This is a genomic window from Shewanella sp. 10N.261.52.F9 (genome assembly GCF_041471165.1).
Classification (GTDB): domain Bacteria; phylum Pseudomonadota; class Gammaproteobacteria; order Enterobacterales; family Shewanellaceae; genus Shewanella; species Shewanella marinintestina.
Map to the genome: position 1 here is coordinate 186,859 of NZ_JBFRNX010000001.1, position 115,343 is coordinate 302,201.

At 43.3% G+C, this 115,343-nt stretch carries 105 protein-coding genes, 1 other RNA gene, 1 pseudogene and 2 riboswitches (1 of these 109 running past the window's edge); of the genes and pseudogenes, 54 read left to right on the forward strand and 53 right to left on the reverse strand.

All coding sequences use genetic code 11. The features are described 5' to 3' along the window. Positions 1-472: 472 nt before the first annotated feature. The 9 genes and pseudogenes from AB4298_RS00760 to AB4298_RS00800 form a co-directional block, all read right to left on the reverse strand. A pseudogene (locus tag AB4298_RS00760) lies at positions 473-631 on the reverse strand (transposase); the annotation flags it as partial. Positions 632-753: 122 nt separating this feature from the next. Beyond that, positions 754-1,788 carry a DUF4062 domain-containing protein gene (locus AB4298_RS00765; protein WP_371985424.1) on the reverse strand — a complete coding sequence of 345 codons (1,035 nt, stop codon included), beginning with the start codon at positions 1,786-1,788 and terminating at the stop codon, positions 754-756. A 103-nt stretch (positions 1,789-1,891) separates the two neighbouring features. Then, the gene (locus AB4298_RS00770; protein ID WP_371985425.1) at positions 1,892-2,428 is read right to left on the reverse strand and encodes a hypothetical protein; all 537 of its coding nucleotides are present in this window, start codon (positions 2,426-2,428) and stop codon (positions 1,892-1,894) included. Positions 2,429-3,179: 751 nt separating this feature from the next. Next, entirely contained in the window at positions 3,180-6,068 is a 2,889-nt protein-coding gene (gene gcvP / locus AB4298_RS00775) for an aminomethyl-transferring glycine dehydrogenase (protein WP_371985426.1), read from the reverse strand. Between the two features lie 212 nt (positions 6,069-6,280). After that, positions 6,281-6,670 (reverse strand): glycine cleavage system protein GcvH, encoded by a 390-nt coding sequence (gene gcvH / locus AB4298_RS00780; RefSeq protein WP_220781231.1) that lies wholly within the window; start codon positions 6,668-6,670, stop codon positions 6,281-6,283. 391 nt (positions 6,671-7,061) lie between these two features. Continuing rightward, positions 7,062-8,156 (reverse strand): glycine cleavage system aminomethyltransferase GcvT, encoded by a 1,095-nt coding sequence (gene gcvT, locus AB4298_RS00785; protein WP_371985427.1) that lies wholly within the window; start codon positions 8,154-8,156, stop codon positions 7,062-7,064. A 292-nt stretch (positions 8,157-8,448) separates the two neighbouring features. After that, positions 8,449-9,669: an FAD-dependent oxidoreductase gene (locus AB4298_RS00790; protein WP_371985428.1), complete on the reverse strand. Its 1,221-nt coding sequence runs from the start codon at positions 9,667-9,669 to the stop codon at positions 8,449-8,451. Between the two features lie 122 nt (positions 9,670-9,791). Further along, positions 9,792-11,060, reverse strand: coding sequence for a 2-octaprenyl-6-methoxyphenyl hydroxylase (gene ubiH, locus AB4298_RS00795; protein ID WP_371985429.1), 1,269 nt, complete (start codon positions 11,058-11,060; stop codon positions 9,792-9,794). A 96-nt stretch (positions 11,061-11,156) separates the two neighbouring features. Further along, a complete protein-coding gene (locus tag AB4298_RS00800) occupies positions 11,157-11,732 on the reverse strand; it encodes a UPF0149 family protein (protein ID WP_371985430.1) in 576 nt (191 codons plus the stop codon). A gap of 410 nt (positions 11,733-12,142) precedes the next feature. On the opposite strand from AB4298_RS00800, the gene AB4298_RS00805 reads away from it, so the two are divergent. From AB4298_RS00805 to AB4298_RS00815, 3 genes are all read left to right on the forward strand, one after another. Continuing rightward, the gene (locus AB4298_RS00805) at positions 12,143-12,451 is read left to right on the forward strand and encodes a cell division protein ZapA (protein WP_248998971.1); all 309 of its coding nucleotides are present in this window, start codon (positions 12,143-12,145) and stop codon (positions 12,449-12,451) included. A gap of 94 nt (positions 12,452-12,545) precedes the next feature. Next, positions 12,546-12,727: non-coding RNA, 6S RNA (gene ssrS / locus AB4298_RS00810), on the forward strand. 9 nt (positions 12,728-12,736) lie between these two features. Continuing rightward, complete coding sequence (locus AB4298_RS00815) at positions 12,737-12,919, forward strand: hypothetical protein (RefSeq protein WP_371985431.1); 183 nt, start codon at positions 12,737-12,739, stop codon at positions 12,917-12,919. Between the two features lie 226 nt (positions 12,920-13,145). Here the strand turns inward: AB4298_RS00815 and AB4298_RS00820 are convergent, their stop codons facing one another. Further along, complete coding sequence (locus AB4298_RS00820; protein ID WP_371985432.1) at positions 13,146-13,481, reverse strand: hypothetical protein; 336 nt, start codon at positions 13,479-13,481, stop codon at positions 13,146-13,148. A 311-nt stretch (positions 13,482-13,792) separates the two neighbouring features. Between AB4298_RS00820 and ompV the strand changes: the two genes are divergently transcribed. Continuing rightward, entirely contained in the window at positions 13,793-14,566 is a 774-nt protein-coding gene (ompV, locus tag AB4298_RS00825; RefSeq protein ID WP_371985433.1) for an outer membrane protein OmpV, read from the forward strand. A gap of 30 nt (positions 14,567-14,596) precedes the next feature. Continuing rightward, complete coding sequence (locus AB4298_RS00830) at positions 14,597-15,052, forward strand: CC0125/CC1285 family lipoprotein (RefSeq protein WP_371985434.1); 456 nt, start codon at positions 14,597-14,599, stop codon at positions 15,050-15,052. 107 nt (positions 15,053-15,159) lie between these two features. Here AB4298_RS00830 and AB4298_RS00835 read toward each other — a convergent pair whose 3' ends face one another. From AB4298_RS00835 to AB4298_RS00850, 4 genes are read right to left on the reverse strand one after another with little or no spacing between them, the layout of a single operon-like run. Then, positions 15,160-16,452, reverse strand: a complete 1,293-nt coding sequence (locus tag AB4298_RS00835) for an ATP-binding protein (RefSeq protein ID WP_371985435.1) — start codon at positions 16,450-16,452, stop codon at positions 15,160-15,162. Positions 16,453-16,485: 33 nt separating this feature from the next. Further along, positions 16,486-17,184, reverse strand: a complete 699-nt coding sequence (locus AB4298_RS00840) for a response regulator (protein ID WP_371985436.1) — start codon at positions 17,182-17,184, stop codon at positions 16,486-16,488. Then, entirely contained in the window at positions 17,184-17,573 is a 390-nt protein-coding gene (locus tag AB4298_RS00845; protein ID WP_248998966.1) for a DUF3019 domain-containing protein, read from the reverse strand. The genes AB4298_RS00840 and AB4298_RS00845 overlap by 1 nt, the downstream gene beginning before the upstream one ends. Before the next feature lie 7 nt (positions 17,574-17,580). Continuing rightward, positions 17,581-18,441: a MipA/OmpV family protein gene (locus tag AB4298_RS00850; RefSeq protein ID WP_371985437.1), complete on the reverse strand. Its 861-nt coding sequence runs from the start codon at positions 18,439-18,441 to the stop codon at positions 17,581-17,583. 716 nt (positions 18,442-19,157) lie between these two features. Here AB4298_RS00850 and AB4298_RS00855 point away from each other — a divergent pair. From AB4298_RS00855 to AB4298_RS00870, 4 genes are all read left to right on the forward strand, one after another. Beyond that, positions 19,158-20,612 carry a glycerophosphodiester phosphodiesterase gene (locus AB4298_RS00855; RefSeq protein WP_371985438.1) on the forward strand — a complete coding sequence of 485 codons (1,455 nt, stop codon included), beginning with the start codon at positions 19,158-19,160 and terminating at the stop codon, positions 20,610-20,612. Next, entirely contained in the window at positions 20,605-23,073 is a 2,469-nt protein-coding gene (locus AB4298_RS00860) for a peptidase associated/transthyretin-like domain-containing protein (protein WP_371985439.1), read from the forward strand. Before AB4298_RS00855 ends, AB4298_RS00860 begins: the two co-directional genes overlap by 8 nt. Before the next feature lie 24 nt (positions 23,074-23,097). Continuing rightward, positions 23,098-24,990, forward strand: coding sequence for a DnaJ-like cysteine-rich domain-containing protein (locus AB4298_RS00865; protein ID WP_248998962.1), 1,893 nt, complete (start codon positions 23,098-23,100; stop codon positions 24,988-24,990). Positions 24,991-25,117: 127 nt separating this feature from the next. Continuing rightward, positions 25,118-25,750, forward strand: a complete 633-nt coding sequence (locus AB4298_RS00870; RefSeq protein ID WP_248998961.1) for a 5-formyltetrahydrofolate cyclo-ligase — start codon at positions 25,118-25,120, stop codon at positions 25,748-25,750. Here the strand turns inward: AB4298_RS00870 and ung are convergent. Next, on the reverse strand, positions 25,734-26,402 hold the full coding sequence (gene ung / locus AB4298_RS00875) for a uracil-DNA glycosylase (RefSeq protein WP_371985573.1): 669 nt from the start codon (positions 26,400-26,402) through the stop codon (positions 25,734-25,736). The two genes, AB4298_RS00870 and ung, sit on opposite strands and share 17 nt — an antisense overlap. Positions 26,403-26,654: 252 nt before the next feature. On the opposite strand from ung, the gene AB4298_RS00880 reads away from it, so the two are divergent. The 3 genes from AB4298_RS00880 (at position 26,655) to AB4298_RS00890 (ending at position 28,212) form a co-directional block, all read left to right on the forward strand. After that, positions 26,655-27,212, forward strand: coding sequence for a type II secretion system protein (locus tag AB4298_RS00880; RefSeq protein ID WP_371985440.1), 558 nt, complete (start codon positions 26,655-26,657; stop codon positions 27,210-27,212). A 65-nt stretch (positions 27,213-27,277) separates the two neighbouring features. Further along, positions 27,278-27,811, forward strand: coding sequence for a type II secretion system protein (locus AB4298_RS00885; protein ID WP_248998959.1), 534 nt, complete (start codon positions 27,278-27,280; stop codon positions 27,809-27,811). A gap of 74 nt (positions 27,812-27,885) precedes the next feature. Next, positions 27,886-28,212 carry a DUF3144 domain-containing protein gene (locus AB4298_RS00890; RefSeq protein ID WP_248998958.1) on the forward strand — a complete coding sequence of 109 codons (327 nt, stop codon included), beginning with the start codon at positions 27,886-27,888 and terminating at the stop codon, positions 28,210-28,212. 98 nt (positions 28,213-28,310) lie between these two features. Here the strand turns inward: AB4298_RS00890 and AB4298_RS00895 are convergent, their stop codons facing one another. Further along, positions 28,311-28,925 (reverse strand): LysE family translocator, encoded by a 615-nt coding sequence (locus AB4298_RS00895; protein WP_248998957.1) that lies wholly within the window; start codon positions 28,923-28,925, stop codon positions 28,311-28,313. Between the two features lie 285 nt (positions 28,926-29,210). Between AB4298_RS00895 and AB4298_RS00900 the strand changes: the two genes are divergently transcribed. The 4 genes from AB4298_RS00900 (at position 29,211) to AB4298_RS00915 (ending at position 35,136) form a co-directional block, all read left to right on the forward strand. After that, positions 29,211-29,753 (forward strand): thioredoxin family protein, encoded by a 543-nt coding sequence (locus tag AB4298_RS00900; RefSeq protein WP_248998956.1) that lies wholly within the window; start codon positions 29,211-29,213, stop codon positions 29,751-29,753. A gap of 124 nt (positions 29,754-29,877) precedes the next feature. Further along, positions 29,878-31,335 (forward strand): sigma-54 interaction domain-containing protein, encoded by a 1,458-nt coding sequence (locus AB4298_RS00905; protein ID WP_371985441.1) that lies wholly within the window; start codon positions 29,878-29,880, stop codon positions 31,333-31,335. Between the two features lie 232 nt (positions 31,336-31,567). Continuing rightward, entirely contained in the window at positions 31,568-32,980 is a 1,413-nt protein-coding gene (gene ccoG, locus AB4298_RS00910; protein ID WP_371985442.1) for a cytochrome c oxidase accessory protein CcoG, read from the forward strand. Between the two features lie 557 nt (positions 32,981-33,537). Further along, the gene (locus tag AB4298_RS00915; RefSeq protein ID WP_371985443.1) at positions 33,538-35,136 is read left to right on the forward strand and encodes an AMP-binding protein; all 1,599 of its coding nucleotides are present in this window, start codon (positions 33,538-33,540) and stop codon (positions 35,134-35,136) included. Positions 35,137-35,269: 133 nt separating this feature from the next. On the opposite strand, the gene AB4298_RS00920 is transcribed toward AB4298_RS00915, so the two are convergent. From AB4298_RS00920 to AB4298_RS00940, 5 genes are all read right to left on the reverse strand, one after another. Continuing rightward, positions 35,270-35,782: a lipocalin family protein gene (locus AB4298_RS00920; RefSeq protein ID WP_248998952.1), complete on the reverse strand. Its 513-nt coding sequence runs from the start codon at positions 35,780-35,782 to the stop codon at positions 35,270-35,272. A gap of 102 nt (positions 35,783-35,884) precedes the next feature. Then, positions 35,885-37,762 (reverse strand): ABC transporter transmembrane domain-containing protein, encoded by a 1,878-nt coding sequence (locus tag AB4298_RS00925; RefSeq protein ID WP_371985444.1) that lies wholly within the window; start codon positions 37,760-37,762, stop codon positions 35,885-35,887. A gap of 203 nt (positions 37,763-37,965) precedes the next feature. Continuing rightward, positions 37,966-38,514: a heme utilization protein HutZ gene (hutZ, locus tag AB4298_RS00930; RefSeq protein WP_371985445.1), complete on the reverse strand. Its 549-nt coding sequence runs from the start codon at positions 38,512-38,514 to the stop codon at positions 37,966-37,968. Positions 38,515-38,550: 36 nt separating this feature from the next. Beyond that, positions 38,551-39,060: a heme utilization cystosolic carrier protein HutX gene (gene hutX, locus AB4298_RS00935; protein WP_371985446.1), complete on the reverse strand. Its 510-nt coding sequence runs from the start codon at positions 39,058-39,060 to the stop codon at positions 38,551-38,553. 75 nt (positions 39,061-39,135) lie between these two features. Then, positions 39,136-41,169 carry a TonB-dependent receptor, heme/hemoglobin family gene (locus AB4298_RS00940; RefSeq protein ID WP_371985574.1) on the reverse strand — a complete coding sequence of 678 codons (2,034 nt, stop codon included), beginning with the start codon at positions 41,167-41,169 and terminating at the stop codon, positions 39,136-39,138. Between the two features lie 386 nt (positions 41,170-41,555). Between AB4298_RS00940 and AB4298_RS00945 the strand changes: the two genes are divergently transcribed. The 6 genes from AB4298_RS00945 (at position 41,556) to AB4298_RS00970 (ending at position 46,611) form a co-directional block, all read left to right on the forward strand. Then, complete coding sequence (locus tag AB4298_RS00945; RefSeq protein ID WP_371985447.1) at positions 41,556-42,320, forward strand: energy transducer TonB; 765 nt, start codon at positions 41,556-41,558, stop codon at positions 42,318-42,320. A gap of 160 nt (positions 42,321-42,480) precedes the next feature. Further along, positions 42,481-43,275: a MotA/TolQ/ExbB proton channel family protein gene (locus tag AB4298_RS00950; RefSeq protein ID WP_371985448.1), complete on the forward strand. Its 795-nt coding sequence runs from the start codon at positions 42,481-42,483 to the stop codon at positions 43,273-43,275. Beyond that, complete coding sequence (locus AB4298_RS00955; protein ID WP_248998945.1) at positions 43,272-43,685, forward strand: ExbD/TolR family protein; 414 nt, start codon at positions 43,272-43,274, stop codon at positions 43,683-43,685. The genes AB4298_RS00950 and AB4298_RS00955 overlap by 4 nt, the downstream gene beginning before the upstream one ends. A 116-nt stretch (positions 43,686-43,801) precedes the next feature. Continuing rightward, the gene (locus tag AB4298_RS00960; RefSeq protein ID WP_248998944.1) at positions 43,802-44,737 is read left to right on the forward strand and encodes a heme/hemin ABC transporter substrate-binding protein; all 936 of its coding nucleotides are present in this window, start codon (positions 43,802-43,804) and stop codon (positions 44,735-44,737) included. A gap of 37 nt (positions 44,738-44,774) precedes the next feature. Further along, entirely contained in the window at positions 44,775-45,791 is a 1,017-nt protein-coding gene (locus tag AB4298_RS00965; RefSeq protein WP_371985449.1) for a FecCD family ABC transporter permease, read from the forward strand. A gap of 13 nt (positions 45,792-45,804) precedes the next feature. Continuing rightward, positions 45,805-46,611: a heme ABC transporter ATP-binding protein gene (locus tag AB4298_RS00970; protein ID WP_371985450.1), complete on the forward strand. Its 807-nt coding sequence runs from the start codon at positions 45,805-45,807 to the stop codon at positions 46,609-46,611. 122 nt (positions 46,612-46,733) lie between these two features. Here AB4298_RS00970 and AB4298_RS00975 read toward each other — a convergent pair whose 3' ends face one another. After that, entirely contained in the window at positions 46,734-47,288 is a 555-nt protein-coding gene (locus AB4298_RS00975) for a TetR/AcrR family transcriptional regulator (protein ID WP_248998941.1), read from the reverse strand. Between the two features lie 223 nt (positions 47,289-47,511). On the opposite strand from AB4298_RS00975, the gene AB4298_RS00980 reads away from it, so the two are divergent. Next, positions 47,512-48,045 carry a dihydrofolate reductase family protein gene (locus AB4298_RS00980; RefSeq protein ID WP_371985451.1) on the forward strand — a complete coding sequence of 178 codons (534 nt, stop codon included), beginning with the start codon at positions 47,512-47,514 and terminating at the stop codon, positions 48,043-48,045. Between the two features lie 28 nt (positions 48,046-48,073). Continuing rightward, positions 48,074-48,622 (forward strand): YdcF family protein, encoded by a 549-nt coding sequence (locus tag AB4298_RS00985; protein WP_371985452.1) that lies wholly within the window; start codon positions 48,074-48,076, stop codon positions 48,620-48,622. 14 nt (positions 48,623-48,636) lie between these two features. Here the strand turns inward: AB4298_RS00985 and AB4298_RS00990 are convergent, their stop codons facing one another. Beyond that, positions 48,637-49,533, reverse strand: coding sequence for a LysR family transcriptional regulator (locus AB4298_RS00990; RefSeq protein WP_371985453.1), 897 nt, complete (start codon positions 49,531-49,533; stop codon positions 48,637-48,639). 150 nt (positions 49,534-49,683) lie between these two features. Between AB4298_RS00990 and AB4298_RS00995 the strand changes: the two genes are divergently transcribed. From AB4298_RS00995 to AB4298_RS01030, 8 genes are all read left to right on the forward strand, one after another. Then, positions 49,684-50,109, forward strand: a complete 426-nt coding sequence (locus AB4298_RS00995; RefSeq protein WP_371985454.1) for a PACE efflux transporter — start codon at positions 49,684-49,686, stop codon at positions 50,107-50,109. 342 nt (positions 50,110-50,451) lie between these two features. After that, positions 50,452-51,876, forward strand: coding sequence for a heme anaerobic degradation radical SAM methyltransferase ChuW/HutW (hutW, locus tag AB4298_RS01000; protein ID WP_371985455.1), 1,425 nt, complete (start codon positions 50,452-50,454; stop codon positions 51,874-51,876). A gap of 82 nt (positions 51,877-51,958) precedes the next feature. Then, on the forward strand, positions 51,959-52,348 hold the full coding sequence (locus AB4298_RS01005) for a DUF2956 domain-containing protein (protein WP_371985456.1): 390 nt from the start codon (positions 51,959-51,961) through the stop codon (positions 52,346-52,348). A gap of 291 nt (positions 52,349-52,639) precedes the next feature. Next, complete coding sequence (locus AB4298_RS01010) at positions 52,640-52,810, forward strand: periplasmic nitrate reductase, NapE protein (RefSeq protein WP_248998934.1); 171 nt, start codon at positions 52,640-52,642, stop codon at positions 52,808-52,810. A gap of 40 nt (positions 52,811-52,850) precedes the next feature. Further along, the gene (gene torC / locus AB4298_RS01015) at positions 52,851-54,029 is read left to right on the forward strand and encodes a pentaheme c-type cytochrome TorC (protein WP_371985457.1); all 1,179 of its coding nucleotides are present in this window, start codon (positions 52,851-52,853) and stop codon (positions 54,027-54,029) included. Between the two features lie 14 nt (positions 54,030-54,043). Beyond that, positions 54,044-56,536, forward strand: a complete 2,493-nt coding sequence (torA, locus tag AB4298_RS01020; RefSeq protein WP_248998932.1) for a trimethylamine-N-oxide reductase TorA — start codon at positions 54,044-54,046, stop codon at positions 56,534-56,536. Then, entirely contained in the window at positions 56,533-57,198 is a 666-nt protein-coding gene (torD, locus tag AB4298_RS01025) for a molecular chaperone TorD (protein ID WP_371985458.1), read from the forward strand. The genes torA and torD overlap by 4 nt, the downstream gene beginning before the upstream one ends. 168 nt (positions 57,199-57,366) lie before the next feature. Continuing rightward, positions 57,367-57,909: a type II secretion system protein gene (locus AB4298_RS01030; RefSeq protein WP_371985459.1), complete on the forward strand. Its 543-nt coding sequence runs from the start codon at positions 57,367-57,369 to the stop codon at positions 57,907-57,909. Between the two features lie 75 nt (positions 57,910-57,984). On the opposite strand, the gene torS is transcribed toward AB4298_RS01030, so the two are convergent. Continuing rightward, complete coding sequence (gene torS, locus AB4298_RS01035) at positions 57,985-61,029, reverse strand: TMAO reductase system sensor histidine kinase/response regulator TorS (RefSeq protein ID WP_371985460.1); 3,045 nt, start codon at positions 61,027-61,029, stop codon at positions 57,985-57,987. A gap of 138 nt (positions 61,030-61,167) precedes the next feature. On the opposite strand from torS, the gene torT reads away from it, so the two are divergent. Continuing rightward, the gene (torT, locus tag AB4298_RS01040; RefSeq protein ID WP_248998928.1) at positions 61,168-62,229 is read left to right on the forward strand and encodes a TMAO reductase system periplasmic protein TorT; all 1,062 of its coding nucleotides are present in this window, start codon (positions 61,168-61,170) and stop codon (positions 62,227-62,229) included. 78 nt (positions 62,230-62,307) lie between these two features. Here torT and torR read toward each other — a convergent pair whose 3' ends face one another. From torR to AB4298_RS01060, 4 genes are all read right to left on the reverse strand, one after another. Beyond that, positions 62,308-63,018 (reverse strand): two-component system response regulator TorR, encoded by a 711-nt coding sequence (gene torR, locus AB4298_RS01045; protein ID WP_248998927.1) that lies wholly within the window; start codon positions 63,016-63,018, stop codon positions 62,308-62,310. 237 nt (positions 63,019-63,255) lie between these two features. Beyond that, positions 63,256-63,993, reverse strand: a complete 738-nt coding sequence (locus AB4298_RS01050) for a TorF family putative porin (protein ID WP_371985461.1) — start codon at positions 63,991-63,993, stop codon at positions 63,256-63,258. A gap of 265 nt (positions 63,994-64,258) precedes the next feature. Beyond that, entirely contained in the window at positions 64,259-65,083 is an 825-nt protein-coding gene (locus tag AB4298_RS01055; protein ID WP_371985462.1) for an ion transporter, read from the reverse strand. Between the two features lie 356 nt (positions 65,084-65,439). Further along, a complete protein-coding gene (locus tag AB4298_RS01060) occupies positions 65,440-65,736 on the reverse strand; it encodes a winged helix-turn-helix domain-containing protein (protein ID WP_248998924.1) in 297 nt (98 codons plus the stop codon). Between the two features lie 187 nt (positions 65,737-65,923). Between AB4298_RS01060 and AB4298_RS01065 the strand changes: the two genes are divergently transcribed. Genes AB4298_RS01065 through AB4298_RS01075 form a run of 3 tightly spaced genes read left to right on the forward strand, consistent with a single transcriptional unit; the run spans position 65,924 to position 68,848 of the window. Next, positions 65,924-66,769, forward strand: a complete 846-nt coding sequence (locus AB4298_RS01065; RefSeq protein ID WP_371985463.1) for a PH domain-containing protein — start codon at positions 65,924-65,926, stop codon at positions 66,767-66,769. Beyond that, complete coding sequence (locus AB4298_RS01070) at positions 66,756-68,273, forward strand: PH domain-containing protein (RefSeq protein ID WP_371985464.1); 1,518 nt, start codon at positions 66,756-66,758, stop codon at positions 68,271-68,273. The genes AB4298_RS01065 and AB4298_RS01070 overlap by 14 nt, the downstream gene beginning before the upstream one ends. Positions 68,274-68,275: 2 nt before the next feature. After that, positions 68,276-68,848 (forward strand): DUF924 family protein, encoded by a 573-nt coding sequence (locus tag AB4298_RS01075; protein WP_248998921.1) that lies wholly within the window; start codon positions 68,276-68,278, stop codon positions 68,846-68,848. Between the two features lie 108 nt (positions 68,849-68,956). On the opposite strand, the gene AB4298_RS01080 is transcribed toward AB4298_RS01075, so the two are convergent. The 3 genes from AB4298_RS01080 to AB4298_RS01090 form a co-directional block, all read right to left on the reverse strand. Beyond that, entirely contained in the window at positions 68,957-69,400 is a 444-nt protein-coding gene (locus AB4298_RS01080) for a universal stress protein (RefSeq protein WP_248998920.1), read from the reverse strand. Positions 69,401-69,522: 122 nt separating this feature from the next. After that, positions 69,523-69,954: a universal stress protein gene (locus AB4298_RS01085; RefSeq protein WP_248998919.1), complete on the reverse strand. Its 432-nt coding sequence runs from the start codon at positions 69,952-69,954 to the stop codon at positions 69,523-69,525. Positions 69,955-70,083: 129 nt separating this feature from the next. Then, on the reverse strand, positions 70,084-70,464 hold the full coding sequence (locus AB4298_RS01090) for a SpoIIAA family protein (protein ID WP_248998918.1): 381 nt from the start codon (positions 70,462-70,464) through the stop codon (positions 70,084-70,086). 168 nt (positions 70,465-70,632) lie between these two features. Between AB4298_RS01090 and AB4298_RS01095 the strand changes: the two genes are divergently transcribed. The 3 genes from AB4298_RS01095 (at position 70,633) to AB4298_RS01105 (ending at position 72,963) form a co-directional block, all read left to right on the forward strand. After that, positions 70,633-72,060, forward strand: a complete 1,428-nt coding sequence (locus AB4298_RS01095; RefSeq protein ID WP_248998917.1) for a coniferyl aldehyde dehydrogenase — start codon at positions 70,633-70,635, stop codon at positions 72,058-72,060. Positions 72,061-72,083: 23 nt separating this feature from the next. Next, positions 72,084-72,656 carry a TetR/AcrR family transcriptional regulator gene (locus AB4298_RS01100; RefSeq protein WP_371985465.1) on the forward strand — a complete coding sequence of 191 codons (573 nt, stop codon included), beginning with the start codon at positions 72,084-72,086 and terminating at the stop codon, positions 72,654-72,656. A gap of 94 nt (positions 72,657-72,750) precedes the next feature. Next, entirely contained in the window at positions 72,751-72,963 is a 213-nt protein-coding gene (locus AB4298_RS01105) for a DUF1272 domain-containing protein (protein ID WP_248998986.1), read from the forward strand. Between the two features lie 66 nt (positions 72,964-73,029). Here the strand turns inward: AB4298_RS01105 and AB4298_RS01110 are convergent, their stop codons facing one another. From AB4298_RS01110 to AB4298_RS01140, 7 genes are all read right to left on the reverse strand, one after another. Continuing rightward, positions 73,030-74,313 (reverse strand): sensor histidine kinase, encoded by a 1,284-nt coding sequence (locus AB4298_RS01110; protein ID WP_371985575.1) that lies wholly within the window; start codon positions 74,311-74,313, stop codon positions 73,030-73,032. Positions 74,314-74,388: 75 nt separating this feature from the next. After that, positions 74,389-75,810 (reverse strand): sigma-54-dependent transcriptional regulator, encoded by a 1,422-nt coding sequence (locus tag AB4298_RS01115; RefSeq protein WP_371985466.1) that lies wholly within the window; start codon positions 75,808-75,810, stop codon positions 74,389-74,391. A 218-nt stretch (positions 75,811-76,028) separates the two neighbouring features. Continuing rightward, positions 76,029-77,240, reverse strand: coding sequence for an ABC transporter permease (locus tag AB4298_RS01120; protein ID WP_371985467.1), 1,212 nt, complete (start codon positions 77,238-77,240; stop codon positions 76,029-76,031). A gap of 26 nt (positions 77,241-77,266) precedes the next feature. After that, positions 77,267-78,568: an ABC transporter permease gene (locus tag AB4298_RS01125; RefSeq protein WP_248998912.1), complete on the reverse strand. Its 1,302-nt coding sequence runs from the start codon at positions 78,566-78,568 to the stop codon at positions 77,267-77,269. A 21-nt stretch (positions 78,569-78,589) separates the two neighbouring features. Further along, on the reverse strand, positions 78,590-79,321 hold the full coding sequence (locus AB4298_RS01130) for an ABC transporter ATP-binding protein (RefSeq protein WP_248998911.1): 732 nt from the start codon (positions 79,319-79,321) through the stop codon (positions 78,590-78,592). Positions 79,322-79,406: 85 nt separating this feature from the next. Continuing rightward, a complete protein-coding gene (locus AB4298_RS01135) occupies positions 79,407-79,649 on the reverse strand; it encodes a hypothetical protein (protein ID WP_248998910.1) in 243 nt (80 codons plus the stop codon). A gap of 19 nt (positions 79,650-79,668) precedes the next feature. Continuing rightward, positions 79,669-80,931 carry an efflux RND transporter periplasmic adaptor subunit gene (locus tag AB4298_RS01140; RefSeq protein WP_371985468.1) on the reverse strand — a complete coding sequence of 421 codons (1,263 nt, stop codon included), beginning with the start codon at positions 80,929-80,931 and terminating at the stop codon, positions 79,669-79,671. Between the two features lie 442 nt (positions 80,932-81,373). Between AB4298_RS01140 and AB4298_RS01145 the strand changes: the two genes are divergently transcribed. After that, complete coding sequence (locus AB4298_RS01145) at positions 81,374-82,531, forward strand: porin (RefSeq protein WP_371985469.1); 1,158 nt, start codon at positions 81,374-81,376, stop codon at positions 82,529-82,531. Between the two features lie 191 nt (positions 82,532-82,722). Here AB4298_RS01145 and AB4298_RS01150 read toward each other — a convergent pair whose 3' ends face one another. Beyond that, entirely contained in the window at positions 82,723-84,249 is a 1,527-nt protein-coding gene (locus tag AB4298_RS01150) for a sigma-54-dependent Fis family transcriptional regulator (RefSeq protein WP_248998907.1), read from the reverse strand. Positions 84,250-85,326: 1,077 nt separating this feature from the next. On the opposite strand from AB4298_RS01150, the gene AB4298_RS01155 reads away from it, so the two are divergent. The 3 genes from AB4298_RS01155 to AB4298_RS01165 all read left to right on the forward strand — a co-directional run bounded on the left by AB4298_RS01155 (position 85,327) and on the right by AB4298_RS01165 (position 89,119). After that, positions 85,327-86,886 carry a flavocytochrome c gene (locus tag AB4298_RS01155; protein WP_371985470.1) on the forward strand — a complete coding sequence of 520 codons (1,560 nt, stop codon included), beginning with the start codon at positions 85,327-85,329 and terminating at the stop codon, positions 86,884-86,886. Between the two features lie 35 nt (positions 86,887-86,921). Further along, the gene (locus tag AB4298_RS01160; RefSeq protein ID WP_371985576.1) at positions 86,922-88,571 is read left to right on the forward strand and encodes an HAL/PAL/TAL family ammonia-lyase; all 1,650 of its coding nucleotides are present in this window, start codon (positions 86,922-86,924) and stop codon (positions 88,569-88,571) included. A gap of 167 nt (positions 88,572-88,738) precedes the next feature. Continuing rightward, positions 88,739-89,119 (forward strand): cytochrome c3 family protein, encoded by a 381-nt coding sequence (locus tag AB4298_RS01165; RefSeq protein WP_371985471.1) that lies wholly within the window; start codon positions 88,739-88,741, stop codon positions 89,117-89,119. A gap of 234 nt (positions 89,120-89,353) precedes the next feature. Here the strand turns inward: AB4298_RS01165 and AB4298_RS01170 are convergent, their stop codons facing one another. The 11 genes from AB4298_RS01170 to AB4298_RS01220 form a co-directional block, all read right to left on the reverse strand. Further along, positions 89,354-89,737 (reverse strand): MAPEG family protein, encoded by a 384-nt coding sequence (locus AB4298_RS01170; protein WP_248998904.1) that lies wholly within the window; start codon positions 89,735-89,737, stop codon positions 89,354-89,356. A gap of 155 nt (positions 89,738-89,892) precedes the next feature. Next, on the reverse strand, positions 89,893-90,450 hold the full coding sequence (locus AB4298_RS01175; protein ID WP_248998903.1) for an HdeD family acid-resistance protein: 558 nt from the start codon (positions 90,448-90,450) through the stop codon (positions 89,893-89,895). A gap of 185 nt (positions 90,451-90,635) precedes the next feature. Continuing rightward, positions 90,636-91,487, reverse strand: a complete 852-nt coding sequence (locus AB4298_RS01180) for a cobalamin-binding protein (protein ID WP_527251180.1) — start codon at positions 91,485-91,487, stop codon at positions 90,636-90,638. A 472-nt stretch (positions 91,488-91,959) separates the two neighbouring features. Further along, positions 91,960-92,577: a cob(I)yrinic acid a,c-diamide adenosyltransferase gene (gene cobO / locus AB4298_RS01185; protein ID WP_248998901.1), complete on the reverse strand. Its 618-nt coding sequence runs from the start codon at positions 92,575-92,577 to the stop codon at positions 91,960-91,962. A gap of 329 nt (positions 92,578-92,906) precedes the next feature. After that, positions 92,907-94,466, reverse strand: a complete 1,560-nt coding sequence (locus AB4298_RS01190; protein WP_371985578.1) for a cobyric acid synthase — start codon at positions 94,464-94,466, stop codon at positions 92,907-92,909. Positions 94,467-94,528: 62 nt separating this feature from the next. After that, positions 94,529-95,071: a bifunctional adenosylcobinamide kinase/adenosylcobinamide-phosphate guanylyltransferase gene (gene cobU / locus AB4298_RS01195; protein ID WP_371985472.1), complete on the reverse strand. Its 543-nt coding sequence runs from the start codon at positions 95,069-95,071 to the stop codon at positions 94,529-94,531. Beyond that, positions 95,068-95,847, reverse strand: a complete 780-nt coding sequence (locus AB4298_RS01200) for an adenosylcobinamide-GDP ribazoletransferase (RefSeq protein ID WP_371985473.1) — start codon at positions 95,845-95,847, stop codon at positions 95,068-95,070. Before AB4298_RS01200 ends, cobU begins: the two co-directional genes overlap by 4 nt. Before the next feature lie 11 nt (positions 95,848-95,858). Further along, positions 95,859-96,887: a nicotinate-nucleotide--dimethylbenzimidazole phosphoribosyltransferase gene (cobT, locus tag AB4298_RS01205; protein WP_248998898.1), complete on the reverse strand. Its 1,029-nt coding sequence runs from the start codon at positions 96,885-96,887 to the stop codon at positions 95,859-95,861. A 37-nt stretch (positions 96,888-96,924) separates the two neighbouring features. Then, positions 96,925-97,980 (reverse strand): FecCD family ABC transporter permease, encoded by a 1,056-nt coding sequence (locus tag AB4298_RS01210; protein ID WP_371985474.1) that lies wholly within the window; start codon positions 97,978-97,980, stop codon positions 96,925-96,927. Beyond that, entirely contained in the window at positions 97,973-98,830 is an 858-nt protein-coding gene (locus AB4298_RS01215; RefSeq protein ID WP_248998897.1) for an ABC transporter ATP-binding protein, read from the reverse strand. The genes AB4298_RS01210 and AB4298_RS01215 overlap by 8 nt, the downstream gene beginning before the upstream one ends. Positions 98,831-98,939: 109 nt before the next feature. After that, a riboswitch (cobalamin riboswitch) is annotated at positions 98,940-99,092 on the reverse strand. Between the two features lie 121 nt (positions 99,093-99,213). Continuing rightward, the gene (locus AB4298_RS01220; RefSeq protein WP_371985475.1) at positions 99,214-99,834 is read right to left on the reverse strand and encodes a histidine phosphatase family protein; all 621 of its coding nucleotides are present in this window, start codon (positions 99,832-99,834) and stop codon (positions 99,214-99,216) included. Between the two features lie 250 nt (positions 99,835-100,084). Here AB4298_RS01220 and metH point away from each other — a divergent pair, with 250 nt between their 5' ends. After that, positions 100,085-103,840, forward strand: coding sequence for a methionine synthase (gene metH, locus AB4298_RS01225; protein ID WP_371985476.1), 3,756 nt, complete (start codon positions 100,085-100,087; stop codon positions 103,838-103,840). Between the two features lie 162 nt (positions 103,841-104,002). On the opposite strand, the gene AB4298_RS01230 is transcribed toward metH, so the two are convergent. Further along, the gene (locus AB4298_RS01230; RefSeq protein ID WP_248998894.1) at positions 104,003-104,743 is read right to left on the reverse strand and encodes a hypothetical protein; all 741 of its coding nucleotides are present in this window, start codon (positions 104,741-104,743) and stop codon (positions 104,003-104,005) included. 397 nt (positions 104,744-105,140) lie between these two features. Then, positions 105,141-106,256: a flavin-containing monooxygenase gene (locus AB4298_RS01235; RefSeq protein WP_371985477.1), complete on the reverse strand. Its 1,116-nt coding sequence runs from the start codon at positions 106,254-106,256 to the stop codon at positions 105,141-105,143. A 287-nt stretch (positions 106,257-106,543) separates the two neighbouring features. Here AB4298_RS01235 and AB4298_RS01240 point away from each other — a divergent pair, with 287 nt between their 5' ends. The 7 genes from AB4298_RS01240 to AB4298_RS01270 all read left to right on the forward strand — a co-directional run bounded on the left by AB4298_RS01240 (position 106,544) and on the right by AB4298_RS01270 (position 112,070). After that, positions 106,544-106,690, forward strand: a complete 147-nt coding sequence (locus AB4298_RS01240) for a hypothetical protein (RefSeq protein ID WP_248998892.1) — start codon at positions 106,544-106,546, stop codon at positions 106,688-106,690. A gap of 147 nt (positions 106,691-106,837) precedes the next feature. Then, entirely contained in the window at positions 106,838-107,092 is a 255-nt protein-coding gene (locus AB4298_RS01245) for an HP1242/YdcH family protein (RefSeq protein WP_220758746.1), read from the forward strand. A 269-nt stretch (positions 107,093-107,361) separates the two neighbouring features. Then, positions 107,362-107,461, forward strand: a riboswitch (purine riboswitch). Between the two features lie 95 nt (positions 107,462-107,556). After that, entirely contained in the window at positions 107,557-108,552 is a 996-nt protein-coding gene (gene add / locus AB4298_RS01250) for an adenosine deaminase (RefSeq protein ID WP_248998891.1), read from the forward strand. A 251-nt stretch (positions 108,553-108,803) separates the two neighbouring features. After that, the gene (locus AB4298_RS01255; protein ID WP_248998982.1) at positions 108,804-109,499 is read left to right on the forward strand and encodes a class I SAM-dependent DNA methyltransferase; all 696 of its coding nucleotides are present in this window, start codon (positions 108,804-108,806) and stop codon (positions 109,497-109,499) included. 427 nt (positions 109,500-109,926) lie between these two features. After that, complete coding sequence (locus AB4298_RS01260; RefSeq protein ID WP_371985478.1) at positions 109,927-110,664, forward strand: basic amino acid ABC transporter substrate-binding protein; 738 nt, start codon at positions 109,927-109,929, stop codon at positions 110,662-110,664. 7 nt (positions 110,665-110,671) lie between these two features. Beyond that, positions 110,672-111,352 (forward strand): amino acid ABC transporter permease, encoded by a 681-nt coding sequence (locus tag AB4298_RS01265; RefSeq protein ID WP_248998889.1) that lies wholly within the window; start codon positions 110,672-110,674, stop codon positions 111,350-111,352. Continuing rightward, entirely contained in the window at positions 111,345-112,070 is a 726-nt protein-coding gene (locus tag AB4298_RS01270; protein WP_371985479.1) for an amino acid ABC transporter ATP-binding protein, read from the forward strand. Before AB4298_RS01265 ends, AB4298_RS01270 begins: the two co-directional genes overlap by 8 nt. A gap of 147 nt (positions 112,071-112,217) precedes the next feature. On the opposite strand, the gene AB4298_RS01275 is transcribed toward AB4298_RS01270, so the two are convergent. Further along, entirely contained in the window at positions 112,218-113,240 is a 1,023-nt protein-coding gene (locus tag AB4298_RS01275) for a tetratricopeptide repeat protein (RefSeq protein WP_248998887.1), read from the reverse strand. 308 nt (positions 113,241-113,548) lie between these two features. Here AB4298_RS01275 and AB4298_RS01280 point away from each other — a divergent pair, with 308 nt between their 5' ends. From AB4298_RS01280 to AB4298_RS01290, 3 genes are all read left to right on the forward strand, one after another. Continuing rightward, entirely contained in the window at positions 113,549-113,890 is a 342-nt protein-coding gene (locus AB4298_RS01280) for a TM2 domain-containing protein (RefSeq protein WP_248998886.1), read from the forward strand. A 339-nt stretch (positions 113,891-114,229) separates the two neighbouring features. Next, complete coding sequence (locus tag AB4298_RS01285; RefSeq protein ID WP_371985480.1) at positions 114,230-114,793, forward strand: hypothetical protein; 564 nt, start codon at positions 114,230-114,232, stop codon at positions 114,791-114,793. Further along, on the forward strand, positions 114,793-115,343 hold the 5' end (the start) of the coding sequence (locus tag AB4298_RS01290; protein ID WP_371985481.1) for an alpha/beta hydrolase family protein. 1,363 nt of this gene lie beyond the right edge of the window; 551 of the gene's 1,914 nt are visible here — the first part of the coding sequence; its start codon is at positions 114,793-114,795; its stop codon lies beyond the right edge, outside the window. The genes AB4298_RS01285 and AB4298_RS01290 overlap by 1 nt, the downstream gene beginning before the upstream one ends.

Below are 115,343 nucleotides of genomic sequence, written 5' to 3' on the forward strand. Positions count from 1 at the left end.
TTAAAGATGAAATTGAAAAACTAACAAACACAAACATGAGACCACAGAAAATGGGGCGGCCAACAAAGCCAACAGCATAAAGTTTACTCTGACCCCACTTATCACGGCGTGTCTTCCAAGCTAATGAGTGTACTTCTAGGACGGGGCATAACAACCTCCTACTTCAGCAATAACTAAAGCTTAGTAAGAGGTCTACAAACATGCCATTAACTATGGCTGTCTATGGTTGTTTTGAGAGATCTACAAACATGCCATTAACGATGGGTGTCTATGGTTGGCGTTAATCAATTTATCGGTTTGAGAGCATACAAAGATAGGTGCTTGAAGCTGTTGAAATCGCATTGGCTGATAGCACTTAAGACACTAAAGGGGTTAATGCGTGAACCACAAGCATGCTATTAAATGTATTAAATTCGTGGGGATCCGTCAGACTCTGACCCCACTTATTCGCACTTATTCGTGACCCCACTTATTCGAGAATTTGCGCTCCAACCCAACCTCGACGATGGTCATAATTCTTACCTGTGTATTTATCATCACCGCACAAAAAGGCACGCCGAACCACGCGACTACAGCAGTGGTAATACGGCGTGTCTTCCAAGCTAATGAGTGTACTTCTAGGACGGGGCATAACAACCTCTTACTTCAGCAATAACTAAAGCTTAGTAAGAGGTCTACAAACATGCCATTAACTATGGCTGTCTATGGTTGTTTTTGGTTTGCCATTAACTATGGGGGTCTATGGTTGGCTGTCTAAAAGTTAAATATTAACTCTTCAAATATTGTTTTCTTTATATCAGGAGAAACTTGTTTCAAGGCATCATATGCTGATTGGATTTCACGAAACATAGGCTCGTCTTTCTTTGCATCAATTTCAGCTCCAAGTTCAATGTAAGTACTCACTTTGTCGAATAAGTAATAAGTTTCTTTACCATCTTCCACATCTTTAGTTATCTCGAAATCATTTGTTGCAAGTAAAAAGTCATACCAATGAACTTTTTCAGTTGGGTCAGGAAGATCGTCAACAGTCCAAGCTGAAAAGCTTAGCGAATCAAACAAAGTTTCTATCAAATTTGGAAAACTTCTGGCCTTAGCTAATAACTCAATCTTAGTAATTTTATCCTCAACTTCTAGCTGCTCTGTATTAGTCATTCTAAGCAATACTTTAATCAGTTCTTCTGATTTTTTAGTGGCAATGGTTAAGTCATCAATTAACCTATTAGTAACTTTTGCACTGTCATTCCGAGACCTTTCAGCTAGGAGATCGTACATCATTCCTGCCCACTGCTTCTTTAAGTAACTTTCCATGTCAGAGAAATCATTAAATGGCACAATAGCGTTGTTAAGGCTATTCTTTCTAACTTCATCAACGAAACCAAATATTTTTATGTTATCGATGCTCGGATAATTGATCTGCTCAAAGATATCAGGGTTGGTTTTCTTATTAGTTAAGTAGGTATGGTGATCTGAATGGACAGCGCTTTCAACTAAAGCAAAAACAGGGATATTGTTCTTAATAGCTTCTCTGTATTCGTTGTTAGTAATAGAGCCTTCTTTGTCTTTGTGCTCACCGCCATAACGCCCACCAATGATCAGTATGAATAGCTGGCAGGTTTCAACTTCTTTTAAGCAAGCATCATGGGTGTGCTGATCAACACCATAGTAAACATCACCGTCATCAGACAACACAGGCTCATAGCCGATCGTTTTAACGAAGTATTTTAGGTTTTCTCTGATGTGCTTTAAATCGTAACAAGTGGAGCTAATGAAGACTCGGGGGATGGCCAATTTGTAAATCCTTTTTAGTGTGATACTTTTCTAACAAAAATGCCGTACGACTTGCGAGTTGAAGCGACCATTTATCATGGGGGGCTACGGTTGGGTTAAGCTATTAACTAATAAACCATTTTACACGTTGTTTCAAACATGATGACACAACTGTTGAATATGCCTTTCCCTCCAGAAACAACTTAATTTTAGTTAACATAAGATCAACCATAACGTCTTTATATTGATTATCATCAGAATAATCACTACGAGATTTATCAAAATGACTTAGTGTTTCAAGCTCATCAAAATTGTGAGTTAACAATGCGGCGATTTGTTTATATAAATCACTAGGTAACCATAACATTGCTTGAGCAGAAACTGATTCAAGTCTTACTTTTGATTCACTGCTCATCTTATCGTCTTCATTAACCCACAGTATTAATAAATCAGCTAAATCAGCAGCTTTCGTTCTCTTTTCATACATGGTAACTGAATGATGAGCGTAAAACGCAGCATACACAGCAATTAGACTCCCTCCCAACGCACCTGCCAATCCTCCAACAAATGAACTCATTTGGCTTGGAATTAATAGCAGTATTCCCAAAAACAGAACAAAAATGGTTACAACAATCGACAAAAGGTAAACCCAATTTTTCATACAAACTACCTAAACTAAAAAAAACATGTATATCACTGTTTGCGCTTACACGAATAGCTGATTATTTTCAGTGTGAGAGCTTATGCGAAAAACTCAATTAAAGTTAGTACAAATGGTTATTTTTAAAGCGAAAAAATAAATGGGACAGAATAACTTTCCCCCCCCAACAGAAGCGACCCAAAAGTTGCTTTTTTTATCTCAATAACCACCAGCACCAACTAAGCTCACGGGTACCTAAATGACGTTACTGCCGCTGATAAGACAAGTAAGCCAATAAAAAACGCACCACTAAGGGTGCGTTTTACGTAATGGCGTTACTGCCGATGATAAGACAAGGAAGCCGATGGTTTTCGCCGCGGAGTAGAATCCAATCAAACTCTTTATTTCGAGATGAGCGAAAATTTGCCTTTATACGCCCAATAAAAAACGCACCACTAGGGGTGCGTTTTACATAATTGCGTCGCTGGCGCAGATAAGACAATGAAGTTTGTCGTTTTCGCCGCGGAGTTGACTCCAGTCAAACTCTTTATTTCGAGATCTGCGAAAACTTGCTTTTCTCCCCAACAAAAAAGCGAACCAATCGGTTCGCTTTTTAATATCAAAACTTCAGCTTAATAAATTCACCAAAGCCATAATTGCGTCGCTGGCGATGCTAATGCTAGGCGAACCGAAGGCTCTAGCCCGGAGTTGACTCCAGTCAATGAGGACTGGAGCCGAGGTTCAACGCCGCAGTAGCAAGCCCAAGCAGCAATTATTCGTAGTCAGAGACTGGTGCACAAGAACACATCAGATTACGATCACCAAACACATCATCAATACGATTAACCGTTGGCCAGAACTTATTAGCCTTAACTGCTGCAGTTGGGAACACGGCTTCTTCACGGCTATATGGACGCTCATCAAACGCAGGATCCATAATGTCTGCTAGTGTGTGCGGTGCGTTGTGCAGTGGGTTGTTATCCACTGGCCACTCACCTGCTTCTACCTTAGCTATTTCGCCGCGGATAGACACCATTGCCTCGATGAATCTGTCTAGCTCAACTTTAGACTCTGATTCTGTCGGCTCAATCATTAGCGTACCTGCAACAGGGAAGCTCATGGTTGGCGCGTGAAAGCCGTAGTCGTTTAGACGCTTAGCAATATCCATCTCAGTCACGCCAGATGCTTCTTTAAGCGGGCGTAAATCGATGATGCACTCGTGCGCAACGCGATCATTTCGGCCAGAGTAAAGCACTGGGTAATGAGCTGAAAGCTTCTTCATCACGTAGTTAGCGTTTAGTAGCGCTACTTGTGTTGACTGACGTAGGCCTTTTTTACCTAGCAGCTTAATGTACATCCAAGTGATTGGCAGAATCCCTGCGCTACCAAATGGTGCTGCTGATACTGCGCCGTTGTTGTCTGAATCTAAGCCGTGCTTAATGACACTGTGACCCGATAGGAAAGGCGCTAGGTGCTTTTTAACACCGATTGGGCCCATACCTGGTCCACCGCCGCCATGTGGAATAGCAAAGGTTTTGTGTAGGTTAAGGTGCGACACGTCTGCGCCGATAAAGCCTGGTGATGTAAGGCCAACCTGTGCGTTCATGTTGGCGCCGTCTAGGTAAACCTGACCACCGTGCTGGTGAATAACTTCACAGATCTCACCAATGCCTTCTTCATACACACCGTGAGTCGATGGGTAAGTGACCATGATGCAAGATAGGTTATCAGCCACTTCAGCCGCTTTCGCCTTTAGGTCATCCATATCGATGTTGCCGGCTTTATCACAGGCGGTAACGACGATTTTCATGCCTGCAAGCTGCGCTGATGCTGGGTTAGTACCGTGGGCAGATTGTGGAATGAGACAGATGTTTCTGTGCGCGTCTCCGCGTGACTCATGGTATTGCTTAATCGCCAGTAGACCTGCGTACTCGCCCTGTGCGCCAGAGTTTGGCTGTAGCGATACTGCGTCGTAACCTGTGATATCAACAAGCCATGCTGATAGCTCTTCAAGTAGCTGAGTGTAACCTGCTGCTTGCTCTGTTGGGCAGAACGGGTGCATGTTACCAAACTCAGGCCATGTGATTGGCGCCATCTCAGTTGCCGCGTTTAGCTTCATGGTGCATGAGCCAAGCGAGATCATTGAGTGGTTTAGGGCTAAATCTTTGCTTTCTAAACGCTTGATGTAACGCATCATCTCTGTTTCGCTGTGGTAGCGATTAAACGTTGGGTGCGTCAAGATTGCATCAGTACGTAGTAGCTCTGATGGAATTGACTGGCTGCCGTTAGCAATAATGTCACTATCAAGTGCAGCAACATCTAAGCCATGGTCAGCGCCAAGGATCACGTCAAATAGCTCAGCAACATCGCTGCGAGTAGTGGTTTCAGCTAAGCTCAAACCGACAATGCCGTCGCTGTCGATACGTAGGTTTAGACCCGCTTCAACCGCGCGCGCTTTAACAGCGGCAACATCTAAGCCTTTAATTGATAAGGTATCGAACCAAGTGCTGTTAACTAGCTCAACGCCTTTTGCTGTCAAGCCAGCAGCTACGATATCCGTTAGGCGGTGAATGCGCTCTGCAATGGTTTTAAGACCTTGTGGGCCGTGGTATACCGCGTAGAACGATGCCATGTTGGCAAGTAGCACCTGCGCAGTACAAATGTTTGAGTTGGCTTTTTCGCGGCGGATATGTTGCTCACGCGTTTGCATAGCCATACGCAGTGCGCGGTTACCGCGAGTATCTTGTGATACACCGATAATACGACCCGGTAGTGAACGCTTATGTGCGTCACGCGTCACAAAGAAAGCAGCGTGTGGACCACCAAAGCCCATTGGCACACCAAAGCGCTGTGAGTTACCAAATACCACGTCTGCGCCCATTGAACCTGGCGACTTAAGTACCACTAGCGACATCATATCAGCAGCAACTGAGACTAATGCTTTTTTCTCGTGCAGCTTGGCAAATAGCTCGCTGTGATCAACGATTTCACCGTGTACGTTGGTGTACTGGAACAAGGCACCAAATAGCTCGTAGTTAACAGCATCTTCAGCAGGGCCGACGATAACTTCAAAACCAAAACACTCAGCGCGGGTTTTAATCACGTCGATAGTTTGTGGGAACACATCATCTGCCACAAAGTAGATGTTAGCTTTTTTAGCTTTAGAAACACGCTTAGATAGCGCCATTGCTTCGGCAGCAGCGGTTGCTTCATCAAGTAGTGATGCAGATGCTAAGTCTAGACCGGTTAGATCCATAGACAGCTGCTGGAAGTTAAGAATCGCTTCAAGGCGACCTTGAGCAATCTCAGGCTGGTAAGGGGTGTACGCTGTGTACCAACCCGGATTTTCTAATACGTTACGCTGAATGACGCTTGGTACTTCAGTACCGTGGTAACCCATACCAATGTAGCTTTTGAATACTTGGTTTTTATCAGCAATTTTGCGGATATAGGCTAGACCTTCAGCTTCGCCACATGAGTCGCCGACTAAAAGATCACGGTTAAGTAAAATAGCACCTGGCACGATTTGCGCGGTTAAGTCATCTAATGACTCAGCACCAACAAAGTTTAGCATCTCTTGCTGATGCTCAGCACCTGGGCCGATGTGACGACGAATAAATAATTCGTGCTGCTCTAGTTGCGTAAGGGTTTCAGTGGTCATGGGTAACCTAGTTCCTATTTGCCAGTATCCTACCTGTAGGGGGGAGGAGCTACCGGTCTCTTTAGTTTAGAATTCGATTGTTGTTTGGCAGCATTTAGCTTGTTGAACTCTGCCATTTGGCGTTATTGCCCTGACTATTTACAAGGGTATAAGCCATAAAACGAACAAAGCCCCACTCAGCGATGAGTTGGGGCTTTGTTCGTCATCGACGCTTATTCTTCGTCGATAACTGCTTGATAACCTTCGGCATCAAGCAAGTTGTCTAGTTCAGCGAGGTCTGTTGGCATTACGCGGAAGAACCAACCGTCGCCGAATGCGTCGCTGTTAACTAGCTCTGGAGAATCTTCCAATGCTTCGTTTACTGCAATCACTTCGCCAGATAGTGGTGCGTAGATGTCTGATGCCGCTTTAACAGACTCTGCTACTGCGCAGTCTTCACCCGCGTTAACGTCGTCGCCAACTTCTGGTAGCTCAACGAACACCATGTCACCCAAAAGCTCTTGAGCGTGCTCACTGATACCGACTGTGTAGCTACCGTCTTCTTCTTTACGGATCCACTCGTGAGAAGAAGCATATTTAAGTTCAGCTGGGATATTGCTCATTGGTCTAAATCCTTATTCGATGTTCTAATTCTGTATTTAATAAGACGTTACACTGATTTGCCTGTTTAGGCTTATATCAATTTTTGCACCTTTTTTACATCATAAGTGCAGTGATTTCATCTAGTTTTTGAGGTTTGCGACATTGCTCTTGTTCAACCGCGCAAATCTATCTGTTTTACGCTTTATTTAAGCGTTAGCTAAAAATAGATGAAATCGTCAATTTTGCTCTATCTTGATAAAGCGAATAAGTTTTATATTCGCCAAACCATTTTCTGAGGTTAAGGCGCAGGAATTTGATTCTAGTTTTAGGAGCCAGCGCGCAGTTGATAAGTATCAATGAGCACTGGCGACAACAAAGTAGATTCAAATCACCAGCATTAACCCAGAAAAATTAGAATGCTTGCTTACCATTGCGCACAAACGACGGTGCGATAACTTTAACTGCTACGCGCTTCTTACGCATTTCCACTTCAGCCACATCACCAATGGTATTAGGTACACGCGCCATTGCGATTGAGTAACCTAAAGTTGGTGAGAATGTACCACTGGTAATCGTGCCTTGTTGCTCAACGCCGTCGCTGTCGGTAAAGAATACTGACATGCCGTGACGGATAACGCCTTTAGCGTCCATGATTAAGCCAACCAGTTTGTCTGTGCCTTCTGCTTTAATCTTTTCTAGCGCTTGGCGACCGTTAAAGTCACGTTCCGCTGGCTCCCACGCAACTGTCCAGCCCATGTTGGCTGCTAGTGGGTTAACGCTTTCGTCCATATCTAGGCCGTAAAGGTTCATGCCTGCTTCAAGACGTAGCGTATCACGTGCACCTAGACCACATGGACGAATGCCAGCCTCTAAGAATGCTTGCCATAGTGCCTCAGCTTCAGATTCTGGCACAATCACTTCGTAACCGGTTTCGCCGGTATAACCAGTAGTGGCAATAAATAGTGAACCTGACTGCATACCAAAGAATGGCTTCATGCCTTCGATTGCTGCGTTTTGCTCTGCGTTAAATACCGTTGCCGCTTTTGCTTTAGCGTTAGGGCCTTGTACGGCGATCATCGCCAGCTCTGGACGCTCGGTGACTTCAACGCTGAAGCCTTGAACTTGCTCGTTGATCCACGCGAGGTCTTTTTCACGGGTGGCTGAGTTAACCACAATGCGGTACTCAGTATCTGATAGGTAATAAGTGATAAGGTCGTCGATAACGCCGCCGTTATGGTCAAGCATTCCGCCGTATAGCGCCTTACCTGGTACTTTAAGCTTAGCGACATCGTTGGCTAGCAATTTACGTAAAAAGGCACAAGCGTCATCACCAATCACGTCGACTACTGTCATGTGGGACACGTCGAACATACCTGCGTCTTGACGCACTGCGTGATGCTCTTCGATTTGTGAACCGTAGTTAAGTGGCATATCCCAACCGTGGAAATCTACCATCTTGCCGTTTGATTCTAGATGCTTGTTAAAAAGTACAGTTTTGTTAGCCATTTTTATCCCTTCTTTGGGGTCTTTTAGTCTGCTTCTGATGCCGGCACAAATAGAGTGTGCTTGTGTAGGGTACTGGCACCAGATTTATGTCATCGCATTAAAATGCGGCGAAATTATACCTTGAGTCGTCACTTTGTATACAAAAGAATTTTCTAATCCGAACAGTTTTTGGATTAGTTTTTCTTATTGCAAAAATGTAAATAATTCACAAAAAATCTTCACCAGCAAATAAACTCCAAACAAGACTATGAAATTAAAGGCTTATTTAGATCGAGCTAATGATTGTTAATTGTTAGTCTTCGCTGCGTTTGCACAGCTTAGGCAGATTCTTCTTGTTACCTAACGCCTGTTGAATAAACAGTGTTTTCAATGGCGCAAAATTGTCGACGATATTTAAGCCTAAATCGCGAATCGCTTTAGTCACTGGGTTAGTACCTTGAAATAGCCTTTTAAAGCCTTCCATTGCGGCGATCATCTCCAGCGCCTCGGCTTTACGCCAGCGCTCTAAATCACGCAGGTGCTTATAGTCGCCAATGTCTTTACCTTGCTGTTTAAGCTCAGTTACCGCTTCAACAATCGCAGCGGCGTCAAGGAAGCCTAAGTTAACCCCTTGGCCCGCTAGCGGGTGAATAGTGTGGGCCGCATCGCCTGCCAACACCAAACGTGGTCGTGCAAAGTGACGCGCATAACGCATACGTAGTGGGAACGATTGGCGATCACTTTCAAGGCTACACATGCCTAAGCGGCCATCAAAGGCGGCAGTTAATGCACGCTCAAATGCCACTTTATCTAATGCTAATAGTTGCTCGGCTTTTTCTGGTGACACTGACCAGACGATAGAACACAGATCTTTTTCATATAGCGGTAAGAAGGCAAGTGGCCCCTCTTTGTCGAATACTTGTCTGGCGGTTGCGCCATGAGGCAGCTCGGTGCGGATCGTAGCTACAATGGCGTGATGGTTATAATCCCAAAAAGTCATCGGGATCTTACACTGCTCGCGTACCCATGAATTGGCGCCATCAGCAGCAACCACCAACGCGGCACTTAAGCTGTCGCCATTATCTAAGGTTAACCACGCTTCGCGCTCGCCAAAGGCGATACGTTCTAGACGAGTGTTTTCAATATAGGTAAGCTCGCTAAGCTCCCCTGCTCGCTCGGCCAATGCAAAGGCGATGGCATCGTTTTCGATAATCGAACCAAGATGAGTTTCGCTAAGTGAGTGGGCGTCAAAATCAATTTTACCTAGGCTGTCTTTGTCCCACACTTGCATCTTTTGGTAAGGACTTACTCGCGTGGCAGCCAAGTAAGGCCAAGCGCCTAAGTTAGTAATTAGCTGCTGGCTTGCCTTGTTAATCGCGCTGACTCTTAGTTTCGGCTCGCCCGATACTGCTTGAGTCTGCCCCGCATCGATCACCACGACTTTAATGCCTGCCATCGCTAAACCTATGGCTGTTGCTAACCCAACCATGCCGCCACCCACAATGGCGACATCATAAGTTTGTGTGCTTAACATCTTTTACCCTTACTCAAATATGGCGGATTACGCCAACCACATGCTCTTGAACTGACTGACAAACGTTATTGTGCATGTTTATTGTTAATTTGACTTTAATACGGCGAAGTAACTACTGAAGATTAACCTTTGTTCCAGCCCATAGCCCGGCGCGCCACTGGCGCTTTTAATGGCGGAAACCATGACAGCAGTCGTAGCCCAAGATTACGGCCAATCACTAATGGCCAATAATCGTTAGAAAAACCGCGCACTAAAAATTCAATGTTGTTCATGGTGCTCTGCCTGTCAGCTTTACGGCGCTCAAGATAAGCGTGCGTGACAGCAACACTGCCTATATCTTGAGGTTCTGGGTTAGCGAATGCTTGCTTAAGTACATCGAGTACACATACCACGTCACGTAACCCCAAGTTAAAGCCTTGACCTGCGATTGGATGCAGTGTTTGCGCCGCGTTACCTAAAAAGATTGTGCGCTGGTAAATCGGCCTTGGCATATACGACAGCATTAACGGGTAGCTAAAACGCTCGCCAATATCGGTAAAGCGCCCAGCGCGATAGCCAAAGGCCTGTTGCAGTTCACTAATAAACTCTGCCTTAGGCACTTTTAATAGTCGCTCGGCATCAGAAGGCTCAAGTGCCCATACCATAGACAAGCGCGACTCGCCTTGGCTATTAGACATCGGCAATAAGGCTAAAGGTCCTGTTTGGGTAAAGCGCTCATAAGCCCAACCATTATGTGGCTGCTCGGTATGAATATTGGCGATTATGGCTGTTTGATTAAAGTCCACCTGCTCTAGCGGTTGCTTAAAGGCTTGGCGCACTTTGGAGTTAACCCCATCTGCTGCGATTAGCAACTTAGCGGAGATCTGCTGACCATCTGCTAACGTCAGCAATTGTGCATCGATACCCGCTGCTACGCTTTGCAGCTTGGCAGGGCAATAAAGGCTAACATCGCTTTTTTCAAGCAAGCTAAATAGCTTGTTACCGACCGCTTCAAGCTCAACGACTTGACCAAGGTACGGCAAATGCAACGACTCGCGGTTAAGCTCGGTCATACCGAAGTTACCGCGCTCTGAAATATGAATATTGTGGATAGGTTCAGCTAGCGCGTCTATATGCTGCCACAGTCCAAGTTGCTTAAGCTCGAAAATGGAGCCATGAGAGATAGCAATTGACCGGGCATCAAAACCTGGGTGATCGCTACTAGGCTTATGTGCCTCAATAAGAGCAATTTTAATTGGCGCTTGTTTTAGATGTGCGCTGCTCTGTTTAGCCAATTCAGCTAGACCTAGCGCCAAGGTGGCGCCTGCCATTGCTCCGCCAACGATGGCAATATCGACATGATTAATTTCAGTGGTACTTGCTATATCAGCGTGTTGGTTAAGATTCGCCATGGAATGTATTGGTCCAATAACAAGATAAGTGAAGTGTTACTGATACAAAAACCGCCATGCAGCAACAGCGATGGCGGTGATTGGTTTAACTAGGCGTTAGTGCATTACGCCCACATCAATTGGCTCGTCGTCATCAACCGCAGGGCCAAATTCGGCGTAGCACATTAGTGCTGCCATGCGGGTGAACTCCATCAACTCAATCAATGCCGCTTCTGACTCGTCATCTTCAGCCACATCAAACTCAACTTGGGCAATCTCTGATAAGTCTTGAATCACTTCACGCACATCTAGCGGCGCTTGGTTTAGCTTAGGCTGAATTATCGCGATACCAGTAAGGAAACTCTGTACCCACAATGATAACGCCTCAACACGTTTTGATAGCGACTCTTCTTCTTGCGGTAGCATTGGGCTAAAGCCAAAGTCGGTATCTGACAAACGCGTCACCGCATCTTGGTATAAGTCATCAATTAGTGTTTGTAATTCTTTCGGCAGTGCTTGGCCGTCGTTCATCAGCTCAAGTAGTGGCTGAGTCCAGCCCGAGCCTTTTTGCTCAACACCACCACAAATAAGACCGACAAGTGCGCCGTGAACTTCTACAGGGTGCTGACCAATCTCAGCGGCATTTAGTGCTGCAAGGAGTTTATCCATCTGCAACGTAGGTAGGCTAGCCATAAGGTATTTTCCAATCACAATATTTACTCACTTCATGCTAGCAGAAGTGACGGACTCGACCAATAGTCGGCACCATAAAGTCGGTAAAACTTTGTGCTATGAACCACAAATGCTGCAATCGTGACCAAAAAGGCAAATCATTCACGCCGAAACGGATCCCGTCACTTAGCGCTCGATACTACTTTGTAAAAGCAAATGGCTTTCCTCTGAACAAACACCCAAAGGCTTCCCCTGCAAAGGTGCACTTAAACAACAAAGAATAAGCTGATCCGCTCTATGTTTGTACGCCAATGGCGATCTAAACAACAATTAATCTAAACTGCATCAGTTTGCGCGTCGATCGTGTTGCACTTTGCTAGTGAGACCGATATAGTCCGCTCAAGTACATGGTTATTAGGATTGTTTTCGGGATGAGTAGCAAGGCGATTGAAATTACCCTTATGGGTCGTACCTACTCTATTGCTTGTCCAGAAGGACGAGAGGCTGCGCTTAGGCATGTGGCTAACAACCTCGAAAAGCAGTTAACCTCGCTTAAAGCACGTACTAATAACATTAGCCGAGAAGAAATTGCCATTATGGCAGCATTAAATACCGGTTATGAGCTGTTAGAAGAACAGCAAAAGAATCAAGATTATATTAAGCAAATGGATGATAAAATCGGTTTGCTACAGTCAACTCTTGAAGATGCGCTGGTAGATCGCGCTACAAAAGCTGACTAAAAATAGCTATAATCGCAGTTGCTTTATAAGCAAGTGTTAACAGTTTTATCGTAAGCCCATTTTAGTCACCCGACTGGTTTACGAACACAAGTTTTGCTCCCTGGGATATTCGCTAGCTGGTAATGTCCCTGTGCCGATACTTACAAACCCAGGGTGAATGTTTTACTGACATTGCGCAAGCTCGGCTCGTACCGAGAAGCCTTAGGAGGTATTCATTTACCCGCCTTGAACCTACGGTTCAAGGGCTACACCAGCGGTCGGTATTCTGGGGAGCAATTTAATTAAATGAAAACCATCGTTAGCAATAACGGTGGTTTTTTTATTTGTGCATTGGTAATACCGACCCGTCGGACTTTCTATGAAAAAGACTGGGGGGAGCAATTTAATTTTTACATTAAGCCATTTCAATCTGAAGTGGCTTTTTTGTATCTGCGCATTGGTAATACCGACCCGTCGGACTTTCTATAAAAAGACTTAATGAAGAGAGTGCGGGGGAGCAATTATTCTTTATAAGAAAAAGCGACATTAAGCCATTTCACTTGAGGTGGCTTTTTGTATCTGCGCATTGGTAATACCGACCCGTCGGACTTTCTATGAAAAGTATTTGCTACTAATTTGGGGAGCTCTTTTTTAACTAAAATCTAAGCAGCCTTTCTCTCGAAGAAGCCTATTGGAAATTTGATTTTCAGCAGTTTTAGTAATGAGTATTTGAAGCTGACCAACTTTCAAATTCAGCTTGATCCAAAATATCAAAAACGATGTCTTGCACCTGTCGGGCTGAATTCCTATCTTCTTCACACAAGTGATAAACAAAACTAACTAAAGGCGCTTCAAGAGCAGGCATGTCACCTTTATTCTTTTCCCAATTATTCAGGCTAGTTCTAATTTTCCATTCTGGTGTACTAGCAATCTGATGATCTAAATGGCCATTTAAGTTTTCGCAATCATAGCCTTGTGGTATGTCCTGCTCACTTGCTAACACAGAAAAACCGAAGCCACAAAAAGCCATGAAAAATAATGATATTTTCATTCTAAGTACCTATTTATCCGTCAAAGTAAATTTGGAGATGTAGTAACCAAAACCTGAGATATTCACTGCGTTAAGTTGCGAAAAAACTCATACAACTTTTTGACAAGTGAACTAACATCACAACTATACACATGCGTACCACCCACAACAAACACATGTCTTAGCAATTAGAAGCCGATCACGTTTCGAGCATCTATATACTTAACACAAAATAGAACTCCACTCTCAGGTTACATTTGGATACAGAGTCCTAATTCACCATCAAATATAGTTATCCCACTGATATTTGAAGGACGTAAAAGGACTATCCTATGAAAAAGACTTGTTTAGTTATCTCAACCCTATTACTCGCAAACTCGGCATTTGCAGCAGACAATACCTATATTCGTAACGGTAATATTTATAGCCATGAAGGCCAATTTTTTGTCGGCGCAGGTGCTGCAACCGGTAGTGAATTTTATAAAGGTCAAGACCATAAGACTGCCGCCTATGTAAACGGTGGTTACCATGGCGAAGACTTTAACGCGGATCTTTCAGGCATTAACTATCGTTTTTTGGGCAACAATGAAAGCGGTATAAACTTAAGTGCCTTTGTTGTCGCAAACCCAGGCTTTAATGCTAGTGATGCCGATATTCTACAAGGCATGAAAGACCGTAAGATCAGCGGTGATTTAGGCTTAAATGCCGATATCAAGCTTGGCCGTGGCACGCTATCGAGTAAATTCCAACATGATGTCACAGGTGTCTACGACGGTTATCAAGCTGATATCACTTACTACCAACCAATGAATATCGGCTTTGCAGATTTTGTCCCTTACGCAGGCGTGCACTATTACAGTAAAGACTTCGTCAACTACTACGCTGGCGTATCTAAGTCTGATGCCACAAATGAGCGCGCAGCTTATACTGGCGATGGGGCTTTTGCCTATAAAGCGGGCTATGCCTTAGTCATACCGGTAACGGAACACTTAGATATTACTCAAGCCACAGGTTACTCTCGTTTGACTTCTGATATGGCAGACTCACCGCTAATTGACAGTAATAATCAATGGGTAACGACTCTAGGCGTTAGCTACAGCTTTTAATTAATCCAAATCGCTATGAGTGGAGGTGATATGAAACATTATAGAAATCTATCCATTGGTGTATTACTAGCGGTAATGTTAGCCGCATGTGCCACGCCTTATGATACACAAAAGAGCTTTTGGACCTTTGGTAAAGGCTTTGAAACTATGCAAATTGCCCCTGATAGCTGGCAGATCAGTTTTGTGGGCAACACCAATACCGACCGAGCACTCACGCGAAAATATGTAATGCTCAAAGCTGCTGAACTTTGCCAAAAAGCGGGCTACCCATACTTTAGCTTTAACAATGAGCAAACTAACCGGGACTCAGTGGCTCAGTATGGCGCAGCAGCAACCACCAGCGATATTTTGTGGGGCAGCTCGACTATAGATAAAGAGACCTCTACTGTTGTAGAAGTTACGGGACTTAAGAGCAAGCCTAGCTCTCCGGCGTCTAGAATTTACAATACCGACTACATTTTGCAGCATCTAACGACCGAGAGTTAATCGCAGACATAAAAAAGCGCCAATTCTGGCGCTTTTTTATTTGATGGATACTTAGGTGTATCGCTCTAGCAAATCAACATATTTAGTTTTTAATATCCAATAGCGATTTAATTTTCGAGCTTTATACTCAGCGACATTCTCGCTCCGCCTAGCGCACTTGAGCGAGTAATAACAAATTCAGTTCCCATCCAACTGCCGATACGTTTAACAATCGCTAACCCCATACCATGGCCGGCATTGTCTCGGCTTTGTTGACCACGAACAAATGGCTTAACAATCTGTTCGATTTCATCGTTATCAATTCCTTGCCCGTCATCTTCGACATGCAACCATACCCTATATTGCTCAACTTCTACTCTCACTATAATTTGCGAGCGACCAAAACGCTCTGCATTACTGAGCAAGTTAGCCAGCTGCATAGAGAGGTATTTTGGGTCGCTATTAACCTTAATTGTTTGTTCTATTCCTAGATATTCAATCGGATAAGCAATGTTGCTATGATCTGCAAGCTTTTGCTTAAGCCAACTATTTAGCTCAATCACTTGTAAGTCAGGTTTAATATTTGCTTCATCAAGCCTTGCATAGCTTAATAGGGTTGAAACGAGTTCTTCCATGGTATCCAAGTCGCGGTTTAATCTTTGAAAGTACTTAATTCGTAGCTGTTCGTTTTGTGTTTCTTCTAGCGCTTCAATACCAAAGCGTAGCCTAGCGATGGGCGTTTTTAGATCATGGGAGACGGCGCGGCTAAGCAACTTATTGTCGTCCACTAGCTGCTGAATGCGATCGGCCATACGGTTAAATTCCGTTTCAATCGCGCCGATATAAGAGGTTTTACTGACTTTAATCCGTTGCTGTAGTTGCCCCATACCAAAGGCTTTAGTGGCTTTACTGAGGTGCATTAATTGCCTGATCAATGGTGAAACCCAAACCAGTAAGATCAGCACTACACCCACATAAAACAGCATTGTGTAGATTCTATTCCAACTAAAATTTGTTTCTTCGGGAGACACCAGCTGAGTCTTGATGTTCAGTACTTGGCTGGTCAGCGGTAAACGATAATGCAGTGAGATCCCTTCATCAGACTCTAATAGCAACGCAGCATCACGTTTAAACTGCATCGTTAATGAAGGTGGTAAGATAAATATCTTCTCATCGATTAAAGAAAGTTGCTCTTGGTTTTGCTGATTCCAGTTATCGATAAAATGAGCCGGATCGACATTGTCATCATCTAAGCTTTGGGCTAATGAACGGCCAACTAGCTTTAGCGCAGTCAATTGCTCTTTGGTCGTTGGTATATCCGGTCTTGGATCGGTAAGACTAGCAAATTCACTAATTGACCAACCAAGGCTAACTATCGATGTAAGCACAACTAACACTAAAGAGATGATGAGCTTTTTCATAATTCGCCCCTGCCAACGCATTTAAGCATGGGATTATTGCCTCTCATCTTCACGGCAAAATAGATAGCCTTTACCACGAATCGTTTTTATTTTATAAGGCTGGTTTTGCGCTTCATGCAGTTTTTTACGAAGTCGTGATACCCGAATATCAACAGAACGGTCAAAGCCGTCATACTCAATACCGCGTAACTGCGCAATTAAATCTGAACGACTCACCACAGTGCCAACTTTTGAGGCGAGTAACCACAAAACATCAAACTCATTGGCATTCAAATCCAAAATTTTCTGCTCAATAGTAACTGATTTAGCCACGGCATTAAGTACTAAGGAGTCAAAGACCAATTGCTGCTTAATATTGTCATCGGTGGCACGGCGCAGTAGTGCTTTGATCCGAGCTAACATCACCTGAGGTCTAATTGGTTTGGTGAGATAATCATCTGCGCCGACTTCCAAGCCCTGAATTTCATCGCCGTCTTCAACGCAAGCGGTCATAAATAGAATCGGCCCTGTATAAAAAGCACGTGCTTCTTTGCAAACATCAAAGCCATTTTTAACCGGTAACATCACATCTAATAGCACTAAGTCCGGCTCTTCTTCGGCGATCATTGTTAGCGCAAAGTCCCCTTGGCTAGCAACTGTAATACTGTATCCATGGTCAAGTAAATAATCGCTTATCCACTCAGCTAAAGAGGTATCGTCCTCGACTACTAAAATGTGTTTTGTTGATGTCATTAAAACAACCTCCAGCCAGACGGACTTTGCTTAGGTGCTTTATACACCCATGTCACCGTAACTTTTACCTCGGCCAATGGCTGTAAGTCATCGTGACGGATCAAGCTAAATGCCTTGGTGGCATCACTTTCAAAACTGTATTGATATTGTTGTAAAGATTGGCCATCCCAGCAGGTTAACTGTTGCCGATTTTTCGATTCTATTAAACAGAATCGCCCAGTTGCAGGGGTTTGCCACTGGAATAATACATCTTGATAGCAGGTTTGGCCTTTATGTAGTGCCACGCATTGCTCCGGCGTTGCAGTAAAATTAATGACTGGCTGCTGAGCTAAAACGTTAACAGGACAGGTAAATATTAGCAGCCCGACTAACTGATACAACTTAGTCATAGGCCACCTAAAATACATAGCTGATTGAGGCGTTAAAAAACGACACATAACCAGACTCATTAAAGGGGCTATCTGTCACTTCATCTGACAGCACGTTCATACGATACATAGCCCGAAACACCAAGCTTTCGCTAATTGGATAAGCAACACCAAGCTCTAAACCATAGCTAAATGAGTTGCCCGGTTTATATGCTGGAAATAGCTCTGTTGCTTCTTCATCAGTGACGCCAAAAAGATACTGGTTTAACGTAGAAGAGGAATATTCAACACTAGCTAAAGCATGAAAATTCCAATTACGAACCTGCCATGATTTACCTAATCTGGCACTACTTTGGATCCCCTGCCCATTAAAATAGTCACTCACTATCCGGTATTGAAATACGTAATGGTCGTCCCAATAACGCGTAGCCCTGAAGCCTGCACCAATATATAGCGACTCTTCTGACATCAAGTAATTATTGCGCCCAGCCTCGCTTAACATGGCAGGATCAACCCCCTCAGGTCTCGCCCAGGAAGTTTTTAAATTTGCCGCTAAAATATCTAATGACCAGTTTTCAGAATTCCAAAAATTAAAACCCAGATTTATTCCGTCTTGAGACTGATGCACCATCTCAACAAACAGGCCTTTATACTGATACATTCCACTGATGAGTAAAGAAGGTTCAAGCGTTTGATGTTCGGTTTGTCGCACATCCACTTTATTAACACTATAAACACTGGCTCCCAGTTCAAAATAACCGCCATTAGCAAGACGATCATCGACTCCACCAGCCACACTGGTAGCAATATCAGAGGCTATTACTGCACGAGGAAAACCCCAACATAATGCGCACAAGATCACCCATACCGCCAAATTAGGCCTTAGCATAATGAGTTAAACCAAGGTGTACTTAAAACAGGAATGAGCAACATGAGCTACCAACTAATAATTTGATAAAAATAGTAAAAACTACGTTTGAAATGATAATCAAAATAAGTGAAATAATTGCGTGTTAAGTTGACTAACTTGTCATCACAACCTTTTTAGCGCTATACGCTAGCCTTCAAAAATTACGTAATTAAACCCTATCTATTTATGGCTCTAAAATACTATACAATCCGTCAACAGCGCAACGACCCATCCAGCACAATAACCACCAAAAACACACCTACCAAACAAAACAATTACATTGATTGCAAAAGATTTCCAATGTAAAAGCCAAATCTAATGAATAGGCCTTTAATGGTCATTTGGATTAATTCGTTTTGTATCTTTGTGCTGTCAGTCTCTTGCTATTGCAATCAATAACCCTATAGCTAAAATCATCTTGAACTAAATTCCACTTATCTATAACGCCAATAAACTCGAACGAGATTAGTCACAGCAAGCCTACTAAATGAATCCCTAAATAAGCTTAAGCCACTGTAACGATTGAACATATGTCACACTATGTAAATTGTCACTCACTTAATTATTGTTCGAACCCTTTAAAATCATAGGGTTACATACAAGCCTTTTCTAGTTCGCCATTGTTTTTAACTATCTTTTCGCGTATAAAGCGATAATTATTAATAACTTGTAATTCAGGGACTATGACAAGTTGTATGCTTAAATCTTCTCGCTGTTATGCTTTACTGCTCATCATTTTTATCGCTCTTTCAGGCTGTAAATCTACCCCAGAGGCGCCTCCGATCCCCCCAAAAGTTGTGCCCCAATCATTAAGTCACCTGCCGTTTGACGCTAAAGTTGATGGTGAAGATATTGTTGATATTCAGCTGACTTTGGGCGATCGCAACTTATACCTCAGCGATAGTGGCCATATAAAAATGGTGTCCATTGCGCAGTGTCCGCTGGATATTTCTGCACATCGCGGTGACTTTCGCTTACCAGAAAGCAGCGACCTTGCCATTGCATCTGCGCTTTTTGATAACTACAACAGTGTCGAAATTGATGTAATGCAGCTAAAAGACGGCACTTGGGTTAACCATCACGACAGCCAAACAGGCCGTGCGACTGTGTATTACACCGGTGAGCGCTACAAACTTGAGCGCATGAATCGTAAGCAATATGCCAAGCTCAAACTACGCCAAAAAGGCTCAAACGAACTACTCGATATGCGTCCAATTACTGCATACGAGGCGTTTACTACTTTTGCTGCCTATCGCTCTTATGATCAGTTGCTAAACGTAGAAATCAAGTCTGAAGCTAATGGCCATGAACTGGTTGAGCTAGACAATATGTTGCGTCAAACCATTGGTCAGGGTGGCTATTATTATTCGGCATCTGATCTGGAAATGCTGGAAAAACTCCGTGGGATTAACCCACGCGTTTACTTAGGATTCGTTCAAGGTGCACACCCAACCAGCGTTGATAAGGTTACAGCCGATCTGCGCCGCGGCGCTCAAAACGATGATTATTACTTGGATCACCAAAAGAACATCGAGTTTGCGGGCAAGTATGGCACTAAACGTTACCGTTCTCGTTATAAGAACTATGCGTCATCTGCAGGTATAAGAAAGATCAGCGATAAGCTTGGCGCAAACTCAGGCCTGCATTTAGATATTCGCAGCTTTATGCAAAATACCAGTGTGTTAAATAGCGCGCACCGTTATGGCATGAAAGTCTACACCTATACGATTAACGGTACTGATTTTCATCAAGGCCAGTTAAAGCGACTCGCTAAGAAAAAACTACCTGATGGTGTAATTGTCGACACCACACCTTATAAAATCTGCCAGAAACTGTTTAATGCTTCTGTACCGAACAAGCGTTATCAGCCGTTAACCCCTGCCGGAAAATATATTGCGTCGCTGCCTGCTGATGCCGACTTTGATCGCTTTGACGAAATGCTTGGCTACCAGCAAGAGGGTTATTACATCTCGTTAAACTCTGGCCTTAAGTCAATTGCTAGAGCCAAGGCTAAGCCAGCGAAAGTCAGCAGAAGCAATAAGACTTCAGCAAGTAACCCTCATGGCTTTCCGACAATTGTCGATGAAGAAATAGAGAAAACCAATAGTAAAACCATTATTTTAACCCTACCAAGTAGTAACAATGACTGATAAAAAAAACAGCCCATTTGCCACTGACTTACTTAACTCTGCGCCGACTCAAATTAAAATGGCGGCTGCAGAAAAAGAGCTACAGAAGGTGCAAAAAAAGCAACAATCAACTGCAGCTAAACAACAAAAGCAGCAAAAAATAGAGCAGCAGATCGCCAGTGTCGGTAAACCATTTTGGTGGATGATGACCATGTTCATCTGCTCGGTTATTTATCTGTTCCCTGAAGCGGTATTTAATGCTGCATTAACCGATGTGGCCGGAGGTCGTAACTCTAGCCATGATGATCTGCGCGCAGTTGAGTTATTTGGCCGAACCATTAGTGGTATTGGCGTGACTTTACTACTAGCGGATATGCTACTTAGCGGCAAACGCGTAGCTAGAGTTGGCCGTGCGCTTGGCTATTTTTGTTTGATTGCCGTGCTTGTTTGGCCTACGGTATTTTTTGGCCAAAAATGGTTAGTGGACCACTTTATTATTGATGCTTCGACACCAGAAGAGCGTCAGCAAGCGTATTTGTCACAAGTCCTACGTAGCGCGTTAATCGAAAAGTCGATTCAATTTGAAGGTATTAATTACAACCCAGACCAAGCCCATAGCGGCACAGAAAAGACCTTCTTATCAGTATTTGGTGGTTTAGTGTATGCCGACGATAAACTAGTCGATGATCTATCGCAGAAAAAGCGCATGATCATGGAAAAGTTTGTCCGTGATAAAGCCATGTCTCGCTTTGATAGCCATTACCAAGATTATGATGAATTCCGTCAAACGTTGAGAGGCAAATATCAAGAATACGCCGATGGTTCTGCCAAATATAATCGCGCTTTAGCCAGTGCGCCTGACCGCTCTGATGAGTATTGGTTAGATACCCAAAACCAAGTAAAACTGGGCTGGGAAAAGTATCAAAAAGGCGTTACCGCTTATGAAGCTAGGGTGGAATCTCGAGCACAAAAAATAGCCCCTAAGATCCATGACTATTTTGAGCGTCGTAATAAATGTGCTGATAAGAAAAAAGGTAACAGTCGTAACCGCTGTTTTGAGCGCTTACAAGATGGTTATGACCGCGAGATAAAGAAATACAGCATTCCGTATATACCGCCTGATGACTGGCTGATCCGTGAAGAGATCTCTACCTCTGAAAATGTTGGCAACTCAATCATTGCTGGTGTCATGACCTTTGGTCTATTCACCGCTATGCAAGCGGTTGATGCGGCTACTGGTGGCGATGCAGGTTTAAAAGATCACCGCATGGTGTATACCAATGATGTGAATCACTATAAGAATGTACTGATGGTAAAAATGGAGCCTGACTTTATTAAAGAATCAGGAGGCTATCCATTAGGCATCAACTCTTTGCATACCTTCAGAGTACATGAACTCACTAGCCTTAAGGTAAACAAAAAGCTTAAACAGAAAGGGCTAAGTCTACCAACTGCTTGGTCTATTACTGATCGCCGAACATTCGATAAAGCCGTGGCAAGCAAAGTTCGCCAACAAACCGATATTGAATGGCGCAAAAACATGCGTGCTAAAAACACTGATATGCCGCCTAACCTAAGCTGGAAAGCATTCCAACGCCACAGCGATATTCAGCAGCGTATTGCCAAACGTATGGGTGACCTATACGTTAACCCTACCTTAGCCGACTGGAATAATCGTCAGTTTAAGCAGCAAATCATCGAGCCTAATATTCAGCGCAAAACCACTGAATACCTTAATGTACTAGAAGCTCAAAAAGCTGAGTTTGCCGATGGTGGTATATTTGAAGCCACCGGTAAATCGGCGCTACGTGCCACCATTATCCCACCTATTTCAATGTCGATTAGTTTAGCGTTAGTACTGCTAACAGTGCTTAAGCTACCAATGAAACTCGTTGAGTTGGTACAAGCTAAGCAAGCTAAACCGACAACAGAAAAGAGCACAAAACCTTACGTTAAGCCTGCAATTACCATGACCATTTTAGCGTCAATTTTTGTCGTGCCTATGTCGATTGGCGGCAATGAGTACACCATGGAAGACTCGGCGATGAACTACTTCTTTGAGCAGATGGAGAAGAATGATTCGGCCAGTATTTCTTTTGCGCTCAAGTGGCTGTTGGTTACCCAGCCATTGGTGCAGCCTATTGGCTCAGCAATTGACAATACCTTTAGCATTACCAAAGGCTTCAATGCGATTAGCGAACCACTTAACCAATTTGATTTAGCCATGCTGCCAGAGCACGACTCAAGTGACCACAGCGCTAAAAAGAGCACAGCTAAGCCAACGTTGAAACTGCCTTTAACGGTAAATACTAACGTTGATGGAGCTAGAGTTTCTGTGATGAATATTAAACCAAGATATCAACCGGGGATGCTACTGCCACCTGGTGGTTACGATATTAAGGTGAGTGCTCCGGGTCATCAAGATGTGCGTCAATGGGTGTATTTAAAAGCCGATAAAACTCAATTTACCATTAAGCTATAACCAGTATTAAATAGGAAGTATGCCGTGAGCCAATTACAGCAATTTCAAGACTTTATTAGAACTAACGGTGAAGAACTCACCGGTGTAGATGTACCCGTTGTATTAAGCGATGAGCAAGCTAAACAGCCTCAACTTAACTTTACCTTTGGCTGGCGAATTGAAATTGGCGTCAACTCCCATAGCCATGGGGGACGACGTCCTGCAGGTATTAGCTGTGGTACATCGTCAGATGCAAGCCATGAAGCAAACCAAGCAGCTAAAGAGTATGTCAGTGGCCGAGACCCACTGTTTAACGAACGCTTTATCAAGATCCTTGGGCCGGATATTAGCAAAAACTTTTTAATCAAAAATACTGGCTTAAACTCAGCTCCTAATACCTATGTAGGTCAAGACATTTGTAGCAATTGCCGAGGCTCTGGTTGTGTAAGTTGCAGCAGCTGTAATGGCCGAGGAAAAAGTAGTTGTTATTCTTGTAGTGGTAGCGGCCGTGTCAGTGTGAGTAAGTACGACAGCTACAACCAACGTACGGTTTACACTACAGAGTCTTGCTCATCATGTTGGGGCAGCGGTAAACAAACCTGTTCAACTTGTAATGGTAGCGGTGACGTCACCTGCCGTACCTGTGATGGCAGCGGTTACTTATATTACAGCTACACTATCGATGGCGAAGCCAAGCGCAGCACTAGATGGAAGCATACCAGTAGCGATTACCATGAATGGACTGGCGATTTTATCAAACGTACCGGCCTTAACGTAATCCACGGCTTTAACGATATTACCGAAGTAGATGTTGAAGGCGACCTTGATGGTTGTACCTTTGTGTATGCCTTTAGTGCTATTTTGCCAACACTGCAATTCACGGCAACTATCGACAAAGTCGACACTAAAATGTGTTTTGCCGGTAAACAAAATAAAACTCATGACGCCGGTGGTGTTTATGATCCAGCAGTGTGGAAAGTCGCCCAAAAGATGGGCGCGGGAGATAAAAAAGACGACACCATTGCCCTTGCCACGCCTGCGATTAAAAATATCGTAGAAGCCGATACGACGAGCAGCAAAATTGGGTTATTAGAGGAGAATTGGGTATCGACAGATATCAAAGATGCCGTAGTAACCAACTATAAGACTTTGGTGACCCAGCTTAAGAAACAAAGCGTAAAAGGCATTGTCCCTAGGATGTTAGGCGCTGTAGTTAAATATGCCTACCTATTCTTTACCTTAGGTATACTAATAGCGCTACTGTTTCCACAGTTTGCAGAGCAAACTCAGGACCGTGTAGGCTTAATGCAATACCCACAGTGGATTGTCGCACTATTAAAGGGTGACTTTGCCCTGTTTGGAGTCCACCCATTAGCCAACTATGCCTTTGTCATAGGTCTGTTTATCGCAAGTTACCAGCTGATAAAACGCTGTTATTGGAAGAACATTGGTAAAGCTAAAACTTATGCTCTGGCATTAGGTATTACTCTGTTGCTGCCTCACATTGGCCTAAGCTTGTTTTATAATACCCTAACAGCGTTTCAGTATACGCCCGCTCTCGTAAATGCATTAGCTGGTGGCGCCTTATTTGTAGGGCTTTATTTATTAGTTATTGGCTTCAGCTGGCCGAGCAAATGGTACTTAAAGCCTATTGGTTTAATTGTTGCTGCAGCATTATACGTCGCCCTTCAATTTGGTATCGCTATGCTCAACGGTGCACTTGGCATAGTGCCGGCTGAAGTGAAGTACGTTAGAGGTATCGGCCAAATTATTGAGCCAGCATTAATGTTTATGAGCCATAACTTAATTGAACTGGGTTTATTGACTATATTGTGTAGCTACTTCTTAACTCGTCGACGTTTTTGGTTAAATGCCAAAACAGCCGTGGCCGACTACAACAGTCCAGTACTGCTTAAGTCGATGAATATGGAGCGTTAAAGCTACTTCGTCACGAGAAATAGTTTAATCGATGCCGCTTGGTTCTTTAGCACTAAGCGGCATTTTTGTACCGGTAGCTTTTAACCACTCTGAAAGTTAGACTATTTATCAAAAGGAGTCGTCTTAAATGCCAGCAAAAACGCACAACAGTATTACCCCTGCAAATCGCAAGCAGATCCGCGCCACGATTCGTCTCGCGCGCCAAAGCTTGTCGGCCGAGCAGCAATTTGCAGATTCAAAGCAGGCCACAGATACCTCTTTATCGACCATACTCAAACTTAACGCTCGCCGTGTAGCACTTTATCTTACCAATGATGGAGAGCTTGATACCAAGCCATTAATAGAGATGCTTTGGCAGCATAATATTGCGGTATACCTGCCACGATTACACCCCTTTAGTGCGGGCAATTTACTCTTCCTACGCTATCAAGCTGATAGTGTATTAGAGCAAAACAGTTTAGGTATTTGGGAACCAAAGTTAGATATCACGCAGATGATGCTTACTCATCAACTAGATGTAGTGATCACACCATTGGTCGCCTTTGACAAGCACGGTAACCGCATGGGGATGGGCGGTGGCTACTACGACAGAACCCTCGCTAACTGGCAAAGTATCGGTAAACCTTTACCGATAGGTTATGCCCACGACTGTCAGCAAGTCGATAGCCTGCCCTGCCAGCATTGGGATGTGCCGTTACCTATGATTATTACTCCAAGTGCAGTGTATCAATATTCAGATAAAGTTATACCTGCCAGTTGATTGGGGCTTCACCTCGAGCTTGTAAAAGCTGATTAACTTTAGAGAAATGCTGACAACCAAAAAAACCACGATAAGCTGATAATGGCGATGGATGTGGCCCGCTAAGAACCTCATGCTGCGGCGCATCAACCCCCTTACCTTTTTTAATCGCATGAGCCCCCCACAACACAAAAATAATCGGCTGGGGTTGCTGATTAAGCAGGGTTAATGCGTTGGCGGTAAAAGTTTCCCAACCTGATTTAGCATGGGAATGCGCCTTGGCTTGCTCAACCGTTAATACGGTATTTAACATTAATATTCCTTGCTCAGCCCAAGCGCTTAAGTTGCCGTGTTCTGGAACCATAAAGCCATCAATATCGGTAGCCAACTCTTTGTACATATTGACCAAAGAGGGCGGCGTTTTTACGCCATGTTTAACCGAAAAACACAATCCATGAGCTTGGTTGGGGCCATGGTAAGGATCTTGGCCAATGAGTACTACTCGCACCTTATCAAGAGGCGTAGCATCAAAAGCAGCAAACACTTCATTTTCAGGCGGAAAAATGACTTTACCCGATGCCCGTTCTGCATCAACAAATAGCTGTAAGGACTTAAAATATTCTTGCTGCTGTTGCTCTTTAATAAAAGTCGACCAACTACTATTAACTGCCATCATTAACCTCTAAATAAAACCTGTAAAGCTGAAGAAAGCCAAGTTTACCATGTAAACAAGCTCACCTATCTGTAATTAGCCGGCAAAACAGACAACCAAACAGACGGAATAAACGCATAAACAACACCAACCAATACAACAAACTGCAAACTTTAATACCCAACAAGCAATCAAGTAACCAACCTTTGATCATTGGTATTAAAACTTGTCAGTGTTAATATAGCCACCTTATTACGAATTGATGATTTTATAATGCAAGGTTTAGGTCCATTAACAAAACAACAGTTAGGTTTTACGCTTATTGAACTGGTTGTGGTGATCATTATTTTGGGCATTTTGGCGGCTGTTGCTGCACCTAAATTTCTCAACCTATCTGAAGATGCACAAGTTGCCCAAGTTAAAAACACTGGTGGAGCTTTTAAATCAGGCATTAACTTAGCGCGCTCGGTATGGGCTGTAAAAGTGGGGAGTGGTCCTGCTGAAAACTTGCCAGTATATGGCGACACTGATGATACCCATGTTGATTTTAATGCTAATGGTTGGCCTGCTCAGCATTTTTATACTGATAATGAAGCCTCACCTCAGCTTGATAATGTTGATGATTGTATTTCAGTATGGAAAATAGTACTGCAAAACGATGAGCCTACGGTATCAGATATAAATGCCTCTGATGAAACCGATTATAAAGCTCTATATAATGGACGTGTGCCAGCAGTCTGTATCTATCAGTACTCAGATAATACAAATTTATCGATAACTTACGACTCTAATAACGGTAGCGTTGTGGTGGACTCGGATCCTAACAGCTAATATTGAATCTATAGCGCTCGCTCGTTAGCGATAAAATTAAGATTGAAAGAATAAAGGAATTATTCATGCCTACAAAAACTGCAAGCTTGGGATTTACCCTAATTGAGATGGTCGTGGTGATCATCGTCTTAGGGATCTTAGCAGTTGTGGCTACGCCAAAATTTATCAATCTAAAGCAAGATGCTCAAATCGCAACAGTCGAGGCAACTGGCGCTGCATTTAAAGGTGGCATCACTTTAGCAAATGTAAAATGGGCGTCTAAAGGTGGCTCTGGCCCAGTTGATAATTTGCAAGTATTTGGCGATGGCAGTAACGGTCAGCTAGATATTAATCAATGGGGCTTTCCTGCGCAAAACTACCCACCATTTGAATCGAGCCCAAGGTTAAATAACGTTGCTGATTGTATGTCTGTATGGCGCACGATTATGCAAGAGCCCCCTGTCGTCACCAGCTCTCCAAATACTGATGGTGCAGAATACTTTGCCACTTATATTGGCCCAGACCAATGCCGCTACTTCTACTTACCAGAGCAAACCATGTCTATCTATTACGATTCTCGTGACGGTAGCGTTATTACCGATTCAGATCCCAATAGTTAATATCAATGATTCATTAATGTCTCATTTAAGTTAGAATCGAGACACTATCCTAGATAAACAAGAGCAGAAGCAAGATGTCAGAAGCTAAAAAAGAAACCACCATTTTTGAACTAGCCGATCAATTCATTGCATTGGCAAACGAACTAGCAGGTAAAGAACAAGATGTCGGTAAAGTCGGCACAGCTATGCGTTTCGCAGCTGCTCGCTTCAACGCATTTGAAGCTTCTTTAAAATCATCTGATCTAGCAGCAGAAAAAGACAATGCTCTTGCATGGTTTACCGATGAATACAAAGCCATGCTTGCGGATAACCTTGAAGACCATATCAAAAACCCTGTGCAGTCTCGCGAGCCTGAGCCTGAAGCAGCTAAAGATGATGCTGTACAGGTATTCAACTCTTAAGCCATTAGTGCAATGTAGCCTGAGTTGCTTTGGTTAAAAACAATTAACCAATAAAAACGCCATCTATTATGATGGCGTTTTTTATCTTGATGACTGTTCTAAAGCGACACAATCACCCGCACTGCCAGCAATATCAGCACCACACCCGACAGTTTATCGATTAAAGCAGATTTCTCTCTAAGCTTTGGCAACACAGCTGAATGCGATAATATTAGCGCGATTAATGTGTACCACAAACCATCAATAACCAGTGGCGTCAGCACGATTAATGCTTTACCTGTCATATTGTCTGCCACCATCACGAACTGGCTAAATAGCGCCAAGAAAAATAGCATGATCTTAGGATTAAATAGCGAAATAGCTAAACCATCACGCGCTGCGGTTAATGCATCAGTTGATTCACCAGCTGCGAGTTTATCTGACATACCGCCTTTAGAACGTAGTGCCTGTACCCCCATATAAGCCAAATAAAGTGCACCAATAATAGCAATGCCGTTAAACACCATTGGGGCTTGTTTCAGTAATACCGCTAAACCCAATAAGGTTAGCAAGGCATAAACGCCAATGCCGATTGAATGTGCCCAGGCACAAATAATGCCCTTACCGCGGCCACCACCAAGAGTGTGTCTCACCACCATGGCTAAACTCGGTCCCGGTGACATTGCGCCTAAACAACAAATTGCTAGTAAACCTAGCCAAGCACTAAAAGTCATTTTATCCCTTGTGAATACCCAGCCTATGGCCAGTAATTAAGTGGCAACAATATATATTAATAACCCTTTACTGACCAACTTGGTTTATTACGACCATAAACAGACACCTTACCTGCAATATTCAATGCATTAGGCGAGAGTTACTCAGGTTATTTTCATTTAACTGGTGCACAATAGTGTTAGCTTGGGACAGTGCGTGCATTAATTAAGCTGGCTACAATTGCTACTGCTTTATTGTTTAGGCGCCTAACACTGTAGCCCTTAGATAATTTTTTTGGAGTATTGATGGATACGATTTCAATCAGCATCGCCATTTTTTTCAGCCTACTTTGCTTAAGTATTGCTTCACTTATCTGGCTCAAAATTAAAGGCAGAATCATCCCTAATGGGGTAATTGTGGTTTTAGGGTTTATGACAATATGCGTCGGCAGTGTATTTGCCTTTATTAACTATGGCGAAGACTATGAAGCATATAAAAAGCTGCATTGGCAAACCTTAACTCCGAGTCAAATTGAGCCACTTGTGGATCAAGGTTATACGGTATTTGTCGATGTCACCGCGGACTGGTGCAATATCTGTTATGCCAATAAAGTCGGCGTAACCCACAGAGAAAAAATCGTTAATGCCTTAGCGGCTGACAAGATTATTTTAATGCTAGGCGATTGGACTGAGCCTAACGCCATTGTTGAGGACTATATGCGAACTCAAGGGCGAGGCGGCACACCATATAATAAAGTCTATGGCCCAGGGGCACCCGACGGCATCATATTACCTACCCAGCTCACCATGGAATCTGTCCTACAAGGGCTACAAAAAGCCAAAGGCTAGCTCTGGCTAACACATTAGCAATATTAGAGATTAAAAATAAGGTCACGTTATTTCGTGACCTTATTTTTTTGCCCGCCATTTTTCCGTATACTCAGAACATTAACTCCTCTCTATTAGGCTGCTTATGTCTGCCATTAACCTTAAAGACAAAACCAACCACGACAACTTTTTACCAGAAAACCAACTGATCTTAAACGCAGTCAGCGAAGGGATTTATGGGTTTGATCTTGACGGAAATGCGGTTTTTATTAACCCTGCGGCTGAACGAATGACAGGTTGGGTTTCGGCAGAATTGCTTGGCAAAAATATTCATGATTGTCATCACCATAGCCATAGCGATGGCAGCCACTACCATAAAGATGATTGCCCAATTTACAACACATTATTAGACGGCACAGCTCGTGAGATCAGCCATGAAGTATTTTGGCGTAAAGATGGCACTAGCTTTCCTGTGCACTATACATCGACCCCAGTATACAAGGATGGGGTGATGATGGGTGTAGTCGCGATATTTCGTGACATAAGTATTCAAAAGCAAACAGAACGCTCATTAAGGCAAGCACTTGAGCAAGTGCAAGCGCTATCTGAAAAGCTGTCTTTTGAAAATCAATACTTACAGCTTGAGCTTGCCGATCGTACTGGTGATGTAGAAATATCCGGTAGTAGCCAGCCAATTAATCAACTCATTCAACAGATTAAATTAGTATCAAACACGGAGAGCACTGTACTCATTAGTGGTGAAAATGGCACAGGCAAAGAGCTTGTTGCTCGTAACCTCCACAGATTAAGTAATCGTGCCGATAAACCGCTCATCAGCGTTAACTGTGCCGCCTTTTCAAGTTCGCTATTAGAAAGTGAGCTGTTTGGCCATGAAAAAGGCGCATATACCGGTGCCACCAGCCGCCGCAAGGGTCGTTTTGAGCTTGCCCATCAAGGCACGCTGTTTTTAGATGAAGTGGCTGAGCTGAGTTTAGAGGCGCAATCTAAGTTACTTAGAGTCATTCAAGAACAAGAGTTTGAACGTGTAGGCAGCAGCCAAACCATCAAAGTTGATATTCGTCTTATCACCGCCACTCACCACGATTTACTTAAGCGTGTCGAGCAAGGTCTGTTTCGTATGGATCTGTATTACCGCTTAAATGTATTTCCAATTGTGGTGCCACCACTGAGGCAGCGCTTGAGCGATATTCCAGAGTTAGTCAGTCACTTAATCCAAGATTTAAACCGTAAACTGGGTAAAAAAGTGAGCCAAGTCAGCCAAAAAGGCATGCAAAAACTAATGCAAAATAGCTGGCCAGGAAACGTTCGCGAGCTGCAAAATGTGCTGGAGCGGGAGATGATCCTAGCCCATGGCCCAGTATTGGAGTTTTGCCAGCTCACAATGTCTGCACCACTTGATAACCCACAAACTGTTGCCAGCAATCAAACACTGCAACAGGTCGAACGCCAGCATATCATTAATATTCTAAAGCAGACCCAATGGCGGATCTCGGGAAGTGGTGGTGCCGCTGCTGTACTTGGTTTGCCGCCAAGTACTTTGCGTTCACGTATGAATAAACTGGCAATTGTTCGGCCAATTTAGCATCTGACTAAATCAAGCACGCTTTCTATTCTTAGCTTCAAAGATCGCGATATATCGCCAACACACGATATATCGCCACCCACGTAAAACCTGTAACAAATAATACTGTTTAAAATCAATAACTAACACCACTAAAAACTTGGTATAAGGCTTGCAAATACAGTCAGTAACGATATTGCCACGCTGCACTAAAAGTGCTGCGAACACAGAATGCGTCCTGTAGAGAAGCCTTATGCAAAAAAATAACGTGAACAACACGATAGAGAGTCCAGCTCAAGCGCAACGGATCCCCGTAACTGTAATACCGAGTCAGCCAGCTAATCGAAAGATCCATATCCGTGAGCAAAAAGGTCAGTTTCAACAGCTAAGAACTGGCATGAACAGTTTGCTAGTAGCGCTCTTTTTTCTGCTACCGTTTATCTCCTACGATGGTCGTCAGGCGATATTATTTGATCTGAGCCAGCAGCAGTTTATCTTTTTTGGCACCACATTATGGCCGCAAGATTTTACGATTTTGGCTTGGGTGTTTATTGCTGCGGCATTTTTACTGTTTTTTATCACCGTGTTCTGGGGGCGAATTTGGTGCGGCTACCTTTGCCCACAAACCGCATGGACCTTTATTTATATGTGGATAGAAACTCGCATCGAAGGAAACCGTAATAAACGTTACGCCCTAGATAAAGCACCTTGGAGCACAGACAAACTCAAGAAGCGCGCTTTAAAACACAGTGCCTGGGGCGCAGTAGCCTTGCTAACTGGTTGCGGCTTTATTGCTTATTTCGTGCCTGCTCGAGAACTCTATGTCGACATTTTCAGCTTTGGTGCAAGCTTTTGGGTAACTATATGGGTTTGGTTCTTTGCCATATGCACCTACTTAAACGCAGGCTGGATGCGCGAGCAAATGTGCTTACATTGCTGCCCTTATTCACGCTTTCAATCGGTAATGTTTGACGCCAATACTAAAACCGTAACTTATGATGCCAGTCGTGGTGAGAGCCGAGGTCCACGTAAGCGCAATGAAGCTAGTTCATTAGGTGACTGTGTTGATTGTAATCTCTGTGTCGATGTGTGCCCGACAGGCATAGATATTCGAAATGGCCTGCAATATGAGTGTATTAACTGCGGCGCTTGTGTTGATGCCTGTAATCAAACCATGGAAAAATTTGGCTATCAACAGAACCTTATCAGCTATACCAGTGAAAACTCGCTAGCCGGCAAAGCGGAGCCCTTTTATGAATCATATAAATTCATAGGCTACGGAGTTGCAGCGCTAATCATGATCACTGTCATTGCTGTCGATATTTATAATCGCAATAGCATTGAGCTCAATGTACTACGCGACCGACAAACCCTGTACCGCGAAACTTTAGACGATAAAATTGAAAACAGCTTCACCCTTAAGATCCGCAATAAAACCCAGCAAGCAAGACTTTATCGCATATACGTGTCTGGTAATAATGGCTATAGAGTAATGGGTGATGTAAATTTGAAAATTAAGCCCGGAGAGCAACTTGATTACCCAATTACAGTGGTTGCAGAGCCTGAACAATTACCAAGTGGCCGCAATGAAATTACCTTTACCGTGGCGGAGCAGCACAACTATGGCCAAGCCTCACAAGAGTCGAGTTTCTTTGCACCGATTTAAGTTCAGGATAAAGGTTATAGAATCTAGGTCCTAGGGCGCTTCGCCGCGAGAACGGCCTGCGCCCTACTAGGAAAAGCAAAAATCACTACCTTTAGCGTTTCTTTGCTTTTCCGACCTTTCCTCTTTGCTTAATCTTTTTCTAGGACCTTTCATTGTACCTAGAACCTATCTTTGCATTTCCTAGAGCCTTAGACTTTGCTCGTCCTGTAAGCGAAGCGTTCTGTAGTGATGTAGTCATGTTCGACTATTCTAAAATCGCCTTAGCTTTTATCGTCTTTGATTGAACCGTCTCTATTTTAACCCTCTTTGCTTTGATCTTTTCCTAGCACCTAGAACCTTTCTTTACCTTTCCTAGAACCTACCTCTCTTTACATTTAGAGCAAAAAGTCTAATCCTTACAAACTGATACCCATCGATTCAATACAATTAGCAGGAAACAATTTATTTCAACTTCGCCCATTGACCTTTCTGCTAGAATCGCACTAATCTAAACGCCTGTTTGATTTTATATAAGCATCAATCGCCAACAATCAACACACTAGCTAAAGGGTACTTCAATGGCTTACGACTCAGACTTAACGCTCGATCTCTCACGCTATGCATCGCTTATCGATCTGATTGAACTTGCCAGTGCCCGTTATGGCGACAAAGCAGCTTATTCATGCCTTGGTAAAGAAACGAGCTTTAATGAAATTAATCGCTACTCTCGCCAATTTGCTGCTTATTTACAGCAAGAAACGAGTTTAGTGCAAGGCGATAGAATTGCTATTCAGCTGCCCAACATTACCCAATTTGTTATCGCCGCTTACGGCGCTATCAAAGCTGGAATGGTGCTGGTGAATACCAATCCTCTCTATACCCAGCGTGAACTGATTCATCAGTTTAATGACTCCGGCGCTAAAGTCTTAGTGGTTCTATCAGATCTACTGCCTACACTGACTGAGGTAGTAGAAAAAACAGGTATTGAAACTGTTATATCTACCCATGCGATGGACTTAATTGCGCCGCAACCACAACCTGAAGTGCCTTTTGCAACAGTACCTTTTTGCGATGTATTGGCAAAAGGCGAGGCGCTAACCTACGCGCCAGTGATCAGCGTACTTGGCCAAATAGCGGCACTGCAATACACAGGCGGCACAACAGGGTTGTCGAAAGGTGCCATGCTGACTCACGGCAATTTAATTGCCAACGCAATGCAGATTAAGTCACGCTTAGGTAGCCGAATTATTGAAGGTGAAGAGATCTTCGTCGCACCGCTCCCTGTGTACCATATCTATGCCTTTATGGTGAATTTGGTGCTTTATTATGAGCGCGGCGGCTGCTCCGTTTTAATCCCTAACCCACGAGATATTGCGGGTTTAATCTCTACGTTATCAAACTATCCATTTACTGGCTTTGCCGGTCTTAACACTCTATTTGTTGGTCTATGCCATCAGCCTGCATTTCAAGCGCTAGACTTTAGTCACCTTAAAGTCACCATTTCTGGCGGTACCGCCCTTACCCAAGCTGCGGCAAGCATTTGGCAGCAAACAACGGCTTGCACCATTTCTGAAGGTTATGGCTTATCTGAAACCTCGCCAGTGGTATCACTTAATTCACCTGGGCTTGAGCAACTTGGTACTATCGGCAAACCGGTGATCGCCACCCAAGTTAAAATCCTCGATATGGATGATAATGAAGTTCCAATTGGTGAAACCGGTGAGCTTGCCGTATTTGGCCCGCAGGTAATGCTAGGTTACTGGAACAACCAAGCTGAAACCGATAAGGTCATGACCAAGGCTGGTTTCTTTAAAACCGGCGATATTGCGGTAGCGACAGAAGATGGGTTTCACAAAATTGTCGACCGTAAGAAAGACATGATTATCGTCTCGGGTTTTAATGTTTACCCTAATGAGGTGGAAGACGTTTTATCAAACCATGACAGCATATTAGAGTGTGCCGTGATTGGCGTTAACGATGATCGCAGCGGTGAAGCGGTTAAAGCGGTTATTGTATTAAGCGATCCACATAGCGATATAGAGCAGGCTAAAACGGTAATTGAACACTATTGCCGCGAACAACTTACCGCGTATAAAGTACCAAAAATCATTGAATTTGTTAGTGCCCTACCCAAATCTACCGTAGGTAAGATTTTAAGGCGCGAGCTACGTAAGTAGCTCCAAGGTAAAAGTTACGTAAGTAGCTCAAAAGTAAAAGCGACATAAGCTGCGCCAAGGTCGCCTGTTTAAGTCACAGATAGTAAAAAGGAGCCTAAGGCTCCTTTTTAGTCTGTATTGTTTTTAATTCTAACTAACTTTGTTTGACCCAAATGATCTGGTCCGTGGCAAAACCAAGCTTGTTAGCTTGCTCGATAAACTGCTGCTTTAGCGCTTCATCCACAGTCGGTGTGCGCGATAAAAACCATAGGTAGTCACGGTTATAGCTAGTGATGAAGGCGTATTGGTAATCTTTAGTATCGAGTTCATACACCACATAAGCACCATAAAATGGTCCAAAGAAAGATACCTTAAGATGGCCAATATCTGGGCTATCAACAAAGTAGGCTTTGCCCTCAGCTTCATCCCAGCTTTGCTCGGCAGTTGAAAAACCGCGATTAATCACCTGCACGCCACCATCGTCTTTCATCGAGTAGGTCGCAGTCACCTGATTAAGTCCGCGTTCAAAACTATGATCAAGACGCGCTATTTCATACCAAGTGCCTAAGTAGCGCGGTAACTCAAAGCCTTTAACCGGCTCTATACCGCTTGGTAAACTCGTGCAGGCAGATAAAAACAGTAAACTGAACATCATTATCAAACGCATATTCTTCTCTCTATTTTTTGCTGATAAACGCATTAAATAACAATACGTTCACCAGCGCTATAAAGTTTAACTAAGCGTCAAAAATATTTAATCTGTCTTCACTTAGTCTTGCTCAGTTAATAACTGCAAGCTGGCAAATTCACGATAAAGCTCGCTGCTTAGCATCAGCTGTTGATGGGTGCCACTAGCCACTACTTGACCTTTATCTAACACTAAAATGCGGTCGGCATTGATAACCGTTGCTAGCCTATGGGCAATAATCAGCGTTGTTTTGCTTGTCATCAAGCTATCGAGTGCTTGTTTAACTTTATGCTCACTCACCGCATCGAGCGCGCTGGTCGCTTCGTCTAATAACAGAATTGGTCTATCAGCTAATATTGCTCTGGCAATCGCAATTCGCTGCTTTTGCCCGCCAGATAAACGTACGCCGCGCTCGCCTAAATAGGTTTGGTAGCCGTCGCTAAACTCAGTGATAAACTCATCAGCTTTGGCAGCAATACAAGCCTGCTTTACATCTGCTTCGCTCGCATCAAGGCGGCCATAACGCACGTTCTCTAGTACGCTAGTCGCAAAAATTACTGACTCTTGTGGCACCAGAGCATATTGCTGTCGCAGAATTTGTGGCGTCAGCTTGGCGATATCTATGCCATCAAGTTCAATCGAGCCGCTATCGAGCACATAAAAGCGTTGTAGTAATTCGAATAAGGTACTTTTACCGGCGCCACTAGCGCCAACCAGTGCCACACGTTCACCGGGCTTGATATCAATATTGAGGCCACGAATGACTTCGTTGTTGTTATTAAAAAAAGGCTCAAGGCTGCTATCAACACTATCACTCATATTGCTATAGCTAAATCGTACATTTTTAAGCTGCAGTTCACCGCGCACGGGCGTTGGTAGCCCAAGTGGGTTTTCTACCACAGGGATATCTATCGGGGTTTCAATGAGCTCAATCAAACGCTCAGTAGCACCAGCCGCACGTTGAATTTCGCCAATCACTTCACTGATGGTTGCCACAGAGCCTGCCACCATTACCGCGTAAAACATAAAGGCCGACAGCTCACCGGCACTAATCGCCCCACTCATGACATCGTGCGCGCCAACCCACATCACTAAAGCTATGGCTAAAATACTTAAAAACATTACCAGTGAGATAAGGATTGAGCGGTACTTAATTCGGCCTTTGGCTGCATCCATCACTGCTTCAACGCGATGATTAAACAAGGCGCGGTCTTGGTCTTCATGAGAATAAGCTTGCACGGTGTGGATCTCATGCAATGTTTCATCAACATAAGCCCCTAAGTCCCCAACTTTATCTTGGCTTTTACGTGATAAGTCACGCACCTTACGACCGAAGAAGAAAATAGGCCCAAGTACCATAGGCACGGCTAACAAGACTAAACCTGTCATTTTAAAACTAGTAATCGCCATCATGACGATGCCACCTAGCACAGTCACACTGGCACGCAGCGCCATCGACAAGCTTGAACCGACAACAGACTGCAACAAGGTTGAGTCGGCAGTAAAACGGGAGATCACCTCACCGGTTCTCAGCTTGGCATAAAAACCCGGTGATAGTTTCAGTAAGTGGTCATACACCTTTAAGCGAATATCAGCACTAACGCGCTCACCCAGCCAGGTCATTAAATAAAAACGACAAAAAATTGCGCTACTGCTCAATGCGGTAATACCTATGACCAGCAAGATAATCTCATTTAAGCGTGAACCGTTATCTTTTAAAAAACCTTCATCGACCATAAGGCGCACGCCTTGACCAAGCGATAGCCAAGCGAGTGAACCGATAAACAAAAAGATAATCGCGGTGATAACTTTGGCGCGATACGGCTTTAAAAATGCGCCAATCCACGGCAGCACTGCACGCTGGCTTACATGAGGTGTATTTTTAGGTTTATCTGAGTCATTCGTCGTAGCCTTTGAATGACTATCGCCATTAGCGACAGAAGAAGTGTTTTGATTCAATGCAATATCCCTAACCTTAAGTAAGGTTAAAATGAAAACAACAGCAGAATAACAAAACCCGCACGAAGACGGGCAATGTTTATTTAGATCAGAATACTTTTATTTATCTCGCTAAAGGGTTTAACGAGATGTTTGTACCATAGGCGAGTGTCTTTTTCTGATTGCTATAGCCTTATTAATGTAACCTTATTCAGCCTTTTGAATCAGCTTGCCTCATCAACAAGTTCAGCCTTAGGCATGCCGTGGTGACCATCGCGCTTCCAGTCAACATCCAACAACTCTGAGCCTGATAAGCTAAATGCCTGACCAAAGCCTTTGACATATAAACCATGATGCGGGTTTAGCTTAAATAGATTGAAATCGCCAAGACCTGCTAGGTTATCAATCATCTCACCAAAGCGCAGTGATAATGCCGCAACCCCTTTGGTAAAGGTTTCGCTGTCGCGATCAACCAATTCTGCAGTGGCATCAAACGTTAAACGCTTGCGTGCAAAAACGCTTTTAGCTTCCGCTTCATCTTCTAACAACATAACCGACAGACGATTAGACGCTTTTAGGTTGGTGCCATGACGCGCAAGTTCACTAACCAAAATATAAAAACCATCATCAGCTAAAGCAAAAGGGGCATAACTAGCGTTGGGTACGCCATCAGCATCTTGTGTGGCTAACTGCAGCGTTGAACGCTGGGCTTTAAACTCTTCAATTTCTGGCAATAGCTTTTCACGTAAGCGCTGTTCTTTTTCAGTGGTCATGACTCTACTCTCTAAATTATTATTAGGTAACTCGACTTAAGCCGATACGACAAGTTGCTGCTTTAACTCATTAAATCGTGCCACTTGTTCAGGCAATAACACGCGCTTTTTGTCACGACCTAAATACACCTTAAATACCACTTCACCTTGTGGGCCAAAAAAGTTGATTGAGTGACTTTCGGTGCCCCTAAATGGCTTACTGATAAGCGCAATCGCGCTAATGACATCAAGCTTTAAATGGCCATGTAAGCCATCGCCTTTAGTGATTAAGTTGTAATAACCGTGGGCATATTTACCTTTCGGAAAGCTGCCTTTAAACTCAAAAATACTGCCAGATGCTGAAATAATCGTGGTCATATTGCCCCACTCTGGTAACTCAGCTAACAGCACATCTTTTTGCTCTAGCGGTAATATGCTCAGTTGCTCGCTTGGTAGTGCTGATACCACTTCAAATTCACTGATGTTGAGTTCTGCTGCAACTTGGCTAGGCATAGCCGCGGGATTAGCTTCTAGATGCTGACGGATTTGCTCTATTGATACAGACATGGAATATCTCCTATAAAATAACGGCAAAGAGGTCGACCCATGTTAATGAGCCGACCTCGTTCTCAATTAGCTTACTTAGAAGCTATAGCGCGCTGACAATTTGAAATTCCTGCCTTGCTCATACAAGGTTTGCCACGCTTGGCGATATTCCTCATCACCGATGTTTTCTACTGCGAAATCGACTCTTAGACCTTCAAATGTGCCCATGGCTGGTTCCCACGCCACGTAAACATCCCAAAGTTTGTATGAGTCATATTGATTAAGGTTGTCTACAGGTAACTCGTCTTGCTCTGCCACATAACTAAAGCGAGTCCCTATCTTCATATCGCCTTCCATGATCCCTTGTGACAGATCAATCGATAGCTTCTTGGCAGGAATGTTAGATAGGTATTCATCAGTCGTTTTGTCTTTACCTTCGGTTTGACCGTAGTTAAAGCTCACCCGAGTTTGCTCGTAACGGTAACGAGTACTGAATTCAAAACCGGTTAGCTTAGCTTCATCAACGTTGTTCCAAGAGGTGGTTTGCTCAAAGCCTGGGATCCCCATTAGCGGATCAGAAACAGATTGCTCGATAAAGTCATCAACATCGTTTCTAAATACGTTTAGGGTAATTGCTAATTCGTCATTACCCGCAAGATTGGCAAAACGTAAATCGGCTTTAATTTCTTTGTTTTCCGCTTGCTCTGCTTTCAAGTCTGGATTGATTTCAAAGGTGTTACATAATCCATTTGGTAAGAAGCCTGGGATAGGTGGAATGCAGTAATGGGTACCTGTTGAGTACATCTCTTCCATGCTTGGAGCACGGAATGCTTGATCGTAACGAGCACTTAAGGTTAACCAATCAGTGGTTTTCCATACTAGCCCGACTGATGGCGAGAAGGCGTTATCGTCTGATGACTGATTCAGGTTGTTACTTTCATTTTCAAACGCGTCATAACGTACTGCGGCGTCAACTGACCAGCTGTCAGAGAGTTCGATATCAGCGCGAGTATAAGCGCCCCAAACAGTGCTGTTGCCATCAATATCATCTGGACGCTGACCTGATTGGCCGCTATCGTCACGGACTGTTTTAATCGAGTCTTGATAACCATCCACACCGTATGTAAGCACGGTATTACCAAACGTAGAGGCGTTGCTTAAGCTAAAACCTAAGGTTTCAAATTCAGTGCTATCAAACTGATTTTTAGTGACGCGGTCTTCATCGTAGTTGGTACCATTCCAGTACAAGGTCGCGTTTAAATCTAGCAGCGCATTATCGGTAGGATTTAAGCTGTAATCTAAAGTCACATTTTGATCTTCAGTTTTACGCTTAACCAAAGGCACCGAACTACCTACATTAGTAGAAGGGTTACTTGGTACCAGCTCGTCAATATTTGAAAAACGCGCAGATAACTGCAAGCGCTGATCATCTGTAGGTTCCCAGCCAAACTTAGCCAAACCGCTGGTACCGTCTGACGAACTATTTTCTAGCGTTTGATCGTTACCAATTTTGATATTATTACTGTCGTAGTAGCTACCATTAAGCAACCAGTCTACTTTGCCAGCCGACTGCGTATCAGTTAAACCGTAGATAGCACCACTGGTTTTAATGCGATCGCCATTTGACTCATAACCTTGCTTTAGATAACCACCAAAAGTGTCTTCTTCATCTAAAAAGTCAGAGGCTGATTTAGTGTTTTGCGCAACCACACCACCAATCGCACCGCTGCCCCATAGGCTACTTGCAGGCCCGCGAACCACTTCGACCGAGCTTAAAAGCTCAGGGTCCATAAAGTAGGTTCCGCGATGCCCAGAATTAGTGTTTTGACGAGCGCCATCAATCGTTTGTAATACTCGCTGACCGCCTAGACCACGAATTTCAACCCCTTGAGATGAAGCGCGTGGGCCATTGCTCACGTTGATATTGGCTTCGTTTTTCAATGCCTGTGCAACCGATGCTGGTTGCGACTCTTGCAATTGCTCTTCACTCACAACCGCTACGCTACGGCTAGTTTCTGACGCTTTTTCGCTGACGCGAGTTGCAGTAACAAGCACTTCATCAAATTCGGTGACTTGTTGCTTATTGGCTTGCTGAGTTTGCGCCGCATAAGCGCTAGAGCTAAGAGCCATCGCAATTGCGATTACAACAGGCTTCTTGATCATTGGTTCAATCCTCAAGGTAAGTATTGATAGCGTCTTATCTTGAATCCTCTTAGTTAGGATTAAGAATTAAAGACTACCGTTTTGTTATTTTCGGCACTTTACCTGAGATAAAAAAATAGATCAAATGAAAATCATTATCATTTGCGATCTCATTCAATATGATATATCTTGTTTAGACACTATCGCGACTAGTATTTATAACTATTTGTAAATTATGTAAATAACAGCTCCATTTGTCAGTTTTGTAAAGCGAGTGGCTGATTATCAAATTGAACTTACATCATTTCAAACAAGTTACTTTAGTCGGCACTAATTAATAATATTTATAGACTAATTGGCTAAGAGTTTTCACCATGACACCTAAACGTTATTTTGCTTTTGGTTGCTTAACGGTTTTAATCCAAGGCGGTGTACTTGCCTCACAAAATAGCCAACCAGAACTGCAGCTCATTTCTGGTTCTGCCATGGGGTCTAATCAAGCTGTTAGCCTATCGATAGCGATGCAAGCAAGCCAAGCGCCCAAAGTCATTGAGCCTGAAATTTCGCCAGCAGAAACCCAAATTGAACCCAAGCCGCAGCCAAAAAAAATAGCCAAAGCAAAAACAGAGGCTAAAACTAAACCTACGACTAAACCTAAACCTAAAGCCAAACCTAAGCCAAAGGTTGAGCCTACAGTCAAACCAACTAAACAAGTCGCTAAGCTTGAACCGAAAAAACCGGCACCGCATAAAGCTAAGCCTACTGCTAAAGCAAAACAATCAGCACTTGAACCAAAGCTTGAGCCGCAAACTGCCCACAACCAAGCACAAGTAGACGCAAAACAAGGTGTAAGCAAACAAGCTGTAGCATTAAGCCAGCCCACCTTTGCCAGCCCACCAGCGCAACCTAGCTACCCTAAAAAAGCTCGTAAAAAAGGCTTTCAAGGTACAGCAACAGTTGAGGTGATGTTCAACCAATTAGGTGAGCAATTATCACTAACATTGGTTGACAGCTCTGGTTACCGCCTACTCGATAAGGCTGCTCTAAGTGCGGTAGAAAAATGGCAATTCGCCGCGCCTAAACCACAAAGAGCTTATGCCTACACAGTGCGTGTACCAGTGAAATTTGCATTGAATTAATCACGGCTCAAATCTAGCCAAACGAACTGAATTAAGCCGTTAATGCACCAAACCTTACGGGGAAAGTAAGGCTTTAAATACGCGTTTAAGGGAAGACGCAATACACATTTATTTGTTTATATCGTTAATGCGATATCTAAGTTATCGCCAAGGAAACACCATGTCTCAACCCTTATACCAACAACTCATCGAACAGCTGGGCTACTTAACTTGGCCGTTACTTATCTGCGCTTTCTTAGGCTTGATGATTATTCTTGAGCGTTTAGCACTCATGATTTATGAACTGCCAAAACGCGATAGCTGGCTCACTCAGCTACGCCAACAGGCTCGCAGCGCAACCCCTGAACAAAGACAAGCCTTAATGACTCAAATAAGCCAAGGCCGTAGCATGCTGGCCAAAGGCACAGCCTTATTATTGAGCCATGGCGAGCAGCCGCGCGCCATGCGCGAAGAGATAGTTTCACTCTGGCTAGTAAAGCAAAAAAGTAAGCTACTTTCGGGACTAAAAGTTCTACATATCATAGGTGTTATCACCCCACTACTTGGTTTATTGGGAACGGTATTAGGGCTAATAGAGATGTTTAACCAACTCGGTTTGTCTGACGGCCCTGTCACCCCATCACAACTGGCGTCTGGCTTAGGCCTTGCAATGAACACCACAGCAGCAGGCCTGATTATCGCCGTTCCCGCTATTACCATGGCGCACCTATTTACTCTGTGGGCTGAGCGACGCTGCAGCAAGTTAGCCCATGCGCTTAACCTACTCAACCTGTGGTTAGACGGCTTCGATCAAGCCTTGAGTATCGGTACGGACTCTGCTGCACAGCTATGTTCAAAAGCCGCTACCTGTAAAGAAGCAAGCTGTCAGTCCCAAACTGCTGAGCCAAATAAGACTGCGGGGCTAAATAAAGCAGCCGGGCTAAATAAAACACCAGTAACGGGTTTACCATCATGATCAGCGCTGGCAATGATGAAAGCAGCCAAAGCTTTGGTTTAGATCTGACCCCGCTTATCGATATCATTTTTATTGTATTGGTGTTTTTACTGCTAACTGCAAACACCCAGTTATTGAGTTTGCCGGTTGATGTCCCCACTGAAGCCGACTCAAATCTCAGCGCACTATCTCAAGACAAACATATAGCGATCAATGTGCTGCAAACTGAACCGCACTGGGCGCTTGATGGCCAAAGCTTTAGTGACTTTAATGCCTTTGAAGCAGCATTTACTCAAGCCTTTAAAGCTAACCCTAAAGCTAAGGTGGTTATTGCCGCCGACAAAACAGCCCCCGTGCAGCCATTAATGACGGTATTAGCTGCGATGCAGCGCCAGAACATTACAAATACTCAGATTTTAATGGAGCCTTAATCGCCTCAACATCCTTGTACTTATTTGTATTGTCGTTCGATTTCGATTATCGAACCAACACACTAATTTTATTTATATTTTTATATTAAATAGTTTTGATTAATTTGGAGTTACCCATGCTTGGTAAAAGAATCTTTAATAACAGCCACAACCGCTTATTAGCCAGCCTTGCTCTACTTTCGACATTGGCATTTAGCCAATCAGTAATGGCGCACGCAGATCATGAGCATGGCGAAGAAAACAAATCATCCAGCACACCGAGAGTTGTCAGCGCAGGTGCTGGAGTAACAGAATTAGTGCTCGCCTTAGATGCTGGCAATGAGCTGGTCGCAGTTGATTCCACCAGCCAACTGCCAAAAGGTTTCGATAAAGTTGAAAAACTAGGTTACCACCGCATGCTAAGTGCAGAAGGTATTTTAGCCTTGTCGCCAAACCTTGTGCTTGGCACCGACGCTATGGGGCCAAAGGCAACCCTTGATGTGCTTAGTGGCGCTAAAGTCAATGTTATCCAGCTACCTGATGCGCATACCCAGCCACAATTACTCAGCAATATTAATGAAATGGGCAAATTGCTTAACCGCGAAGCTCAGGCGAAAACACTGCAAGAGCAAGTTAATCAATCATTCGTGCAAATAGAGCAAAAGCAGCAACAAATTGCTAAACAAGGCGATGCGCCTAAAGTGTTATTTTTACTGCTTCAGCCAGATAGACCAGCCCGCGTTGGCGGCGATGATACTGCAGCAGACATCATTATTAAGCTAGCTGGCGGCAAAAACATTGCAGGTTTTAGTGGCTATAAATCTGTGTCTCAGGAAGGCATTTTATCACTGCAGCCTGATGTGATTCTAATCTCTAATCGCTCAGATAAAACCATTGACAGTCCAATTGATGATTTGCTGAAACAGATGCCATTACTTGAGCACACGCCTGCGGGTAAGAACAAACATATTCAATCGCTCAAACCTCAAGCGCTGCTAGGCGGTTTAGGCTTAAGCGCGATTGAAGCTGCCGACAAATTGGCTAGCGATTTTATTAGCGTAAAGCACTACTAGTTTCGGTAACCAGCAATATAAACACTAGGAAGTTCCCATGGATAATCGTCGTTGGCTTTGGCCCAGTTTACTCGCCGCTTTGGTGATAACGAGCCTGATGTCTGTCAGCATAGGTCCACTACAAATTAGCCCCTCGGTGAGCTTTAGCGCCGTGATCAATTGGGCCACTCAGCTAGATCTGGGCAGCGTGGCGCCTCACGAGCAACTGGTTATCGATAACGTGCGCTTACCGCGTACTTTATTAGCACTTGCTGTTGGTGCAGTACTCGCCCAGTGCGGCGCAGTGATGCAAGGCTTATTTAGAAATCCACTTGCTGATCCTGGCATTATTGGCGTGTCTTCAGGTGCGGCATTAGGCGCTGCAATTTGTATTGTGTTGTTCCCTCAAGGCGGCGAATACATGGTCGCGCTAAGTGCTTTTATTACCGGACTTGCAACCACCTTGATTGTTTATCGTCTTGCCAGTAGCCCAAGTGGCACCTCTGTTGTGTTACTGCTACTCGCAGGCGTTGCCATTGCCGCATTAGCAGGCGCAGGTATAGGCTTACTCACCTATATGGCCGACGATATGGCGCTGCGCGATCTTACCCTGTGGCAGCTTGGTTCAATTGCTGGCGCGCAGTGGCATTACGTAATTTTAAGCTTAATCGCACTCGCCTTAGTGAGTTGGCAGTTTAATCGCAGTGCCAAAGCGCTAAATGCCTTATTACTGGGCGAAGCAGAGGCCCGCCACTTAGGCTTGGATGTCGATAAGCTAAAACTCAGACTAATCGTACTGTGCGCCATTGGGGTGGGAATTTCAGTGGCGGCAACCGGCATTATTGGCTTTATTGGGCTTGTTGTTCCGCACTTAGTGCGCATGATGGTGGGGCCTGACCATAAACAGCTATTACCACTTAGTGCCATGCTGGGTGCAGCTTTATTAGCACTAGCTGATATTGGTGCACGCTCGTTAGTGGCACCATCAGAATTACCTGTCGGCTTAGTCACGGCATTGCTTGGCGCGCCCTTCTTTATCGTGTTGCTTTTAAAGCAGCGTCACCGCTTAGTTTAAGGTTGCGATAGCTATGATGAATCAACAAGAGCAAGATAGTCAGGGCAATTCGCCCACTGTACAAGTGAGTCATTTATCGGTGCGTATCGGCCATAAGCCGGTACTCACAGATATTAATCTCACTCTAAAAGCAGGCCAAGTTACCGCGCTACTTGGGCCCAATGGCGCGGGTAAATCAACATTACTCAAAAGCCTTTGTCAGGATGTTGAGATTGAAGCAGGAAACATCGAGGTTTACGGCAAATCCATCGCCCACTGGGACAGACAACAACTGGCAAAATCCTTAGCGGTTTTACCGCAACATGCCTCTCTCACCTTCCCATTTAAGGTACACGAAGTAGTAGAGATGGGCTTGTATCCTTTGTCTCTTAATCAACAACAAGGTAAAAGGCTTGTTGCTGAACAGCTTGAGCAGGTCGCACTGTCGCACTTAAAAGAGCGCAGTTACCCTACGCTTTCCGGTGGAGAAAAACAGCGGGTACAGTTAGCTCGAGTCTTAACCCAGCTTGCTCAATCAGACATGCCACCCATTTTGTTATTAGATGAACCCACTTCTGCACTCGATCTAGCCCAGCAACATAGAGTGCTTGGTTTAGCGCGCAGTCTTGCTCATGAACATAACTACGCGGTGATTGTGGTGCTGCACGACCTTAACCAAGCCTCACGTTACGCCGATAGATTAGTGGTACTCGAAAATGGTTGCATTGTCAGTGATGGCATACCTAGCGAAGCCTTAACCGCGGAAACAGTAAGACAGGTTTGGCATTATGATCCCGTAGTGGTGATGGAGCCAGGCAAACAAACGCCGCTGCTGTTTTAAAACATCGCTGTCTTTGCAATAAGGATTATCGGTGCCCAATAAAAGTGCCATCCAGTAAAAAGTGCTCATATTTATGGGCACTTTTGCTAAAAACTATTACCGTGATTACCTTGCTCAACCTTCTATTTTATCGCTTTAAAAATCAGTGTTAGCGGCCCTTTTATCGCCTCAACACCTAAAGTCTGTGTTGTATTATTACAGCGATAAGCCAGCGCAAAACCATGCAGGTAATCCACCAATAAACATAAAATATCGGTTTGCTGTGTTTCATCTAAATCCAGCGGTTTTAATATCTCGCTAAAGCGATTAATAAACACCTCTGCTGGCCCGCTTGATTGCATAGATAACAAGGTTTCTAACAAACCTGAATACTGTTGTAATAAGTTAAGGTAACTGCAACTTAACGCCATCAAAGCATCTTGCCAATCATCACTTTTTTCAGGCTGATAAATCTCACTCACTAATGATGTGGTAATCGCTTCAAGCAGCGCATCTTTGTTTTTAAAGTAATGATATATCGCCATCGCATCGACCGATAGTGCACTGGCTAATGCCCGAATACTTGGCATTTTTCCATCGCTTAACATCAAGCCTTTAGCCTTGTTAATTATCGCTTCTTGGCTCAATTGTTCAACGTAACTTGCCGGGCGGCCGCGCTTCTTTTGCTTGACAGTCATAAATCACTCTCGGTAAACTTTAGATATTCTACGGCGTAGAATAAGTTTTATTTTGCAACTTTACAAGTAACACTCGATTAAGCTAGCTAACAGGATCTGTATAAAAGATATCGTCTGCATAGATGATATGAATCAGTTCAATCTAAGCTTATAAAGTCACTATACGCCCCCACTACTAGACTTATCACTTAATATAAAAGCAGTGTTTAAGTAAGGAATAGCTATGACCAATATCGTTTATATCGCCACTAGCCTTGATGGCTTTATTGCTGACAGAGACAACAATGTTGACTGGTTGCACGACATTCCAAATCCTGACGGTTCAGATCTCGGCTTTGGTGACTTTATGACACGCATTGATGCGCTGGTGATGGGGCGTAATACCCTAGAAATTGTGCTCAGTTTTGGTATAGATTGGCCTTATAATAAGCCGGTATTTGTTCTCAGTAATACCTTAACCCAAGTACCTGACGGACTTGAAGGTAAGGTGTTTTTGGTTAATGGTCCATTACCGGAAGTTATTCAGCAACTCAATGCTCAAGGCTATCATGAGCTCTATATCGATGGCGGCAAAACCATTCAGGGCTTCTTACAGCATGATTTAATTGATGAGTTGATTATTACCACCATACCTGTATTACTCGGCGGCGGTATTTCACTATTTGGCGAGCTCGTAGCACCACTACAATTTAAACATGTTAAGGCTGAGCGCTTACTCGATCATTTAGTACAAAATACCTTTGTAAGACAAAGATAAAACTAAAGCTAACAAGGAAAAGACGAAAGTGAGTAGCTATCAGGCGGCTAATTCAAAAGCTCATTCTGTAATCATAGTACTGGGCTCGCCCAACGATAACCAAGGTCACTTATCTGATATTGCCCTATCTCGCTGCCAAGCGGCACTAAAGCAATATCGGAAATCTCCGGCCAGTAAGTTGCTACTAACTGGCGGCTTTGGCGCTCACTTTAATCAAACTGACACGCCGCACGCTGTATATGGCCAGCGCTACTTAATCGGCCAAGGCGTGCCTGAAACTGCATTTACTGATATCGCACTTAGTCGCTTTACCTTTGAAGATGCCACCTTGGCCATAGCTATTATTGAAAAGCTGCAATGCCGTGAGCTTTGCGTAGTAACCTCTGAGTTTCATATGCCTAGAGCTAAGCTTATTTTCAGCCAGCTATTTGCCAATTTAGCCTTAAGTTACCTTGAGGCCATTACGCCTGTTAGTGCCGACAAATTGCAATTACTGAAACAGCACGAGCTATCGGTTATGGATAGAGAGAAAGCTAACTTAACCAGCTTTACAGCGACTTTAACTGAGTCTCGTTAGCTAAATCAGTCGGCTTAATTACACTGTTCATTGCTTAAAAGCTTATCCTGTAAAATCTCAATTACGCTTTCAAGCACCGGGCCTGAGCCGTGACTGCGAGACACAATACAGCCCACTGCAGTGAGCCAGCCGTGATACTCATGAGCAACGGGGAGCGCTACAACGTCTCCTCTTGAAATGCTGCTCTCAACTAATGATTCAGGCACTACAGCCCAACCTACACCTTGCTCAACCAGCTTAATTAATATTTGATGAGTATTGGCGTACCACAGTCGCGAGCTAATCGCATAACTAAACCACAGCTCGCGCTGTTTGGCACTGCGATGTACGCACTGACGATAAGACTTTAGATCAGAATCTTGCACTAGCGGCAGTTTGGCTAACTCGTGCTGAGGCGCTGCAATGGTTAGAAATCTGGCTTGCCCAAGGGTAAAAAAATCCATATCAACTTTAAGCTCACCGTCAGCGTAAACTATGCCTATTTGCGCCTTGCCATCACGAACCAACTCTTCAACATCAAAGGTTGAATCGGAAATTATCTCAAAGTGGGTTACCGGATACTTATCAGCTAACGGAGTTAACATAGCCAGCAGTTCATCACTCATTAAGCTTTCATCAACGGCGATAACCAATTCATGTTCATCTTCTTGACTAAGCGATACTATTTTTTGATCAAAATATTGCTGCTGATGCAAAATTGAATAGGCTATCGGCAGCAAAGCTTTGCCATTATCGGTCAATATGGGCGTATTCTTGTCACGACTAAACAACTCCTGATTAATCGCTATCTCTAAGTTAGAAATCGCCTGACTCACCCCAGATTGGGCGCGCTTTAATTTACGCGCTGCGGCTGAGAAAGAGCCGGTTTCACATACGGTGACAAAGATTTTCAACTGCTCAAAACTATACATATTTGCACTCTAAAAAGGTGGAACGCCGCAAACCATCACTAAATGTGATAGCTATTAACTTTGCTTACTCATTTTTCCTGTAATAATCAGCGCCCTTTTACAGCCCTTATAGGCTGACATATATACATGTGACGTTTTTTGGAGTAATTAATGAGTATTATAGAGCGAGTTTTTCACTCTGTATTGTTTGAAGTATTAGCGGTAACATTTTCAATTATCGGCTTAGCTATTTTTACTGATTTCGATGTTAAATCACTATCAGGAATGATGATAGTTGTTGCGACCATTGCCATGATTTGGAACTTCATATTCAACTGGGGCTTTGATCGAGTGATCACTGGCGACAAAGAAAAGCGCCCGTTAAAAGTTCGAATTGTACACGTGACCTTATTTGAAGTCGGTTTACTATTTTTTACCGTGCCAGTAATGGCTTACATTCTTAATATTGGTATAGTAGAAGCGCTTATCATGGATATAGGCGTGACGGTTTTTATCACTATTTATGCCTTTTTATACAACCTAACCTATGACCACACTCGCGCTTTTATTGTTCGCAGTCGTGCCACAGCTTGCTAGCTAATCACGACTTGCTATGAAAATGCGGCTTGTTAGCCATAGTGAGTCAATCGCTACAGCAATACCCCTGCATAAGCAGCGATGAGACAACATCACTTTTGTTTAAGGGCGGTAAGGACACCGCCCATTCAGCGAGTAATACTTCTCTTCTCTCATGCTCCGCTAACTCACCCACGAACCGTCAGCTTAGCTATTTTACTCCCCCCCAGAATATTGCCCAACAACACCTAAAGTGGTTTAGAACTTTACATTGCAAAGAAGAATTAGTTGATCTATCGCACCAAAACTACAATTGATAATAATTATCATTATCAAAATAACTTTTCTATGTTGAGAGCCGTGATGATTTTAACGCCAAGCATGACAGGCATTGCTAGCCCTGATCCGTTGCAGCATGCCTTTAAGGTTAAAAGTGCGCCCCATGCTGGTCGCGGAGGCAGCCGCCCTGTATTTCTTGAGCCACAGCAGTGGCAACAATGGTGGCAGCAACCGAGCCAAGCATCTGAACGTGCTTTATATATTCATATTCCGTTTTGCCGTAAGCGCTGCAGCTTCTGTAATTTTTTTGAAAACGGCACCAATCCTGAGCGGATCAGTCGTTACATCAAAAACCTTACCGAGCAACTGCATATCGCTGCCGATACACCGCTGGCGCAAAGCCGTGGATTTAATACCGTCTATGTTGGCGGTGGCACACCCACTGACATCAGTAGCGATGAAGTCAAACAACTCGGTGAAGCCATTAGTCGTTTTCCGCTAGTAGACAATGCAGAAGTGACATTAGAGGGCAGACTCAACGGCTTTGACGATGATAAATGGCATAACGCCACAGCAAATGGCTTTAACCGTTTTTCATTCGGGGTTCAAAGCTTTGACACTCAAGTGCGCCAAGCAGCTGGTCGCTTTGATGATAAAGATTTTTTGCTTAACCGCTTACAGCAACTTAGCCAACACCCAAGTGCTAGCATCGTCATTGATTTGATTTTCGGCCTACCAGGCCAAACTTTAGATATTTGGCAGCAAGATCTACAAGCGGTTATCGATAGTGGTGTGCATGGCGTCGATCTGTATCAACTAATCGGTTTGAGCGGCACTCGTATCGAACATGCACGTGAAAAAGGTAAGATTCTCGGTACCGCCTTAAGCGAGTTTCAAGCTGACAGCCAAACTCGCGCCAATATGTACGCCAGTGGCGCTCATCACTTTGAAGCACAAAACTGGCAGCGGTTATCAAGCTGCCATTGGCGCCGAGATAGCCGTGAGCGCAGTATATACAATAGTCTGGCTAAGAGTGGCATTGAGATCTTACCCTTCGGTGCTGGAGCTGGTGGCAGTATTCACGGTCATGGCTGTATGAACGCCCGAGACTTAAAAAAATGGCATCAGGCCCATGATGAAGCCAGCTCTCCAAATGAGCGAATAGCAAATGACTCGACAGCCAATGCACCAGTTCAAGTACCAGGTATGTTAATGAGCCCCAATCCGTCGGCTAGCTTAGATGCTATTTTCAAACGCGGCCTGGATAGCGGCCAGTTAGATCTCAACTTATTGCAAAGCCCAATGGCACTGCATTTAACGCCTCTGTTTAACGCATGGCGTACCAATGGCTTAGCCGAGTTAACGCAAAACCAGCTCACCTTGACCTTGGCCGGGCGTTTTTGGAACGTAAACATGCAAACGGGACTATTCGAGTTTTTAGCTGAAAATCCACTGCAGCCTAAAACGAGTCACCAACAAACTCACTCACCTCATGCCATAGCAAGCTAGCAGCCTAAATTTTAAGCGCACTGCACAACTCAAAGTAGAGCTGATATAGTGCGCTTATTCTTCGCTAGGCATTCAAATATTCATGGCAGCTACAAACGCAAAAAAATCCACCCATAAGCCAGCAGGCACTAAACCATCAGCAGCAAAAAAAGTGATTTCTGATGAAACTAAAACAGAAGCACTGCAAGTGGCTAAATCAACCCAAAAACCGGGACAAACCAAAGAGCAGACTAAGCTTATTGCTCAAGGGATCGAAAAAGGCATCGCTGAATACAAGAAACTGCAAAAAGGCAAGGCCAGAGAGCGTGATAAAGTGCGCAAACAAGAAAGCCGTGCCAAAGCTCGTGAAGCTAACATCGCCGCTCAGGACCATAGCAATATAGAAGATCGCGCAGCTAGCCCTTACCTGCCATGGGGATTACTCACCCTGAGCTGGATAGGCTTTATCGCTTATATTGTGTTCTCAAAGTAAGCCTCTCTTCACCTCTTCTTGCTACAAAACCTGTCATAAACAAGCACTAAAATAATTATCATCACTTTATTTTTAGTGCTTTTATAACCCTTTCTTTATTTAGTATTTAAAAATACAGCTAAAACTGATATAAAATTAAGCCTAAATTAATAATAAAATACATGATGAGAAATCCATTCATATTTTGTCATAAGTTGTCTTATCTCATTCATTGATGCCCTCATCACTATTCACATTAACTAACTATACTTACCTCAATCAAAAAATATGGATTAGCCGGAGCACACAGTCATGACTGAGCAATGTCCCCCAAAAGAACACGTTAGCAGTAAGAAAGATGAATTAAAGGCACTGGGCTTTATCATCTTCATTCTATTTCCAGCATTAGCCGCCACGGTTGTTAGCGTATATGGCTTGGTTATCTGGATCATGCTTACATTTAGTGGCGTTGCGTCTCACTAATTTCAATAACTATTTTTAAATTTATCACGAGGATGCCGTTATGAGATGGTTACTTAACATCTGGCGCACACTAACTAAACCAGCTAAATATCTAACCTTAGGAAGTGTCAGTATTTCTGCCTTTCTAATGGGCATTATCTTCTGGGGTGGTTTTAACACAGCTCTAGAAGCGACGAACACAGAAGAGTTCTGTATCAGCTGTCACAGTATGGAAAGTACACCGTACAAAGAGCTACAACAGACAGTGCATTTTTCAAATCACTCAGGCGTTCGTGCAACCTGTCCAGACTGCCACGTACCACATAACTATGGCCGTAAGATTGCCCGTAAGTTAGAAGCGTCTCACGATGTATACGGTTGGTTATTCAACACCGTAAGCACGCCAGAGAAATTTGAAGATAAACGTCTTGAAATGGCTAGCCGTGAGTGGAAACGTTTTGACCGTGATAAGTCAGCAGCATGTAAAAACTGTCACCAGTACGATTCAATGAAGTGGGACAGCATGTCTAAGCTTGCTGTTAAGCAGATGAAGCGCGCAGCAGAGCTAGACCAAAGTTGTGTTGACTGTCACAAAGGTATTGCGCACAAACTACCTGAAATGGGTACCGCTCGTGCACCTGAACTAATTGCAGAAGTAGGCCGCGGCGTAACAGGTTTACAAGTGGGTCAAACTTACTTCTCAGCATTGACTAAGCCATTATTCTTCAATGAAAAAACAGACGTTGAAGCCGGTACCCTTAATATCGCAACTAAGGTGAAAATCTTAGAAGTGAAAGGTAGCCGCGCTAAGATTGGAATCGAAGGTTGGAGAAAGAAAATCGGTGCTGGCCGCGTGATCTACTACGACTTTGGCTTAAACATTCTATCGGCTCAGTTAACTAAAGACGCTGCGCTAGAAGAAGGTGTGATTAGAACTTTCGAAGAGAAAGAAGATCCAATGACAGGCCTTAAATGGCAACGTGTTGAAGCAGATATCTGGACTGATACCGACTACTTGCTAACAGACCTTCAACCACTTTGGGATTACGCTCGTAGCACTTACAGCACAAGCTGTAGCGTATGTCACACCCAGCCTGCTGAAGCGCATTTTGATGCCAACACATGGCCAGGTATGTTCCAAGGCATGATCGCATTCGTCAACATGGATCAAGATACACAGGCTTTGGTACAAAAGTATTTACAAGAGCATTCATCAACTTTCGATAAGTCAGCTCACTAATAGGACATAGCGTAATGAACAGAAGAGACTTTCTAAAAGGCTTAGTAGGAACATCTTATGTCGTACTTAGCGGATCATCAGTACTTGCGCCACTAAACGCTTTAGCGGCAGCTGGCGCGGATGCATCTGACGGCTGGCTAACAACAGGAGCGCACTTCGGTGCGTTCAAGATGAAGCGCAAGAACGGCGTGATCTCTGAAGTTAAACCTTTCGATACCGATATGTATCCAACCGATATGATCAACGGTATTAAGGGCTTAGTTTACAACCCATCACGCGTTCGTTACCCAATGGTACGCTTAGACTTTTTATTAAAAGGTCACCAAAGCGATACCACACAACGCGGTGATTTTCGCTTTGTACGTGTAACTTGGGATAAGGCACTACGCCTATTTAAAGATTCACTTGATGAAGTGCAAACTAAGTATGGTCCATCAGGACTACACGCGGGGCAAACAGGTTGGCGCGCAACGGGTCAGTTGCACTCAAGCACCAGCCACATGCAACGCGCTGTGGGCATGCACGGTAACTTCGTTAAGAAGATTGGTGACTATTCTACAGGTGCTGGGCAAACGATTTTACCTTACATCTTAGGTTCTACCGAAGTTTACGCTCAAGGTACCTCTTGGTCGTTAATTCTGGAGCATTCTAAAACCATCATTTTATGGTCGAATGATCCATACAAGAACCTACAAGTCGGCTGGAACGCTGAAACACATGAGTCTTACGCTTACCTTGCTCAGTTAAAAGAGAAAGTAGCCAAAGGCGAAATTCGTGTGATTAGTATTGACCCAGTCGTCACGAAAACACAGCAATACCTAGGTTGTGAGCAACTTTACATTAATCCGCAAACCGACGTAGCGCTAATGCTAGGTATTGCTCACGAAATGGTAGAAAAGAACCTTCATGACACTAAGTTCATTGAAGGTTACAGCTTAGGCTTCGACAAGTTCTTACCTTACATTAAAGGCCAAACTGACGGTGTAGAGAAAACACCTGAGTGGGCAGCAGAGATCACAGGTGTTTCAGCAGAAATCATCCGTGACCTTGCTAAGGTAATGACTAAAGATCGCACACAGATGTTGATGGGTTGGTGTATTCAGCGTCAGCAACACGGTGAGCAGCCTTACTGGATGGCAGCAGTACTTGCAACCATGATTGGTCAAATCGGCCTACCTGGCGGCGGTATTAGCTATGGTCACCACTACTCAAGTATTGGTGTGCCGTCTTCAGGTGCTGCGGCGCCAGGTGCGTTCCCACGTAACCTTGATGAAGGCCAGAAGCCTATTTTTGATAGCAATGATTTTAAAGGCGCAAGCAACACAATTCCTGTTGCGCGTTGGATTGACTCAATCCTTGAGCCTGGTAAAACCATTGACTCAAACGGCTCTAAAGTGACTTATCCAGACATTAAGATGATGGTGTTCTCAGGTAACAACCCATGGAACCATCACCAAGATCGTAACCGCATGAAGAAAGCGTTCCACAAGCTTGAGTGCATCGTATCGATCGATATGAACTGGACGGCGACTTGTCGTTTCTCAGACATCGTACTGCCTGCATGTACCACGTTTGAACGTAACGATATCGACATCTATGGCGCATACGCAAACCGCGGTTTGCTTGCGATGCAGAAGATGGTTGAGCCGTTATTTGAAAGTCTTTCAGACTTCGAGATCTTTACGCGCTTTGCTGCACTACTTGGCAAAGAGAAAGAATACACTCGCGGCATGACAGAGCACGACTGGTTAGTGAAGCTTTACAACGACTGTAAAGCAGCGAATGCAGGCAAGTTTGAAATGCCTGAATTCGAAGAGTTCTGGAAAGAAGGTTACGTGTACTTTGGCGAAGGTAAGCCTTGGGTACGTCACGCGGCATTTAGAGATGATCCAGAAATCAATCCACTGGGTACGCCTTCTGGTTTGATTGAGATCTTCAGCCGTAAGATTGCTCAATATGAATACGATGACTGCCCAGGCCACCCAACTTGGATGGAAAAAGCAGAACGTAGCCATGGTGGTCCAGGTTCAGACAAGCACCCAATTTGGATGCAGTCTTGCCACCCAGACAAGCGTCTGCATTCACAAATGTGTGAATCAGAAGAGTTCCGTGAAACTTACACAGTTAACGGTCGCGAGCCTGTATACCTAAACCCTGAAGATGCTAAGAAACGTGGCATTAAATCAGGTGACATTGTACGCGTGTTCAACGACCGCGGACAATTGCTAGCGGGTGCTGTGGTATCGGAAAAATTCCCTCGCGGCGTTATCCGTATCGAAGAAGGTGCATGGTATGGCCCAGTTGGTGAAGACGGTAGTAAGGAAGGCGGCGCAAAAATTGGGGCTATCTGTAGTTATGGCGATCCAAATACCTTAACAATGGACATTGGTACCTCTAAGCTTGCACAGGCTTGTTCTGCATATACTTGTCTTGTTGACTACGAAAAGTATCAAGGTAAAGTACCTGCAGTTAGTTCATTTAGCGGCCCTATTGAGATTGCATTATGATTAAAGATGCTGTGAACACAGAGACAGTTGAAGTTAACCCAGTTGATCAGGTTAGAAGCACAATTTATCAATTACTTTCGTCATTATTTGCCAAAGAAATTGACCATAAAACGCTGCACGATTTAACCAGTGACCAAGCTAAACAATTTTGGGCACAACTGGGTAGCGAAGCTGAGTTTAAAGCTGACGTTGATGTATTAGTTGCCGAGTTGGCAACGCTTAATACCGACCGAGCTCTACTAGAACTTGCCGCCGACTATTGCGGGTTGTTCTTGGTAGGCACTAAACACAGCGCATCACCTTATGCCAGCTTATACTTAACAGATAAGCCAGCTAAGAAAGGCGATGAACCACTGCTCTTTGGTGAACAGCATCAGCAGATGACTCAGTTTTTAAAACAGAGTCAACTGCAAGTACAAAGTGAGTTCCCAGAGCCTGCAGACCACCTAGCGGTGATCTTGGCTTATGTTGCTCACCGTTGTACTCATAGCACTGCAGCGGAGCAGCATGACTTTATTAAAGCTAACTTAGCTAACTGGTTAGGCAACTTTGTTGCTAAGGTTACTGAGGTTGATACAGGCAACTTTTATCAAGCATTAACACGCTTGACCTATGCTTGGGTCAAGTCTGATGCCGAGTGGCTTGAAAGCGAAAACCACTAAGTTAACCATGCTGTTGTAGTAAAAGCACAATTTAAAATGCCGACCATGATACCCATGGTCGGCATTTTTGTTTTAGCTGATTTTTCTTGTTGTGGCCTTTCTGATGACTTTTATCTGCTACTCTTCTGTGTCATTGTTAACTCATCCTTAGACTGTTGAAATGACATAATGAAAACGACTACCAATCCAAAGTACTCTTCTGCCACAGCGGGTTTCACCTTGATTGAACTTGTGGTGGTGATCATCGTTTTAGGCATATTAGCTGTCATTGCGGCGCCTAAATTTATTAACCTAAAATCTGACGCTAATAGCGCAGCGATTAAAGGCGCTGTAGGGTCAGTCAAATCAGCGGTATCACTATTTAAATCAAAAACCCTAACTTCTGGAAGTAGCCTAACCGATGTGGTGACTTTCTCTGAGATAACAGGTAGCAATCATCAGCCTTGGGCTGCTACAGCAACCGGAACGGGTTTTAACGCAGGTTATGCAACACCTCCAGAAATATTTAAAGCAGCCGGACTTGATGTTAATAACTGGCGCTATCGCATCTATGTTGAAAACGGCAGTTATGCTGTTGCTGGTGCACCTAAAAGCATTTTAGATACCGCTCAACCGACTGCCGCCGAAGTTAAAGCCACTAACTGCTACTTTAACTATCATTGGCAAACAGCTGGTACACCAAGCATAAGTTCAGTCGATACAGGTTGTTAATTTCTCGACTCAAATAGACCCGCAGTCAATACCAGTGACGACATTCAAGAGCTGCTTGCGGGTTTAAAGTATTGGCTAAACTTGCTCAGCAAGCCATTGGCTTAAAGCATCAAGAGACTGTAACCATAACGCCTGTAGTGGTTGATGTTCATTAGTTTGATACTCATCTCCAGTTAATCCTGCTAGCTCTAACTGTTTGCATTTGGCCGATAATGCGCCTAATCCTATATTGGCACTACTCCCCTTTAGTGCGTGCAAAATATGTTTAACATCTGCATCTTGCTGCAATAAACCAGTAAAGTGCACTTCACTGGTTTGTTTAAACAGCTCAGCTAATTCTTGCACGGTTTCAAGCCCAAGGTAGTTGAGGTCTTGCTCCAATTGCGATGTATCTAATAACTCTTGCCCCACGTCTTGGTTGACTGAAGACTTTCCACTAGCTAATCGCTCTACATCGACAGATGTCTGGTTACTTGCTGATGGTTGTTTACCTGCTAACGGCTCTGCGTTACCCAACCAGCTCGATAGAGCTTGCATATCGAGGGGTTTCATCAATACCAAGTTAAAGCCCCTAGCTTGATAATTTTCCATATCATCGGATTGTAGCTGTGCCGTAAAAGCCGCTATTTCAATTTGATGCTCAGCCTGTTGATTAACAGCTTGTAACTCAGCCAATAACTCAACTCCAGAGCCATCACCTAGCTGAATGTCTAGCATAATGGCATCAAACTGGCTGGCCGTGGCTGCTGTGTAAATTTGCCTCGCCCCTTCACAGCTTTTAGCCAGCTCAGAGCTATGCCCTAAGTGAGCTAAAAATCCTTGAGCAACCATGGCATTAATCTTATTGTCTTCAATCACTAACACATGTTTTGCGGCAACCGTTTTCGCCTGGGTTTGTAATTCAATATCTGGGCAATCGCAAATAACCAGTGGCAAACTAAAACCAAAACAGCTGCCCTTGCCGACTTCACTTTTGACCCATACTCCTTCATCGCTCAAGGCTATATCAGAGACTAATCTCTGATTATTGCAATAATTGTTGGCATCGCTATTCATTAGCTCGATTAACTGTTTACTGATCGCTAAACCTAGGCCTGTACCACGATCTCGACCTTTACTTGATTCATTACTGTAGGCTTTAAATAGCTTCCTCATTGCTGCGGCATCAATACCAACCCCTGTATCTTGCACTTTAAATTGCAGCTGGTTATCGACAACTTCAACGGTGAGTTCAACCATACCTTGGGGAGTAAATTTAATCGCATTACCGAGCAAGTTCAGCAATACCTGCCTGAGTTTAGGGCCATCAATAAAGACCCACTGAGGTAAATCAGTGTGGGTACCGCGCAAAGTGAGCCCGGCAAGGCCCGCTCCGGCTAACATAATGGCCAACACCTGATCCAGCAGCTCATTTAAATCGACCGCGCGCGGCTCATTAGCGAGCTTACGTTGTTCTAAGCGCGAGAAATCTAAAATGTCATTTAATACCGTTTGCAACAGGGTGCCGCTGTATTGCGATAACGCTAACATTTGTTGCTGGGCAGGCGGCAGGTTTGAGTGTCCAAGCAAAGTTAACGTTCCCAAAAGACCGTTTAACGGAGTGCGGATCTCATGGCTCATGGTCGCTAAGAATAATGACTTAGCTTGGTTAGCTTGCTCGGCCATATCGCGGGCAATAACGTGGCCTTTAGACTCTTTATCTAACTGAATATTTGCTTCGGCTAATTCTAATGTTCGCGCTTCAACTTTGGCTTCTAATGCTTGTTTGTGTTCATATAATTCTGCTGCGGTTTCTCGAAGTTCAGCCTGTAATTTATGGTTATGATCGGTCTTTTGTTTAAAGGCTTTAATGGCACTCGCCATCGCAGCTAGTTCGTCATCACCTTGGGTATCGATGGTTACCGCTGTATTACCTAAACTCAATTGAGCTAGCGCCTTAGTCGCGGCATCAAGCTTTAAAGCAATACCTTTGTATATGACTTTATAGACTACAACGAAAATGACTAGAAACATCAGTAAACCCGTTACCCATAGCCCGGCTTTCGACCAACTCAGCTGTTTCAAATATTCATGCCTAGCGTTTTCAGCCTCTAGACGTTGAAACTGCATGGCTGTTGCTACCACATCATTAAGTACATCGAGTTTGTCGGTAATCTTCTGTAGTTGTAATTCTTGCGCTTGGTTGTACTGGGTATACTCTTGCTGCAAAGCGATACTTTCTGGCAGCTTTTGCAACACACTAAATTGCTTTAATAAGGCTTTAGTTCGGCTAGGATCTCGGATGATATTAGCTAAACTGGTAAGCGAAGATAGGTAACGACTCTCAACGTTGGTAACCGCCCTTTCAAACTTATCTTGTTGATTTACGTTACCAGCTTTCGTGCTCTTTGGTGCGGCAATTAGCGCAGGAACGGTATAGAGAACTTGGGGAGAACGAGTCGCAAGATCTCCAAGCAATGAATAAACTCCAGACTCCAACTCTGGAGACTGGAACATCTGTCCAATTAAAGCGATATTATGCACAATTTTTAGGGCGCGATTTAACCGTTCTTGGGTATCCAAATCTCGTTCGATAAGAGTATCGAGTAATTGCGCAGTTTTTTCAGCTCCAACTGCATCAGGGTAAGCTAAACTCAGTTTCGATAAGATCCCCGAATCAACAATGGCTAATTCTGCCAGCAATAACTCAGTACTTTTATTGGCTGCATCAACTAACGCACGGCCTTGCTGTTGCAGATCGGCACTGACAGCAATACGACGACCAACCTGCTCTCCTAACTTGGAGATATCGACAATGATTTCTGACGCACTTTGTTCAAGGCTAAAATCGAAATTAACCTCAAGCGCCTTTAAAATTTTAATCTCACCCAGCATGGTAGCGCTTTCAATTGACAGCTTTCGGCCGACAAACTGACGCTGAGATTCATCTTCAGTGAGTCCTAACTGTTTAGCGTTTTCGGCTAAAGCGCTGCTTGATAAAGCTAACTGACTCGCAGCCTCTGATGCAGGTAGCGCGCGGTTATACAAATATTTATCTGCTTCTTGCAAGCCACGTAAGCTAATGCTTCCTAGCGTCACCAACAGCAATAACAATGACCCCAGTAGACCAAATGCAAGCATCAGTCGGCCAATGAGGCTTTTTCTTGATAAAGTTAATTTGGGCAAAGGAGATTTAGGCAAAAACAATACACTCACTGTTATCTGTTAAGCTGATACAATATTAATCCTTTACTCATTCGATTCATAGAGACCTTATCCATGGTTAAAGTTCTGCAGCAACGCTTATTACTGGTTTTTGGCTTATGCCTTTTAAGCCCTATGGTTTGCGCAGAAACAAACACGTCAACTTGGTCACTCGAACAAAGAACGCCCTATGCAGAAACCCATCAACAAACAAAGTTACTAACCCTTACGCCGCTCAAGTCCGCCCAACAAACCTGGCGTATTTGTGTGTTGGTGCCTCACCTAAAAGATACCTATTGGACTGGGATTAATTACGGTCTAGTGCAACAATCTAAACAGCTCGGCATTGAGCTAGCCCTATTTGAAGCTGGTGGCTACTATGGTCTAGATAAACAACTTACACAGCTTGATAACTGTATGAAGCAAGACTTTGATGCCATCATTATTGGTAGCGTCAGTCCTAAGCTTTTAGATTATTACTCAGCGCCTATCACCAAACCCATTACCGCTTTAGTCAATCGCCTTAAGCACAAAAAGGTCAACACTCGGATTGGTGTTAATTGGTATCAAATGGGGGTAACGGCTGGCAATTACGTTAAGCAACAAACTAAACAACCAACCACAATTGCTTTACTAACTGGCCCCGATAAGTTGGGAGGCAGCGATTCAGTAGAGCAAGGCCTTATCGATACGGTCGAAGGTAGTAATGTTACTATTAGCGCAGTGCATCATGCAGATAACAACCGTAATCTTTATCGTGATGAGCTAGAAGCCTTGCTTGATACGCAAACGCCAGATTATATTTTGGGTAGCGCTGTTGCCGTTGAGGCGGGGGTCAGCATACTGAGGCAATATCAGCTGACTGATAAAGTAAAACTCATAAGCAGTTATCTTTCGCCTGCAGTTTTACGTGGAATTTATCGCGGTAAAGTGGCGTTTAGTAACGACGATCAAGTTGTTTTGCAAGGTAAGTTGGCTATCGATATTTGTGTTAGAGAACTTGAGGGTGCTAAGGCATTTGGCGATATAGGGCCTCAAATTAAAAGCTTATACCCTGAACACATCAATAAAAATGTGCTAAAAACCAGTTTACCCCCCGCGGATTACTACCCTATTTATCGGGTTAATGAGAGTTAGCAGCACTTATCACTTAATCTTTCATCTTAAGGCTACCTATTGGCGAGAACCTAAAAAAATAGCACTAACGAGTAAGCTTTAGTCTTTGACCTTAGCGGCAAACAAATAACCTTCACCGTGCACAGTAACAAACAACTCACTAGATAACTTATTGCGCAGACGACGAATAATGACATCAATAGTACGGTCATTAACATCTTGATTTCGATGGCTTGTTTGCATCATCAAGCGCTCACGCGATAATACTTGTTGTGGATGCAGTGAAAATGCTGTTAATAGTTCAAACTCAGCTTTTGTTAGCTTGATCTGTTCACCTTGATGCGTCAGTTGACGGCTATTAAGCTCTAACACGTAATCGTTAAAAGCGATGATATTGTCATTAGGATCATCTTGTTCAGCGCTATCGGCCACCGCTTTTTTCACCAATGACATACGCCATAATAGGTTCTTAACCCTAACCAGTAACTCTCTGAGTTCAAAGGGTTTAGTCACGTAATCATCAGCCCCCATTTCGAGACCAACAATCTTGTCGATAGTTTCATCTCGGCCTGTAACTAAGATAATTCCAACATGACTTTTACTACGCAGCTCGCGCGCTAGGCTTAGACCATCAACACCAGGTAAGTTAATATCAAGCATGACTAGATCGATGTGTTGGCGGTCAAATTCGTGCCACATCTGATCACCATCTTGAGCTTCAAGCACTTCATAGCCTTCTTTCTCAAAATAGCCTTTTAATCTAGCTCTGATGACAGCTTCATCATCAACAACCAGTACTCGGTAGCCCATATATTACCTCAACCCTAAACCGCTTTTATCTATAAAAGTGTCTACTTATACCAATCATAATCAAGCCGTGATTAGCAGTAAATGCGGCACATAATATACACAAGTTAGCACGTAAAGCGAGCAGTTGCGTTCGCAAGTATTAAATCGCAACAAAGTCAAAGAGATAATAGATAAAAGCCAGATGTAAAAAAGCCAACTTAAAAAGCTGGCTTTTAAAGGGGGACCTAACAGGTGAGATTAGAAGCTCTTGCTAACACCAAATACAACACGGTCATCAAAGATTTCTGTTTGGGTGCCGTAAACTAAGTGTGTGTTATCTACTGAACTTCCGTGATAACGCAAGTCAAATGTTAGACCAACATAATTAGCTTCAACACCTAAGTTCCAGTGTGTCCAACCTTCAGCACCTTCGCCATCAAGGTCTTGGTAACCAAATGAACCAGATAGTTTCACACCATTATTGAAATCATAGCTCGGGTGAACCGCGTAGTTCACACCTTGCCAACCATCAACACCAAACCAATCATCTAATGTTGGCGTGACTTCTAATTGAATATTTGCTTGGCCAAACTGCTTAGCTACTCGCACCCAAAGCTCTGTATAGTTTGAGTAAGATGCACCTGGATAAAGATATGAAAACACCATTACATCATAAGTAAAGCCACTGTCACCAAATGCGCCCGCTTTACCAATGTAAGGTGCGGTAACAATTTCAAGGTTAGGATCAGCAAACTTAATGTTTGAAGCAAATACGCCTGTGTACCAACCGTCATCATTCGCCCAACCAAGTGTACCCTGTACTACAGGCACATCACCGTCCATAGTTTCAGATTCACCACGGAATACATAGTCGGTTGCAAACTTAACATTACCGCTAATTTGGCCACCTAGTAACTCGTTGTCATCTGCTGCTACAGCAGAGCCCATACCAGCCATAACTAAGCTACCAAGCATAATTGCATGTGTAAATTTCATAATCATCATCCCAATATCTTCGATCTAAGTTATTAATCTAAATGCTCAACCTAAGCGATTCATAGATTTAGCTAAGCTTAGCAATATCAGCTCATACTAATCTATAGTTTCACCTAAGTTTACAATTTAGGTTTTCATCTAAGCTTGTATCTAAATTTGGTTAGAGCTTACTCTCAAGTTATTAACAACCTTGAGAGTAAATATGAATTAAAAAACCAACATTATGAAAAAATATGAATGACCGTGATAATCAGACTTTGCAGCCTTAGCTGGCTTTATTAAGCAATAGGCCTTTAAGTTCCTCAATCTGCACTTTTAGCTCTGCGACATCAGCTGCACTAGCTGGTAGTTCTTCAGGTGCTTTAGCCTCTTCTTCACCGCGCATAGCCGCGGTTTCTTGAGTCATCACATCAAGGACAGCACCCACCATCATATTCAAAAATACAAATGCTGTTAAAAAGATAAAGCTCAAATAATAAATCCAACTTAATGGATATACCGCCATGGTTTCGTACATGATTGAAGTCCATGACTCGAATGTAGAGATCCTAAACAGTGTTAGCATAGCTACTGACACATCGCCCCAAAGAAAATCATTCACATGAGCGAAGAACATGCTGCCTATGGCGCCATAAATATAGAAAATCACAAACATCAATAATGCAATATAACCCATGCGAGGGATGGCTTTTAGCAGTGCATTAACCAACATTCGCAGCTCTGGGATCATAGATACTAGACGTAATACTCTGAAAATACGCAGTAAACGGGCAAGTAAAATAGCCGAACCACCAGCTGGTACTAAACTACCAATCACAATAATGGTATCGAATACGTTCCAGCCATTACTAAAAAATCGCTTGGGACCATCGCTGGCTAAAAAGCGGATGACAATTTCAATGGCAAAAAACACCGTAATACCAATATCTAACAGTGCAAGGCCGCTCTCCATCCAACTCGGCAAATGGTAAGTATGTGCACCAATAGATAGTGCAGAGACCACAATCACGAAAATAATGAAGCCTTGAAAAAACTTACTATTATCAATTTTTTTTAGTTGTGACTGTAAGCCAGAAACATTCGCAAGCACGCCGTGCTCCTATAAATATGCATTAAATTAAAAATACCGACGCCTAATATCAGCCATCGATTATAAAAGATCGCGCAGTGTAATAAGCAAGGCTTAATTTTGTGTTAAATAACTCAAACAATTGACTAAGCTTGATAAATTAACAGCTCAAGATACGAGACTACTGGGGAAAAGAGGCACTAAGTGCTTATTTGAAAGGCTTAGTTTGTATATTCAGATCTCACTAACGCACTAAGGTTGCCCATTTGGCAGCCAAAGTGATGCCCGCGCAAGAGCGCTGGCGTTATAGATGCGAATAATCTAGCGAAACTCACAGTTATCACTTATCGACTGCAAGTATCGCCAATTAAAAACACTTAGCTAAGCTGCTGCTCAATCTCAGCAAGGTGAAGCTCAACCCATTCTCGGTTGATGGCTCCCCACTGGTTTATACGATAGAAACCGGCATTATTACGCTCGCCGTCTTGTATAAACTCACACTCAATAGCTAAATCGCCCAATACTGCAATAGCATCTTGTAAGGTTCGACGCGGCATATTAGTTAACTTATGTAGCGATAATAAGTTATGCCTTTCACTGTCAATCAAGTAAGCAATATATAGCTTTCGTAAAAACGCTTTTTGTTGTTTAGATTCGGTAAAGTTGAGGCTCATATTTTTTAGCTATTGTTATTATTTAAAGAGTTGCCGATAAATTACGTGATTGCGCACAAATAACAAGTAGCTGAGTGCCACATTCACCACAATATGTTGCCAAATATGTCTCGCTATAGCGAAAACCTCTGTCATGCTGATATAGTCGATTAGAACAAAAGAGCAGCAATCACATGAATGGTGACACATGAGCAGTGACATGGACAGTAAGCTAGAGCATGAAGCGCATGCCAAACAGACGGACAATTTTCAGGATAATGACAACGTTATTACCACAGAAGCTTTAGCTCCAGCTAATTCTGAAGCTGCTAGTCACCTCCCTGTTCATCAAAGCCAATGGCAAAGTTTCGATCAAGTGCCACTCGAGCCTGTCAGTCCTAATCACTACGCTCAAGTCAATATAGAAAGCCTGATATTTAGCTGCCTGTTGCTAGTAGTTGCATCACTCATCATTATTCTGCCTGGTGATTTTTATCTAACAAGAATTTTAGCCGTTAGCATTGGCGCGTTAATCATTATTAGCTTGGTGAGCTATGTGCGCTATCAACATGCTAAATCGCTTGCATATGCAGTTTGTGACCACGAGCTAATTATGCAAAAAGGCTTTTGGTGGCAAAAACGCACCTCGTTACCCTATTCAAGATTGCAGCACGTCAGCCTATCTCACGGTCCACTTGAACGTCACTTTAATCTTGCTAGCATCAAGTGTTTCAGTGCTGGCAGTGGGTCTGCAGAGATTGAACTCCCCGGCATTGAGCAAGATACAGCTGAACATCTACGCCAACACCTACTCGCACAAGCAGCAAAAGCCAATCCTGCTGCAATAACTACTACAGCAACTACTGCAGCATTAAAGCCTGACAAAGATGAAGAGTTCGTCTCTGAGGCTTTAACCACAAAAGCGGCTGCCACTGAGCAAAGCGAAACAGACAATCACACGAGTAATCCACTTGAGGCTAAAGAGGGGTTGTCTGAAGAAAAGCCTTTTAAACACAGCACGGCTTTGCAGCAAGGTCGCAATGATGACGCATAAATTTACCGATTGGTCATCACTCTCAGCTTGGTCGATTATCAGCTTTACCTTAATGGCTGCCAAAAACTTATTTAGCAGTGGTTATGCCATTATTCCTGTTGTTTATGCTGGTTGGCAAAAGGGCTTTAGCAGTCCCTGGGTTATCGTAGCAGCTGTTGGTGTTATTGGCGCTATCTTGGCATTTAGTGTACTGCAGTGGCTCAAGTTTAGCTTTAAGGTCGAAACCGATAAGCTCATTATCAAACATGGCATTATCTTTAAGAAAGCCGACGAGCTGCCCTTTGCTAAAATCCAAAACGTTCGTTTAGAGCAACCCCTGTATTTTCGGCCTATGGGGTTATATCGAATTATTGTAGAAACAGCCGGCTCCAAAAGTAATGAGGCAGAGCTATCGGCCCTTGACTACAAAGATGCCCTAACCCTAAAAAAGCAACTCATGGCAGAGCATGATGCCCATCATCAATCTAGTACTCAGCTCAGCCATGAGTCTCAAAACCAAAATTCAGTGAAACAGGTTAATACCGTTAGCCGTAAAAGCTTAAAACAACTACTGCTATTTGGTCTTTACCAAAATAACGCCATTTGGTTAGCGGTCATTCTTGGTCCTATTTTTGGTCAACTAGACTGGGAGTCGATGGAAAACTTGCAACAAGTACAGGCGCTCATAGCATGGTATGAAACGAACCTTAGCAGTAGTATTGTGTTGCAGCTGTTACTCGCTTGCCTGGCTTTAATCGTGTTTTACCTCCTTTTTTCAATTCTATCTATTATTTCTGCAGTGCTGAAATACTTCCCTTATAAACTCAGTCGTAGTGGCAATACCCTACATCGTACAGGCGGCATAATCGCCAAACAAAACGATGCTTTGGCAATAAAGCGCATTCAAGTCGTTAAATTTTATCAACCACTTGTAGGCCGCTTACTAAAGCTCTGGACCGTTTACTTTAAACAAGTTCAAGGCCATGAAATTGAGGCTCAAGGTAATACCAATATGTTGGTACCGAGTATGTCTCGCAGCGATATTGGTGAGTTACTCCCTAAGCTTAAAGGCATCGAGGCAACAGCACGAACCTTACCTAAGCGTTACCAAAGGATCCACTTAGGCTGGTATTGGCGTCGTGGTTTATTACCACTATTAGTCCCTGCGATTAACACCTACTTTTTAGGCTTGAACCTATTTACCGATATTCTTTGGATTGCTGCGGTGCTGTTTTGTTTAGGGATTTATCTCAAGTACCGCCAATACGGCTATGCGCTAGAGGGGGATAATTTGTGGTTCCACTCAGGCTTGCTTGGACATAGCTGGCAACTTATCGCACTGAGTAAGGTGCAACATGTTGCGATTTCACAATCACCGAATCAAAAACGCAGTGGCTTAGCAAACCTTGAAATTGGCCTTGCGAGTGGTACAGTAACCTTGCCTTACATTTCTATTATTGCCGCGCGCGCTATTGCCGAGCAATCGCTTGCGCTTATTCATAACGACCACCGAAACTGGATATAGCAATGACTCAAATCACTCCCACATTAGCAAAACCAATAACCCCAGACATGATCATTCATTTTTGGTTTGAAGAGATTGAACCTAAGCAATGGTGGGTTAAAGATGTCGAGTTTGACAGCTTAATCAAACAGCGCTTTGGCGGGCTTTTAGAGCAAGCTATTCAAGGGGAGTTATACCATTGGCGGGCAACTCCTGAAGGCAGACTGGCAGAGATCATCGTGTTAGATCAATTCTCTCGCAATATCTACCGTGATACACCTAAAGCATTTGCTGCGGACCCAATAGCGTTGGCCCTCGCCCAAGAAGCCGTAGCGCTCAATATCGATTCAGAGCTAAAAGCCAAACAAGTCCCCTTTTTGTTTATGCCTTATATGCACAGTGAATCTAAAGTGGTGCATGACGTCGCCGTAAGATTATTCGGCCGAGAAGCTGCACAAGGGAATTTAGACTTCGAACTCAGGCATAAAGCGATTATCGATCAATTTGGTCGCTACCCACACCGCAATGCCATTTTAGGCAGAACATCAACCGCTGCTGAAGTTGCATTTTTAGAACAACCAGGTTCTAGTTTTTAACGTATGTAGACGTAGATCTTACCAAACTAAAAAGCCAGTGCTTACAGCACTGGCTTTTTGTTTAAAGCGTATAAAAAACACTGCTTGTTCGCTAACGCGTCAATACAATTACTTCACCACCAATACAGGACACTTAGCTTTATTTGCTAATGCTTCTGAAATATTAGGATTGAGCAAATGTGCAATTCCCTGACGACCATGGCTAGCAATGACTATCATGCCGATTTCACCGACCTCAGCCTCTTCTAAAATTTGGTCTAATGTGTCGCCCTTACGCAATACAGTTTGCACTGCCAAGCCATGATTAAGCTCTTGCTGGACTTGAGATTTGAGTTTATCTAGGTTTTCATCAGCAGCGGATTCTATTTGCAGGTCAAGTTGCTCAACTGATTCAACCGCAATGCCATAATGGTATTCACTAAACGGCTCACTCATTACATGGACTAAGCGTAAATTAACCCCATAAAGGTTTGCCATCTCGATGGCGTAACTCAACGCATGAGAAGCTGTTTTGGAAAAATCAGTTGGACATAAAATTTGTCGGGTACGCATAAGTTCTCCTCAATCGAGTCAAATTGGACTCGATTGGTCAATAAATAAAGCTATTAAAAAAACAGCTTCTTACAAAACGAACAACACGATAAAACTCATTCAATAATAAGCAAACTAACGTCTTACTTAACCACTAATACAGGGCATTCTGCGCGGTTTGCCACTCCTTCAGCAACATTAGTATGTAAGAAGTGAGAAAGTCCGGTGCGGCCATGGCTAGCAATCACAATCATGCCGACCTCCGACATTTCAGCTTCTTTTAAAATCTGCTCAGTCGCACTACCGTGGCGAATAACAGATTCCACTGAAAGCTCGCTCTTTAACTCAGTTAATAGCGTTTTCATATTTTCTGCTGCACTATCTTCCATGCTTTGTGCCAATTCCTGTGGTGTAACGGTGAGGATCTGATAATTATCAACGCCAACAGGCTGCTCGATAACATGCACTATACGCAGACCCACATGATATAAGTTCGCCATTTCAATCGCATACTTAAGAGCATGGGAAGCTGTTTCAGAAAAGTCTGTTGGACATAAGATTTGACGTGTACGCATAACCACTTCCTCCAAACAATAATCTATTCACTTATTTTCGCCATAGTGAATTTCGCTATGTCGTAATCTAAAGCTCGCGTTATAGCGTTAAAAGACTACCCGCTTATTCACTTCCTCTACTCAATAAGACTAGTCATTAAGCCACTCTCGTGCCTCTTTTTTACTATCAAAAAACTTAGCATCGTAGGGAGTAAACCAGTCCGCTATTTTAGCCATCCACTCTTGTAGTCTGCCCTCACCAACGATAGCTATTTTTTCAAATGCTTTACCATGATCAATGCCTATTTTCAGGTCGTCCCATGCTGCTCGCAACTCCCAGCCATCTAACTCACTGATATCTGCAAGCACATTTATCTCAGGATCTTCGACACCTGCAATTGCCGACTCCAGCATAGGAACCATGTACTCATAGTCTTCATGAGTTAACTTACCAACGGCAACAAAAGTCATATAAAACTTGCTACCACTGCGCTCAATTCCTATTGATATGCCATGTGTTTCATTAGCCATTTGCTTATCTCCATAGATTGCTCTCTAACTCAATTTTAGAACTCTGACGATATTTGAATTTGATCTACATCACACTTTCTGTGGCTATTTGATCTTTAATAAAAACTTCATTATAGTTAGACCGACTAATCAGTCGGTAAATTAAAGAACTTTTTTGGAGCTCGTTTAATGAATATGCATATTGATAATCAAACAGCGGTACCGCTTAGCCAAGTGTTAGTCAAACTGCGTAGCAGTTATATGGCACAACCAACACCAGCATATGACGCCAGAATCGAGCACCTTAAGAGCCTAAAAGCGGCAATATTGGTTTACCAAGAAGAGTTAGTCCAAGCGCTCAACCGTGATTATGGGAGCCGCTCAGTCGATGACAGCATGATCTCAGATATCATGCCCTGCATTAATAATATCAATTACAGCTTAAAACACTTAAAAAAGTGGATGAAGCCTAGTTCTCGCCACGCAGGTTTACTGTTGGCACCAGCCAAAATAAAAGTTCATTACCAACCGTTAGGTGTTATTGGCATCATAGTACCGTGGAATTTCCCGATTATGTTATCTGTAGGACCGCTTATTACAGCGCTCGCTGCGGGTAACCGCGCAATGATTAAGCTGTCTGAATTTACCCCAGAAACAAACCAGGTCATTAAAGCGATGCTTAGTAGCATCTTCGATGATAGCCACGTGGTGTGTATCGAAGGTGAAGCAGACGTTGCCGCAGAGTTTTCATCACTGCCTTTCGATCATTTGCTGTTTACAGGTTCCACTACCGTAGGCCGTCACGTGATGCGTGCTGCTGCAGACAACCTCACGCCAGTAACACTTGAGCTTGGTGGCAAATCACCAGTGATTATCGCTAATGATATCGATATGGATATTGCCGTAGAGCGCATGATCTATGGCAAATGTCTTAATGCAGGGCAAATCTGTGTTGCACCAGACTACGTACTCGTTCCGCGCACTAAAGTCGATAGCTTTATTCAAGCCTATAAGACTAAATTTAGTCGCATGTATGGCAAAGTTAGCGACAACCAAGATTACGGCAGTGTGATTAATCAACGTCAATTTGATCGCATTATGCACGTACTTGACGACGCTAAAGCCAAAGGCGCAACAATTACTAGTGCTAATGATGAAGCCATTAATAGCGACAAACGTAAAGTCCCTACTCAACTTATTGAAAACAGCTCTGATGATATGTTGCTACTACAAGAAGAGATCTTTGGCCCGCTATTGCCTGTAATTCCTTACGATACTTTAGATGAAGCGGTTGCCTATGTTAATCAGCGACCACGCCCATTAGCGCTATACCTAATGAGTTTTGATAGCCAGGTTCAAAAACATGTACTGGCACACACACACTCTGGCGGTGTTTGTATTAATGAAACCGTATTTCATGTTGCGGCTGATGACGCACCTTTTGGTGGTATTGGCCCATCTGGTATGGGTCATTATCATGGTAAAGAAGGATTCTTAACGTTAAGTCACGCTAAAACCGTACTAAGTAGAGGCAAGTTCCTCAATACTGGTAAACTGGTGCACCCACCATACGGTGGCTTTATCCAACGTATGTTGATGAAGTTCTTTCTACGCTAATTGACTGACAGGGCAAAGAATCAATGGGCCGTATCGATAAAAAACAAGCCATTTTAGACACTGCGCTGACACTATTTGTCAGCCAGGGTTTTTATGCCACATCAACCGCCTCGATTGCTAAGCAAGCAGGCGCAGCAACAGGTACCTTATTTCATCATTTTTCGTCAAAAGATGAGTTAATGAATTATCTGTTTTTATCCATCAAGCAAGAGTTTGCTGATGCGATTCAAGCACAAATCAGTCAAACGGATGACTTAAGAGCTGATGCCTTACATCTGTGGCAAGTCGCCATTGATTGGGCAATAACTAATCCGTTAAAACAGGAGTTTTTCCAGCAATACTCTATGTCTCCGTCGATCCCAGCAGCAATTAGACAGCAAGCGATGAATGGCATTTTGAGCTTTATGGGTGAGCTGATCCAGCATGGACAAAAAACAGGCGAGCTGGCGAATTATCCACTATCCTTGATGCAGGAAAGTTGTCATGGTCAATTTTTAGCGGCCACACGCTTCTTTCTTGATAACCCTGAAACATGGGACGATGAATTGCATAAACAGGCCAGTTTTTCGATGTTTTGGAATGCAATGAAAGCCTAGCTTAACGAACCAATAGCGTACTCATGGAAGAGCCTTACAGCCGTGATTAGCTTAATATTAATGTCATATTCAAAGGAGTGAATATATGTTAAGAATGAAGACCCAATGCGAACAGTGCAAAACTAAACTAGCCCGTAAAGACGTCGCTTACATCTGTTCATTTGAGTGTACTTATTGTAAATCTTGCAGTGAAAAGCTGCACTTTACTTGCAAAAACTGCCAAGGAGCACTGGTTCTTAGGCCACCTAGATTAATTGAGCCGTTTAAGGTACCTGCTGCAGAATTAAAAAATACTCTTTTTAGCTAAAAGCAAATTTGAACATCAAACATAAAAGGCCAGCAATTGCTGACCTTTTATGTTTATGCTCATTCGTCACCCTTGTGGCAACCACAAGCTAACGCAAAGCCCCTTTTCATCACGATTATGTAGACTAATTCGGCCATCATGCGACTCGATAATTTCACGACATAAAGGTAAACCTAAGCCTGTACCAGACTGCTTGGTTGAGTAAAATGGCAATAGCGCTTGCTTTAATACATCTGCCGACATCCCTGACCCCGAATCCTTAACCTCGATGCATAACTCTTGTGGATTATTAGGCTGCTTTATCTCTAGAGTGATCTCTGCAAGATCAGACCCTGACTCATGGGCATTTTTAAGTAGATTAAGCAATACCTGCTCCATCTGAATCAGGTCAAAATACACCTCAGTCGCAGGTAGCTCCCCGAGTAATTCAAATTGATAGTGTTGCTTTAATTGCGCCGTTAATGTTTGCCAATCAACTTTAGATTTACTCGGTAAAGGTAGCTTAGCAAAGCGGGCATAATTAAAGATAAACTGGCTTAAATGACTTGTTCTGTCTTCAATGGTGTCGAAGATGAGCTGTAATTTAGGATCATTTAAATCTTTAGTGATCATCCGCCCAGAGTTGACCATTGAGGCAATAGGGGCTACCGAGTTGTTGAGTTCGTGGCTGATAATACGAATAACCTTTTTCCACACTGCGACTTCTTGCCGATTAAGTTCGCGCGTCATCTGTTTAAGCAAGATAAGATGATGGAATTGGCCATTAAGTAAAAACTGACCACGGGATAGATGCCAGGTTTGTGCGTCATCATCGGAGTTATCTGTTAGTGAAAACAAACCATCTTTAGGATTATTGAGCGCACTAACCAACTCTGCAGATCCGCCTTCAAGCAATGCATCAAGTTTCATCCCCTCGACTCTAAGCCCGTCATAAAACAGATGCCGAGCCGCGTCATTGGCATAGATCACCCGCTGCTCATCATCAAGCAGTAACATCACATTTGGCGAGCTCTGAATCACTTTATCGAGTAACAACTCTCGTTGATAAATATACTGGCGCTCTTTACGCAAAATCTTGGCTGAATCGTTAAATAAACTGGCTAACGCCCTTAACTGAGTGTCACCACTAACCGGAATGCTGACACTAAAATCATTATCTTTAAAGTTAAGTAACCCTACCTCTAACGCCATCAAACTTGAAGCTAGGCTACGAGTGCCAAAATAGCTTATCGCAGCGGTTAATAAGATTGCCAATGTAAATAGCAACAAATATAACCAAGACTCAGAAACAATACTTTGTTGTACCTCGGCTGACGTAAGCCAAAGTAATCCCGTAAACGCTAACAACAGCCCTGCTGCGCACGCCAAAGTCGCGCTAGCAATCAACTTAACCCTTAATGCAACTGTGATACCTGAACTCCTGTTCTACTTATCAATTTGATACTTTTGCATGCGGCGATAAAGCGCTTGCCGGCTCAAGCCCAAAGACTTAGCCACCCTCGCAATTACGCCTTTATGCTGTTCAAGTGCAGCCACAATATCGGCTTTCTCGTCTACGCGAGGTTCGCTAATGGTTAAGTCGTTATTCATCTGTTTGCTTGGCTCACCGCAAATTAGCGTTTGCGGTTCAACGGCACCAATAGCAACTCCATCTGAAACAGTATCTGTTGCGTGTTTAGTTGTTAAGCCAAAGTCTGCTGCGACTAAGTCAGCACTTTGCGCCAAAACCACCGCTCGCTTACAGGCATTTTCTAACTCACGTACATTTCCAGGCCAATGGTGAGCCTGTAATGCTTGCTGAGTATGTCGTGACAATGAAAAATCAGCTCCAATAAAATGTTGTACTAAGGGCAATACATCATCTTTGCGGTCATTTAATGCTGGAAGGGCTAACTCAATCACGTTGAGGCGGTAAAATAGATCCTCTCGAAAACGTCCGGTTTGAATATCCTCAGCTAAATCAGCATTAGTGGCACTAATCACCCGCACATTCACTTTACGAGTTTGGTGGCTACCTAGGCGCTCAAACTCACCTGTTTGCAGTACTCGCAGTAATTTAACTTGGCCAGAAAGTGGCAGGTTGCCTATTTCGTCTAAAAACAAACTACCGCCATCTGCGGCTTCAAAACGCCCTATTCTAGCTTTAGTCGCGCCAGTAAAAGCCCCAGCCTCAGCACCAAATAGTTCAGCTTCTAGTAAGTCCATTGGTAAGGCACCAATATTGACCTTTATAAACGGCTTATTTTTTAACGCCGAATTTGCATGAATAATATCGGCAAGCTTGTCTTTACCCGCACCATTAGGGCCAGTAATTAATACCGATACATCAGACTTAGCAATTTGTAATGCTAAATCAACACAGCGCTGCATCGTGCCACTATTAAAGACAATGCCGCATAGGTCAGCATCTTTAATCGCTAGCATACGTTGACTTTCAACTCGATTTAACTGGGCATTTTCTTTAGATAAACGATGCAGTGAAATGAGATTATTAATACTGTTGAGTAACTTGGCGTCATCCCAAGGCTTACCCATGTAATCAGCTGCCCCTTCTTTAACTAGCTCTACCGCGAGTTCGAGTTGAGTCCATGCTGTTAGTAATATAATTGGAAGACTGGGCTGCAGTTGCCTAAAAGCATAAAATAGGCTTTTTCCCTCTTCACCTGAAGTGGTGTCTTGGGTGAAGTTCATATCTTGTACCACCAGCGCCACGTCATGCAATTGCACTAATTCTAGGGCGTTTTCGGGTGATAAACACGTAAGAGTGCGATAACCATTAAGCTCTAACATTAAAGACAATGCATTACACACAGCTTGGTTATCATCGACAATCAGAATGGTATCCATAAACGCTTTTTTATAATTCCTTTAGTCATTCTAAACTTGCCGCATTGAGTTGACAGCTCTTTGTTAAGAGCTGTCCGTAAACAGCTTTCAATTAGCCGCTGTTAATTAGTTAGGGTGAATTAACAGCTATAAAACTAACTGAAAGCCAAACAGAGTTAAAGCCTCTCCCCTGCTTGACTCATATTTAACGGCAATTAAGTTTACGTTTATCTTGCTATTTATACACTGCGAGTGGCGGTTGCGGGTGAAATTTTTGCCGCTTTCTGTGCCGGAAAAACTACCGCGATAGTGGTCAAAACTAATAAACCTACCACTGTGACTATCGGGTAAATAAGTTCCAGCTTAGGTAAGCTATAGAGTGTCATTAATTGCTGACCAAGTTGCACTGCGATTAATGCCCCGAGTACCCCGCCAGTTAGACATATCAGGTAGTTTTCAACTAAAAAGAAACTCACAATATCGCGCTTCTTAGCCCCTAATGCGCGCCGAGTACCAATTTGCTTGGTACGGCGCTCGATATTAAACATCACCATGCCTGCCAAGCCTAACGAGGTGATCAGTAGCAGCAAAACCACCATCATTGAAAGTACAGTTGCCATCAACTCATGGTTACGATAAATACCTGTTCGGTGTTCACTTATCGTTTTAAACCCTCGCACCACTCGGTTAGGGTTCTCTCTATGCAGTGCAGCAGGGATCGCCTCTTTTAATCCTGCAATAGCATCTTCATCAGCACGAACTAATACCCGATTAAATGCAGCTGCAAGTTCAACATTAATAATGATGCCACGCTCAAGATTATTGTTATCAACCCAAGCGCCTTGCAAGCGCTCAACCACACCGACAATTTTCATCGGCTGATTTCCAATTTCACCGCGATACATGACTTTGCCAACAGCAGATTCATCACCAAATGTCTCTGTAGCATAGGCCTGCGATACTATCAGTAAGCTAGCCAATTCAGGGCCGCCAGTTGCCACTTCATCAGGGTAAAAGTTACGTCCTTCAATCAGCTTTAAGCCAAGCGTTGAGATCATCTGCTCATCGCCGTAATAAAGCGGTGCATTAGTCGCATCGACACGATCTTCCTTACTAGTGCCATAAGAGAAGTTTGATGACCAACCGCCGCCACTCAGAGGCGTCATGCTACTAAGAGTGGCCGCTTTAACGCCATCAAGATTACGAATGATCTCGATATCGCGTTTGGTTTGACTGATAGGTTCCATCCCATCGTCAAAGTTGTAGATATCAAGGTCAAACACTTCTGACTCAGCAATACCTGAATCACGGCTCATCAGCCCTACACGTTCAGTTATAATGAAACTCGCATTGGCAACAATCGCAACAGACAAAATAATCTGCACCAATAGCAGCAGAGGTCCACTTTTATTGCGCATCAACATGCTCATAATGGGTTTAATTTGCAACATAGTAAGCTCCTTTCTCACTTTGTACCTTATTGACTCTTGAGGTAAACACTAGGGTTAGTACTGCAGATGCGCCAAGCAGGATAAATACCGGCAATAATGGCTGCAGAAACGGCAATCACAGGTGCGATAACCCACATGCTTTGGTCAAGTTGTGCTAAGGATTTTTCAAGTTCAAACTTAGACGATAAGAAGTACAGCGCAGCCCAAGCCCAAAGCAGTCCAAGTGCCCCGCCACAAAGACCAATTAAGCCTACTTCAACAATATGCTGTGAGAAGATTTGCAGTCGACTGGCACCAATCGCTCGTCTTACGCCCACCTCTGGTGCTCGCTTTAAAAATTTTGCGAGTAACAATCCAAGCATATTCACTAGACAAACCACCAAGAACAGCACACTTAAGCCAACCAACACCTTATTATCTTCAGGTACCACGTTATTTTCGCTAAGCCACTGAGAAACATCGCTTATCTCACCATGTGCATCAGGGCGTTTAAAGCGTCCAATGAGTTGTTGCTGCTCTACATAAGCTGTTAGCCATTGTAGATACTCTTGCTGTTTAGCCGGTGTATCCAACTCAACCCAATATTGATTCCAATGCATTTCAGAGGCGAGCTTGTCGCTATAAGTTCGAATATCTTCGTGGCGCCAGCTATTGTTATTACCCCAACTTTCAAACTCCTCAATAGGCGCTAATGAGAAAGGCACAAAAATCTGTTCTGAGTTATTAAATGCACCGTTATTAACATCATAATACTTCGGACTCGGATTCCACTGAGCAGTCACACCAACCACTTGATAAGGTTTACGATTAAGCAATAAGGTTTTACCTACGCTATCGCCACCGCCAAACGCTTTTTGGTTAATGTCCTCACTAATAACAACCTTATAGCCACCTTCATCATCGACTTGTTTTTCCCAAGGGCTACCATAGATAAATGGCACATCGAATAAGCCAAAAAAGTCACTATCAATCACTCGTACGCTTTCAAGAATTGGCGCAAAATTGATATCCTCAGTTTGTACTGCAAGGCCCGTTCTAAACATGGCAGTTTGCCTGACAGGAACCGCTGACTTTCTTAAGTTAAAAGCATCTTGGTAAGTGATTTGTGGGGTGATTTCATCCCAAGTATCGTTGTCTTGACTCAATAACCGCACCGCAAATAACTGCGACGAACGCTCACCAGCAGGATTAATTGACGCCATTTTATAAACGTTCAATGTCGTAATGGTTATACCTATGCCAATCGAAATTGCTAGCACCATAAGTAGCGATAAAAACGGCGTTTTTTTAATGCTGCGCCAAGCGAGATCTAAATAGTAAAAAAACATTATGCTCTCCTTAGCAAACCATTAAGCCACTGACGCAGCATCGGCAATAGATTGGGCCTTTTGATCTGTCTGACCTGATTGATACATAGTGAAATCACATACCTGACCATCGACAATCTGGATATTGCGTTGGGCTCGGCGAGCAAGATCTGCATCATGAGTAACCATGATAATCGTCGTACCCGCTTTATTAATATCTTCCAACAACTCCATCACCTGGCGCGCCATTAAGCTGTCTAGGTTACCTGTTGGCTCATCGGCTAATAAGAAACGTGGTTCACCTGCCAGTGCCCTAGCAATTGCCACTCGCTGCTGCTGACCACCCGACAATTGAGTGGGTAAATGCTTCATCCTCGCCGCTAACCCTACCTGCTCAAGTGCGCGCTCCACACGTACCTTTCGCTCTTTTGCACTAAAGCCACGGTAACGCAATGGTACTTCAACGTTTTCAGCTAAATTAAGATCTGATATAAGGTTAAAGCCCTGAAAGATAAAGCCTATCTTCTCATTTCTAATCGCAGCACTCTTGTTATCACTCAAGTTGGAGATATTGACGCCATCAAGAAAATAATCGCCATGAGTAAAACCCTCAAGCAAGCCCGCAATGTTCAAAAAGGTTGTTTTACCTGAACCAGATGGCCCAGTTACGGCAACAAATTCACCTTCATTTACCTCTAAATTGAAATCCCGCAATGCATGAGTTTCTACTAAATCTGTTTTAAATACTTTGCTGATATTTTTCATTGATAACATGGTTAATATTCCCTTAATTCTGTCTATCCAATCTGGTATAAAATGGCTAATGCTTGTGTGAGTTGTATCTTTTAACGCCGAAGCATTACTGATTAATAGCTGCTAATAAGCATTCGACGGCTTTAATAATTAACTGCTGAACATCAAAGTTCGATACATCTGATACCTTGCCTGAGATCACGGGCACCTCGCTGCCAATCTCAATCAAATTCAAACCGATAAACATCCAATCTCCGGCTCTATCGGTGGAAACCTGTACCGCGACTACCAGCAGCATAAGTACTGCTGCGGTAATAAGTTGCTGTTTGTTGAGTCTGTTCCTAATCATCGTCTAATCCCTTATCTGACTAACGAACTAATACTTGTTCGGCTTTTTTAAAAGGCTCAATGCTTGAGGTCACCCAAACATCACCAACCTGCCCGCCTTGAATAACTTCAATGTGACTCATACTGCGTGCACCTAGCTGAATTGTGGTTTGCTCGGCAATATCATCATGCATCACATACACTTGCTGACCACCGCCACTGGTGACAAACGCGCCGCGTTTTACCATCAACACGTTAGGGCGGTGTTCGAGTAATACTCTTGCTGACAAACGCTGATTCTGACGTAGTTGCAGTGTGTCGTTTTGTTCAAAACGCACTCTTGCGGTGACTTCGCGATTACGCACCTCAGGAGAAATAGACGATAACTCCCCCATTACCGTCATAGAGCCAAAGCTCAGCTCTACAGCCATGCCTATGCCTAATTCATCGGCGTAAGACTCTGGTACAGCTAACTCAGCTTCAAAAGCACTTAAATCAACAACGGTGAGAATCGGCTGACTTTGACCAATTCGCGCCTTTTGCTCAGTTAACCAATTACCGATAATGCCTCCGACAGGGGCTTTGATATTCAGTGCCGCCACTTGACGTTCTAACTCTTTAACCACTAATGCCTGACGATCGACTTCTAGAGCAGTATTTTTAAGCTCGAAGGTTAAGGTGTCTTTCATCAGCTGCGCTTCTTGGCCTGCATGAGCAAATAGCAATTTGGCTTTATGTAAATCATCCTTACTCTTTTCAAAATCAATTTTACTAATCAGCTTTGACTCAATCAGTTGATCACCACGACGGCTTTCACGATCAGCGGCCTCTAAATCGACTTTAGCCATATCTAGAGTTTGCTGCGCTTTAAGTTGCTGGCGACGCGCTTCTAAGCGAGCACGTTCTAATGAGCTTTTCATTCCCTCGAGTAGGGCTTGTTGCTGCTTAAGACTGTTAGTGAGCTTATGACTTTCAATGCTGGCAACCACATCACCTTGCTGTACAGTGTCGCCGGGGTTAGCGATTAAGGTCACAGAGCCTTGCTCAGGGCTATACAGGACTGGTGCATTGGCAGCAACAATCTTGCCAGTAGTGGGAATATCGCGAACTAAAGTGCCTCGCTCTAGAGTGGCAAACCTCAGCTCAGAACGTTTGATTGAAGTGGCGACTGAATCGCTATCCATGCTTGACCAAACCAGACCAGAAACAAGCAATGCTGCAATACCAAACATTGCTGGGCGCTTAAACTTGCTCGCCTTACTTTGTTGCTTGATGGTGTCTTGTCCGCTGGTATCCTGAATCATCTTCTTTCCCTAAAGTGTCCGTTCTAAGCATTCATAGCTTTCGATAGGTCTATTAATACAATCCCTGTGCCAAAAACAATAAATAGCTAATAAACATAAGCTTAATTAAAAGATGTAAAGACTAATCCACTAAAAAGTGTCCGCGGACACTCATTAAATGTGTCCGCTTTAGCGCTTAGATGTCCGCAGTTAAAAAAAGTGTCCACCTAAGCCGTACAGCCTGCTTTTGGCTTCCCGCTCTGAGTTACAACGATATTTCACCCGCAACACGATATTTAACGATCCACTTTGACGATATTTCGTGGTTCGTCGATCTTGCTCCAATTTATCCCTTTCAAATCCCCTGTTTACCAGCTTGGCACGCTAGCTGCTCTTCTATAGGAAATTAAAAAAATCTAGAAGCTAATTTGCTTTAGCAAAATAAAAATATAGGGAAAATGATATGAACAAGAAACTGTTAGCACTGCTAATTCCATCCATCCTGATGGCAAGTTCGGCACAAGCTGCTGAGATTTATAACGACCAAACTAACAGCATTAATATGATGGGGTGGCTGGGCTTTGCTGCTATCAACGACACTCACGACACCGCAGTTGTTGATAATTTCTCACGCGTTGGTTTTCGCTTTGACCGCCAAGAGAAAAACGGCTGGCGCAGTTTCGCTCATACAGAGTGGGGCATAAACATGGTCACCAGTGACGACTCACTAAACTATACCGGCGGCCAGCTGGGTGCAGAGAAAAACTCTGACTTTCTATTCAACCGTTTAGGCTATGTCGGGTTAGCGAATGACAAATGGGGTAGCTTAACGTTTGGTAAGCAATGGGGAGCCTATTACGACGTAGCCTATACCACCGACGTACTCAACGTTTACACAGGTTATTCTGTTGGTGCTTATACCTTCGGTGACGGCGGACTAACCGGTGCAGGCCGTGCAGATTCAGCCTTCATTTACCGTAACTCATTTGGTGATTTGAGCTTTGCAGTGCAATATGCAGCAAAACAAAATGGCGACGTAGCACTGTTTGATAAAGACGGTATGGCTATAAACGACGGCTCACATATTGATTTTGACACCAGCTATGGTGCGAGCATGACTTATCAGATTACCGATAAATTTAAAGTACTAGCGGGGATCAACCGTGGTGACTTTAAAGGTGAACTAGCAGGTGAGAAGGTTGACGATACTAACGAAATCATCGGCATCGGTGCACAATATGGCTCATTCTACCAATATGCCCCTAATCGCGATGCAGATGGCTTCTATGTTGGTTTTAACGCCCATAAGAGTAAACAAAATGAGCTAGTTGGTGGAGAGTTATATGACTCAACTGGCGGCGAATTCTTAATTGCTTATCAATATGAAAATGGTTTTGTACCCAGCTTCTTGCTTTCTTACCAAGATCTAGACACTGATGCATCGACTGAAATCCAAGGTGATTGGACACGCCAGTTTGCTGTTGTCGGCCTTCACTATCGTTACAGCAATGACACCATCATGTTTGCAGAAGCGAAAATAGACTTCAGTGAGATGGATGATAAGAACTACGAAGACCTACAAGACAACAGCTACTCTGTTGGTATTCGTTACTTCTTCTAATTAGCACAATGACTCAAACGCGCTCCCCCTTTATTGCGCGTTCTGAGTCATAAACGTTTGAGTCATGATCCAAAAGCCATTGAGTCCTCATCATTCTCAATGCCCCGGGATCAAAAGTTCCCTGCAATAAAAAAACACTTCCTTGGAAGTGTTTTTTTATTGCACTATCAATTGCTCAAAGACAGTGGCAACTAACATAAACCGAGTTTTTTCATTTTACTCTTTAATGTATTGGGATTGATATCCAATAACTCTGCGGCACCGCCTGGGCCATAAAGTTTACCGCCAGTGATCCGTAAAGCATGATTAATATACTTACTAATCATGGTTTCTAGTGGCACCAGTTTATCGCTAGCATGACTCGGATCGACAATAATTGTTTGGCCACTTTGCGTCGGGACTTCCTCTTTAACCGCTGCGCTCAACAGATCAAAGCTAAGCGGGCCTCTAGGGTTCTGAATAATTGCCCGTTCAAGTACATTAATTAACTCACGCACATTACCTGGCCAACCATAATTATTTAAAATACTTAGCTGCTCAGGCATTATTCTCGGCAATGCATCTAAGTTAAACTTGGCAGCTAGCATTTCGATAAAATGCTGAACTAAAAGTGGAATATCACTTCTTCGCTGACGTAACGATGGAATATCAATAGGAAATACCGCTAAACGATACCAAAGGTCTTCACGAAAGGTTTTTTCATGCACCATAGCCTGCAAGTTTCTATGAGTTGCAGCAATCACACGAATATCTAGATCAACATTTTCAAAGCCACCAACACGTGTGATAGAGCTATTTTGCAACACTCGCAATAACCGTACCTGTGCAGATAAAGGCAGTTCTCCTATTTCATCTAAAAAAATAGTACCGCCATTGGCTTGCTCAAAGTAACCTGCTTTACGGGTTTCAGCCCCTGTAAAAGCGCCTTTTTCATAACCAAAAAGCTCAGAGTCAATCAAAGTGTCGGGGATAGCCCCACAATTAACCTTAATAAATGGTTTGCCTGCACGATTAGATTTCGCATGAATCGCATTGGCTATAACTTCTTTACCGCACCCCGTCTCACCTTGCATTAATACACTGGTATTTAATGCTGCAATGGCATCAACTTGTACCATCACTTTTTTCAAGCCACCTTCGGCGCCAACAACACCATCCGGCGCAAACATACCTCGCTTGAGGTTATCATTTTCTTGGCTTAATACTTGGTTAGCTCTGAGCAAGTTTCGTCCACGCAAATTAAAGGCAGTGATCAATGAAAAGGTATCTTTATGGGGCTCAATCAAATCGGCATGTCGCGGCTTAAACTGTCCCGGTTTTTTAGCATAGAAACCAACAACTCCTAGATGAGTATTATCACTAACCATACGCAGTAAAATCACCGATGCGATTTCAGGGATCACCTGTGGAGCAACAAAGCTGGTGACTTTATCAAGATGAATGTCGTTGATAATTCGCATAACAGGTCGATCATTTTCCTGCAATACCGCCTCCATTTCTGGAGAGATTTTGACTTGCTTATCAAGCGCTACAACCTGATGTTGATTTACATGAGCCAAAAATTGAATATCACCATGCTCAGGACGATAAATATTAAGAAAAATGCCATCGATCGGTAAATGTTGCTTAACGAAATCATAGTAACTTTCTAACGCCACCTCGAGTGACAAGCTACTACATAAACAATGCGTCGCCTGATAATAAAATTGCTCTTTCATTTGAGTCTCGAGTTAACCACGAAGTTTCGTGATGGTAGTGCATTGTATTTAGTGAGTCTGTGTCCCTGTTCATAAAACATTGTAAACAACGCCTACTTTCCCCCTACAAATTATTATTATTTGATGTTCACCAAGCTTTTATTAATTTACCCCTCACTTGTAACATCAAAAGAGCATTAAATATGTGAAGCATGCAGTGATTAATTTAAACATGTGAATCATTTATAAATAATCCAATAATTGTGACCTGCACACATAAAAATCAAAGATAAAAAAACGACAAACCTAACCCGTTATTACATAGACTTTATAAAATATAAACCAAAGCTCACAAAACACTATTTACAGCATAATAAAAAATTCTATTCCGCCTTAATATAACTTAAGCGAAGCTCAATATTGTTTTTGCTTAACAATTAGGCACAGTGCAGTATTGTCGACGAGTTAGTAACTGTAATCGATAAAATTAGATCGATATGTACTTTTAAAGCGAGTAGAGCTAAGCCAAAAATAATAACAAACGTCAATAAGCAAGCTAACTTAGCGTTATAAAACCAATAAATATATAGACATATAATCCGGAGCAGTATATTGAGGTTTCACTGATGATTAACCGTTATAGAAGCCACTCACGACAAACAAACCCGCTAATATTTGAGCAAGGCTTCCTGTTTGGGTATGACTAATTATGGGAATGTTTATCTAATAGTTGTTTATCACAATTGAAAAACCATAAAAATATATAAACAATCTTTAAAGATATGGTAAGAAGCTAACAACTAATATTAGCAATAATGATTATTAAAATAAAAACTACTAATCAATTTATTATTGATTATCGTTAAATATCTATTATCGGCATTCGATTTAAATTTGACATATCGGTGATATCTCGGGGTGACCACGAAATATCAAGGTCTCACACCATGATATTTCGTGGTTTGATGATTCGGTTCATAAATCCCTAGTAATAAAGTATTAATTCACGAGTTGGCATAGTCGCTGCAACTTTAACTGTATTACATCAAGCACTAATAGCTCTGATAGACAATTAAAATACAGATAGGGAAGAGAGAGATGAACGAGAAAGAATTGGTAAGTCTTGGCAGACGCCAACTACTTAAAGGTGGTGCAGCTATGGCGGTTGCAGGCTTAGGTAGCACTGTCGCCTTATCAGCAAATGCCGCTTGTGTACCACAAGCTGATGCCAAGTTTGATGAAGTTGTTGATGTTATTGTTGTTGGTAGTGGCTTTGCGGGTATGTCGGCGGCACTACAAGCTAGAGAAAATGGCTCAAGCGTTATGGTTATCGATAAGATGCCTGTATTTGGCGGCAACTCAACCATTAATGGCGGCGCAATGGCTGTTGCTGGCTCTCCCCTGCAAAAACAAGAAGGTATCGAAGACTCTGTTGATGTAATGGTTGCCGATATGCTGGAATCTGGCCGTGGCATGAACGATATAGAAATGCTTAAGCTAGTATGCAATGGCACAGCAGAATCTTGTGAATGGCTGATTGATCACGGTGTTCAATGGAAACCTTTTGTACAGCACTTTGGTGGTCACTCTATTCCTCGCGTACTGCAAACCGTACAAAGCTCTGGCGCCGGTATCATTCGCCCGCTCATTAAAGTTGCCAAAAAGAACAACATCGATATGCGCAACCAAGCCAAGCTTGAAGGCTTTATTAAAGACGAAAACGGCCGCGTAATTGGCGTCGATGTACGTCAAGGCTATTACTTCCCGAAAGAACGCACAGGCAAGATGGTTAAGATTGGCGCCCGCAAAGGCGTAATTATGGCAACGGGTGGCTTTGGCAACGATATTGAATATCGTCAAATGCAGCAACCTGAATACACCAACCAATTAGATTCAACTAACCACGCGGGTGCAACGTCTGAAGCCCTAAAGCAAATGATGTTACTCGGTGCTAACCCAATTCACTTAGATCAAATTCAATTAGGCCCTTGGGCATCACCTGATGAAAAAGGCTTTGGTACTGCATCTCAGTTCAACACTATTGCGACCTACCCAAGCGGTATTGTCGTTGATGTGCGTACTGGCGAGCGTTTCTTTAACGAACTTGCAGACCGTAAAGCGCGTGCCGATGCCATCATGACTCGCCGCGATACAGAAGGTAACCCTGTTTACCCAATCGGCTTTACTAATGCTGAGGGTGCAAAAGATGCACAAACTCTAGATTGGGGTTTGAAATACAACGTCATTAAGAAAGCTGACACCCTAGAAGAACTCGCAAAAATCTACAACATGCCAGCAAAAGCACTTAAAGATCAGGTTGCTCGCTGGAATGAATCTGTCACTAACGGCAACGACTCTGAATTTGGTCGTCCAATGCAAAAGGCCATGTTACTTGATAAAGGCCCTTGGTATGGCGTGCGTATGTGGCCAAAAGTCCACTACTGCATGGGCGGCGTAAAGGTCAACACTGCATCAGAAGTACTTCACCTTGTGACCAATAAACCAATTCCAGGACTATACGCAGCCGGTGAAGCCACTGGCGGTATTCACGGTGCAAGTCGTTTAGGTGCATGTGCTGTGGCAGAAGGGGTTGTAACCGGTCGAAATGCTGGTCGTCACTGCGCTGAAAACCAGAGCGTAACTCTAAAACTTGCTTAGTAAGTCGCTACTAAATTTTAAAAATTATAGGAATGATGAATATGAAAACGACTAAAAATGTTGCTTTAACGACACTCGCATTAGCACTGACTGCCGGCCAAGTAATGGCAGCCGACACAGTTGTACTAGACGGTAAAAACTTAACTCAAGATCAAGCTTGGGAAATCGCTGATGGCGCTGAAGTTAAAATCGCGGCTCAGTCAGCAACTGCACTGGTAAAGTCTCACGAACTACTGATGGAAGCTGCCCGTTTAGGCAAACCAGTATACGGTCTAACGGTAGGTGTGGGTTTAAACAAAGACCACAAACTATTCGATGCCAACGGCGAGCTAAGCCCTGAAGTAATGAAGGCGTCAAAGTCTTTCAACTACAGCACATTACGCGCTCACAGCGCGGGTGTTGGCGAAGCTATGCCTGTTAGCTTAACTCGCGTAGCCTTAGCGGTACGTTTAAACACCATTTTATCTGGCCACACGGGTGTTCAACCTTATGTAGCCGAGCTTTACCAAGCTTATTTGAATAACGATATTACGCCAATTATTCCATCTAAAGGTACTGTGGGCGAAGCTGATATTTTGCTTTCATCTCATGTGGGTCTGGCAATGATCGGTGAATGGGATGTGATCTACAAAGGCGAACGCATGAGCAGCGCCGTCGCGATGAAAAAAGCTGGTATTAAAGCCCTAGACCCAGTGGGTAAAGATGCCCTGTCTATTTTATCAAATAACTCAGTAGGCGTAGCGTATGCGATGCAAGGCTACCGCGATGCTAAACATCTTTTAGCAGTGTCTCCAGCGGTATTTAGCCTAAGCCTTGAAGGCTTAAACGGTAATGTTTCGCCATTTTTACCACAGACTAATGATATTCGTCCTTTCCCATTCCTAAAACAAGCGACTAGTGAGATCCGTAACGACTTAATGGGCAGCTATTTATGGGATGCAAACCCTGAGCGTCCACTACAAGATCCGCTAAGCTACCGTACCACAGCCTACACTTTTGCTAGCGCTTACAAGGCACTAGCCGATCTTGACCAAGTGATTGATATCCAAATCAACCACTCTGACGACAACCCTGGCGTTATCGTAGGTGCAGGGGTTGATTACGGTAATAACTCTCAAGTATCTAAGTACTTAGTTGAAGGTAAAGGCGGTGTATTCCCAACAACTAACTTTGAACCACTACCTGTTGCACTTGCAGTACAGCAGTTAGCCATTGCGCTAACTCACGTATCACACAACAGTGCTATGCGTACTATCCACTTGTCTGATGACCACTTTACGCGTCTACCACGCTTCTTAAGCGCACCGGGTAACAATGGCCACGCATTTGGTGCGATTCAAAAAACATTTGTTGATATGCAAGTACGTAACAAAGCACTAGCGAACCCAGTCTCGTTCGACGGTATTGCGATTGCAGGTAACATTGAAGATACCTTCACTAATCTAAAGCTTGCTTCAGACAGACTAATTCAGATCGTTGATAACACAAACGTTATGTACGGTCTTGAGCTAATGCACTCAACTCAAGCAATCGATTTGCGCAAACTTGCAAACAAAAACTTGAAACAAGGTGAAACAACAAAAGCCATGTATGAAGCATTCCGTAAGCAAGTGCCATTTGTATCGGTAGACCGTCCGTTCACCCCTGATATTGAGGCATCAAAAGCATTTATCGCACAGTACTAAGACCTTTTAATCTTAAAGCGAGTTACCTATTTGCACTTGCTTGGCGTTATCAATACCGCTCCCTTTGATAACGCCCAGCAACGCGCAATGAGCCAAGATTAGCTCGCAAGCGAATGACGCATTGATGTTATAAAAGTAATTGGGCAACCGCCCGGAAAGGAAAAAAGATGTTAAAAGTATTTTCGACTATTTGCATGCTAATGTTGATGGCCATCCCGAATGCTAACGCCATGAAAATTAAAGACTATCACCAAGAAATCATGACAGGTGATAACGGCAAGATAGAATGTAGCGCGTGTCACGGCGATGCAAAGCGTAAAACCATACCAGACGCTAGCGCTTGTGAAAGCTGTCATGGGACGCCTGAAGATATAGCAGAGCTAACCAAGCGCCCTGCAGATGCAGGTCATGACGTAGAGCCTAATCCACATGATAGCCTACATTACGGTACCGACTTACCTTGTACTTATTGTCATGTTGAGCATAAGGAAAGCAAAGTTTACTGTAACCAATGCCATGAGTTTGAATACCCAAATATGAAGCGATAAGTTCTAGCGCCAAATAAAGCTGAGATGGTTGAGAGTCGAATAAACAAAGACGGATAAGAACGGGTTAAAGCAAAGACGAACGGTCTACGACCTGACACAAAAGCTATAACCTTCCACTCTTTTCCGTCTTTTCCAACTCTTTTGCCTCAGCTTGTACCATCTTTGCTTCTATCGTCTTAGCTCTTCCTAGAACCGGTTTTTCCTAGGTTCTTCTTTTAAAACTAGAATCTTCTTTTAAACCGCCTGAAAAAATACCGTGAATGAAGCAAAAATAGCCACAAACCAAGATAGAGAACGCAGTGTACCTTTATCCATCAAATATAAAAGTTGATAAGCAATGCGTGCTACCACATGTACAATTGCCGCGGTTTCAGCCAAGGCATTTACTTTCCCAGCCGCAATAACCACCACCACAGACAAACCAAAAATAAGCAACGACTCAAAAGAGTTTTGGTGACCTGCTACCGCGCGAGCACCGAAGCCAGTCAGCTTTGCTTGCTGATCTCGAGGGTGATTATTGTCGTATCCGCCAAGTTTGGCCATCGCCACAGCAACGGGGCCCTTGGCGGCATAAGGTAACAACATAGCGATAAACAAGCAGATGAGTAGCGTAGTCATGATCAAGTCCTTTTATTATTGATATTATTTGGAATGAGTAAGTTGAAAACCTTGTGCCAACAAAGCTATTTAAGTCATCACTTAAACATGAAAAGGCGCAACAGGTAAAGTATCTGTTACGCCAAGTAAATATAACTACGGTTAAATTATCTCGATTATTTAACGATAGCCTTCTTCATCTGCATACCGATAAAAATAAAGCTAATCCCCTCAAATAGAAATGAGACACCAATAAACACACCCAAAATAGATAATGAAAATTCGGGATTGCCCATTAAAGAAAAGAAGTAAACCGCAATCGCAGTCGAAACTAAACCACTAACCACAATCCAGCGCCATCCCGCTAAGTTATTACGGCTATTAAAACCAAAGAACATTCGTGTCACGCCATTAAACAACATAATAGTTATCATCATTACCGTAATGGTAAACAAGCCGACATAAGGCTCAGCGATGATCATGATGCCGCCAATCAGGTAAAACAGTGCGCTGATGACATACCAAAAGCTGGATTTCCACTTTGGAATGCTAAAGATGTGATACAACTGAACTACCCCCAACACTAGAAAGATAGCGCCGATTATCGCGGTAATAGTAACGCCTACAGCCACAGGTAAGCTAATAGCAAAAATGCCACCAAGCGCCACTACAGCTCCAACCATCACAAACCACTTCCAACCTTTACTCAGCATCGTATTTACAGGATTATCCATTCGCCTTCAGCCCGTTGTTTGCCTATTACAGCTCTAAGTATTGGTCAACATTAGATATATAACTAGGTAGAGCAGATTATTTTGAAGTAAGTACCACAGTTATTTTTGGCAATTATGAAGTTTATTGAAAAGATTCATGACGCAAAAAGCCTGCAATCAACAGGCTTTGCGTCTAGATAAAAGTGTTATCGCGCTTTATCTAAGGCGTCACACAATGCTTCGACACCTAGCAAGGCTCTTGGTGCAGCACGATGTAATAAATCAGCATTTAGCTGATAAATATGCTGATTTTTAACCGCTGGGATCTCTGCCCATTGGCTCCAATCCACGCCGATAATATTACCTTCATCTTGGCTCTGCAATATCACCTCTGGTAGCTTTAACAATATGGTTTCTAAACTGACATGTGGGTAATCACTGGCAGAATCAACAAACACATTGTCACCATGGCAAACACTAATAATCTGTTGGATCCAGCTGTTTTTCGCTACTGTCATTAATGGCGTAGACCACAGCTGATAAAAGACTTTTACTTCTGCTTTCGCAAAATTATCACTGCGTAGCTTAGCTAACTTAACGCGGTAATCATCAGCAACTTGCTTTGCTTGAGCTTGATGTCCTGTAAGCTCACCAAGTGACTCTAACTCATCAGCAACCGCCTCAAGAGTATCAGGATTACTATCAAACACTTTAAAGCCAAGTTCTTTTATTCGCGTAATATCTTCAGCCTTATTGCCACTCGCCCACACAACCACAAGATCAGGGTTTAACTCTAAAATACGCTCAATCTGCACCCCGTGATAACCACCAATACGCGGAATATCAAGCGCTGCTTCAGGAAAGTCTGCATATTCAGTCGTCGCCACAATTGAGTCACCCGCACCAATGGCATAAAGCATCTCAACCGAGTGTGGCGAAAGCGCAACGATCCGCTTAGCAGGCGCTTCAACAGCAGAGGCAGATACAGATACAGATACAGATACAGATACAGAGATAAACAGGCTCAACGCCAGTAGTAACTTACACAAGATGTTCATAAAATCCTTTTTAGATGAGCTGCAATTAGCAGCGATACTTCGTAGCACTCGAGCTTATGGCAAAGCCGTCAAATTTATCTAAAATGGCTAGCCCACAAGCATACGTCTCTTTCTAAGAGCCGGTTGATTAGGTGAGCTATTATCTAAACTCAATATTGAAGACAATAACGCCACAACAAACAAGGCGAAGAAAGCAATTTCAAACTGATCGCTTTTGTAGCTAAGCCGTCAAGCTTTTCCAAAAACACCCAGCTCCTGAGCATACGACTCTTTCTAAGAGCCGCTTGATTGGTTTAACTATTATCTAAACAACGCCAAAAGCACACTCCCTAGCTAACCATCATGGATATTTCACAGCATTCGAAGTTGTGGCTAAGCCGTCAAATTTTTCCAGCTCCTGAGCATATGCTTTATATGTGATGGAGTGGAAAAATGCAGACAATAACGCCACAACAAAGAAGGCGAAGAAAGATCAGTAGTCGAAGCCCGGCTGGGCTTTAATGCCTGCCTCAAACGCATGTTTGATTGGCTGCACCTCGCTCACCGTATCCGCAAGCTCCACGATAGCCCTATGGCAAGCTCTTCCCGTTACTATCACATGCTGCATTGGTGGGCGCTTCTTTAACGCTTCAATCACTCGCTCTACTTCTAGATAGTGGTAGCTGACCATATAGGTGAGCTCATCTAGCATAACTAAATCAATAGTTTCATCTTGTAGCAGTTTCTCAGTCGCTTCCCAAGCTTTTACTGCGGCAGCAGTATCTTTTTCGCGGTCTTGGGTTTCCCAGGTAAAGCCGGTACCCATGACATGGAACTCAACGCCGGCACCTTCAAGCAACGTGCGCTCACCACAGTCCCAGTTACCTTTAATAAACTGTACCACAGCCGCCTTTTTACCATGGCCCACTGCACGGGCTACCGTACCAAATCCAGAGGTAGATTTACCTTTACCGTTACCGGTTAATACCAGCAAAATCCCCTTTTCTTCTTGAGCACGGGCGATCTTGGCATCTACGCCCTCTTTGATCCGCTGCTGACGCGCTTTATGGCGCTCTGCTTTGGCTGCTTCTGCCGACTTATTATCTGCCATATTCCATTCCTATTTTATCCCTTAAACACCAATTCTACTTTTCAAAATCATTTCTAAATGCTCAACATTCAACCGTCTAAAGCAATACTTAGCTGCAACTAAAACGCCTTTAATTTTTACTGTTAAAAATATAGAACAAACTCAGAGCTGGTGAGGGTTTAACCAAGTCTAATTATGATGTCCGCACGCCATATTTTAATCGTTCAGTTAGCACACAACCAACGTTTAACTTTCAAGCAAAAAGATGGCTTTTACACCATTTAGCACCTTTATCTTCTTTAAGCCCTATAAATACATTTTTCGTTTAGGCACGATTAAATATTGCTAGGTTAATGTGGATCCCAGATCTGATCGAGTCGATCAAGATCTAAATGCTGTTCTAATACATCTGCTAACCTATTTAACTGTTGCTCGCGCACTTGGTTTACATCGACAACTTCCGCGTTTTGCATTCCCGCCCACTTCAAGATCAACTGGCATGCCGCTGGCGAGTCAAATAAGCCGTGCACATAGGTACCCAATATTTGACCATCGCTAGATAGCATCCCCTCAGGCGCGGTCGACGCTTGTTGATTATCTGCACTTGGTTCTATTGTTGAGCCAGCCTCTTGTTCTGAATCGTTTTTAGCCCGTAACAGCAAAGGCTGAGTCAATGGCATTAACGAGCGAGAACGTCCGCAGTGGATCTCATAACCCGCCACGGCTGCATTTTCATCAATAAGATGTAAACTCCCCTCAACTTGCTGCAAAATTTTATGATGCGTCAGCTCAGTCGCTAGGGGTAGCAGACCTAAACCTTCACTATTGCCAGGTGTATCTTCAACGCCTTGAGGATCATCAATAATCATCCCCAGCATCTGGTAACCGCCACAGATCCCCAACACTTTACCGCCATAACGCAGGTGCTTTTCAATTGCACTATCCCAGCCTTGCTGACGAATAAAATCGAGATCGGCGCGTACATTTTTACTGCCCGGAATAATGATTAAATCCGCTTGTGGAAGCGTGTTAGCGCCTCTATTTGAGTTCTGTGCTTGCGTTTGCAATGACACATAATTGAAATCGATTTGTGGGTGTAATCTTAGTGGATCAAAGTCGGTATGATTACTAATACGTGGCAGCACTAATACTAAGACTTTAAGTTTAGTATCTGAGGATTTATCAGGCGCAGCGATTAACGCGTCTTCGGCATCTAGGTGCAGGTCGTGCAAATAAGGTAACACGCCTAATACTGGCTTTTGAGTGTAGTCTTCTAACCAATCTAATCCGCCTTGTAATAAGCTAATATCGCCGCGAAAACGATTAATCACAAAACCTTTAACTCGCGCTTGTTCAGACTCGCTTAGCAGTGCAAGCGTTCCCACCAAATGGGCAAACACGCCACCTTTGTCGATATCAGCAATGATGATAACTGGGCAATCAACTTCTTCGGCAAAGCCCATATTGGCAATATCGCCTTCACGCAGATTAATTTCAGCAGGGCTACCAGCACCTTCAACCATTAGCATGTCGTAATCAGTAACCAATCGGTTATACGACTGTTTTACTGCCGCCATAGCTTTAACCCGATAACCATTGGCGTTTTTACCAAAGTAATCTTCCGCTTCCATCTTCATCAAAGCTTTGCCGTGCACGATGACTTGCGAGCCAGTGTCTGAGCTAGGTTTTAATAGAATTGGATTAAAGTCGATTTGTGGTTCTAGCTTACAAGCAACTGCTTGCAAGGCCTGTGCACGCCCAATCTCGCCACCATCTATTGTTACCGCGCTATTGAGCGCCATATTTTGTGGCTTAAACGGCGCAACGTTGACGCCTTGCCTAACAAACATGCGGCATAGACCTGCAACTAAGGTGCTTTTACCTGCATCGGAAGTGGTGCCTTGTACCATGAGCACTTTGCATTCTGGTTTGGCTTTATTGTTATCTGTTACTGCCACTTTTACTGTCACTCCTAACCTTTTAAATGCTGGGGTAAACCTGCTGTCACTAAGGTGACTTTATCTGCAATTGCCGCAATATCTTGGTGTAACCAACCAGCTTCATCCACAAATCGACGGCTTAGCTCCCCCATGGGTACAATGCCACAACCGACCTCATTACTAACTAATATAACCTCACCTGGCACACAGCTTAATGTCTTTAAAAGACGAGTTTTAACCTGCTCCCAATCATCCATGGATTGCATTAGATGGTTGGTCAACCAAAGCGTTAAACAGTCCACTAAAATCACGCTGTTAGTTGTAGAATACGTCTCTAATGCCTTAGTTAATTCCAGAGGGCACTCTATGGTTTGCCAAGCAATACCATCTATTTCTCGTTGGGACTGATGATGTTGAATACGCTCATGCATCTCTGCATCTAATGCCTGAGCGGTAGCAAAATAAAAACAGTTTTTAGCCAAATCGGCTTCTGCACCATTAACGCATTGCAACACTTGTGACTCTGCAAAACGGCTTTTGCCGCTGCGAGCACCACCTAAGACTAAGTGGATCACCAACTAACTCCTAAAATAAGCAATAACAGATAACAAGCTAACTCAGCCACTTGCTGTGCAGCCCCTAGGGTGTCACCGGTATAACCGCCAAGCTGCTTTCTAAACAGCTTTACTAAACAAAAGCGCACCATACAAAGCCCTAGCACTAACATAAGTGCTGGTATCGCGCCCACTATGAGCAACACTAATACGCCTGAAGCTAATAAAATCGATAGTTCATTAATCCCTTGGTGCTGGGCTAACGGCTTACTTTTACTGGTATCGGTATCGCTGACATATTGCTCTGAAAATATAAAACTGGCCGCTAAAACTCGGCTTAAACAGTGACCAACGATTAATGCGAGGCTGACATTATTGGGGTTAAACAGCGCTATCTCGGTCAGTAACTGCCATTTTAAAAATAAGGCTAGCACCAGTGCCAGTGCGCCATAACTGCCAAGGCGAGAGTCTTTCATAATGCTTAGCTTGGCTTCGACCGTCCAGCCACCACCGAGTCCATCAGCCGTATCGGCAAGACCATCTTCATGAAAGCCACCAGTAACTAATACGCTGGTGATCATGGCAAATACAATCGCTATGGACGGCGACACCCAATACAGCATTAAGCTATATACCAGCGCACTTATGCTGCCCACTAGCAAGCCTACTAAGCCAAAATAACGACTGGCCTTATTGAGCTTATCAGCATCAACCTCTATCCATTTAGGCATAGGTATACGGGTAAAAAATCCCATCGCAATAAAAAATAGGTTGAACTGTTTTTGCCACTGACTCATGTGTAGCGCCCTTAGATTTCTATGCCAGCATCTTCAAAGCTTGCCATTTCATTATAGAAATTTACGGCAGCCTGAATAAGTGGCAAGGCCAATGCAGCCCCAGTGCCCTCACCTAGCTTCATGCCAAGTTTTAACAAAGGGTTGGCTTGCAAATATTCCAACATCAGAAAATGACCTTTCTCACCTGATTGGTGAGCAAAAATCATATAATCACGCACATTCGAGTTAATCTTAACTGCTGCCAACGCCGCTGCTGAAGCAATGAATCCATCTACCACAATTAACATATTGCGCTCGGCCGCAGCCAACATAGCGCCCGTCATCTGCACGATTTCAAATCCTCCCACACAAGCAAGTACCTGCATAGGGTCGTCTAGCTCGCAGTGGTGTAGTAATAGCGCTTGCTCCACTAGCATTAATTTGCGCTTAAAGGTTGTGGCATCAATCCCAGTGCCACGGCCAACACAATCTTCAGCTTTTATGCCAGTTAACGCTGACATCATTACTGCTGCAGATGAAGTATTACCGATACCCATCTCGCCTAATGCTATCAAGTTACAACCATTTTGGTGATGCAACTCAACTCTAGCGGTCGCCATTTCAAAACCTTGCTTGACTGCGCCTAGCGTCATAGCAGCGCGCTTATGAATTGGCCCAGTGCCAGAACCTAAACGTTGGTTTATCACACCTTCAACATTTTCAATTGGCTTTAAAATACCGCAATCAATGACTTCTAGATCAAAGCCAACTTGGCGAGTAAACACATTGATCGCAGCACCGCCCTGCATAAAGTTAACCACCATCTGAGTGGTTACTTCACTTGGTGCAATCGATACGCCTGAATCGGCAATACCGTGGTCAGCAGCAAACACCATCATTTTAGGATTAATGATTTTCGGCTTATCTTTACCCAACACTCGGGCAATTTGCAGCGCTAGCGTTTCTAAATCGCCTAGTGCGCCTAACGGCTTAGTTTTGGTATCTATCTTGTGCAAAATTGCGCTATCAAATTCAGTATTAACCGGTTTAATATCAAACATCTTTAATCCCTTGAGCACTCAACTGGGGTATTCATCGCTATATACGCTTAGCGCTGCGACTACCTAAAATAAATAAAAAGAAGATACTGCCCATCACTGAGGTAATTATCCCCACAGGCAGTTCTTGATAACTCAATAATGTCCGCGCTAACACATCCACCCAGACCATAAATAATCCGCCCACCAGCGCCGTTAATAGCAGTGGATAACGCCCAGGAAATAATAGACGCACAGTGTGCGGCACCATCAATCCGATAAAGCCTATACCGCCACAATTCGCGACCAAAATAGCTGTGATAAGTGAGCAAAGGAGTAGCATAGATAAACGCAAAGCACCGACGTTAATACCCAAAGTGTGGGCGGTTTCATCCCCTGCACGCATCGCCACTATTTGGCGTTTGTACAATAAAATGATTAATGTACAAATAAACACAACGCTGGCGGGTAACCACAAACCTTGCCAACTGGCTTTAGCGAAGCTACCTAAAGTCCAAAACAATACCGACGCCGCAGCTTGTGGACTTGAGAAATACAACATCAAGCTGGCCATAGCACCAAACATAAACGAAATCGCCACCCCAGATAAGAGCATACGCTCAACCTGAGTCGATAGATTTTGCCCACATAAAGCCAACACCATAACAACCGATAGACTGGCACCAACAAAGGCACCTAGGGGTAAACTCAACCATAGAATACTTTGACTAAATAGGGTTAGTGCGACCACAGCGCCAAAGGATGCGCCTGATGAAATACCGAATAGGTATGGGTCGGCTAACGGGTTTCGAGTGACTGTTTGTAGCACACTACCGGCGATAGATAAGCCTGCACCCGCGATAAAGGCAAGCAATACCCGTGGTAGCCGAAGCTCCCAAACAATTCGCTCTCGTACTCCTAGCGACTCGCCGACATTTAATAATTTATGGCTAATAACGCTAACTACATCGGCAACACTGATGCTAGCTGCGCCAAAACTTGTCGCCGCAAATGGCGTCAATAAGGTAAGTAAGACGAGTACACCAAACAATAAATATTCAATTGGGCGTCGCGGCAAGGTTAAACCATTAACCAGCCCAATAGCGGAATTACTCACCCTCGCCTCCTTGAACTTTATTGGCTAAATCAGTTGCAGACTCATAACCGTAGAAGTAACTAATCAGCGGATTACCATGTTGTGGATGTGGCCTAATTTCACAGCACACGTCAAATACCTCGGCAATACGCTGCTCTGTCAACACTGTTTTTGGCGAGCCTTTAGCCACACAGTAACCTCCATCAAGTAGTAGGAGTTCATCACATAAAGCGCTGGCAAGATTTAGATCATGAATCGACGTAATTACCGTAATATTGAGGGTACGTAGTAACTCCAAAGTTTGAATTTGGTAGCGAATATCTAAGTGGTTAGTTGGCTCATCAAGAATGAGTAGTTTAGGTCGCTGCACTATCGCGCGGGCAATCAATGCTCGCTGCTTTTCACCGCCAGACAGGCTTTCATAAGCTTGATTCGCTTTATCTTGCAATCCCACCTTAATTAGTGCGTTAGCAACCTCTTGTCGGTCCTGCTTGCTGGTAAAATCAAAAGCATTTTTGTGGGGGGTTAAACCTAACGCAATAAGTTGCGAACAGGTCATATCAAAATGGTGCGGCGTATCTTGCAGTACAACCGCTATTTGTTGGGCAAACTGCTTAGCGGAAAGTACACCAATATCTTGGCCAAATAGCTCAATATTGCCTAAAGTTGGTTTAATAAAACGATATAAACAACGCAGCAAGCTAGACTTACCCGCGCCATTGGGGCCAATAATGCCCAGCATTTTACCTTCAGTAAGGCTGAAATTTATCGTCGACAAAATGTGTTTGTCGTTAAGTTGCCAACTTAAATCTGTAACTGACAGGACCATTTTAGGCTGCAGCTCTGCATCTGATTCAGCCATGAGCGGCATGCAACCAAGCAACACGTATCATTTTATTATCTCCCTCGAGTCGCCCGCTCGAGTATATGTACCGCCAATAGGCCGCACTTTTGAGCTATCAATACCGATTTTGATAAACCCTATTCGATTAAATTAGGCAGGTATCTGACTTGAAAGCTACGTTAGAACAAAGCTTTCATACAGTTGCGGGTACAGTCCGGACTAAGCCACTGCGATGCAGCTGCTTCCGGTTCCCTTTATGCTATTAAGCACCTAACTTTATTTGTTATTAACGGCAAAAATTCTTAGCATTAATAATATTAATGTCGCAGTTTACCATCATACGTCTACAGCGAATACCAATCAGTATGAGAAGTTGTTCAACACAGAAGTAAGCCATCAATTCGCTTTATTTACGCCCAGTTTAAACTCAAATGCGGTGTATCGCCGTCGTGTAGTATGTCTATTTGTACCTTAGCAGCATAAGGTAGTTTTAATGACGTATAAAAGCCTGCGCAGCGCGATACACCAAGCACTTTACTCATTAAATAGCGGATAACGCCACCATGAGTGACCAGTAATATCTGTTTACCTTGATGCTGCTCAATCATATCTTGCCAAGCTAGCTCAATACGCGTTTCAAAGTCTTGCATCAACTCGCCATTTGGCGGCGCAGCAAGCCAAGGGTTAGCCCAGTAGCTATCTAACGCGGCTGCATCTGACTGATACAACGCATCAAAGGTTTTTCCATCCCAGTCGCCAAAGTTCAGCTCTTTAAAGCCATCGTCTACAAATAAAGGTAACTGATGCGATGTAGCGAATGCTTTAGCGGGACCTGAGCAGCGAATAAGCGAAGAACTAATAATCACATCGGGTGCGGATGTTGAGGCATTTTTCGACTCAAACACAGCGGCAAGTGCTACTTTCATCTGCAATTCGCCCTGCTTACTCAAGCCTACATCCACTTGACCGCGCAAAATATTACCACCTTCACATTGGCCATGCCTTAGGAGGATAACGTTAGTGTTTTGCATCGCTTAAGCCTATCATTATTATTTATCAACAACTTACATAATTTTATTGGTTTTTAATGCTGAAAAAGTATCATGCTTTTAGCACTTGCACTTTTGAGTAAGCCTCACGTATTATGGACGTCTATACGTATAAATGTCCAAACAAAAAATGTAAGTCTGAAAGCGACTCGCAACTTAAAGAAAAATGACCGGCATTTTATACGAGCATAAATTACCAGAATAATCATTTGCGAATTGGTAGGAATTATCTATGGCAACCTGTACCCCAACACATGCCTTGAGCGCAGTAGCACACACTCAAGACACTGCCGAAAAGGTTTTAGCAGTACTTACCCAAAAGCTTCAAGATGGGATCCTTATTCTCGATGGTGCGATGGGCACCATGATCCAAGATCGCAAATTTGAAGAAGCTGATTTTCGTGGCTTGCAGTTCAAAGATTGGCATTGCGATGTAAAGGGCAACAACGATATGTTGGTGCTGACGCAACCAGAGGCGATTAAGCAGATCCATAAAGATTATCTGCTCGCGGGCTCAGACATTATTGAGACCAACACCTTTAACGCTACGCGTATCGCCATGGCCGATTACGACATGCAGGCGCACTCAGCAGCAATTAACTTAGCCGGTGCGCGTCTTGCCCGAGAAGCCGCTAATGAAGTTGAAACTGAAACCGGTCGCCAATGTTATGTAGCAGGTGTACTTGGTCCAACCAACCGTACCTGCTCAATTAGCCCAGATGTTAATGATCCTGGTTATCGTAACGTTAGCTTTGATGAACTTGTTGAAGCCTACATTGAATCGATTAATGCGCTGATAGCTGGCGGCGCAGATTTGATTATGGTTGAAACGATTTTTGATACCCTTAATGCTAAAGCGGCACTATTTGCCATAGAAACCGTATTTGATCAGCAAGGTTTCCGTCTGCCGATTATGATCTCAGGCACCATTACCGATGCCTCTGGCCGCACCCTTACCGGCCAAACGACGGAAGCTTTCTATAATTCTTTGCGCCACGTTAAGCCTTTATCTATCGGCCTTAACTGTGCATTAGGGCCAACCGAGCTGCGCCCTTATGTTGAAGAGCTATCTAAGATTTCTGAATGTTATGTCTCTGCACACCCTAACGCTGGCCTGCCTAACGAATTTGGTGGCTACGATGAAACGCCAGAGCAGATGGCTGAAGTCATTCAAGAGTGGGCCGAAGAAGGCTTTTTAAACATTATTGGTGGCTGCTGTGGTACTACGCCTGATCACATCCGCGTTATTCGTGAAGCGGTTATTCAGCACCCTGCCCGAGTACTACCAAACATTCCAGTTGCTTGCCGTTTATCAGGGCTTGAGCCGCTAACCATTGATGCCAACTCGCTATTTTTAAACGTCGGTGAACGTACCAACGTCACCGGTTCAGCTAAGTTTTTGCGCCTGATTAAAACTGGCGAATATGAAGAAGCGTTGTCAGTTGCCCGTGAGCAAGTTGAGAGCGGCGCGCAGATCATCGATATCAACATGGATGAAGGCATGCTCGATGGCGCTGAAACCATGCACAAGTTCCTTAATCTAATCGCCTCAGAGCCTGATATCTCTCGCGTACCAATTATGATCGACTCCTCTAAATGGGAGGTGATTGAAGCAGGCCTTAAGTGTATTCAGGGTAAGGGCATCGTTAACTCGATTTCGCTTAAAGAAGGCGAAGAGAAGTTTATTGAACAAGCGACCTTAGTAAAACGCTATGGCGCCGCTGCCATTGTGATGGCATTCGATGAAGTCGGCCAAGCTGATACTAAAGCGCGTAAAGTCGAGATCTGTACCCGCGCTTATAATGTATTGGTTGATAAAGTCGGCTTCCCGCCAGAAGACATCATTTTCGATCCGAATATTTTTGCCATTGCCACTGGTATTGAAGAGCACGATAACTACGCCGTGGATTTTATTGAAGCCACCGCAGAGATAAAACGCACTTTGCCACACGCGATGATCTCAGGCGGCGTATCAAACGTGTCATTCTCGTTCCGTGGTAACAACCCTGTACGTGAAGCTATCCACGCCGTATTCCTGTATCACGCCATTCAAGCTGGCATGGACATGGGTATTGTTAACGCAGGTCAGCTGGCCATTTATGACGATATCGACCCAGAGCTAAAAGAGCGCGTTGAAGCCATTGTGCAAAACTTACCGTGCACTGTGGCCGATACCAACAACACCGAACTGCTATTAGAAGTTGCCGAAAAATTCCGTGGTGATGGCAGTCAAACCATCAAGAAAGAAGATTTAGAATGGCGCACTAAGCCGGTTAATGAGCGCTTAGCCCATGCGTTAGTAAAAGGTATTACCGACTATATCGATGCAGATACCGAAGAAGCGCGTCAACAGGCAACACGCCCACTGGATGTGATTGAAGGGCCGTTAATGGACGGCATGAACATCGTTGGTGACCTATTTGGCTCAGGAAAAATGTTCCTGCCACAAGTAGTCAAGTCTGCCCGAGTGATGAAAAAAGCCGTAGCTTACTTAAACCCATACATTGAGCTAGAAAAAGTCGCAGGTCAGTCAAACGGTAAGATCTTAATGGTCACCGTAAAAGGCGATGTGCACGATATTGGTAAAAACATTGTTGGCGTAGTACTGGCTTGTAACGGCTATGAAGTGATCGACTTAGGCGTAATGGTACCGGTTGAGAAAATCATCGAAGTGGCGATTGCTGAAAACGTCGATATTATCGGTATGTCAGGACTCATTACCCCAAGCCTTGATGAAATGGTGCATAACGTTAAGAGTTTCCATAAAGCAGGCTTAACTATTCCATCAATTATTGGCGGCGCTACCTGCTCGAAAATCCATACCGCAGTCAAGATTGCCCCACACTCACCTGAGGGCGCTATTTACATTGCCGACGCCTCGCGCGCCGTGCCTATGGTTTCAAAACTCATCAATAACGACACTCGCCAAGCGACTATCGATGAAGCCTATGCAGAGTATGATGTCATGCGCGAAAAGCGCTTATCACAAGCTAAGCGCAAAGAGATCACCAGCATAGAAGCCGCGCGTGAAAACCGCTGCCAACACGACTGGCAAAACTACAGCCCATTTGTGCCCAATCAACTGGGTCGCCAAGTGTTTGATGACTATCCGCTAGAAGATTTAGTTGAGCGCATAGACTGGACGCCATTTTTTAGAAGCTGGGAGCTGCATGGACATTTCCCGCGCATTTTAGATGATGAAGTCGTAGGTGAAGAAGCACGTAAGCTGTTTAGCGACGGCAAAGCTATGCTAGACAAAATCATCAGTGAAAAATGGCTCACCGCGAAAGCGGTTATTGGCTTATTCCCAGCCAACACCGTTAACCACGACGATATTGAGCTGTACACCGATGAAAGTCGTAGCGAGCTTGAACTGACGACTCATCACCTACGGATGCAGATTGAACGTGTTGGTAATGACAACTTCTGTTTAGCTGACTTTGTCGCGCCAAAAGACAGTGGCGTGGCCGATTACATGGGCGGCTTTGCCGTCACGGCAGGCCATGGTATTGATGAGCACGTGGCACGCTTTGAAGCTGACCATGATGACTACAGCGCCATTATGCTTAAATGCTTGGCTGACCGCTTAGCCGAAGCCTTTGCCGAGCGGATGCATGAACGCGTACGTAAAGAGTTTTGGGGTTACGCAGCCGATGAAGTACTCGATAACGAAGCGCTTATTCGCGAAAAGTACAAAGGTATTCGCCCAGCTCCTGGTTACCCAGCATGCCCTGATCACACTGAAAAAGGCCTGCTGTGGGACTTATTAAAGCCAGATGAAACCATTGGCCTTAATATCACCGAAAGCTACGCTATGTTCCCAACCGCAGCGGTTTCTGGTTGGTATTTTGCTCACCCTAAGTCGCGTTATTTTGGCGTAACTAACATTGGCCGTGATCAAGTGGAAGATTATGCCGCCCGTAAAGGCATGAGCATAGAGGAAACCGAGCGCTGGTTAATGCCGGTGTTGGACTATGATCCAGAGTAATAGAATGCTGAGTAAAAAAGTATAAATAAAGCCCCTGAATAAGGGGCTAAATAGAGCAGCAGCTTGGTTTGCAGGGCAGCTTTTCAGTTCAGTAAACTTAGCCTAAGCTCAAAAGCTAATCTCAACAGTCCAAGCTAAACTCAAAAGACTAGATTCGCAGCCCTAGCCCACATTAGTCATACAAGGCTTTATCACTCCCGAGGCATTATCATTATTAAGTAGTAACGCCTTATACTGATTAATATTTCGTTCAAGTTGCTGCATTAAGCCTTCAGCGCCTTTAGCTGCGGTGCTTTCATACACCAAAGGCACCATAGTCAGGTTATGCGCCTGCGCCTGAGCATCGACAAACTGCAGCTGCGACCAAAATAAATTAGAGATAAGATGAAACAAACAACTGCTGATCCCAAGGTGTCGCATCTCCGGAACCACATAAGCGTAAAGTAAATAACAACATACGCCCACATGCCTATCATCACAGGCATTATCATCTGCATACCAAGAATCAAGCAAACCCACATTAAAGGTGACAAAGGCGATTGGGGTTTGTTGCTGTTCTTCTAAAAAAGCCACCAGCTGATAATGCCTTTGATGTCGACTTTGCGATATACGGCTAACTGGAACAAGGCTCTTAAATATTTGATGACTGATAAATTCGTCATCTTGGCTTTTATTGCAAAAATGCCGCTGAAGATCTGCAGCAGTGGTATGGGCAGGTGCATCATAAATACTCACACAAGGAATATGTGATAATTCATCCAACTTAACGGACGCAGGAGCCTGCAGACGTAGGTCTTTTTCAGCTAAGGTTTTGATAAAGCCGCCCTGCAATTGAAATTGGCTAAAATCATCCAGCAAATGAAGTAAGGGAAACAACTGCGCCTTACTCTGATAAGAAGTCATATACCGCCCCACTCAATCAGCGGTTATCTGTAAAAAATGACACTCCTTTATCAAGTATTTATCGAACAGATAAATGCATACAGACAACATGCTTAGTTAACTACACATCCGTTAACTATAGGTTCAATATATTTTGCTGTAAAACCTGCCTAACACAGACCTGCTGTGGGGTTGATGGCAAATTACCACCAAGTGATTGTAAATAAAGACCACTCACTCTTTTACGCTTAACAACAATGACTGAAATAAAAAGCTCAACCTTGCCTCTGGTACTAAAACTCTTAGCAGTGCAGCTCTGAACCAGGCATAAGTTATCTAGTAATCGAAAAATGAACACTGCAATCCGCCATATTGAACGCGACCTTGCATTCAATATGACGAATAATCATCAGCGATACTAGCTGGCGTCAGCGATTGGCTTGGCGGCTTGTTTAGGTGGCAGATTATTCTGCGCAGGTTTACTGTTCGCTTGTTGGGTTTCTAAAATATACGTCATCAAGTATTTAGCATCTTTCCAGACGCCACCCAGCGTTGCCGAGCCACGGGTATACAGCCAAGGCAAGCCAATAAAAAACAAACCATCGACATCTTTGCTGACGCCGCGATAATTACTTGGGTAGTTCATTTCATCAAAAGAGATGTCTTCAATCCAAAAGAAGTTAGGTTTAAAGCCTGTCGCCCAAACGATATTCTTAATACTGCTGACACTGCCTTTTTGAAACTTGATACTGCTGTCATCAGCTGACAGGGTTCTGCCCATATGAATCACATTGTCTTTTGCCAGCAATGACTTCACATCTGTACCAATAACCGGCTGCACGCCCTTACTTAACCACTGACCGATTTTGCTATAACGGTTAACCGACAAAAAGCCTATTTGAGTAAACCACCACCAGAGGGTTTTACCTAAGAATGTCTGCGGAATTGCAGGGATTTTATCCGTACCAGAAAAGTGTACTTTGCGTCCGGTATCGGCAATTTCCGATAAAATTTGCACGCCGGAGTCGCCCGCGCCAACAACTAAGCAATCGCCCTCTTGCAGTTGAGCCGGACTTTTATAGTTCTCACTGTGAATTTGCTTCACATCTTTAGCGATGTCCGCATGACAAGGCGGTGTATACGGAGTATGGAACGGGCCGGTGGCGATAATCAGCTGCTTGGCTTGATAACTTGCGGTTGCACTGGTGATCTCAAAGATACCATTCACTTTCTTTACCGAGGTAATCTTTTGATTAAATTCTATCGGTATTGAAAACTTCTCGGCATAACATTTTAAGTAATCCGCCACTTCATATTTATTAGGGTAGTAACCTTTTGGAAAAGGAAATGGCATGCCCGGTAGATGATTGTATTCGGTAGGAGTAAATAGCTTTAATGAGTCCCAACGCTTTAGCCAAGGCGCACCTATATGCTCGTTGGCATCTAAAATAAGATAATCTTTTTTATGCTGCGATAAGTTATAGGCCATAGACAAGCCTGATTGACCCGCGCCGATAATGATAAATTCTTTCATGATTTCCAACTGCATACGTCTTATTTTTATTATGCAGAGCATTCTAACAGAACATCAGTATAGAACTTGATTTAGCCAAAAAATACTCAAGCAGCTAACTGTAAAGATAAGTAACTTAACAAAGATTAAATAGCAATTAGACCTTGTTGTTTCAACACAAAAATAGCATTTTCCATCTGCAAACAATACTCAATAAAATACAATGTATTTAATAAGATAGCTATCAATGATTGCAGGGCATTGTTATTGTAGAAGGTAACAGTGAAGCCAAAAATAATAAGAAATCTATGCAATACAAAATTGGAATACAAGCCGTAGCTGTTTTGTTGGTGGTAGGGCTTATCTACTTTAACGCTCCTTACATGCTTGATGTTTACCTATCTGCCATTGCAGCTTTGGCTCTGGGGATCTATTACTTTTTTATCAAAAAGTGACAACTAGCTAAGCGACTATCTCGATGCACCATAATTAAAAAGCGGCCAAGATCTCACTTTGTGGTTTTGGCCAGTGCTATAGTCAAACCAGTTCCAACATAAATTGTTTCTGTTCGCCATTTAAGTTCAGCATTTCAAGGAGCACCAATGTTAAATGAAAATCATGCACTTATTTTCGACTTCCCAGAATTTAAACAAGACATTGTTTACTTGAACTATACCGACCAAGAGTTCGACAAGCTTTCCAAGCAATACCACCTCCTCGATTATGATATTCGTCAGTTAGAAATTGCCGGTAGCCCAACCGATGACGAACATATGCATCAACTAAAAGTCCAACGCGCTAACTTAAAAGATGTTTTATTCCATAAGCTTCAAGCTCATCACAGCGAATCAAAGTAACCATTTTTTGAAAAATACCGAGTGCTGTCAGCTCTGCATATAGCATTCAAAACAAGCCAAAAGGCAGTAATGCTACACTTTTGGCTTTAATCATTTTTTTAATCAGCTTTTATCTATACAAAACTCAGCCAAGAAAGCTTTAGGGTTAAACGAATCGACTCTAAATACCTAGATAATGCGTGCTTAAACCAGATTTTGTGTTAGGGCAGCCAATGCTCCCCCTGGTCTTATTTGTTGTTAGGCTCTTTCGCAACTAGCTTAATGAGTGCTAATATTGACCGTTAACACTTCGTATAATCTCAATGATATGGTTTGAGAGTTTCTACCAAGAGCCCTAAACTCTTGATTATGAAGACTTTACTTTATGTAATGCTAACTATGTAATATTGTTTCTATTTTGCGCTGCAAGGTATGAATCGTTATTTGCCTATAGTTGGTATAACCACTTAATAAAGGAGAGCTTCATGAATTTTCTACAGCTACCTAAAATTGATCTTCATTGCCACCTAGACGGTAGCGTACGTCCGCAAACTGTTATCGACCTTGCAAAAATCCAAGGGACAGCTATTCCTAGCGATAACGTTGACGAGATAAAAGCGCTAATGGTGGCCCCTGAATCTTGCCCAAACCTTGATGAATACCTTACCCGCTTTGCGCTGCCTGTATCGGTTATGCAAACAGAAGCGGCGTTAGAGCGTATTTCGTTTGAGCTATTTGAAGACGCAGCAAAAGAAAACGTGAAGTACCTAGAAGTCCGTTTTGGTCCGCAATTACATCGTAAACAAGGCCTTAACTTTGAGCAGATCATTGGCAGTGTTGTCAAAGGTATGCGCAGAGCTGAAGCCCAATACGATATTAAGGGTAACTACATCCTGTCGATTATTAAGGTGCTACCAAAAGATGACATCAATGATGTGATCGACGCGGGTGCTCAGTTCCTTGATAACGGTGTTGTTGCATTCGACTTAGCTGCAAGTGAAGAACCAGGCTTTTGCCATGAGTACATTCCTTACGCTAAATATGCCCTTGATAAAGGCTACCGCATTACGATCCATGCGGGTGAGCAAGGTGTAGGCCAAAATGTGTATGACGCAATTGCGTTACTAGGTGCCGAACGTATTGGACACGGTATTCACATTAACAGCCATAAACAAGCGTACGACTTAGTGCGTTCGAAAGAAGTTGCATTAGAAACCTGCCCAAGCAGTAACGTGCAAACCAAAGCGGTTGAGAATTTAGAAAGCCACCCGTTTGGTGATTTTTATCGTGATGGTTTATTAGTTACGATTAATACTGACAATCGGACAGTGTCTGATACTACTATGACCAAAGAGTTACAGCTTGCAGTTGAGAAGTTTAACTTAACTGAACAAGATTACATGGCTATCTACAAAATCAGCGCCAATAACTCGTTCGCATCTGATGCTGTCAAACAGCATCTATTGCGATTCACTGTTTAAGTTTCATTAACAAGTTATATGCCTTTTAGCGAGTGCAGCTATGCACTCGCTAACTCGTTCCCGCCCCAGACTAATCAACAACACATTTCAGCGGCTACATATAGCGAGAGATAGATCGCAATACGCTTAATTAATCATCGCTAAATCTAGCTATTAGTATAAGATGCCGCACCCCAATTTACAGGTCAACAGCCTTGCTTACCGCACCAACTACTGCGCTCTATACTGACTTATCAAGTTACTACAATTTAATGTGTGCCGAAATTGACTATTCAGCACAAAGTGAATGCATTCGCAGACTGCATCAAATCTTTGGCAATGGTGGAAAACAACATCTTGATCTTGCTTGTGGTACAGGCCCTCATGTTAGGCACTTCATCGATAGCGGCTACCAAAGCCAGGGCTTAGACATTAACCAGCCGATGCTAGACATAGCCAAACTGCACTGCCCGGAAGCAGAGTTTAGCCTACAAGATATGGCAAACTTTACGGTTGAACAGCCGTTAGACTTAATCACCTGCTTTTTATACTCAATCCATTACAGCGATGGAATTGAAAAACTAAAGCAGTGCATAGCCAGCGTGCACCACGCCCTTAACGTTGGCGGTATTTTTTGTTTCAACGCCGTTGAAAAGAAAATGATCATCAACAACTCATTTGCTAAGTTTCAATTAGCCCATGAAGACAGCCAGTTTACCTTTAGCTCAGGCTGGGATTATTGCGGGGAAGGCGAAAGACAATCGTTAATCGTCAACATTGAAAAGACCACAGAGCAAATAAGCCAATCTTGGCAAGATGAGCACGCGATGGTCGCAGTAGGATTTGAGCAGCTAAAACAACTTTTAGCCCCCTATTTTGAAGTGCAAATGTTTGAACATGATTATGACAAGATCTTGGCTTGGAACGGCAAGTCAGGCAATGCAATTTTTACCTGTGTAAAAATTTAGCCAAGAGGCTACAAAGGTTTTAATCAATAGCCCCAAAATATCGCTAACAGTGTATTTGGGGCTATATAATAATATCGTTAACCTTTTCTCCCATCTACTGAACAACTTCTCGTTTTCGCTCTTCATTTTAGTTTGACCTTCAACTTTTAATTTAAGGCATTTATCCAAACTCTCATCTAAGTCATCAACTTTACCTACTCAATAAATATTCATTATCACTTATATTCCCAATCAGCCGACTCAAGTGTAAAACAAAACAACACCCTTTGTTAAGCCAAGGTTACCATCACGAGAGAAACGTTCAAACCTTAACCAAAAAAACAAACCAAATCGAATTATTAAGCATTATTTCTGCATAAGTATTGATTTATTTTAATGTAAGTTTATAGTCGATGACAGTTAAGTAATTTGATTAAGAGAGTTTGAAATGAAGCAGTCAATGACAGGTTTAGTGAGTTTAGGGTTAGCAAGCGTTTTATTATTGGCTGGCTGTGGTAAGAGCGATGATGTGCTTGTCGTCGGCACCAATGCTTCGTTTCCCCCTTTTGAATATGTAGGCGGCGTTAGTGGTGATGAAATTAAGGGCTTTGATATCGACCTTGCACGCCAAATTGCCAAAGATGCAGGTAAGACCCTAAAAGTTGAAAACATGAACTTTGACTCGCTGATTGTGGCGTTAAATGCCGGAAAAATCGACTTTATCGCATCAGGAATGACCATTACTGCAGAAAGACAAGCGAACGTCGATTTCTCGACACCTTACTACGAAGCCACCCAAATGGTATTAGTGAATAAAAACAACAACAGTATTAACAGCATTGATGATCTTAAAGGCAAACATATTGCCGTACAGTTGGGTTCAACTGGCGATATTATGGCAAAGACCTTTAGCAAAAAAGTTACCGCTTTTAATACTGGTTTTGAAGCCGTTATGGAACTGAAAAACAATAAAGTTGATTTAGTACTTTTTGACAGTGAGCCCGCCACTAGCTTTTTGAATAAAAATCCACAATTAAAAATGGTTGAACTGGATTTTGAACCTGAATTTTACGGACTAGCAGTACCTAAAGATAAAGCTGAATTGCTAACGAGTATCAATAGCACCCTAGAATCCATGAAAAACAACGGCGAATACGACGCCCTTGTTACTAAATACATGAAGTGAGCAGCTAATGATTGATGCAATAAACACTTCTTTATTTACACCAATTGGTGAAGACGGTTTAATCGGGATTTATCTCATCTTAAACGGCTTAAAAGTTACGTTAATCGTCACCTTCTTTGCCATGATAATGGGTTCTGTACTTGGCGTGGCTACCACCTTAATGAAGATGTCATCAAAGTGGTATTTTAGTTGGCCTGCAAATTTATATGTTAGCGTGATCCGTGGAACGCCAGTGGTTGTGCAGTTAGTGATCCTTTACTTTATTGTACTTGCATCACTTGATGTAGATAAAATCACTGCGGCCATTATTGCCTTTGGCCTTAACAGTGGTGCCTATATCTCTGAAATCATCAGAGCCGGGATCCAAGCTGTAGACAAAGGCCAAATGGAGGCGGCGAGATCACTCGGTTTATCGCATTGGTCAACGATGAAAGAAGTGATTTTACCGCAAGCGATTAAGAACATTCTGCCATCGCTAGGTAACGAGTTTATTGTATTGCTCAAAGAGACAGCGGTCATTGGCTTTATCGGTGGCGTCGACTTAATGCGCGCAGGTGAAATCATTCGTAGCCGTACATTTGAAGACAGCATACCGCTATTTACCTGTGCCATTATCTATTTACTATTGACGTATATCTTCACATTTATGCTATCTAGATTCGAAACGAGGTTGAAACAAAGTGATTAAAATAAATAACTTACATAAGAGCTTTGGCGACAACCAAGTTTTAAAAGGTATTAGCGAGCAAATTAACAAAGGTGAAGTCGTCAGCGTTATTGGTCCATCGGGGAGCGGTAAAAGTACCTTTTTACGTTGTATCAACTTACTAGAGCAACCAACTCAAGGTGATATTTTCATTGATGGTCAATCCATTACCGCCGCAGGAGCTTGCGTTGATAAGTTAAGACAAAAAGTCGGTATGGTGTTTCAAAACTTTAATCTGTTCCCTCATAAAACCGTTAAACAAAACATCATTCTAGCCCCTGTGAAGTTAGGTGTGATGAACCAGCAAGAAGCGAGTGCTGAAGCCGATAGATTGCTAACCCTAGTGGGTCTAAAAGACAAAGCCGATGCCTACCCATCGAGCTTATCTGGCGGGCAAAAGCAGCGTGTTGCCATTGCAAGAGCGTTAGCCATGAAGCCTGAGCTCATGTTATTTGATGAGCCCACATCGGCGTTAGATCCAGAGATGGTTGGCGATGTACTCGATGTGATGAAATCATTGGCAGAAGATGGCATGACAATGGTGATTGTTACCCATGAAATGGGCTTCGCACGGGACGTATCCGATAGAGTGATCTTTATGGATGGCGGCTATATTGTTGAGCAGAGTGAACCTGAGGCACTATTTAGTCAGCCTAAAGAGGCCAGAACTCAAGCGTTTTTAAGTAAAGTGTTGAGATAAGGCTCAGGAGTCAATACTCAAGATTAAGAGCTAAAGCCTATGGGGATTACGGGCTAAACTGAGAACTTAGCGATTATGTTGCTACTACTTGTAGCAACATAATGAGGGAACTCTGCATTTTAAAGCAAAAAAATCAAACGAATAGCTTCAATGGGCTATGACAGAGTCTATAGGATTTTGCATTAACGCTGCGAGTGCTTCTTTATGTCCCTGCGCCGCAGCCTCTAGGTACCACTTCTTTGCAATGTGTTGATTTTGCGGATCGCTGTTATCCGACTCATATAAGCTGCCCAATACATATTGCGACTCCGCATCTCCCTGCTTGGCTGCCGCTGTATACCAGCTTATCGCTTCAGGTATGTTTTGCACTACACCTTCGCCCAGTTCAAACATCACCCCTAGGCTATATTGCGCACCAATGCTCCCTTGCTCTGCCGCTTTTAAATACCATTTAATTGCCTGTACCTTATCAACCTGAGTGCCTTGACCTTGCTCAAACATTGAACCTAGGTAAAATTGCGCTTTGACATAGCCATTATTCGCCGCCTTTTGATACCAAGTAAAAGCGTTGGCCGGATCTGCTGCAACGCCTTGGCCAAAGTCATAAGCTGAACCAATATAAAATTGCGAAGCAACATGGCCTTGCTCAGCGGCTTTCATATACCAAGCAAAAGCTTGCTGTTTGTCTTCCTCAATTCCGATGCCGAAAGTCAGCATTCTAGCCATATCATATTGGGCTTCATCGAGGCCTTTATCTGCCGCTCTTTTAATCCAATAAATAGCTTGTGGGTAGTCTTGTTTTGTCGAGTGAAAAATCATCCCTATGCCATAGAGAGCATCGATATGATCTTGCTCAGCCGCTAGATAGTACCAATGCAATGCTTGTTGCCTGTCTTCCGGCACGCCAAGACCATAGTCATAAAAGGTACCGAGTGTATATTGAGCCTCTGCAGAGCCCTGCTCTGCCGCTTTTCGGTACCATTTGATTGCAGTTTCACTATTTTTCAATGTACCCATTCCAAAATCATAAAGGGTTGCGAGTTTATATTGCGCGTCTGCATCACCTTGCTCAGCCGCTTTGCGATAACTCTCAAAGGCAAGATCAGAGCTTCGTTCTGAACTTGCACACCCAGCCAGCAAGAAAACCATTAATAAAATTAAAAACTTCATAATCACTCTTTGACAACAGCACGCCATTAGTGGCTTTTATCGCATGATCATGCAGGTTTTAATTGATGTGTTCAATTGAATTTCAGTGTCTTACGAGAAGTTATTCGAACTAAGTTCGCAAAGACAGGTTCAATTTTTTCTTAGATATAATATTTACGCCCCTCGACCTAATGCAGCCAAGTATTACCGACTGTGATCCCTGTGCGGTTTCAAATTGCTTTATTTTCATTTTGTGAGCTGCGCACCTATTTTTCAGCGCACACTTGTACACATAATGCCTTATCGCAAATTGACAATTGGAGTCCGTAATGCAAACCCTAGATTGCCCTCAGTGCAACCATAAGATCGACCTTAATGTAGTTACTTGTCCTCAATGTCATGCTGCACAAGGTTTTGATTCTCTGTCCGGCGTAGACCCAGATATCCGTATTAAAAACCAGAAACTGGCTATCTGGTTTAGTATTTTACTAGGCGGATTTGGCCTACATAAATTCTATTTAGGTCAGCACCTAAAAGGCAGTTTATATCTCGCATTTAGCTGGACACTGGTGCCTATGGTTGTCGGCTGGGTCGATGCCTTCCGCACCGTAAGAATGACGCCATTTCATTTTGAGCAACGCTACTGCAAGCGAGTAACTCAGGGGTTTTAAGCACTTCTTTTGATAGAAAACCGAACCTAAAATTACAAATAGAAGACTATAAAAAGACAGCTTATGCTGTCTTTTTTCGTTCTATCCATCATTAGATAATCTAAATATTTTTTGCGATGAGCACATAGTTTATTGCACGCCCTTTCATTGATAGAAAAAAGTACTAGCCAGATTACACAATTATCAAAACAGGATTAACCCATTAAATATAAAGAAAATTTCAATAAAAAAATGAACCGAAATAATAAAATTTGCAGCACTAAAGTTTGACTTTAATGTTGTGCAAATGTAAAAAAGTGGCAACTTATCAAAAAATAACTATACAAAGGAGTGTTAGTTATGACGATTTATGCCGAGTCTAGTTTTACACAAAAGTTATTATTACTGCTGTCTGTAATATTTACCTTCCCAGCATTAGCTATCGAACCACTAGAAAAAGATGAAGGCTACATACTTGTCGCTTTAAAAGTTGAGCAGGGCTATCTTCCCACTTATGTGACACTATCGGGTGAGGGTTGGGGGAATGGTTTAAAATATGATCTAAAACCTACGAGCACTAACTACTGGCTTGAAGCTGTAGAAGCAGGTACATACGAATGGGACAGGCTCTACCTTAATAAAGATGTATACCTAGATATTGAAGATGCTGAGCTCACCATCAAAGTAGAGCCAGGTAAAATCAATTATGGTGGGCATCTGCTATTGCATACTACGATGAATGCTAGCAGGAACTCGCTACTTGGAGGTGCTAGATTTTACTTCAATAACAAAGCAAGCAAAGCAATGACCTATCTAGATAACAACTTTCCAAGTTTAGTTAAAGATTACGATTTAATTTATACCGGCGAACATAAAGACCACTTTTTTGATTATGCCAAGCAGCTCAAAGGAGTAAAGTTATAATGAAACGCTTAATTTTATTGTTTGTTTTTCTGTTTGGTTTAGGTAATTCCTATGCATCAGTTGAATCTGATTTTTTTAGAAATCCGGAATTTCTGATGCCAAAACTCAACGGTAATGGCGACTTTTTATTAGTCAAAAAACGAATTGATAATTACAATGAAATTGTACTAACCAATCTAAATAAATATATAGAAACACCTGTACTAAAAGTATCAACCCAAAGCTCAACTTATATTTCCGATTTTGAATGGCTAGGAAATAATAATTTTGCAATTTCGACTTACGATGACATAAACGGCGGCAATCTTTATTTATATAAAATAAATGAAAACGGTAAAGCCAAACGCAGCGCCCTACTTTCCAACACCTACGTTTTTGATGCCCAAATAACTCAAGAAGATAGGTTTATTGCATTTAGATATAAACATGGCAAACCAAATTTGTTTTCTTTTGACCTAAACAGTGAACGCCATGAGAGCCAATTTAGGAGCAAAAAACGCATAACTAAAGGCCCGCTTAGAAATGGACGTTGGCTAGTTAACCATTCTGG

Coding starts and splice junctions, on each gene's coding strand:
- AB4298_RS00770 (WP_371985425.1), bottom strand. CDS start 2,428: ATGAAAAATTGGGTTTACCTTTTGTCGATTGTTGTAACCATTTTTGTT.
- gcvP (WP_371985426.1), bottom strand. CDS start 6,068: ATGACCACTGAAACCCTTACGCAACTAGAGCAGCACGAATTATTTATT.
- gcvH (WP_220781231.1), bottom strand. CDS start 6,670: ATGAGCAATATCCCAGCTGAACTTAAATATGCTTCTTCTCACGAGTGG.
- gcvT (WP_371985427.1), bottom strand. CDS start 8,156: ATGGCTAACAAAACTGTACTTTTTAACAAGCATCTAGAATCAAACGGC.
- AB4298_RS00790 (WP_371985428.1), bottom strand. CDS start 9,669: ATGTTAAGCACACAAACTTATGATGTCGCCATTGTGGGTGGCGGCATG.
- ubiH (WP_371985429.1), bottom strand. CDS start 11,060: ATGGCGAATCTTAACCAACACGCTGATATAGCAAGTACCACTGAAATT.
- AB4298_RS00800 (WP_371985430.1), bottom strand. CDS start 11,732: ATGGCTAGCCTACCTACGTTGCAGATGGATAAACTCCTTGCAGCACTA.
- AB4298_RS00805 (WP_248998971.1), top strand. CDS start 12,143: ATGAGTAGCAAGGCGATTGAAATTACCCTTATGGGTCGTACCTACTCT.
- AB4298_RS00815 (WP_371985431.1), top strand. CDS start 12,737: ATGAAAACCATCGTTAGCAATAACGGTGGTTTTTTTATTTGTGCATTG.
- AB4298_RS00820 (WP_371985432.1), bottom strand. CDS start 13,481: ATGAAAATATCATTATTTTTCATGGCTTTTTGTGGCTTCGGTTTTTCT.
- ompV (WP_371985433.1), top strand. CDS start 13,793: ATGAAAAAGACTTGTTTAGTTATCTCAACCCTATTACTCGCAAACTCG.
- AB4298_RS00830 (WP_371985434.1), top strand. CDS start 14,597: ATGAAACATTATAGAAATCTATCCATTGGTGTATTACTAGCGGTAATG.
- AB4298_RS00835 (WP_371985435.1), bottom strand. CDS start 16,452: ATGAAAAAGCTCATCATCTCTTTAGTGTTAGTTGTGCTTACATCGATA.
- AB4298_RS00840 (WP_371985436.1), bottom strand. CDS start 17,184: ATGACATCAACAAAACACATTTTAGTAGTCGAGGACGATACCTCTTTA.
- AB4298_RS00845 (WP_248998966.1), bottom strand. CDS start 17,573: ATGACTAAGTTGTATCAGTTAGTCGGGCTGCTAATATTTACCTGTCCT.
- AB4298_RS00850 (WP_371985437.1), bottom strand. CDS start 18,441: ATGCTAAGGCCTAATTTGGCGGTATGGGTGATCTTGTGCGCATTATGT.
- AB4298_RS00855 (WP_371985438.1), top strand. CDS start 19,158: ATGCTTAAATCTTCTCGCTGTTATGCTTTACTGCTCATCATTTTTATC.
- AB4298_RS00860 (WP_371985439.1), top strand. CDS start 20,605: ATGACTGATAAAAAAAACAGCCCATTTGCCACTGACTTACTTAACTCT.
- AB4298_RS00870 (WP_248998961.1), top strand. CDS start 25,118: ATGCCAGCAAAAACGCACAACAGTATTACCCCTGCAAATCGCAAGCAG.
- ung (WP_371985573.1), bottom strand. CDS start 26,402: ATGGCAGTTAATAGTAGTTGGTCGACTTTTATTAAAGAGCAACAGCAG.
- AB4298_RS00880 (WP_371985440.1), top strand. CDS start 26,655: ATGCAAGGTTTAGGTCCATTAACAAAACAACAGTTAGGTTTTACGCTT.
- AB4298_RS00885 (WP_248998959.1), top strand. CDS start 27,278: ATGCCTACAAAAACTGCAAGCTTGGGATTTACCCTAATTGAGATGGTC.
- AB4298_RS00890 (WP_248998958.1), top strand. CDS start 27,886: ATGTCAGAAGCTAAAAAAGAAACCACCATTTTTGAACTAGCCGATCAA.
- AB4298_RS00895 (WP_248998957.1), bottom strand. CDS start 28,925: ATGACTTTTAGTGCTTGGCTAGGTTTACTAGCAATTTGTTGTTTAGGC.
- AB4298_RS00900 (WP_248998956.1), top strand. CDS start 29,211: ATGGATACGATTTCAATCAGCATCGCCATTTTTTTCAGCCTACTTTGC.
- AB4298_RS00905 (WP_371985441.1), top strand. CDS start 29,878: ATGTCTGCCATTAACCTTAAAGACAAAACCAACCACGACAACTTTTTA.
- ccoG (WP_371985442.1), top strand. CDS start 31,568: ATGCAAAAAAATAACGTGAACAACACGATAGAGAGTCCAGCTCAAGCG.
- AB4298_RS00915 (WP_371985443.1), top strand. CDS start 33,538: ATGGCTTACGACTCAGACTTAACGCTCGATCTCTCACGCTATGCATCG.
- AB4298_RS00920 (WP_248998952.1), bottom strand. CDS start 35,782: ATGCGTTTGATAATGATGTTCAGTTTACTGTTTTTATCTGCCTGCACG.
- hutZ (WP_371985445.1), bottom strand. CDS start 38,514: ATGACCACTGAAAAAGAACAGCGCTTACGTGAAAAGCTATTGCCAGAA.
- hutX (WP_371985446.1), bottom strand. CDS start 39,060: ATGTCTGTATCAATAGAGCAAATCCGTCAGCATCTAGAAGCTAATCCC.
- AB4298_RS00940 (WP_371985574.1), bottom strand. CDS start 41,169: ATGGCTCTTAGCTCTAGCGCTTATGCGGCGCAAACTCAGCAAGCCAAT.
- AB4298_RS00945 (WP_371985447.1), top strand. CDS start 41,556: ATGACACCTAAACGTTATTTTGCTTTTGGTTGCTTAACGGTTTTAATC.
- AB4298_RS00950 (WP_371985448.1), top strand. CDS start 42,481: ATGTCTCAACCCTTATACCAACAACTCATCGAACAGCTGGGCTACTTA.
- AB4298_RS00955 (WP_248998945.1), top strand. CDS start 43,272: ATGATCAGCGCTGGCAATGATGAAAGCAGCCAAAGCTTTGGTTTAGAT.
- AB4298_RS00960 (WP_248998944.1), top strand. CDS start 43,802: ATGCTTGGTAAAAGAATCTTTAATAACAGCCACAACCGCTTATTAGCC.
- AB4298_RS00965 (WP_371985449.1), top strand. CDS start 44,775: ATGGATAATCGTCGTTGGCTTTGGCCCAGTTTACTCGCCGCTTTGGTG.
- AB4298_RS00970 (WP_371985450.1), top strand. CDS start 45,805: ATGATGAATCAACAAGAGCAAGATAGTCAGGGCAATTCGCCCACTGTA.
- AB4298_RS00975 (WP_248998941.1), bottom strand. CDS start 47,288: ATGACTGTCAAGCAAAAGAAGCGCGGCCGCCCGGCAAGTTACGTTGAA.
- AB4298_RS00980 (WP_371985451.1), top strand. CDS start 47,512: ATGACCAATATCGTTTATATCGCCACTAGCCTTGATGGCTTTATTGCT.
- AB4298_RS00990 (WP_371985453.1), bottom strand. CDS start 49,533: ATGTATAGTTTTGAGCAGTTGAAAATCTTTGTCACCGTATGTGAAACC.
- AB4298_RS00995 (WP_371985454.1), top strand. CDS start 49,684: ATGAGTATTATAGAGCGAGTTTTTCACTCTGTATTGTTTGAAGTATTA.
- hutW (WP_371985455.1), top strand. CDS start 50,452: ATGATTTTAACGCCAAGCATGACAGGCATTGCTAGCCCTGATCCGTTG.
- AB4298_RS01005 (WP_371985456.1), top strand. CDS start 51,959: ATGGCAGCTACAAACGCAAAAAAATCCACCCATAAGCCAGCAGGCACT.
- AB4298_RS01010 (WP_248998934.1), top strand. CDS start 52,640: ATGACTGAGCAATGTCCCCCAAAAGAACACGTTAGCAGTAAGAAAGAT.
- torC (WP_371985457.1), top strand. CDS start 52,851: ATGAGATGGTTACTTAACATCTGGCGCACACTAACTAAACCAGCTAAA.
- torA (WP_248998932.1), top strand. CDS start 54,044: ATGAACAGAAGAGACTTTCTAAAAGGCTTAGTAGGAACATCTTATGTC.
- torD (WP_371985458.1), top strand. CDS start 56,533: ATGATTAAAGATGCTGTGAACACAGAGACAGTTGAAGTTAACCCAGTT.
- AB4298_RS01030 (WP_371985459.1), top strand. CDS start 57,367: ATGAAAACGACTACCAATCCAAAGTACTCTTCTGCCACAGCGGGTTTC.
- torS (WP_371985460.1), bottom strand. CDS start 61,029: ATGCTTGCATTTGGTCTACTGGGGTCATTGTTATTGCTGTTGGTGACG.
- torT (WP_248998928.1), top strand. CDS start 61,168: ATGGTTAAAGTTCTGCAGCAACGCTTATTACTGGTTTTTGGCTTATGC.
- torR (WP_248998927.1), bottom strand. CDS start 63,018: ATGGGCTACCGAGTACTGGTTGTTGATGATGAAGCTGTCATCAGAGCT.
- AB4298_RS01050 (WP_371985461.1), bottom strand. CDS start 63,993: ATGAAATTTACACATGCAATTATGCTTGGTAGCTTAGTTATGGCTGGT.
- AB4298_RS01060 (WP_248998924.1), bottom strand. CDS start 65,736: ATGAGCCTCAACTTTACCGAATCTAAACAACAAAAAGCGTTTTTACGA.
- AB4298_RS01065 (WP_371985463.1), top strand. CDS start 65,924: ATGAGCAGTGACATGGACAGTAAGCTAGAGCATGAAGCGCATGCCAAA.
- AB4298_RS01070 (WP_371985464.1), top strand. CDS start 66,756: ATGATGACGCATAAATTTACCGATTGGTCATCACTCTCAGCTTGGTCG.
- AB4298_RS01075 (WP_248998921.1), top strand. CDS start 68,276: ATGACTCAAATCACTCCCACATTAGCAAAACCAATAACCCCAGACATG.
- AB4298_RS01080 (WP_248998920.1), bottom strand. CDS start 69,400: ATGCGTACCCGACAAATTTTATGTCCAACTGATTTTTCCAAAACAGCT.
- AB4298_RS01085 (WP_248998919.1), bottom strand. CDS start 69,954: ATGCGTACACGTCAAATCTTATGTCCAACAGACTTTTCTGAAACAGCT.
- AB4298_RS01090 (WP_248998918.1), bottom strand. CDS start 70,464: ATGGCTAATGAAACACATGGCATATCAATAGGAATTGAGCGCAGTGGT.
- AB4298_RS01095 (WP_248998917.1), top strand. CDS start 70,633: ATGAATATGCATATTGATAATCAAACAGCGGTACCGCTTAGCCAAGTG.
- AB4298_RS01100 (WP_371985465.1), top strand. CDS start 72,084: ATGGGCCGTATCGATAAAAAACAAGCCATTTTAGACACTGCGCTGACA.
- AB4298_RS01105 (WP_248998986.1), top strand. CDS start 72,751: ATGAAGACCCAATGCGAACAGTGCAAAACTAAACTAGCCCGTAAAGAC.
- AB4298_RS01115 (WP_371985466.1), bottom strand. CDS start 75,810: ATGGATACCATTCTGATTGTCGATGATAACCAAGCTGTGTGTAATGCA.
- AB4298_RS01120 (WP_371985467.1), bottom strand. CDS start 77,240: ATGTTGCAAATTAAACCCATTATGAGCATGTTGATGCGCAATAAAAGT.
- AB4298_RS01125 (WP_248998912.1), bottom strand. CDS start 78,568: ATGTTTTTTTACTATTTAGATCTCGCTTGGCGCAGCATTAAAAAAACG.
- AB4298_RS01130 (WP_248998911.1), bottom strand. CDS start 79,321: ATGTTATCAATGAAAAATATCAGCAAAGTATTTAAAACAGATTTAGTA.
- AB4298_RS01135 (WP_248998910.1), bottom strand. CDS start 79,649: ATGATTAGGAACAGACTCAACAAACAGCAACTTATTACCGCAGCAGTA.
- AB4298_RS01140 (WP_371985468.1), bottom strand. CDS start 80,931: ATGATTCAGGATACCAGCGGACAAGACACCATCAAGCAACAAAGTAAG.
- AB4298_RS01145 (WP_371985469.1), top strand. CDS start 81,374: ATGAACAAGAAACTGTTAGCACTGCTAATTCCATCCATCCTGATGGCA.
- AB4298_RS01150 (WP_248998907.1), bottom strand. CDS start 84,249: ATGAAAGAGCAATTTTATTATCAGGCGACGCATTGTTTATGTAGTAGC.
- AB4298_RS01155 (WP_371985470.1), top strand. CDS start 85,327: ATGAACGAGAAAGAATTGGTAAGTCTTGGCAGACGCCAACTACTTAAA.
- AB4298_RS01160 (WP_371985576.1), top strand. CDS start 86,922: ATGAATATGAAAACGACTAAAAATGTTGCTTTAACGACACTCGCATTA.
- AB4298_RS01165 (WP_371985471.1), top strand. CDS start 88,739: ATGTTAAAAGTATTTTCGACTATTTGCATGCTAATGTTGATGGCCATC.
- AB4298_RS01170 (WP_248998904.1), bottom strand. CDS start 89,737: ATGACTACGCTACTCATCTGCTTGTTTATCGCTATGTTGTTACCTTAT.
- AB4298_RS01175 (WP_248998903.1), bottom strand. CDS start 90,450: ATGGATAATCCTGTAAATACGATGCTGAGTAAAGGTTGGAAGTGGTTT.
- AB4298_RS01180 (WP_527251180.1), bottom strand. CDS start 91,487: ATGAACATCTTGTGTAAGTTACTACTGGCGTTGAGCCTGTTTATCTCT.
- cobO (WP_248998901.1), bottom strand. CDS start 92,577: ATGGCAGATAATAAGTCGGCAGAAGCAGCCAAAGCAGAGCGCCATAAA.
- AB4298_RS01190 (WP_371985578.1), bottom strand. CDS start 94,466: ATGGTACAAGGCACCACTTCCGATGCAGGTAAAAGCACCTTAGTTGCA.
- AB4298_RS01200 (WP_371985473.1), bottom strand. CDS start 95,847: ATGAGTCAGTGGCAAAAACAGTTCAACCTATTTTTTATTGCGATGGGA.
- cobT (WP_248998898.1), bottom strand. CDS start 96,887: ATGTTTGATATTAAACCGGTTAATACTGAATTTGATAGCGCAATTTTG.
- AB4298_RS01215 (WP_248998897.1), bottom strand. CDS start 98,830: ATGCCGCTCATGGCTGAATCAGATGCAGAGCTGCAGCCTAAAATGGTC.
- AB4298_RS01220 (WP_371985475.1), bottom strand. CDS start 99,834: ATGCAAAACACTAACGTTATCCTCCTAAGGCATGGCCAATGTGAAGGT.
- metH (WP_371985476.1), top strand. CDS start 100,085: ATGGCAACCTGTACCCCAACACATGCCTTGAGCGCAGTAGCACACACT.
- AB4298_RS01230 (WP_248998894.1), bottom strand. CDS start 104,743: ATGACTTCTTATCAGAGTAAGGCGCAGTTGTTTCCCTTACTTCATTTG.
- AB4298_RS01235 (WP_371985477.1), bottom strand. CDS start 106,256: ATGAAAGAATTTATCATTATCGGCGCGGGTCAATCAGGCTTGTCTATG.
- AB4298_RS01240 (WP_248998892.1), top strand. CDS start 106,544: ATGCAATACAAAATTGGAATACAAGCCGTAGCTGTTTTGTTGGTGGTA.
- AB4298_RS01245 (WP_220758746.1), top strand. CDS start 106,838: ATGTTAAATGAAAATCATGCACTTATTTTCGACTTCCCAGAATTTAAA.
- add (WP_248998891.1), top strand. CDS start 107,557: ATGAATTTTCTACAGCTACCTAAAATTGATCTTCATTGCCACCTAGAC.
- AB4298_RS01255 (WP_248998982.1), top strand. CDS start 108,804: ATGTGTGCCGAAATTGACTATTCAGCACAAAGTGAATGCATTCGCAGA.
- AB4298_RS01260 (WP_371985478.1), top strand. CDS start 109,927: ATGAAGCAGTCAATGACAGGTTTAGTGAGTTTAGGGTTAGCAAGCGTT.
- AB4298_RS01265 (WP_248998889.1), top strand. CDS start 110,672: ATGATTGATGCAATAAACACTTCTTTATTTACACCAATTGGTGAAGAC.
- AB4298_RS01275 (WP_248998887.1), bottom strand. CDS start 113,240: ATGAAGTTTTTAATTTTATTAATGGTTTTCTTGCTGGCTGGGTGTGCA.
- AB4298_RS01280 (WP_248998886.1), top strand. CDS start 113,549: ATGCAAACCCTAGATTGCCCTCAGTGCAACCATAAGATCGACCTTAAT.
- AB4298_RS01285 (WP_371985480.1), top strand. CDS start 114,230: ATGACGATTTATGCCGAGTCTAGTTTTACACAAAAGTTATTATTACTG.